This window comes from Streptosporangium sp. 'caverna' (genome assembly GCF_003203775.1).
GTDB lineage: Bacteria > Actinomycetota > Actinomycetes > Streptosporangiales > Streptosporangiaceae > Streptosporangium > Streptosporangium subroseum.
On sequence record NZ_CP029711.1, the window covers coordinates 5,137,662 to 5,251,174 of the forward strand.

Genomic DNA, 113,513 nt, shown 5'->3' on the forward strand with positions numbered 1-113,513 from the left:
CTCCGCCTCTACTTCAGGACTCGATCGGGTTCTGCACCCAGCCGCCCGCTCTTCGAACGCGCTCCGTACCCGCGAGCCGGGATCACGGCCGCAGAGCGGTCTTGATTCCACCTTCGCCCTCATTCGGCGCGGGTGGCAGGCCGGGCCGTTCGGGGTAATGACAGGGCCCCCATCGTGCTTTCCGGCAGGTCAGCACGGTGTGACACTGAAACCCAGTGGGCGGGCGGTGGCGCCGCAGCATGGACATGACGCGCCGCGCCCGGTCGTGACGACCCGCGCGGTCCTCAGGGTCAGGTGGGTGGCGCGGTCACGGCTGGGTCCTGGGCTCTTTCCGGTCTCGCGTGGAGGGGCCCGCGGCCGGGTGGGAGGCGGTCATGTCCAGCAGGAGCAGCGCGTCATGGTCGGGGGTACCGGGCTCGGCGACGTAGACGCCCAACCGCTGGCCTGGGGTGCCTTCCAGCTCCATGGACTGGGGGCTGAGGGTGAGGGCACCGACATGAGGATGGTGGAAGGACTTGCGGGTGTACTTGCGGCCGGTCACCTCGTAGCGTTCCCACAGTGTGGCGAAGTCGGGGCTCTTCAGCAGTAGTTCACCCACCAGGCTGGTCAGATCGGGGGCGTCGGGGGCCGTGCCGGCCTGAGCACGCAGACGGGCGACGCAGCTGCGGACCTGGTTCTCCCAGTCGGGGAACAACTCACGAGCGGCGGGGTGCAGGAACAGGTAGCGGGCGAGGTTGCGCTGTTTGACAGGCCAGTCGTCCAATCCCGCGTAGAGGGCGAGCCCGCCCGGATTGCCGGCCAGGAAGTCCATACTGCGGCTGACGATGTAGGCCGGGTTCGGGCGCATCGTCTCCAGCAGCAGTTTCAGGTGGGGGCGCACGATGCGGCTGGGCGGCGGCGGGGGCTCGGGAGCGTACCGGGCGGCGCGAGTGGCGAGCTCGCGCAGGTGCTGGTGCTCGCGCTCGTCCAGCAGCAGGGCGCGAGCCAGGGCGTCGAGCACCGAGGGGCTGGGGCGTGTCTCCTTGCCGCGCTCCAGGCGCACGTAGTAGTCGATGCTGATCCCGGCCAGCGTGGCCACCTCCTCACGGCGCAGTCCCGGGGTGCGGCGCAGACCGGTTCCGACGGTGAGGCCCACCTGGCCGGGGCTGGTCTGGGTACGGCGGGCGTGCAGGAAACGACCCAGCTCAGGGCCGCTTGCGTCAGAGGCGTGCTGGTGTGCCATATCTCCAGTGTCACACTGCGCTGACCTGCGCGGCGCTCAGGTGAGGGGCCCTGTCATTACCCCGAACAACCCGGCCTGTCACCGCGACCGCCGCGAGAGCAGTCTGGATGGGCGAGGGCGAACGGCAGGCGAGGCCTCAGCCTACTGATGTCACGCGAATAATTACCCACGCGATAACGATAATGAGTGACAGAGCGGGCGTAGCACCCTGCCGCCGCGCCATGCCCGACAGATCATCAGCACAAGGAGATATCGGCATGCGGTACATCAAGCTGCGCGACCTGGAGGTTTCCCGGATCGGGCTGGGCGCAATGGGCATGTCACACGGCTACACCGGCGCCGGCACCGACGAGGCGGAATCCATCCGCACCATCCACCGGGCCCTGGAGCTGGGCGTCACCCTGATCGACACGGCCGAGATCTACGGTCCTTACACCAACGAGGAACTTCTCGGCCGGGCCTTGAAGGGGCGCCGTGACCAGGTGGTGCTGGCGACGAAATTCGGCTTGATCGCGCACGCCGGCGCGGGCCCCTGGAATTTGGACAGCGGTCCGAACAACATCCGCACCGCCGTCGAAGGCTCCCTGAAGCGGCTGGGCACCGACCACATCGACCTGTACTACCAGCACCGGGTCGACCCGGGCACGCCCATCGAGGAGACCGTCGGCGTCCTGGCGGAGCTGGTCGAGCAGGGCAAGGTCCGCGCGATCGGCCTGTCCGAGGCCGGGCCCGAGACCATCCGGCGCGCCCACGCCGTCCACCCGGTCACCGCGGTCCAGTCGGAATACTCCCTGTGGACCCGGGGCCTGGAGGAGCGGGTGCTGCCGCTGCTGCGCGAGCTGCGCATCGGGCTGGTGCCCTTCTCACCGCTGGGCCGTGGTTTCCTCACCGGGAAGATCCGCTCCGCCGAGGGCTTCACCGAAGACGACTTCCGCCGCGGCAACCCACGCTTCACGGGTGAGAACTTCCAGCGCAACCTGCGTATCGCCGACGAGGTCCAAGCCGTCGCCGACCAGGCCGGCGCCACCCCGGCCCAGGTCGCCCTCGCGTGGCTGCTCGCCCAGGGCGACGACATCGCCCCCATCCCCGGCACCAAGCGCGTCAGCCGCGTTGAGGAGAACACCGCCGCCGACGCCGTCCAGCTGACCGATGAGCAGCTCGCCAAGCTCGCCGGCCTGCCTGCGGCATCCGGCGACACCCACGCCGAGGCCGCCCTGCGCATGCTGGAGCGCTGACCCACGTCACAGGCCCGAACCCCGTCCGTGCAGTCCTCACACCACCCCTACGAAAAGGGCACCCGATGCAGAGCGTCATCTTGATCAACGGCCTGGAGACGCCCCTCCACCGCGACCCCGCCATCACCGGCCGGCTCGGCACCAGACGCGTCGACTGACCGCGCCGAGATGGGACACACGCCGTCCGCCGCGCTGGGGCGACGCTCGCTCCTTCGCCGCGCACTCATCACAGGAACGGCCATGATCACTGGCATGCACGTGAGCGGCTGCTCCGCACTCTCGCCGCGTCCGGCCACGCAACACCGGGTCCCACCCTCGCCGGCGGGCCGGGCCGTTCTACTGGCCTATTTCTCCCGGGCGGGCGAGAACTACCACTACGGTGGGCGCACTCGCCTCACGGTCGGCAACACCGAAGTGCTGGCCCGGATGATCAACAGGCACATCGAGTGCGATGTGCACCGCATCCTGCCCGCCGATCCCTACCCCGATGACTACTCCCAGACCGTCGAGCGCAACGTCCGCGAGCAGGACGCCGACGCCCGTCCAGCCATCGACGGCCCTTCGCCGTCGATCGATCGCTATGACACGGTGCTGCTGGGCAGCCCCATCTGGAACGTCCGCGCACCCATGATCATGTCGACGTTCACCGAGGGACTCGACTTCCGCGGCAAGATCGTCATCCCTTTCACCACCCACGCGATGAGCGGGCTGGGAACCACAGCACGCGACTACGCCGCCTCATGCCCTGGCGCGATCTTCGCCGAAGGTCTCGCCATCCGCGGCGAGCAGGTCAACCACGCCGACGCCGAAGTCCAAGCATGGCTAGGGCGCCTCGGCCTTCTCACCCCAACGCCCGGCCCCACCCGCCCACCGGCAGGCAACCCCACGTAACAGCCCAGAACTCCTCTGGCCACGGGGCAAAGACATCCCGACAACTATCCACCGGGTGAAGGTGGTCCGCTCACCCCCGTGTGCGCGGAGCAGGGGCTTATCTGGGGTTCTTGTTCTCTTCCCGCAGGTCAGAGCGAAATGATCTTTTCAGGTGATCCCGGCTACGCCAGCCTGGACTACAAGATCGCCTACGGTGACGACAAACCCAGCGGCCGGCACAAGCCGGGCGGGGACGTCGCGGCGGTGGCCTTATCTCCCGGCGAGAAGATGCAGCTGCCCGTCTGGACCTGATGCGCGGCTCGGTGGGGCGGCCATCGCGACTTGTGGATTGCCTTCCTGCGGACTTCGTATCGAGGCGATGGTGGGGGTCAGAGACCGAACTGGAGTTTGATGCCGCCGATGAAGGTGGCGTCGTCGGTGGCGGCGCGGTTGGCGATCAGGTCGGCTGCGTACGGGCCTGCGGCGTAGCGGAGCCGGTCGGTGCCGTCGGTTGCCGCTCGATAGACGGTCTCGGCGACGACTTCGGGTTCGTCGCCCCCTGCGCCCATCTGTCCCTGTGCGGTGAAGAACGCTCCGACGAGCTTCTGGTACTCGGTGAGGTTCTCGTCGTTGGTGAAGTCGAGCGAGCGGCCGGCGAAGTCGGTGTTGACGAGGCCCGGCTCGACGATCTTGACGTTGACGCCGATCGCCGCGAGTTCGTAGTGGAGGGCCTCGCTCAGTCCTTCGACGGCGAACTTGGTGCCGTGATAAAGGGTGCCGAGCGGGAAGGTGACCTTGCCGCCGATGGAGGAGATGTTGACGATGGTGCCGCTGCCGTTCGCGCGCAGGTGCGGCAGGACTGCCTTGGTCGTCTCCAGCAGGCCCATGACGTTGACGTCGAACTGCCGGCGGATCTTGTCCATCGGCGTCGCCTCCAGCAGGCCGTAGGCGCCGTATCCCGCGTTGTTGAGCAGTACGTCGATCCGGCCGAACCGCTCCAGGCCGGCGTCGACGGCCGCGGTGATCGAGTGGGAGTCCTGCACGTCGAGCCGGGTGACGAGCAGGTTCTCCAGCGCGGTGAGCTCGGTCTCGTGCTCGGGGTTGCGCATCGTGGCGATCACATTCCAGCCCTGCTCGTGGAAGTGCTTCGCGGTCGCCCTGCCGATACCGCTTGAGCTTCCGGTGATGAGGATCGTCCTGGTCACGGTTGTCTCCGTCTCTTCGTCGTGCCCACCGCTGCGGTGGTCGTGTCTCCCACGCTAGGTGCGACGGCCCGCCAGAGAACTAGCGGATGACGCCTGTCTTCTTGCTTTTCGCGCCAAGACGTGGTGGCGTCTTCTGCGGGTCGGATGGCGCCTCCGGCATGCACACCGCCGACGCGGAGAACTACCATGGAGAGATGGCGTCAGAGCGGTTCACCGTCGACCCGGGCGCCCGTGCGCTCCTGCACGACCTCGAGATCTCCGTCGCCCATGTGCTGCGACGGGCTCAGCTGCCGGCCGGTGTCTTCGCGCACGGTCCGGTCACGATGACGGCCGAGGAGTACTACCGGTTCTGGGACGCGATGGACGCCGAGGCCGCAGATCCCGACCTGGCGGTGAGGATCGGACGCGCACTGTCGGTCGAGGCGTTCAACCCGCCGATCTTCGCGGCGCTGTGCAGCGCGAACCTGCGCACCGCGGCTGAGCGCATCGCCGTGTTCAAGCCGCTCATCGGCCCGATGAACCTCGCTGTCACCGCCGACCGCGGCGGGCTGACGATCGGATTCCACTGGCCCGAGGGACAGGCGCCACCACGGCTGCTGGTCGCCGCCGAACTCGCGTTCTGGGTCGCGCTGGCCCGGATCGGCACGCGGCACGAGGTGCACCCGACCCGAGTCGCGATGCGCCGGGCTCCGCAGCCTTCAGCAACGACGACCTCCTACTTCGGCACGCCGATCCGCGAGGCCGAGGCCGACACCGTCACCTTCTCCGCCGAGGACGCCTCGCTCCCGTTCCTCACCGAGGACGAGTCCATGTGGACCTTCTTCGCACCAGAACTGCGCCGCCGCCTGTCCGAACTCGAAGCGTCCGCCACCACGGCGGACCGCGTGCGCGCCGCACTCCACGAGCGCCTGCCGGCCGGCGAGAGCTCGATCAACGCCATCGCCGGCCAGCTCATGCTCAGCCCGCGCACGCTCCAGCGGCAACTGCAATCAGAAGGAACCAGCTACCAGGCCGTCCTCAGCGACACCAGGGAAAAGCTCGCCCGCCGCTACCTGACAGACCGATCCCTCACCACATCCCAGGTCGCATACCTCCTCGCCTACGACGACACCAACTCCTTCTACCGGGCCTTCCGCCGCTGGACCGGACTCACCCCCGAAGCCGCACGGGCCGGCGGCCACCTCACGATGACATGATCATCCATGCCTCTAAGCCTGCCGTATTCCGGCCGCCCCCTCTGTGCGGAGATCGGCCCGTTGCTCCTGGCCGGGCGGGCGGTCGCGGTAAAGGCGGGCGAATCGGCGCCGGATCGGTGATCGGCATGAGAGCGGATAAGGCGGCAACGGCACCAAGCGCACGATAGAGGGCAGAGGGCGTGTTCCGCGGGCGGACTATGGCACGTACCTGCTTGGATCGACGCATGGTCCATCCGCTGGATCTAGAGAAGGAGCTCGCCTGTGGCGGTTGCGATGCGGGAAGTGCAGGAAACGCTCCTAACCTATCTTGCTGCCTATCCTGACGAGCTGCACGGCCTTGAGGTCGCTGTCCGTTCGATCCTCGATCGCACGGACATCACTCCCCGTTCCAACCTTCAAGGTCATGTCACGTGCAGTGTGGCAGCCATCAACCCAAGCGGGCTGATGCTGGAGGTCCATCACCGGTTTCTCGGGCTGTGGTTGCCACCCGGGGGTCATCTGGACCCTCGCGACGATTCCCTGCTTGACGCCGCCCTGAGGGAACTGTACGAGGAAACTGGTATTCACCGCACCGATACCTCTCTGGCCTCGGCCGGCCCGGTCGAGGTGATGTTGGGGGACGTCCCCACTCGGCCCAGCCGAGGCGAGCCTGCGCACTGGCATCTGGACTTCGCCTTCGCCGTCCACGTCGATGCCGCCCCGACCTTGCGGATGGACACCGGTGAGATCCATGACATTCGGTGGACGCCTGGGCATGCGACGACGGTTGGGGAACGGCTGTCCAGCAGACTCGCGGCCCTACTCGGCCACTCGGATCCGGGCTGTGTGACAGTAGCCGGCGGTACTGGGGCCGGTGACGCGTAGGATCGCGTCGGCCACGAACTGCACGAATTCACCGACGGTCCCGGTTGAACCCGGCTCCTTCGCCGGTGAGCAGGTCCTCTTCGCCTAGGTGGAGCTCGCCCCGGCCGCCGACGTCAACCGGTGTTCCCCGAGGCCGGTTTACACCGCGGCGGGCGTGGAGCTCCACCTGGCTACCGACCGGGTCGGTGTGCATGGGCGGCCAGGAAGCGACGCGCTGCTCGGTGGCTGGTGAGCGTGACAACGCGGGCGTGGGTGGCGTGTTCGGCGATGAGGGCGCGGACCCTGGGTCGCATCCGGCGCCGGTAGCCGAGGATGTACCGGATGAAGCCCCAGTGGATACGGTCGAAGACACCGTGCTCACCGTGCTGGCCGCCGCGATAGCGAAGGCGGCGCTGCAGGATGCCCCACAAGCACACGGCCGGGGGGATGTCGAGGAAGATCACGGTGTCGGCGCGGGCGAGGCGGATGGGCAGGGTGGAGGCGAAGTTACCATCGATCACCCACCGGGGCTCGGCGACCAGTTTCTGCTGGATGGCGGCGAACTCCTCCTGGGGGAGGGCGTTCCACGCGGCGTCGTAGTAGACGCCGTCCAGGTGGGTCATCGGGGCGTCGACAAGGGCGGCGAGCCGGCGTCCCAGGGTGGTCTTACCGCTACCGCCGCAGCCGATGATGGCGATCCGGTCCATGTTGCCCCAGGTTACCGAGTCGGGGAAGGAGCGGAGCGAGGCTTGCCTGGTGTCGCTCACGGGGTCGAGGGACGACGGGACGGTTATGAGTTCGGAGTCTGTCCGACCGGACATCGGCCATGCCGATGTTGAAGAGCGCATCTGCCGCCCCGAGACTTCGTGTCTGCGCCCGCGACCAGTTCGTGTCGCTCGATCCGGGCCGGCAGGTCCTCGAGGTCGGCCGGTAGTCGTCAGGCGTCGCTCTGGGGCCGGCCGTCGCTGAGGACGGGTTCGGGCAGGGCGCCGGCGTTGTGTTCGACGAGTCGCCAGCCTCTGCGGCCTTCTTCGAGGACGGACCAGCAGCCGTTGGACAGCCCGACGGACCGGCTGATTACCGCTCACCCGAGGCGAAGCCAACCTGGTCTTCTGGATGATCTCCAAATGATACGAGTAAGGCTCCATTACGGGGGTTTCCGGAGATCGTGAGCCGTCTCAGCGACCTAGAAGGGCTAGGGGCGCATTCCAGCATGCAGGGCAAGAATGGGTCATAGCTGTGTGGCCGTGCGGATCAGCCCGGCGAGGGCGAGGGAGTGGCTGTGCGTGGGCCAGGCGATGTGGGTAACGATGGGGGGCGCGTCGGTCAGGGGGACGGCGGTGTGCTCGGCCCATAGCCAGGCGCGGGCGGAGTCGGGGATGACGGCCACGGTGCGTCCGAGGGCGATCAGCTGGGCCAGCTGCGTCTGGTCGTGGATCTCGGGGCCCGGACCGGGTGGGTACGTGCCGTGGCGGGGCCAGCGGGCGAGCGGAAGATCGGGGACGTCGCTGACGTCGGCCAGGGACAGAGTCCTGCGCGCGGCGAGGGGGTGCCTGGCGGGCAGGATAGCGATCTGCCCTTCGGTCAGCAGTTCCTCGCTGTCGAACCCGGCGAGGGAGTTGTACGGCGCCTGCATGAGCGCCACATCAGCGCGGCCATCACGCAGCATCCCTTCCTGCTCACCAATGCCGCACGGCAGCACCTCGATCTCGGCGGCGTCGGGCTCGGCCGCGTAGGCGTCGAGAAGCTTGTGCAGCAGCTCGTGAGACCCGGCGGCCTTCACCGCCAGCACCAGGCGATTGCGGGGGCCACCCGGACTATCAGCGCCACCGGCGCGACGGGTGCGGCGAGCGGCAGCGGTGGTCGCGTCGAGGGCTGCGCGGCCCTCGTGCAGCAGGACCTCCCCGGCGCCGGTCAGGGAGACACCGCGGCGGTTACGTTCCAGTAGGGAGACGCCGAGGCGCCGCTCAAGCTGCTGGATCGCCCGGGACAGCGGTGGCTGGGCCATGCCGAGGCGCTCGGCGGCGCGGCCGAAGTGCAGTTCCTCGGCGACGGCTACGAAGTACCTCAACTCGCGGGTCTCCAAGGTGTCCACGGCCGCAGAATACCTCAGTGATACCTACCGGGTATGACAGTGCACCGTATCGGTGTTGGATGCACCGCTCGTCCGTGAGCGAACATCAACGGCATGAGCGAAACGAAGATCGCGCTGGTGACCGGCGCGAACAAGGGAATCGGGTACGAGATTGCGACCGGGCTGGGCGCCCTCGGGTACCGCGTGGGCGTGGGAGCCCGCGACGAGGCCCGGCTCGAGACCGCCGTTGAGAAGCTGCGCGCCGCCGGGGTGGACGCATTCGGGGTGCTGCTGGACGTGACCGGCGACCAGAGCGTCACCGATGCCGCGGAACTGATCGAATGGCAGGCCGGGCACCTGGACGTCCTGGTCAACAACGCCGGCATCTCAGGAGAGATGGGTCCGGGGTGGGTGCAGGACCCGACCACGCTCGACCTCGACGTGGTCCGCACGGTCGTGGAGACCAACGTCATTGGTGTCATCCGGGTGACCAACGCGATGCTGCCGCTGCTGCAACGCTCGACGTCGCCACGCATCGTCAACCTCTCCAGTGGCGTCGCCTCCCTGACCCGGCAGGCGGACCCGGACATCGAGATCGGCCCCATTATGGCGGCCTACGCGCCGTCGAAGTCGTTCCTCAACGCCGTCACCGTGCAGTACGCCCGGCAGTTCGCCGGTACGAACATCCTGATCAACGCCGCCTGCCCGGGCCTGGTCGCGACCGACTTCACCGGCTTCCACGGGCCCCGCACTCCTGAGCAGGGCGCAGCCACAGCGATCCGGCTCGCCACGCTGCCCGACGGCGGCCCGACCGGTTCGTTCTTCGAGGACGACGGCGTCATCCCCTGGTGACCCCGACGGTGACGGCTGCTTTGGCGGCTCGCTCGATCTTCGCGCGCTGAGCTTCCCAGAAGGCCGAGTCGTGCCGCGGAGTCGCGTATTGGGCTGTGGTCCCCGTTGAACCGTCGAGCTGTTCGCGCAGGATGTCGGCGTGTCCTGCGTGCCGGCAGGTCTCGGTGAGCATATGGACCAGGATGTTGAACAGCTTCACGTTGGGGCGGGGCCACCAGGGCACGTAGCCAGGGGAGTCGATGGCGAGGGCGGTGATCGTCGCGTCTGAGTGCTCCCAGACGAGACGGTAGCGGTCGGTGATCTCCTCGCGCGTCTCGTGCTCGGTCGCCCACATGTCGGCGCCGGGCTCTCCGGCGTCGTCCCACCGGGGCAGAGGCTCGGGGAACGGCCGATCGAAGACCTCGCCGAAGTACCTGGACTCCCAAATTGCCAGGTGCTTGACCAGGCCGAGAAGGTTGGTACCCGTCGAGGTCAGGGGCCGGCGGACGTCGTACTCGCCGAGCCCGTCGAGCTTCGAGAGCATCGTCTCGCGTATCTCTCGCAGATCGCTGTGCAGGTACTCTTTCGCGAAATCATCGATCATGGTGCACGAGCCTGTCATGCGCCGCCGGTGGGCTCAATGTGCGACCAGCACTCCCCAGGTGGCACACGCTTCCTGATAACGGCCGTCAGCTGAGAGCACCGGTTCCTCCCTCCCCGTGTTCGGCCTGCCGGCGCAGGCGGTCGGCCTGCTCCTTCTTCTCGGAGATGGGCCGCAAGCTCTCCTTCAGGGCGGCGACCTCGCCCAGCCACTGCATCCGATGGGCTCCGTGCACGACCACCAGTGCCCCGACGCCGACCCGCCCGCGCGTCGCGCGCTGAACCAGGGTCGCCACCGCGCCGCGCTCGAAATCCACGCCTTTAAGAACTGCTAACACAATGAGCTGAGGCGTCGCCAACAGATCTAGAGCACGAACAAGATGCCTTGCAGAGCGAGGCGGTCATCCGGCCGCTTACGCCCTGGCCAACGAGCTCGACGCTGATGTTCGGGGAGCAGCGGTTCGACGACCGCCCACAGCTCGTCGCTGACCTCCCACGGCTTCGGCGATGCCACCTGCCCGCCCCTCTCGCCGTCGCTACAGCGAGAGATCAAAGCACAACAGAGATCATTCTGTTGGGAACTCTAAGAGGGATCACTGATGCCCGACATCGCCCGGATCCTGCCTGCGGTGCGCAGGAACCCGACCAGGCCCACGAAGGTACCGCCTATCACGCCGCCGATGAACCATGCCGGGCTGTCGGAGTAGACGTTCGCCGTGCCGCCCGCCAACGAGGCGTGGACGACGACGCAGAACCGGAGCCCCCACGGGCTGACGCGATGATCCGGGATCCGGACGGCCCACGCACGATCAATGTGAAGGGCGTAAGCGAGCCTGAGAGTGAGATAACTCAGGATCTCGCAGATGACCACGGTCGGAACGGCCGCGATCCATCCGCCGAGCCACGCTTTCAGCAGCAGGAAGACAAACACATAACTCGACAACCGCAGGAGGGGCACAGCAATCATCGTCACACACCCACCTTCGGGCGAAAAGACCCACAATTTCATGGTTCGACGCCCAACAGCCGCCGCTTCCTCCGCGACGGACGAAGGACGCGGAACATGACCGGTGACGGGGAGCAGGTCCGCGGAGGGCGCCGCGTAGGGCGGCCCGGGGAGTGTCCGCACGGTTGTGATGGGCCGGCTGGAGTGCCTACCTCCGCGTGAACGGAGCGAAATACGCGCCGCACACGTCCGGGCGTTAATCGATTGATGGCTCACCGCCGGTGGCTGTCCCATCGTTCCCGGACCCCGGCCCTACCAGCCCGGAGACGCACGCATGGGCACTGTTCGAGACGGCCTGAAAAGGCCAATGTCTTGATCAGGGCGGGTGACTTGGCTGATGCTTGTGAACGGGCACTCCGAAGCGGCCAGGGGACGTGAAGGGATATCGGATATTGCGCAGCACGTCAGAACCCGCCGCTGTGCCGGTGGCTCCCGGACGCCTGCCGCTCCTCGGCCATCTGCTTCCGCTGATCCGCGATCCGCTGGCGTTCCTGTCGTCGCTGCCAGTCCGCGGGGACCTGGTCGAGGTGCGCGTCGGCCCGACCAAGGCGGTCGTGGTGTGCGATCCGGAACTGAACCATCGGCTCCTGATGGAGGACCGGACCTTCGACAAGGGCGGGGCGTTCATCGAGAAGGCCCGGGAGTTCGTCGGCGACAGCCTGGGCACCTGTCCGCACAGCCTGCACCGGCGTCAGCGGCGCCTGGCGCAGCCCGCGTTCCACCAGGCACGCATGCCGGGCTACACCGGCATCATGACCGAGCACATCACCGAAGCCACCCGATCATGGCGGCCCGGACGGGTCCTTGACGTCTACGCCGAGATGACGGGGATCACCTTCAAGATCCTCCTTGCGACCATGTTCTCCAGTTCCCTGCCGGCTCAGGCCGGTCATGACCGGCTGCACGAGGACATCGTCGCGATCTTCGATACCGTGTACCGGCGGATGCTGACACCGCGATCGCTCAACCGGCTGCCGACCCCGGGTAACCGCCGCTACCGGCAGGCCGTCGCGCGGCTGCACCGGAACGTCCACGCAGTGCTCGCCGACCGCCGTGCCGACGGCACCGATCATGGCGACCTCCTGTCGGCCCTCCTGGCCGCACGCGACGACGGCTCCGAGACGGCGGGCCGGGGCCTGTCCGACACGGAGATCACCGACAACACGATGATGTTCGTCCTGGCCGGCACCGAGACCACCGCCTCGGCCCTTGCGTGGGCGTTGCACCTGGTCGCCGGGCACCCGGAGGTCGAACGCGCCCTGCACGGCGAGGTCGACGCCGTCCTGGACGGCAGGCCGGCCACTCACACCGACCTGCCGCACCTGAAGCTGACCGGCCGTATCATCACCGAGACCCTGCGGCTGTATCCGCCGGGCTGGATCTTCACCCGGACCACCACCGCCGACGCCCTGCTCGGCGGTCACCGGATCCCCGAGAACACGACCGTCATCTACAGCCCGTACATCCTCCACCGCCGTGCGGACCTCTTCGACGCGCCCGACCGGTTCGACCCCGACCGGTGGATGCCCGGCCGGGTCCAGCCGGGACGCCACACCCTGGTTCCTTTCGGCGGCGGAAGCCGCAAATGCATAGGCGACACCTTCGCCGTCACCGAGGCCACGCTGGCCCTGGCCACCATCGCCTCCCGGTGGACCCTGCGTCACGTCGCCGGACCGCCGGTGACGCCGGCGAAGAGCGCCGTCCTGTATCCGCGGAATCTGCGCATGCGTGCCAAAGTTCGAGCCGAGGGCCCGCGCACCGATTCTACGAAAGGCTGGAATCTCGATGCCGGTCATTGACCCGACGAGGCTGTTCGACCTCCCGGAGTTGCAGCTGATTCCCGGTGACCGGAAGGCGCCTTGGGGGCCGGACCTTGACGGAGTGGTGGCCGCGTTCGCCCGCGAGACGGGACTCCTGACGACCGAAACGGCCAACCACTACTACACCAAACAGAACATCGGAACGATGTGCGCCTACGTGGTTCCGGGTGCCGTCTCGAGAGATCGCCGCGAAACCTACGGCAAACTCCAGACGTGGCTCTTCATCTACGATGACTGGGCCGAGCAACTGGGGAGGTTCCTCCTCCGCGAGGACGTGACCGGCGTGACCGACATCGTCCTCACCTGGTTCGCCGAATCCGAGTGGGAGTGCCGGCGCCTGGACCTCGCCGCGGCCCGCAGCATGCGGGAGATCTGGGCGCAGATCCAGCAGGACACCTCGCTGGACTGGCGGCACCGGCTCCGCGAAGAACTCGGCGTCTATCTCCGGACCGCCGTGGAAGAGGCCGAGCTGGTCCGCAGCGGCCGCGTGAATCCCTTCGGCAAGGCCAGCGAACTGCGACCGCTCGCCACGGCTGCGCAGGCCGTCTTCACCATGTCGGAATTTGCGTACGGTATCGAACTGCCGCGCGAGCTGATCCGGCATCCGTTCCTGAGGCGGATCAGCAGGGCGAGCACGATCGCCATCGCCTATGCCAACGACATCATCGGCCTGAAGGCGGACCTCTTGCGCGGTATCCGGGACAATCTCGTCCTGTCGCTGCAAGAGGAGTACGGCGGCGATCTGCAGACGAACGTCGAGCGTGCGGCGAAGGACTTCCATCGGGTGGCCGGAGAATTCGCCGACCTCCAGTCCCAGTTCCGCTCCGGCGGCGGCCTGTGCGACCACGAGATCGCCGGGAGGCCGGACGTCGAGGTGTACATCCAGATCCTGGAGGACTGGATGTACGAGGGCATCAAATGGCAGCTGCTCGACACCAACCGCTACGAGACGACAGTCCGGCTGACTCAGCGGGAGCACCCGAACCAACTCCTGAGCCTTGCCGAAGCCCTCCAGCCGGAATAGCCGTCCGGACGGCCGGGACGGCGCGCCGCCCATGGCCTGATCGGCGATCCGCGAACCGCAGCGCCGGTGGTGACGGGCGGGACGTCGGACTGGTTCTGTGCTCCTCGGTTCGACGCGCCCAGCCTGGTCGGCGGCCTCCTCGACCGGCACAGGGGTGGTCACTTCCAGATCTCCCCAAGGGCGTCGAGTACGTGAGTAAAAGCTGTATCTGCCCGGTACGCCGATCCTGCTACGACCTGTGGTTCGGGGCGAGCATGATGCCGAAGATCCGTTGCAGCCCCGGCCGACTCGACCGCGCCATGGCGGGCACGCGCCAGGTCCTCCACGTCTGAAGAGCCGCCGCCGACTGCGGCGCACCGGGACCGGGCAGTGCTGTCTGTTTCTAGTAAAAGGGGATCCATCATGAGCACTGATCTCAACCGCTGCGACGCGACCGAGCTCGCCGAGCTGATCCGCACGAGGAGGGTTTCCTCCGTCGAGGTGGTTCAGGCGCACCTGGAGCGCATCGAAGCCGCCGATTCGAGGATCAACGCCATCGTCACGCTTGCCGACGGTGCGCTGGACGCCGCGAGGGCGGCGGACGAGGAACTCGCGGCGGGCGCGGAGGTGGGGCCGCTCCACGGCGTGCCCTTCACGGTCAAGGACTCGTTCGACACCGCCGGGGTGCTCACCCAGCGCGGTTCGCCGATCTTCGCGGGGCGTATCCCGGACACGGACGCCACCAGCGTGGCGCGCCTGAAGGGCGCCGGTGCGATCCTCCTGGCGAAGACCAATCTCCCGGAATTCGCATACTGGATCGAGTCCGACAACCTTCTGACGGGCCGGACGAACAACCCCTGGGACCTCGACCGCAGCTCCGGCGGGTCGAGCGGCGGGGAGTCCGCGGCGATCGCGGCGGGGATGTCGCCGCTCGGTCTCGCAAGCGACCTGTCCATCTCGGTGCGCGGCCCGGCGGCCGACACCGGTATCGCGGGCTTCAAGCCGACGCACGGGCGCATCCCGATGACGGGGGTCTGGCCACGGGAGCCGCGTCGTGACTGGCACGCCGGTCCCATGGCCCGCACCATCCGCGACCTCGCACTGGCGTATTCGATACTGGCCGGTCCTGACGGCGCCGACGGCTTCGCCACCGTCCCGCGCGAGTTCGACGCCGGCCTGGGCGCCTCACCGGACCGACCCGTCCGCGTTGGCCGGCTGGTCGACTCGGGACTCGGTCCGATCGACGCAGAGGTCGCGGCAACTGTGCAGGCGGCCGCCGACGCCCTGCGGGGAGCGGGGGTCCAGGTCGAGGCCGTGAGGATCCCGGCTCTTGAGCGTGACAATCCTCTCGAACTCTTCACCCGGCAGCACGTCATGGAGATGAAACCGGCGTTCCGGGAAATCACCGCCGGTCACGAGGACCAGATGTTCACGTACTCCAGGTCCATGCTCGCCGCACCCGACACGTCCGTGGAGGACTACGTCCTGGCCGAGCAGGGCATCGAGCGGCTTCGAGACGGTTTCGCGGAGTACTTCCAGCGGTACGACGCGCTGCTGCTCCCGGTGACGTCGATCCCGGCGCACGAGCACGGGCTTACACAGTTCACCATCGACGGCCGGACGGTGGACGCTTTCCATGTGATGACGGCGACCGTCCCGTTCAACCTGACCGGGCTCCCGGCCCTGTCCATGCGGTTCGGCACGAGCAGCGACGGCATGCCGATCGCTGTGCAGCTGGCGGCCAGCTGGCACTCAGAGTCGACGATCCTGTACATCGCCTCGCTGCTGGAGTCGCTGAGCCCGGTCCGCAACCAGCACCCCGCCCTCTGACGGCCGGGAGTCACGAAACGGTGAGCGAGCGTTCAGCGTAGAAGCACGCACCTTCTCGGTACGTCTCAGATCACTCTGCTTCTCGGCGCCTCCCCCGCGTCTGGCTGTACCGCAAGCGTCCCCCCTTCCCTTCACCCGCTCGCAGGGAAGGGGGTGATGCGGCGGTTCATCGGACTTCACCACCCTGGCCGAGGCGGCGTGGAGGTGGGCCTGCTACGGCTGTTGCATGGCTGTCAAAGGCGCAGCCCGAGGGGCGCCGCCCCCACGAGGCCGCCGTCGATGACGAGGTCCTGACCGGTGATGTACGACGCGTCGTCCGAGGCCAGGAAGGCGACGGCAGCGGCGACATCGTCCGGGTGGCCGAGCGAGCCGAGCGGCACCTCCGCCATGATGCGGGTCTCCGCGTCGGGGTCGATGGCGGACCGGTACATCTCGGTCTCGATGTAGCCGGGGCTGACGGAGTTGACGCGGATGCCACGCGGCGCGAGGCCGGTGCCGAGCGTGCGGGCGAGATTGTGCACGGCAGCCTTGCTGGCGGCGTAGATCGAGGCCACCGGGAGGCCGCGGTGCAGGGTCCAGGAGGCGTTGATGACGACGGCGCCTCCGTCGCCCATCAGCGGCAGTGTCTTTTGAATCGTGAAGAACACCCCCTTGAAGTTGATTCCGACGGTGTGGTCGAAGTCCTTCGGGGTGAACTCTGGCCTGAAGTCCGCAATTCCGGCATTGGCGAAGACCGCGTCGAGGGCACCGCGCCAGGTCTCGACGCGCCGCACGAGGAGATCGAGGTCGGCGTCAACGCTGACGTCCGCGCGAACGGGCAGGATCCGCTCGGAGCCCAGGCGTTCTGCCGCGGTGTCGAGGCGGGCCTGGTCGCGGCCGGTGATGACGACGTCCGCGCCCTCGTCGAGAAGCCTGCGCGCCGTCGCGAACCCGATGCCGCTGGTGCCGCCGGTGATCAAAACTGTTCTGTTCGTGAATCGCTTCATGCCGACGATCCTCGAGCGGCGCGAGCCTATGCGGCAGTGTCGGCTGAACCTGGGTCTGACACCACCACCAAGCGCTCCAGCAGGGCCTTCGTTCCCGTCCCGGGTGCGGGGGTGTGCAGCGACAGGCGGTGGCCGGGCAGTTCGGGCAGCGGCAGGATGGTGGCCTCGAAGGTCAGCGTCCCCAGGCCGGGAATCTCCAGAGCCTTGGTGCCGTGGGTGGGGCCGCCCACGGGGAGTTCCGCCCAGATCTCGGCGAAGGCGGGGCTCGCGGCGCACATGTCCGCGGCCAGGCGGCCGAATTCGGGATCGTCCGGGTAGCGGGCGGCGTCCGCCCGGAACAGGCCGATCATCGCTCGCGCCGCGTCGTGCCAGTTAACGACTGCCGCACGGTAGCGGGCGTTGGTGAAGAAGCTGACCAGGCAGTTGTGGTCGTACTCGTTGCACTGGAACACGATCTCCGCCGCGCGGTTGACCGCGAGGACGTTCCAGTGCCGGTCGATGACGTACGCGGGCCGAGGCAGCCAGCCCTCCAGCAGCCGCCGCACGGCATCGGGGACCCGGCCTTCGGACGGCGCGGCCTGCGGCGGATTGAGGCCGGCGAGGAGGTACAGGTGCTCGCGCTCGGCGGGCTCCAGGCGCAGCACCCTGGCGATGGCGTCCAGGACGTCGGCGGAGACGTTGATGTCGCGTCCCTGCTCGAGCCAGGTGTACCAGGACACTCCCAGGCCGGCGAGCACCGCCACCTCCTCCCGCCGCAGCCCGGGCGTACGGCGGCCCCCGCCTGCCGGCATGCCCACGTCAGCGGGCGTCACCCGGGCTCGCCGTGACCGGAGGAACGCGCGCATCTCGGAACTGCGCCGCTGCCGCGCATCTGTGGAGAGCCGGGAAATGACCATCAGGTCATGTTATGTCGCGATCAACAGACCTCGTCTGTACGGCGCGCCCACGCGTGCCGCTGCCCGGAAGTCCGTTCGACAACCTCAGACAACGGGGGTACTCGTCTCAGCTCGCGAAGCGTTCGCAGCCCGACAAGGCGGCCGTCGCCCGGCCGGAGGCCGGCCAACCCGACCCCGACCAGGCGACGAGCGCATCGGCCGCAGTGTGCACGGCCTCATCACCGTCGCCCACCCACCAAACGAAGCACCGGTAGTGAGCGCGAATCAAAGGGGCGCTGTGGGGGCGGGCGCGTGCCGAGCCAGCGGGGCTCTGTCGGCAGGTGGCCCTCAGCGGATATACCCGCGCACCCTCATCCCGGCCAATTTACCGCCGAAAGAGATTAACGATCGGTGGATGCGCTCATCGCCCGCGGCATGTGTGGTGCGCCGCGGCCCGGTAGGCGGCCCGGCGACCTCCCGCCTCACGGCGGTCACCCCTGATGATGAGACCGCGATCGCACCTGATGCCGACTTTCTTGCATGCCGGACGTCCCGGCCGTCACCGGTTGCCATACTTCTCGCTGGGCAGGCGCCTTCGGCCCCCTCACCCGTTCAATCGACAGCCTGAATGCAACGGCTCAAATATCGTAACGTTCATGCAACAAACGAGGCAATCCTGTGAAACTTTCATGATTCGCCCTGATAACGTGCCGGGAAATGCCCTGGTAACACGCCCGTCGCCGCCTGCGGTCCGAACATGTGATTGACGCGCCGAGGCCGGTCCGATGTACTCGCGACACCGCAGAGCCCCATCCCTGACAACACAGCACCTGAAGCTCGGTCAAAAATGTTAGCGTTAACATCTTTACCGTTTCCGCTGGTCCTGATCCCTACGAGCCGGTGGAGAGATGGAGTACGCCCGCCGTCAAGCCCTCCGATCATCGAAGGAGAGCCGTGCCCCCATCGAAGAGATCCTTCCCGGCCCGCGTAGGCGGCGTGGAGCGGAAACACCGCGTCCACGAGCGTCGCTTCACCGGGAACACCCGCCCGACCGGCTCATGATCAAGGGCCTCGTGGCGCCCCGCATCGAAGGCACACCGCCCCCTCACGGAGCGGTCTCAATTGTTAGCGCTCACAACAGTGGAGGGCTCGTGAAGATTCCTCGGCAACGGCTCGCGGCCGCGATGGCGGTCGCGCTCAACGACGCGACCTCCGGCACTGCCTGAACCTCCTGCCTCACCCCCCAACGTTCCAGGAGACGACATGTCACCCCTCAGCCGACGCCGGCTGTTACAGGCGGCGGGCGTCACCGTCGCCGCCTCCGCCGCCGGGCAGCTCGCCGGTGCGCCGGCCGCACAGGCCGCCGTCGCACCCGTCCGCGCGGACATCGGCGCCGCCGCCTTCTCCTTCGATCTCGACCAGGTGCGCCTGACGTCCGGCCGCTGGCTGGACAACCAGAACCGCACCCTGTCCTACCTGCGCTTCGTCGACGTCGACCGGCTGCTGTACGTTTTCCGTGCCAACCACCGCCTGTCCACGCAGGGCGCCGCGGCCAACGGAGGCTGGGACGCCCCCAGCTTCCCGTTCCGCAGCCACATGCAGGGGCACTTCCTGACCGCGTGGGCGCAGGCGTACGCGGTGACCGGCGACACCACCTGCCGCGACAGGGCCGTCTACATGGTGGCCGAGCTCGCCAAGTGCCAGGCCAACAACGGCGCCGCGGGATTCGGTACCGGCTACCTGTCCGGCTTCCCCGAGTCGGACTTCGCGGCGCTGGAGGCCCGGACGCTCGGCAACGGCAACGTGCCCTACTACTGCGTCCACAAGACGATGGCCGGCCTGCTCGACGTGTGGCGCCACATCGGCAGCACCCAGGCCCGCGACGTGCTCCTCGCCCTGGCGGGCTGGGTCGACACGCGGACCGGCCGGCTGAGCGGCTCACAGATGCAGGCCATGCTGGGCACCGAGTTCGGCGGCATGAACGCCGTCCTGGCCGACCTGTACCAGCAGACCGGCGACGGGCGCTGGCTGACCGCGGCGCAGCGGTTCGACCACGCCGCGGTGTTCAATCCCCTGGCGTCCAATCAGGACCAGCTCAACGGGCTGCACGCGAACACGCAGGTCCCCAAGTGGATCGGCGCCGCCCGCGAGTACAAGGCCACCGGCACGACCCGCTACCGCGACATCGCCGCCAACGCCTGGTCCATCACGGTGAACGCGCACACGTACGCGATCGGCGGCAACAGCCAGGCCGAGCACTTCCGGGCACCGAACGCGATCGCCGCCTACCTGACCAACGACACCTGCGAGGCGTGCAACACCTACAACATGCTCAAGCTGACGCGGGAGCTGTGGCTGCTGTCGCCGACGCGGGCCGACTACTTCGACTTCTACGAGCAGGCGCTGCTCAACCACCTGATCGGCCAGCAGAACCCCGCCGACTCGCGCGGGCACGTCACCTACTTCACGCCGCTCAACCCCGGCGGCCGGCGCGGTGTCGGTCCCGCCTGGGGCGGCGGCACCTGGAGCACCGACTACGGCTCGTTCTGGTGCTGCCAGGGCACCGGGCTGGAGGTCAACACGAAGCTGATGGACTCCATCTACTTCCACGCCGACACCACGCTGTACGTGAACCTGTTCCAGCCGTCGACGCTGAACTGGGCCCAGCGCGGCATCACGGTCACCCAGACGACGTCCTACCCGGTGAGCGACACGGTCACGTTGCAGGTCACCGGCAACGTGAGCGGCACCTGGTCCATGCGCGTGCGCATCCCGGCGTGGACGAGCGGCGCGACCATCAGCGTCAACGGCGTCCAGCAGAACGTCACCGCCACCCCCGGCTCGTACGCGACGCTGACACGGGCGTGGACGTCGGGTGACACCGTCACCGTACGGCTGCCGATGCGCGTGATCACCAAAGCCGCCAACGACAACCCCAACGTCCAGGCCGTCGTGTACGGGCCGGTCGTGCTGTCGGGGAACTACGGCAACCAGGCGCTGTCGGCGCTCCCGGCGCTGACCGTCTCCTCCGTCACCCGCACGAGCACGTCGGCGCTCGCGTTCACCGCCACCGCCAACGGGGCGATCGTCAATCTCGGCCCGTTCTACGACGCGCACGGCCACAACTACACCGTGTACTGGAACGCCGGCGGCGGAACCTCGACGGGCACGGCGAGCTTCCGGCTCGTCAACGCGGCGTCCGGGCTGGTGCTCGGCGTGCAGAACATGTCCACCGCCGACGGCGGCCTGGCGGTCCTCTGGGGTGACAACGGCACCGCCGACCACGACTGGGCGCTCGTTGTGGACGGCTCCGCGATCCGGCTGCGCAACGTCAACAGCGGCAAGGTGCTCGGGGTGGAGGACATGTCCACCGCCGACAACGCCCGTGTCCTGCAATGGGGGGACACCGGTACCGCCGACCACCGGTGGACCGTCACGGACATGGGCGACGGCTCGCACAAGATCCGTAACGTCAACAGCGGCAAGCCGCTGGCCGCCCTGAACGGGTCGACGAGCCAGGGTGCGCAGGCCGTCCAGGACGCCGACAACGGCACCGCCGACAACCAGTGGCGTTTCCTGCCCAGTGGCGCCCGGCGGATCCAGAACGTGGCCGGCGGCATGGTGCTCGGCGTGCAGAACATGTCGACCGCCGACGGCGGCCTGGTGCTCCAGTGGGGTGACTCCGGTACGAGCGACCACCTGTGGACGGCCGTCACCGACTCCGGAGGCTACTTCCGGTTGCGTAACTCCAACAGCGGCAAGGTGCTCGGCGTCGAGAACGCGAGCACGGCCACCGGCGCACGGGCCGTCCAGTGGGCTGACAACGGCACCGCCGACCACCGCTGGCGGCTCCGGTACGGCGGCAACGGCTCCTTCCGCATCCAGTGCGCGAACGGCGGCCGGGTCCTGGGCGTGAGCGGCGGCTCGACCGCGCAGGGCGCGCAGGTCGTGCTGGCCGACGACGCCGTCTCGAGCGATCGCCTCTGGCGGTTCCTGTAGGTCCGGCCGGGACGGAGGAGACACACCGTCCCGTGCCGTGTCCGTCACTCGCCTGCACTCATCCATGGAGGACCGACAGTGCACTCCCCCCGGAAATGGCGCCGGGCGCTGGCCGTGCTGGCCGCCGCTCTCACCTGCCTCTTGGCCACGTCCCTGCTCGTCACCGGCACCACGAACGCCGCCAACGCGGCGACCGTCGACACCAACGCGTGGTACGTGCTGGTCAACCGCACCAGCGGCAAGGCCCTGGACGTCTACAACCTGGCCACCAACGACGGCGCCCGCATCACCCAGTGGACCCGCAACAACGGCAACCAGCAACAGTGGCAGTTCGTCGACTCCGGCAGCGGCTACTACCGCGTCAAGTCCCGCCTCTCCGGCAAGGTCCTGGACGTCAGCAACTTCTCCACCGCCAACGGCGGCGCGGTCGTGCAGTGGGCCGACCTCAACGGCACCAACCAGCAATGGCGCCTCGCCGACTCCGACAGCGGCTACGTGCGCCTCGTCAACCGCAACAGCAACAAGGCCCTGGAGGTCCAGGGCGCCTCCACCGCCGACGGCGCCAACATCGTCCAGTACGACGACTGGGGCGGCGCCAACCAGCAGTGGCAGTTCGTCCAGGTCGGCAGCGGATCGACCCCCACCCCGACCCCGACCCCGACTCCCGGCGGTACCTACAACAACCCGGTCGTCTGGCAGGACTTCGCCGACGGCGACATCATCCGGGTCGGCGACGCCTACTACTACTCGGCCTCGACGATGCACTACTCCCCCGGCGCGCCGATCCTGCGCTCCTACGACCTGGTGAACTGGGAGTACGCGGGCCATTCTGTGCCCCGGCTCGACTTCGGCTCAAACGCCTACGACCTCAACGGCGGACGGGCCTACGTGAAGGGCATCTGGGCCTCCACGCTCAACTACCGGCCGAGCAACAGCACGTACTACTGGATGGGCTGCGTCGAGTTCAACCGCACCTACGTCTACACCGCCTCCGCCGTCGACGGCACCTGGACCAAGCGCTCCCAGATCAACAACTGCTACTACGACGCCGGCCTGCTCGTCGACGACAACGACACCATGTACGTCGCCTACGGCAACTCCACCATCAGCGTCGCGCAGCTCTCCTCCGACGGGCTCAGCCAGGTGCGCAGCCAGCAGGTGTTCCAGACGCCCTCCAGCGTCGGGACCCTGGAGGGCGCCCGCTTCTACAAGCGCAACGGCTACTACTACATCTGGCTGACCCGCCCCGCCAACGGCCAGTACGTGCTGCGCTCCACCAGCCCGTTCGGCCCGTACGAGATGCGCCAGGTCCTGCTGAACATGCCGAGTCCGATCTCCGGCGGCGGTGTGCCGCACCAGGGCGGCCTGGTCCAGACGCAGAACGGCGACTGGTACTACATGTCATTCGTCGACGCCTACCCCGGCGGCCGGGTGCCCGCACTGGCGCCGATCACCTGGAGCGGCGACTGGCCCACGGTGCAGACCGTCAACGGCGGCTGGGGAGCCTCGTATCCGAAGCCGAACATCCAGACCACGAAGACCGTGCAGTCGATGATCGGATCGGACAGCTTCACCTCGGGCAGCCTCGGCCACCGGTGGGAGTGGAACCACAACCCCGACACCAGCCGCTTCTCCACCGGCAACGGCCTGCGCCTGCAGACCGCGACCGTCACGAGCGACCTCTACAACGCCCGCAACACCCTGACCCACCGCATCCAGGGCCCGTCGTCGACGGCGACGATCGAGCTCGACTACTCGGCGATGGCCAACGGTGACCGGTCCGGGCTGGCGATGCTCCGGGACCAGTCGGCGTGGATCGGCGTCAAACGCGACAACGGCGTCAACCGGGTCGTGATGACCAACGGCCTGACCATGAACAGCAGCTGGGCCACCACGGGCACCGGCACCGAGGCGGCGAGCGCGAACATCTCGGGCGGCCGGATCTGGCTGCGGGCCAACGCCGACATCCGTCCGGGCTCGGGCCGCCAGGCGCGCTTCTCCTACAGCACCGACGGCGTGAACTTCACCGCGCTCGGCCCCGCCTTCACGTTGAACAACGCCTGGCAGTTCTTCATGGGCTACCGCTTCGGAATCTTCAACTACGCCACCCAGGCGCTCGGCGGCGCGACCACCGTTCGCCGGTTCGACCTGACCACCCCCTGAGAAGGAATGCCTCTCGTCCCGGGCCGGCGACGGCCCGGGACGTCCGGCCTGAACGGCTCAAGCGACGGCAACGACCACCGGTGTCGGGCGCAGACGACGCTCGCCGGCTTCCCGAACGGCTGAGGAGGGCTTCACCTCCCGTCGCGTGCCGGTGGCGCGACGGACTCCCTCAGGCGTACGGGCATGGGAACGCGATGAACCTCGGCCGTCCCCTCGGTCTGGCGGTCTTTCCGGCCGATCTCCTCGAAGAGGACGTCGACGGCCTTCCGGCCGAGCTCATAGTGCGGAAGCGCCACGGTGGTGAGCTTGGGGCGTATCCACGACGCGATGGGGTGGTCATCGAACGAGACCACGGAGACGTCGGCCGGGACGCTCAGGCCGACGTCGCTCAACGCCTGGTAGGCGCCGAGCGCGAGCCGGTCGTTCAGGCAGATCAGGGCCTGTGGCCGGGTGCCGTCCAGCAGCGCGCGGGTCGCGGCGAGGCCCTCCTCAGGCTGCCAATCCCGGCAGACCCGTCCACTCGCGATCTTTATTCCGGCCTCGGCGAGCACTTCTCGTATGCCGACGAGTCGTTCCACGGCGGCGACGCTCTGAGCGGGTACGTTCCGTATCCCGGGGCCGGCGCCGATCAGATGGATGCCGTCGCGATGACCGGCGTCCAGCAGCACACGCGCGGCGGCTCGGCCGGCCTCGACCTCGTCGGGGAGGATCGAGGGAAGGGGCGACGGCTGCTTGGGGAGCGCGTTGAGCAGCACCGCGGGGGCGATGGCGATGTCCTTGGGCAGCTTGATGGTCCTGGTGTACATCGAGGCCAGGATGATGCCGTCGACCTGACGGTCATGCATGGCGTGCAGCAGCCCGCTCTCCAGATCGGGATCGCCTTCGGTCTCACCGATGAACAGCATGACGCCGCGTTCTCGCGCCGCCTCAAGGGCGCCCTTGATCATGTCGCCCGCGAGCCGGGAGGTCGCGACGGTGTCGGACACGAAGCCGATCGTCCGCGACGTGCCCGTGCGGAGCCCCACGGAGACGGCATTGGGCCGATACCGAAGCTCCTCCGCCGCCCGCAGGACGCGCTGCTCCACCTCCTGCGAGATGCGCAGCTCACGCCCTCGGCCGCTCAGCACCAGGGACGCCGAGGCCTTGGAGACACCGGCGGCGTTGGCGACATCCGCCAACGTGACCCGACGTGGGCTCACCGAGACCTCCATGTTCATCCCATATTTCCGGGACTTGACATCGCCGGATACGCACGGTGAGACTATCGCATTGCTAATCCGGTTTAGCAACTTGATCCGGGACGTCTGGCACACGCCGGAACGCCCCAATAGCGGAGGAGACGCACGATGTCTCGTCGAGTTCATTCCCGCTGGCATCGCCCGATGCTCGCGGTCGTCCTGGGGGGGACGTTGGCCACCGCCTGCGGCGGACCCGGAAGCGGCAACCCGCAGTCGGAGGCGACGGCCCCATCCCTCACGACGGCGCCGACCTGCGGCACGGCCCCGGTCACGCTCAGCGCGTACTTCGAGACGGGGTTCCCGCTCCCGAAGGCGCTCACCGCGGAATTCACCAAGCAGTTTCCCAACGTGAAGTGGGACATCCGGGAGGACCAGTTCGCGGTCATCACGCAGAACGCCCCGCGCGTCCTGGCTGACGACCCGCCAGACCTGATGCGACTCCCCCAGGTCTCCGAGCTCGTGAAGAACGGCCTGCTCAAGAACCTCGACGAGTACGCCAAGGTCTTCGGCTGGGACAAATGGCCCGCCTCCCAGCTCGAACAGATGCGGCTCGCGCCGGGCGGACGCACCCGCGGCGAGGGGTCGCTCTATGCGATGGGCCTCAACTTCAGCATGACCGGCGTCTTCTACAACAAGAAGCTCGCCGGCAAGATCGGCATGTCCTCCCCTCCGGTGACCCTCGCGGAGTTCGACGAGTTGCTGGCCAAGGCCAAGCAGGCGGGCATCGACCCCATCGCGCAGTTCAACGGCGGGGCGACGGGTGGCCTGGCGTTCCCCCTGCAGGACCTCATGGCCTCCTACGGTCCTTCCGGACCGATCAACCAGTGGATCTTCCAGAAGCCGGGCGCCACGATCGACACTCCGGAGAACCTGCAGGCCACCCAGCATCTGGAGAAGTGGATCAAGGCCGGTTACTTCTGGAAGGACGTCAACGCCGTCGACTACGCGACCATGATGAGCCGCTTCATCGACGGCCAGGGACTGTTCATGTTCAACGGCGACTGGGAGTCGGGAAACCTCGACAAGCAGATGCCCGAAGACGCCGGCTTCTTCCTGATGCCGCCCGTACAGAAGGACGGTGCCCGGGCGGCCATGTCGGCGCCTCTGACGTTCGGCATCGGTTCCAAGGCGAAGAACGCCGGCTGCGCCGCCGCCTTCCTCGACTGGGTGGCCACCGACCCGCAGGCCCGCACGATCTCCGTGGAAGTCGGCGGCTCGCACCCCATGGGACCGGCGGACGCCTCCATGCCGCAGGTGACACCCGGCACGGTGACCGAGAGCACCCTCGCCGCCGGCGCTCAGATCGCGAAGGACAACGGCGCGATGGACTTCATCGCCAACGCGACGGGAGCGATCTACGCCAAGAGCTGGACTCCGCAACTGCAGAAGCTGGTCGCCGGAGAGCAGCGGCCCGACGCGCTGCTGAAGTCGGTCCAGGAAGACTACCTGAGCCAGGTCGCAGGGAGCTGACACCGATGGCGCGGTCAACTCCCGACGTAGCGGTCGATCTCTCCGAGAATCGGCCCGAGCCGGCAGCCGCGGCGAAGCGCCGGAGCCCTCACCGTTTGGGAGGGCTCCGTACGCCGGGCTGGGTCGGCTGGCTGTTCGTCCTTCCCGCACTCGCGTTCTATGCGACCTTCGTCCTGCGGCCGATCGTCGACACGATCTGGTACTCGCTGTACAAGTGGGACGGCATCGGCGCGTCCACATGGGTGGGGCTCGGCAACTACTTCAAGGTCTTCACCGATCCCGATCTGTTCGCCTCCATCGTGAACGCCTTCAAGCTCATCGTGTTCTTCAGTGTCATTCCGGTCGTTCTGGGCTTGACCATCGCCTCGACGATTCGGCGCATCGCCACCAGCCGGCTCGCGCTCGTGGCTCGGACGGTGATCTTCCTTCCTCAGGTCATCCCGCTCGTGGCCGCCGGCATCGCGTGGAGCTGGCTGCTCTCGTCAACCGGGTTGATCAACCAGCTTCTGTCGTACGTCGGCCTGGGCGACGTGACACGCGCGTGGCTGGGCGACTTCGCGACCGCGCTGCCGGCCGTGGGAATGATCGGCGCATGGGTCCTCCTCGGCCTGTGCACCCTGCTCCTGCTCGCCGGCATGAGCAAGATCGACCCCGCGCTCTACGAGGCCGCCCGGCTCGACGGGGCGGGGCCGTTCCGCGAGTTCGCATCGATCACGCTGCCGAACCTGCGGCAGGAGGTCGGCGTCTGCGTCACGGTCACCGTGATCGCGGCGCTCGCCAGCTTCGACATCGTCTACATCGCCACGCAGGGCGGACCGGGGAACTCCACCATGGTGCCCGGCCTCGAGATCTACTACCTGGCCTTCTCCGAGCGGCAGGTCGGCATGGCCTCGGCTCTGGCGGTGGTCCTCATGGTGCTCATCCTCGCCTGCGCCCTGCCCGTCCAATGGCTCACCAGGGACAGGACCTCATGATCTTCGCACGCCGAGAGGCCTGGACGGGACGCCTGCTGCTCGTCCTGCTGATGGCGGTCACGCTGCTGCCGTTCATCAGCCTCTTCGTCACCGCGCTGCACCCGTCCGGCACCTACCCCCAGGGGCTGCAATGGCCCAGCGACCCGCAGTGGGGCAACTTCGCCGACGCCTTCCAGGCGGCCCGCATGGGCGAACTACTGAAATCCAGCACGCTGATCGTGCTGGGCGTGGTCCCCGTCTCGCTCGTCGTCGCCACCATGGCGGGCTTCGCCATCGGACATCTGCGCATCGCCGGACGCCAGGTCGTGTTCCTGGTGTTCGTCCTCGGCCTGACGCTTCCGTTCGAAGGCATCATCACGCCGCTGTACTACCAGGTACGCGACATGGGGCTGCTCAACACGAGGTGGGCGATCATCCTGCCGCTCATCGGGTTGTTCATGCCGTTCTCGGTCTTCTGGATGCGCGCCCATTTCGTGAACATGCCCGAGGAGTTGTCGGAGAGCGCGCGGATGGACGGCGCGAACGTGTGGCAGCTCTTCTGGCGCGTGCACGTTCCGCTGGCCATACCGGCGACCTCGTCACTGGCGATCCTGCTGTTCCTCTGGACCTGGAACCAGTTCCTGCTGGCCATCGTCCTGGTCGACGACCCGTTGAACCGGACGATGTCGGGTGCTCTCGGGGCCTTCCAGGGGCAATGGGGCACCGACATCCCCTTACTCTGCGCGGGATCGCTGCTCATCCTCGCGCCCACGCTGGCGATCTTCCTGATCTTCCAGCGGCGTTTCGTCACCGCCCTGCTCCAGGGCTCGTTGAAGGGTTGATGCGCGTTGCTCTACGGAGCCATCGAAGCGGGCGGCACCAAATGGGTGTGCGCCGTCAGCGACGGAGACGGCCGCCTCCTGGCGAGCGAGGTGGTGCCGACCGCCAAGCCGGAGGAGACCATCCCGGCGGCGGTTCGCTTCTTCCTTCGTCACCAGAGACCGGCGGCCATCGGCGTCGGCAGTTTCGGGCCGATCGATCTGAACCCCGCCTCGCCCACGTACGGATACATCACGACGACGCCGAAACCCGGATGGGCCTACACCGACGTGGTGTCGCCGCTGCGCGACGCCCTCCAGGTGCCGATCGGATTCGACACGGACGTGAACGCGGCCGCGCTGGGCGAATGGCGGCACGGCGCAGGGCGGGGCCTGGACACGATCGCCTACGTGACCGTGGGAACCGGAATCGGCATGGGAGCCATCGTGGGGGGCCGGATCCTTCACGGGCTGGTGCACCCCGAATTCGGTCACACGTACATCCCTCACGACGCCGATATCGATCCCTTCGCCGGAAGCTGTCCCTATCACGGGGACTGCCTCGAGGGTCTCGCCTCCGGTGAGGCGATGCGGCAACGGTGGGGACGTCCCGCCGAGGAGGTCGACGATGCCTGGGCCTGGGAGCTCGAGGCGGAGTATCTGGCCCTGGCCGTTACGAACCTGACGTACGCGCTGTCGCCCCAGCGCGTCATCATCGGCGGGGGCGTCGCCAAGCGGGAATCTCTCATCCAGAACGTCCGCGTCCGCGCGCTCGAGCTCCTCGCCGGCTACCCCGAAGTACCGCCGCTGACCGACTTGGACGCGATGGCGCAGTACCTCGTCGGGCCGTCGCTCGATGACCTTTCGGGCGTCCTGGGCGCCGTGGAACTGGCACGCGACGCAGTGGAAGGAACGCTATGACGACCTCACCGACGGTTCCCCACGGGCTTCGGCCCGTGGCATGGACACGAGCCCACCTCGACCGGCTCGCCCACAGCGCCACCACCACCGCGCCCGTGATCCGGGGTCCGCTGCCGCGCGTGCTGCCTGCCGACGACATCTGGGATATGTGGCCCGTACAGGATGAGGACGGCTCGGCGTGCCTCATCCATGGCCGCGAGCTCTGGATGGGACTGTCGGCACCCGCGGTCGGCCATCCGGAGGAGCGCCACGATGTGGCCCGCATCCGGCTTCTCGCGACGGGCGACGACGGCTGGACGGATCTGGGGCACGTCTTCGCCGACGGAGCGTCCTTGGGCAGCCGCGAATGGTCCGGCTCGGCGGTGCGCCGGTCCGACGGCACGATCTCCGTTTTCTACACGGCCTCGGGCCTGCGAGGAGAGGCGCGTCCGACATTCGTCCAACGGATCATCGAGGTCCGGCCGAAGCTGATCACGAACGACGGCGGGGCGGTGATCGAGGGGTCCGCCGAACACCGGGAGATCGTGCGATCCGACGGACGCACGTACCTGATCGCCGATGAGATCGAAGGCGGTCCGGGTCGCATCCGGGCCTTCCGTGATCCGGGGTGGTTCCGTGACCCGGCCGACGGGCGGGAATACCTGCTGATCGCGGCTTCGACGGCCTGGGACGACCGCTATACGGGGGCGGTGGCCCTCGCCGGCGCCGACGCCGGTGGCTGGTCCCTCCGCGCTCCGCTCCTGGTCGCCGACGGCGTCAACCATGAGATCGAACGCCCCCACGTCATCGTTCACGACTCGTCGTACTACCTGTTCTTCTGCACCCAGCGCCACTCGTTCGAGCCATCGGACTCGGCGCCCACGGGCCTCTACGGGTTCGTCGCTCCCAGCCTCACCGGGCCGTACGAGCCGCTCAACGGCTCGGGCCTCGTGATCCGGAATCCCCCGGAGCAGCCTGATCAGGCATACGCGTGGCTGGTGTTGAACGACCTGCGGGTGGCGAGCTTCCTGAACTACCGGGGCCGGCCCGGGACGGGGGCATGGCCGGCAGAGGCGTCCGCGGCCCGAGCCGCCTTCGGCGGCACCCTGGCGCCGATGCTGACGCTCACCCTCGATTCCGCGACGTCCTCCCTCACCTGATCGACGAACTCCTCATGCGGCGTTTCTCGATTCACACAGGGAGCGGGGGGCCATCCCGGTCGTCTCGACCGGTTCGGGAACCGCTCGGCGCGGCAGCGGCGCGCGGCCGTCCAGGAGCGAGCCCGGCGCGGAAGCCGATCGACCGCTCACCGGATCCGCAGGTCGCGCCGGTGACCGCCGGGGCCGCGGGAGGTCGCCGTCGAACAACGGAGACTCGAACGACTTCCTCCCGCGAGTTGAGCTCTCCAGGGCGCCCGTCGCAATCTGTGCCTATACGTTTCCGGAATGGAGTTGTTCACCCCGACCCTCGACTGGGGATCTGAGGTCTGGGCATCGCTGGTGTGGATCGCCATAGCCTGGGCGATCGCCGCGGTATGCACCTTGGCGGTCCTCGTGCTGCTCGGCCTCTTCACGACGTGGGGCAGGCAGTTCTGGCGCATCACCGGCGCGTACTTCACCGGTCCGGGGAGCGTCAAGGTCTGGCTCTCGCTCAGCGCCATGCTGCTGTCGGTGGTCACCGGCGTCCGGTTGGACGTGCTGTTCAGCTACCAGGGCAACGACATGCTGTCCAGCCTCCAGGTCGCGGTTCAGGGCATCGCCGTCAACAACACCGCGGTGAAGGGCTCCGGCGAGCACGGCTTCTGGATGTCCCTGTGGACCTTCTGCGTCCTGGCCTCGATACACATCGCCCGGCTGCTGCTGGATCTGTTCCTGCTCCAGCGGTTCGTGCTGGCCTGGCGCGTCTGGCTCACCGACAGGCTGACCGGAGACTGGCTCGACGGCAAGGCCTACTACCGGTCGCGATTCATCGACGGCACCATCGACAACCCGGACCAGCGTATTCAGTCCGACGTCGACGTGGTCACCGCCGGATACGGACCTCTGCCCAACCTTCCGAGCAACGGGGGGACGTCCAGCACGCTGTTGTTCGGCGCGATCTCCGCGGTCACCTCGATCGTGTCGTTCACGGCGATCCTGTGGAACCTCTCGGGCCGGCTTTCCATCTTCGGGGTCGACATCCCCAGGGCGATGTTCTGGATCGGGCTGGTCTACGTCCTCATCGCCTCCGTCATCGCATTCTGGATCGGCAAGCCGATCATCTGGCTGGCCTTCCGAAACGAGAAGTTCAACGCGGCGTTCCGTTACGCCCTGGTGCGCCTGCGCGACGCGTCGGAGGCGGTCGCGTTCTACCGCGGCGAGCTCGCGGAGCGCTCGGGGCTGCGGCGCCTGTTCACCCCCGTCGTCGCCAACTACAAGCGGTATCTGAACAGGACCATCGGCTTCAACGCCTGGAACTACTCGATCAGTCAGAGCATCGTGCCCCTGCCCTATCTCCTGCAGGCGCCGCGGCTGTTCGCCGCCGAGATCCGCCTCGGCGATCTCACCCAGTCGGCATCGGCGTTCAACGAGATCCAGAGCGGCCTCTCGTTCTTCCGGAACGCCTACGACGCCTTCGCCGGGTACCGGGCGGCGATCATCCGGCTTCACGGTCTGGTCATCGCCAACGAAGAGGCCCGGGCGCTGCCGGAGGTGACGACGCTGCCCTGCGTCGACGGGACGGTTCAGCTCACGGCCGTCGAGGTCCGCACCCCCGATGGACAGCAGTTGATCAAGCCGCTCGACATGCGGCTCGAAGTGGGTGACACGTTGGTCGTCACCGGGCCGTCCGGCAGCGGCAAGACCACGTTATTGCGCAGCCTCGCCGAGTTGTGGCCGTTCACCACCGGCACGCTGACCCGGCCGTGCGGGCCCAACGAGACGATGTTCCTGTCGCAGCTGCCCTACGTACCGCTGGGCGACCTACGCGCTGTCGTCACATATCCCAGCAAAGAAGGCACCGTCGATGACGAGACCCTGCGCGGCACACTGCGTAAGGTAGCGCTGTCGCACCTCGTGGACCGGCTCGACGAGGTGCAGGACTGGGCCAAGGTGCTCTCCCCGGGCGAACAGCAGCGGATCGCGTTCGCCCGGATTCTGTTGACGAAGCCGAAGGTGATGTTCCTCGACGAGTCGACCTCGGCGTTGGACGAGAACCTGGAGTTCGTCCTCTATCAGTTGGTGCGGTCAGAGCTGCCCGACACCATCGTCGTCAGCGTCAGCCACCGCTCGACGGTCGAGCAGCACCACACCCACGAACTCGAACTGCTCGGCGAAGGGGAATGGCGCTTCGGTCCGCTGGGAGACGACAGGCCGGAACCCGCTCCGGCGTAACCGGGACGGAGTCGCACTCGATCACCGGCGGCCGCTCATCGGGTGCCGCGGCGTGCGGCCGGCACGTGCCGCCGTCACAGTGAACGTGCGTGGCCCACCTCTTCGCAGGCCGGCCCCTCCATACGCCGCAGCAGGCGGCAACTCTCAGGATGACGCCCCGTAGCGGGTGGCGATCGCGGCGGCGCGGTCGCGCAGGGAGGTGCGCAGCCACTGCGGGGCCAGGGCTTCCGCGTCCGTGGCGAGCTGCCACAGCGCCCATTCGGCGTGCCTCTGATCCTGGAAGGTCACCTCCAGCCGCAGCCGGCCGTCTGGGTCGGTTTCCTCGGCGAGGACGGCCAGCGCGGTGCCCGCCAGCTCCTCCCGCCGCGCCGGGTTCATCCGTACCAGCACGGTGACCTGGTCGCCGCCGGCCCGGAACCGGGTGCTGCGTTCCTGCCAGGCCCGATCCAGATCGACCCGGTCCGGTCGCTGTGCGGGTTCGGCGAGTTCCTCGGCGGCCAGGACCCGGGACAGCCGGTAGGTGCGGTCCGCGCCGGACCTGGTGGCCAGCAGGTAGCCCCGGTCGCGTACGGTGACCAGGCCGATCGGGTCCACCGTGCGCCACGTCGGGGTCTGGTCCACGGCCGCGTAGTGGATGCGCAGCCTGCGTCCGGTGAACACCGCGCGCAGGACCTCGGCCACTACGGTGTCGGGCACCTCCTCATCGACCAGCCGACGTGAGAGGAGGTCGGTCTGCGGGTCGATGAGCAACCGCTCGGCCGCGCCGGCCGCGGTGTCCCGATAGCTTTCGGGGAGCGCGTCGACCACCTTGAGCATCGCCGAAGCGAGCGCCGAGCCGAGGCCGAACGCCTGCGCGCCGCGCCGCGATCCGGCGACCAGCAGGGCGAGGGCCTCGTCGGGGTTCAGCCCGGTGAGCTCGGTCCGGAAACCGGGCAGCAACGCGAACCCGCCGTGCCGGCCGCGTTCGGCGTAGACCGGGACGCCGGCCGCGGACAGCGCCTCGATGTCGCGCAATACGGTGCGGGTGGATACCTCCAGCTCGCGGGCCAGCGCGGCCGCGGACAGCCGACCGTACTGCCGTAGCAGCAGCACCAGCGAGACCAACCGGTCGGCGCGCATGCGAAAACTTTATAGCCAATACACGACACAGGATGTCGTGTATTGGCTGGGAGGCTCATCAGCACGACGTCGAGGATCCCGGCTGTCGAGCCGGTGGACGTACGTACTTTCGACGAATCGAATGGAGCTGATGTGGCGATGGAACGAACGGCGGTCAACCCGGTGACGTGGTCGGTGGAGATGGGATTCAACCAGGGTGAGATCGTCTCCGGGCACACCCGGACTTTGTACTGCTCCGGGCAGACCGCGATGAGCGGTGACGGCAAACCCCAGCATGCCGGTGACATGGCGGCGCAGTTGGCGCTGAGCCTCGACAACCTGGAGGCCGTGCTCGGCGAGGCCGGCATGTCCCTCGCGAACCTCGTCCGGCTCAACGTCTACACCACCGACGTCGACCGGCTCTTTCAGGACTACGGCGTGCTGGCGTCGCGGCTGGGCGCCGCCGGGGTGGCGCCGCCCACCACGATGCTCGGGGTGACACGGCTGGCGATCCCCGACCTGATGGTCGAGCTTGAGGGAACCGCCGTCGCGTGATGTGACCTCGCCGCCTCCGGCAGGTGATCGTGGTGGCCACGATGTCACTGGCCGGCGCGCGAACCTGCCGGCGGGAATCGCTCGACCCCACCGGCGCGGCTGACCACGGGCAGCGGGTCTGCCCGATCGCCGGTGTCGCCGGTCAGGGCTTGATGTTCTCCAGGTCCTCCAGAAGGTTCGGGTGCTTCGGCTCCCAGCCGAGCGCCTGCCGGGTGTGGGTGCTGGACGAGGGCTGGTCGGCCGCGAAGATCGGGCCGAGAGGGCCGTAGGTCTCCGCCGGCACCGCCTCGACCGGCAGGCCCAGCCGTCGGCCGATGACCGCGGCGATGTCACGCACCCTGTCTCCCTCGTCGGCCACGGCGTGCCAGGAGCTACCGGCCGGCGCCGACTCCAGGGCGAGCCGGAAGAGGACGGCCGCGTCGAGCGCGTGCACGGCCGGCCAACGCTGTGCGCCGTCGCCCGGGTAGCCGGATACTCCGGTCTGGCGTGCGATGCCGGTCAGCAAACCGGCGAACCCGCCCGTGCCCTGGTTGTGAACCGTGCGCGGCAGGCGTACGGCCGTGCTCCGGACTCCGCGCGAGGCCAGGCCCAGGACCGCCGTGACCGCGCGGCCACGACCGCCGACCGGCCCGTCGGTCGGCAGTGGGTCGGCCTCGGTGGAGACGCGGCCCGGCACCCAGGGCGTACCCGAGGCGGTGACGAAGGGGCGGTCGCTGCCGACGAGTGCCTCGCCGAGGGTGGCGAGGGCGGCGCTTTCCTCGGCGACCGCCTTCGCGACGGCGTCGGCGCTGCTGAAGTCGTTGGCGAACGCCAGGTGGATGACCCCGTCGGCCTGGGCAACGCCGGCGCGAAGGACGTCCAGGTCGGTGAGAGCCCCCCGGAGCGGCTCGGCGCCGGCCGCCTCGGCGACCAGCGCGGACGCGTCGGAGCGGGCGAGGGCGAGGACGGTGTGGTTGTTGCCGAGCAGTTCGGCGACGACGGCGGAACCGATCAGACCGGTGCCACCGGTGACAAAAACGCGCATGAAACTCTCCCGATGTGATGGGACTACTGTCCCATCACATTAGCAGAGCGATGGGACAATGGTCCCATCGCGTATGATGGACCCATGGGTCGATGGAAACCAGGGGCGCGCGAACGTCTCGTCGTGGCTGCTGTCGACCTGTTCACCGAGCAGGGGTACGACGCCACGACGGTCGCGCAGATCGCCGAGCGCGCCGGGGTCACCAAAAGCACCTTCTTCCGGCACTTCCCCGATAAGCGCGAACTGCTGGTGGCCGGGCAGGAGACACTGAGCCGGCTGCTGGCCGAGGGGATCGCCGAGGCGCCCGGTAACGCCAGCCCGCTCGAAGCGGTCGCGGCCGGTCTCGAGCGCGCCTCGAGCGCGATGGGCTCCATGAGCCGGGAGCTCGCCCCTCGTCTGAAGGCGGCCGTCGCCGCCAGCGCCGAGCTTCAGGAGCGTGACGCCCTCAAGAGCGTCAGCCTCGCGGCCGCGATGACAACCGCTCTGATCGCCCGCGGCGTACCCGATCCGACCGCGGCCCTCGCGGGCGAGCTGGGCGTCCTCGCCTTCAAACGGGGGTACGTCGTATGGTCCGAGAGTGACCGTGGCGCCGAGGACGAGCTCGCCGGTTACGCCCTGGCGGCCCTGGACGAGCTGCGCGCGGCGAGCGCATCGCTGGGCTGACCGGACAGAACCTCACCCGCTCAGCGGCCTATCGCTCGTCAGGCTCGCCTCTGGACGCTCACGGACTCGAACCGCCGGCGCGGTCAAGCCTGATCCGGTCGGTGGCGAGACCAGGGTCAAGGACGTCCCTAGGACAGGAGCTGTCCGCTTTGATCTCTACGGTCGGCCTCATGAGTGAAGACATCACCCCGTTCCGCATTGACATCCCGCAGGAGCAGCTCGACGACCTGCGCGATCGGCTCGGCCGTACCCGGTGGCCCGTCGCGCTGCCGGGCGACGGCTGGGACACCGGCGTACCGACAGCCTGGCTGCGCGAGCTGGTCGACTACTGGCGCACCGGCTACGACTGGCGGACCGCCGAGGCATACCTGAACGCGTTCCCGCAGTTCACCACCGTCATCGACGATCAGCGAATCCACTTCCTGCACGTCCGCTCGCCGGAGCCGACCGCGTTCCCGCTGATACTGACCCACGGCTGGCCCGGCTCGGTGGCAGAGTTCCTCGACCTCATCGGGCCGCTGACCGACCCGGGGGCGCACGGCGGCGACCCGGCCGACGCGTTCCATGTCGTCATCCCGTCGCTACCCGGGTTCGGCTTCTCCGGGCCGACCTCCGACAGCGGCTGGGACACCGATCGCATCGCCCGTACCTGGGCCGAGCTGATGAGCCGGCTGGGCTACGAGCGGTACGGGGCACAGGGTGGCGACATCGGCGCCTCGGTCAGCCCGCAACTGGGCCGGGTGACTCCGGAGCGGGTCGCGGGCGTGCACGTCAACGGCGGTGCCACGCTACCGCCGCTGCCACTGCCCGATGAGGAGCTCGCCGCTCTGTCGGAGCTCGAACACGACCGGCTCCGCCGAATCGAGGCGTTCCAGCAGGAGGAGTTCGGATACATCGCGATCCAGGCGACCCGTCCACAGACTCTGGCCTACGGCCTGACCGACTCTCCGGTCGGACAGCTCGCCTGGATCATGGACAAGTTCCGGGAATGGACGCACCCGCGGTCCGCGCTGCCCGACAAGATCATCGACCGGGACCGGCTGCTGACGAACGTGATGATCTACTGGCTCACCGGCACGGCCGGCTCGGCGGCGTACGTCGGCTACGCGCAAGCCTCCGGCTGGGGCGTGACGTACCCGAACTCCGGCGTGCCCACCGCGTCGATCGTCTTCGCGCACGACGTCGCCATCCGTCGTTACGACGAGGCGGCCAACACCATCACCCGGTGGGTCGACGTCGACCGGGGCGGCCACTTCGCCGCGCTGGAGGAACCCGTCCTCCTGACGGCCGACATCCGGGAGTTCTTCCGCGACCTGCGCTGACCGCGGCCCCGCGAAGGGGGATGCCCCATACGGCCCGGACCGTCCGGGCCGTATGGACGATGCCTGGACGTTTCTGATGGCGACCCATTCGGGATGCGGTGCGTCGATTGCGGCTGCCGTTGCCTGCTATGCATTCGAAGCTTCCAGGGCTCCGAGCATGCCTCTTCTGGCAGACGCGGTCGTCCGTGCCTGCTCGTCGAGCCCGTCTCGGTTTCCGGTGGCCTGTGCGCGGATCGTACGGATGCCGAGGGCGCTCGCTTCGGCTTGATAGCGCGCGGTGGCGCGAGCCGCGGCCCGGCCCGCGCGCCGACGCACGTCCCGCCTCCAGCGGCGACGTTCTCCCAGACTCGCGAGGGGCGCGACCTCTTCGGGGGCGATGTGCCCGTCGCGCGCGAGAGCCGGGAGGGCCGCGGTGATCGCCTGGCCCTCTCGGCGGCGTAGCACGAGAGCCAGGATCGTCATGGCGAGGAAGACCGGCACCATGACGGCTCCGTAGATCTTGTAGATCAGGAGCGGGTCGTCTGCTGCGAGCCCCGCCCAGTCCCATACCCCGTGCAGGGTGATCACGACGAGCAGGCCGGCGATCGGAAGGGCGATTCGCGCCCCGCCGCGGTGCTTGTTCACGGACGCGGCGATCCCCAGACCGAACACGGAGACGAAGAACGGATGCATGAACGGCACCAGCACCACTCGCAGGAAGAAGGTGACCCCGAGCACGGCGATGGCGTTCACATCGGATGTGTCCGATGCGGCGAAGGTGGTGACGGCGCGGCCGAAGTAGAGGATGTTCTCCGTGAACGAGAAGCCGGCACCGATGAGTCCCGCGTAGACGATGCCGTCGAGCAGACCGGTGATCTGCCTCCGGCGATGGATCAGCAGCCACCCCAGGAACAGGCCCTTGAAGACCTCTTCGGTGACCGGGGTGATGATGAGCGGGCGAACCCACGCACCGACGTCGGTGCCCATCGTGGTGTCGACGACGGCCTGCAGCCCTGCCTGCGACCAGATCGCGCAGAAGGCGGCGATCGACGCTCCCCACGCGAACGCCGAGACGAGATGGCGTGGACGCTCGTGCTCCCAGCGGTCGAGCCACAGGAAGACGCCCACGATCGGCAGGATGACCAGGGCGGACAGGGGCAGGCCGACGACCACCCCGTCCAGCCCGACCTGGGTCGCCACCCAGAACACGGATGCCAGCCAGGCAGCACCCGCCGACAGGGGCCAGAGCCTCCACATCCGGCTTCGTCTGGACCTGATCGATATGTGCATTTCTATTCCTTCTCGGCATCTCGACGCCGCCCGATGCGGTCGCTCCCCCAGTGGACACCGTGCCGTTACGGCATACTCAAATCAGGTGATCGCGAAGCGTGGAGAGGAGAGGACGGACATGGGCTGGAGCACGAGGGAGGTCGCGCAACTCGCCGGAACGACCCTGCGTACCGTCCGGCACTATCACGAGATCGGCCTCCTCGACGAGCCGGAACGACTGCCGAACGGTTACAAGGCCTACCGGACAGAGCACCTCGTGCGCCTGTTGCAGATCCGCCGTCTCACCAGGCTCGGCTTCTCCCTCTCCATGATCACGTCGATGGAGGACGAGTCGGAGGATCTTGAGGAGACCCTGCTCGCGGTGGACGCGGAACTGGCCGTCACGATCACACGGCTGAAGGAGGCGAGAAGGGAGATCGCCAAGCTGCGCCGTCAACCGGCGCCGACCGACCTCCCCTCCGACATCTCGACCGCGGCGACCGAGGCGCGACTGTCATCCAACGACCGGTCGTTGTTCGCCGTGCTCGCCCACGTCATCGGCGATGACAGCTCACAGCACTGGCAAGCCCTCCTGCAGGACTACCGGCAAGATGACGCGACCCGCGAGTTCGACGCGCTCCCACCGGACGCCGACGAGGAGACACGCGAACTGCTCGCGCAACGCATCGCCCCGCAGACGAGCGCACTGACCGAAAAGCACCCGCTGCCATCGGGGGCCGCCCAGGTGGCAGGCCGGCAGTCGACGACCGACACGCTGATCACTACGATGCTCGACCTCTACAACCCGGCACAACTCGACGTGATCGTACGCATCTGGAAAATCGTCGGTCTGATCTGAGGCCGGCCTCGCCCCACACCTGGTGATACGTGGACGTGCCCGGGCATTGGTGATCTGCCGGAGGACCGGGAAGCCGGTGCGTGTCGACGCGGACGTCCCGCCGCGGCACCGGGCCTGCCGGGCGGCCGTCACTGATGCGGGATGTCGATGCCGGCCGCGCGCAGGTTCGCCTCGACCAGTGCGTTCAACCGGGCGATGGACGGCTCCTGGTCTTCCCGGTGGTGGTTGACCAGTCCGTACCGGGCGGCGGCGTCAGACCGGTTCCGAAATCCGGCCGGCATCGCCGGCACCACACGGTTGGCCAGCAGCTTGCCGGCCAGCGCGGATGCCAGTTCTTCGATTCGAGGGTCGTCGGGATCCCAGGATCTCGCATCCCAGCCGCGCTTGGTCAGCTCGACGAACTCGGGGTCGTCGAGCGAACGTTCGAGCTGGGTCAGAAAGTTGTCGTAGATCTCCGGAATCAGCGCCCGGGCCAGCACCATAGCCTCCCGTTGACCGGCCACGTAGTCGGGGCTGAAGCCGAGATCGGTGAGTCGGTCCAAGACCGCGCAGGCCCGGTCGGGCAGCAGGGCCCGGTCGCCATGATCGAGCCGATGCAGCGTGTCGCGGCGCGCGATCAGGTCCTCGATCCGTTCGGTGAGCCGACGATGGACGTCGTCCAGGGCGGCGGAGAACCGCTCGGGATCGGCGTCGAGCAGGTCACCGATCTCGGCCAGCGGCACGCCGGCCCCGGCCAGGGTCCGGGCCTGGACCAGCCGGAGCAGGTCGGCCGACCGGTAACGGCGGTAGCCGGAACCATCCCGTTCCGGCTCGGCGACCAGGCCGAGCCGGTGATAGTGCCGCACGGTTTTGATCGTGACGCCGACGAACGCCGCCGCCTGACCGATCGTGAGTCCGTCTGCCATCGGCTCAGCGCACCTTCAGATCGTGGGCGGCCGCGGTCTCGCGAACCGCGCCGGCGACGGCCCGGAAGTCCTTGCGCAGGATCGAGCCATGGTCGCCGGCGACCTTCGCGCTCACCGTGAGGTGCGGGTTGCGGGCGATCACAGGGGCGAGGATAGCGCGCATCTGTTCCAGCTCATCACCCTTGTCGCCAAGGCCGGCACCCGAGCGACCACCTACCGCACCGGGACGGTCAACGTGTCGAGGGGCGTGGGCCTCGATGCCGATCTCGGCGTTCCGGCCGGCGCGGACCGCGGTCAATTCCCGATCCAGACCGGGGACGCCTGCGATCGGCGCCGCTCAGCGATGGTCGCGACAGGGGTTGACCTTGACCTTAGGTCAGGGTGAACGCTCATCATATGGCCGCCTCGAAGGGGCCGGTGGCCACCGGAGCCGCCGTTGTGCTTTTGAGCTGTGCAAAACGCCTACTGTCGCGAGATAAGGAATGACCATGCGCGAGTCCCTCCACACCATCGAGGACACCACTGCCGGGCAGGAGCGCCCGGAGCTGCAGAAAGCCATGCAGGAGATCGTCGATGCCGGTTTCGCCGGGATTCAGCTGCGCGTGCACGATGAGCGGGGCGAGTGGGCCGGCAGCGCCGGAGTGCGCAAGCTGGGCGAGACCGCCAAGCCGCCGACGGACGGCCACTTCCGGATCGGCAGCAACACCAAGACCTTCGTCGCGACCCTGGTGCTGCAACTGGTGGCCGAGGGCAAGGTCGGGCTGGACGCTCCGGCGGACGACTACCTGCCCGAGTTCGGCCTGGACCGCCAGATCACGGTGCGGATGCTGCTGCAGCACACCAGCGGGGTGTTCAACTTCACCGGCGAGCTCTACCCCGACGGGACGATCGTGCCGGGGATCCCCTGGCAGGGCCAGGAGTACGTGGACGGCCTGTCCCACACCTACGAGCCGGAGGAGCTCCTGCGGCTGGCCTTGTCCAAGCCGGTGAGGTTCGCGCCGGGAACCGACTGGAGCTATTCCAACACCAACTACGTACTGGCCAAGCTGCTGATCGAGAAGGTCACCGGCCGCTCGCTCGCCGAGGAGATGCAGCGGCGGATCCTGGGGCCGCTCGGGCTGTCGGGCACCGTGGTGCCGGGCGCCTCGTCGGAGATCCCCGAGCCGCACGCCCACGGCTACTACCGGTACGAGGATGCCGGCCAGTGGAAGGTGGTCGACGTCACCCGCATGAACCCCTCCTGGGTCTCCGCCGCCGGTGACATGATCTCGACCACCGAGGACCTCCACACGTTCATCGCCGCGCTGACGGGCGGCAAGCTCATCCCGGCCCCGCTGCTGGCCGAGATGTGCAAGCCGTACCCCAAGATCGGCTACGGCCTGGGGGTGTTCGTACAGGAGACGGACTGCGGCGGCACCGTGATCACCCACAACGGCGGCTTCTTTGGCTGGGGGGCGCTGATGTACAGCACGCCCGACGGCGGTAAGACCCTGACCGCCTCGCTGACCAGCGGGGACGCCGCGCTCGACTTCGCCGCCACGGCCGAGGCGTTCCAGAAGGCCCAGCAGAGGTTCGTCAAGGAGGTGTTCTGCGGCGGGCAGGCCGGATCGGCCGACCAGGCGGCCGAACCTACGGGCTGATCGCCTCGGGCCCGTACGCCCCGAAGGCGGGCTCCGTACGGTCTCGCATCAGGCAGAGCGCGAACCGAGCCGAGCTCGGCTCGGCCGACCCACCTGCGCGGACGCCGGGCCGAGCAGGCACAACCGGTCGACGACTTGAGGGCTGGTCGCCTGCTGTCGCCCGGGCCGACAGCAGGGAGAAGCAGGTCCGGACACTTGGCGCGGCTCAGGCCGGCCGGAGGCAGAAGGGGTGTCCGGCCGGACTGGCGTAGACCCGGCCGCCTTTCTGCGATGCGGGGTCGACGTCGTCGGTGGGATGCAGCCGACGCGCACCTGCCTCGAGCGCCAACCGGTCCGCGGCCGCGAGGGTGTCCGTCGTCAGATCGACGTGCATCTGCTGCGAGTCACCCTCCGGCCACTCCGGGGGGACATGCCCCGGAGCCAGCTGGATCACGAACACCGGGAACCCGTCGATCCGGAGGAAATGGTGAGTCGCGGTCTTCGCGATCGAGCCGCCCAGCAGCCGGTGCCAGAACGCGCTCTCGGGCTCCAGCTCGGCAACGTCGATGATCAATGCGCTGAGGTTGATGTTCATGCTTGTTCTCCGTCCTCTCCCTGCCCGGTCTTGGCTTACACCACTGGGATGATGCCGCCGTCGACCCGGAACTCGGCTCCCGTGAGCCACTTCGCGCGGCTGGATGCGAGGAACGCGATCATCTCTGCCACGTCCTCCGGGTCGCCGGGCCGGCCCATCGGCACGTTCAGGTGATCCACGATCTGCTGCCGTACCTCCTGCACGCCAACGCCCTGCCGATCGGCGATCCGCTGGAGGTGCTCGACGGCGCCCTCGGTGGCCACAAAGCCCGGCAGGACACACACCACGCGCACCCCGTGCTCACCCACCTCGGTCGCCAGCTCGCGACTGTAGGCATTGAGCGCCGCCTTCGCCGCCGCGTAGGAGGCCTCGGTGCGCTGCGGCAGACGACTCGCAATCGACGAGACATGCACGACCACGCCGGAACCCCGCTCGACCATCCCCGGAACCAGGGCGCGGTCGAGCCGGACGGCACTGAGCAGGTTCATCTCCAGATCCGCACGCCACGACTCGTCGGACCGCTTCAGCGTCGGCACCGGGGCACTCGCGGCGCCCGCATTGTTGACCAGGACGTCCACCCCGCCCACGCTGTCGATGACCCGTCGGCCGAGCTCCTCTGCTCCCTGCTCCGTCGCAAGGTCCGCAGGGATGAAGGTGGCCGGCAGATCCTCCGGAGGCGCGCTGCGCGAGGCGGTCAGCACCGTCGCGCCCGCAGCGGCGAACCGGCGGGCAGTCGCCTCACCCAGGCCGCGGCTGCCACCGGTGACCAGCACACGAAGGCCGCTCAGCCCCTCTTCCGGGAACGTCATGGGAGTATCCCTCCAGTAAAGTGAACCCGACTCCGGAAACTGTACACCTAAGCGGAACCCGACTCACCTTATGGGGGCAATGTTGTCGTCGTCACGTCCGCTGCGCGCTGATGCGCGGCGCAACCGCGAGGCGCTTCTGGCCGCGGCGCGGAAGGCGTTCCTCACCGGTGAGGCCGACGCTCACGTGGAAGAGATCGCCCGGCGAGCGGGGGTGGCGGTCGGAACGCTCTACCGCCACTTCGAGACACGCGAAGCCCTCGTCGAGGAGGTCTACCGCCAGGAGGTCGACGAGCTGTGCACCGCACCCGCGGAGCTCCTTGACCGGCATGCCCCGGACGAGGCGTTGCGACGCTTCCTGCTGCTGCTCGTAGAGCACGCAGCCGTGGGCAAGGGAATGGCCATCGCGCTGGAGAGCATCATGGCGACGGATTCACCGATCTTCGACGACGCCCGCGCGCAGATGGCACAGGCTCTCGATCAGCTGCTCGAAGCGGGCACGGCAGCCGGCACCATCCGGGGCGGCGTCAGCGGACGCACACTGCTGCGCGCACTGGGAGGCATCTGCGGAATGCACGCCACGGAGGGCTGGCAGGACGAAGCCGTGCGCATCACGGCGATCCTCTTCGACGGCCTGCGTTTCGGCGCACAGAACGCAGGCTGAGCCGCTCGGCGGCCTTGCCGTAGAGCTCGGTCACCCCACGCCCGGCGGCATCGTGCGTGGGGTGCGCGGCGGGCCGGCTCCTGGTGCGGCCACCGCTGACAGCGGAGACACGCTGAGGCGCTCCCGGCACTACTCCGAAACCAACCACATCATGGGCCCGCGGTCACTCCCCGGCCGCTTGGAGGAAGATCTGCGCCAGTTCGCGCGGCTGGGAGAACATCGGCCAGTGGCCGGTGGCCATCTCGACCAGCCGCCAGTGCTTGCCGGGCAGCAGATCGGCCACGTCGTCGCCGGGCCCGGCTCCGGCGAGCACGCATTGGATGTACGTCGCCGGGAGTTCGCCAAGTGGCCGTGACAGCACAGCGGGCTCGATAAGCGTGGCGCCCGGGTGCGGCGTCGAGCCACCCACGATCCGTGCGATCTGCTCATCGGTGAGGCCATGGCCGTCGTAGTGGGCCGCGGTCACGAGCGGCCAAAATCCTCCGTTCTCGGCGATCGATGCCTTCACCGTCGCTCCCCCGTCCGGCCAGGCGGAGACGAACGCCTCGCCATCGGCCGGAAGGCTCGAATCGACGAAGACCACGTGGGCCAGCCGGTCACCGATCCGCTCCGCGGCCTGACCGACCGGGATGCCCGAGTAGCTGTGACCCACCAGGACGACGTCGCGCAGATCCCGGCCTTCGACCTCGTCAACGATGTCCTGGACGTGGGTCTGCTGCCCAGCCGGCACACCCGCTCTGTCGGCAAGACCGGACAGCGTCAACGGGTGAGCACCCTGGCCGGCCGCCCGCAGATACGGCACCACCTCGTCCCACGCCCACGCCCCGAGCCGCGCGCCTGCAACCAGTACAAAATTCGCCATGGCTGCACCGTAACGGAGCAGCCTGACAACCGCCCGCCCTGAAGACACTTTCGATACGCGCCTGGTGCCGCTGACGTCGCACGGGCTCTCCAAAGCCTCCTGCTGACGGCGGCCGCGAAAATGGATGGATCTTGTGGGTGGTGGTCGCCTAGTTTGGACTCTCACCCCAACGTGAGGACTTCGCGCGCATGACGCCGCCTGCTCTTTAGACCTGACACTTCCTGCGCATCGGTCGCCGACGACGCCGTCGGCTCTGTTTTCCATGCTCTTCGTCAGGTCTTCAGAGAGATCATGTCTTCACATCCTCATATCGTGCTGCCCTGGGCGGTGCGGCGCACCCGCCTGCCCCTGCTCGTCCTCCGGTGCGTGGCCTGCCCTTCCGGCCGCGCCACCATCGGCCACGGCAGGTTCCGCGTCAACGCCAACGGCAAACTCCTCGACGTCTGGCTCCTGGTCAACTGCGTTTCCTGTGGCCGGACCAACAAGCTCACCGTCCACGATCGCGTCCCGGTCCGTTCACTGCCCGCCGACCTTCTGGCCGGTTACTCGGGCAACTCGCCTTCCCTCGTCGTGGACACCCTTCTCGACCCGTTGATCGCCCGGCACAACCGGTTCGCGCTCGATTGGGACGGGCGCTGGGAACTCCACACGCCTCCCCTGCCCGAGGAACCATGGCCCCTTCAGATCACAGTCACCTTCGACGATCCCGTGCCGATCCGTCCCGAACGGCTCATCGCTCATGGATTGGGCATCAGCCGTAATGAGGTCGCTCACAGAGTCAAGATCGATATTCCGCTGAACCGCACGACGAAACTGGATTTCTCATTCGTCCTGGTGTGGTCGGTTCAATAGGTCCAAGCGTCGGTGCGACGCTTTCGGCCAAGGCAGAACACGGCTGTGCCGTGTTCTGCCTTGGTCACACCTGCAACGTGAGAGGGGCGAAGGCATGCCCGGCCCACAGCTCACGGGAGGTCTCCTCCGGATACGCCGTTACGCTCGGCTCGGTGTCGATGACCCAGGTATGCCTGTTCTGCGGCTCGTACGCCGGCCAGCCAGGATCCCCGGTCGTGGCGAAGGCGATCCATGCCGCGCGGACCCGGGCCGACAGCTCGGCCGCGGCCGGTGGCGGCTCCTGTCCGAGCAGCACTCCCGCCGCTCCAACGGTCAGGTTCCCGAACGTCAGTGGCAGGCCGAGCCCGTGGCAGGCGCCGAGGACATCGCCGCCCATGCCGGGGGCAGGCCAGGTCAGCTCGTACAGGTGGGCCCGGCCGCGCTTCCGGTGGGTCTCGGCCAGCCGGACGGAAGGCATCCGGAACATCCAGTCGGAGTGCACCAGCTCGTACAGCCGCTCTCCGTCGACCCCGGGATGGGCGGCCCGGTAGGCCTCCGGGTCCGGGGCGAGCTCCCGTAGCGCGGTGGCCGCCCGCTCGGCGGTGATCTGGCCGATGTCGCCGCTGATGGCCATGAACAGCCGATACTCGTCGCGGGTGTGCCCCACGATCAGCTCCACCTCGCGCGCGGCCCTGTCCGCCGGTGACCGCCACGGCACCGCGGGCAGCACCTCGCCGTCCACGACCGGCGCGAACGGCGTCTGGACGTACGCGGCCCGGCCCCACCGCGGGCAGTCGCCCATCTTGCCCGCCACCGCGTCCCCGGCGTCGATCAGCAGCTCCGGCGACAGGCGGGCGAGCTCGCCCGCGAGCGGGGCCAGGCCCAGCTCACCGGCCAGGGCGGCGGCGATGTCGGCGGCCAGCTCGGCGGAGAAGAACATGCCTGGCACGCTCTGCGCGATCGCCCTGCGGAACAGACCGGCGGCTCTGGGCATCACCGTCAGCGCCGCGATGCTCCCGGCTCCGGCGGACTCCCCGAAAACGGTGACCCGATCCGGATCTCCGCCGAAAGCCGCGATGTTGTCGTGCACCCAGCGGAGGGCGGCCACCTGGTCCAGTAGCCCGCGGTTGGCCGGTGCCCCCTGGAAGTGCCCGAAGCCCTCGGCGGAGACCCGGTAGTTGAAGGTGACCACGATGACGCCGTCCCGGGCGAGCACACGGCCGTCGAAGACCGGGTCGCCGGACCACCCGTACATGTAACCCCCGCCATGGATCCACACCATCACCGGCAGCCGGGCGGCGCCCAGGTCGGGGGACCAGACGTTGACGGTCAACCAGTCGCCGTCCGCGCCGTCGGCGCCGGACGCGCCCAGCATCTTGGACTGCGGCGGCGGCGGACCGAACGCGCCGGCCTCGCGCACCCCGTCCCACGGCTCGGACGGCGCCGGTGCGGCCAGTCGCAGGGCGCCCACCGGCGGGCGCGCGAACGGCACGCCGCGGAAGACGGCCACGCCATCCTCCATCCGCCCGCGCAGCCTTCCCGTGGTCACCCGGACCTCCGGGCCTGCGGATCCGATGGCGCTCATGGCACGCTCCTCTTCCGGGGGTGCCGGCTCCCATAGCCAGGCGCGGCCATCTTCGCCCAAACCGCGGGCTCACCGCACCTCGATATCGAGCCGACCGCAGTAGCGCGCGCAGCGCCCCAGGAAAGATCCGTCATCGCGCGTCGCGCATCCCGAGAACGTATGTCGCGGTAAGCGCAACGGCCCGGTCTCCGTCATGTGACAGATCCGTGAGGGCACGTGACGCCGTGATTCCCGGGATATCCGCGAGCGCCTGTGTCAGCCGTTGACGTACCGGCGATTCAGCGGTGCCGTGGGCGAGGCGATCAACGAGCCCGGTGGCGATCTGATCCGCCAACGCGGGACGACTCGCCAGCGCGCTCAGTGCGTCGGCCGCATCGACGTCATTCGTCCCCTCGACGACCATCTCGATGAGCGTCGGGACCGCGTCGGCCGCTCCACGTGCCCCGAGCGCCAGAGCCGCATATCTGCGGACCACGATGTCGGGGTTCGCGAGGGCGTCCTGCAGCAGTGCGGTCGCCTCACCGTTCGGAATCTCAGCGATGGACTGGACGGCACGTTTCCGCACCTCGGCCACCGGTGAGCCGAGGCCCTCCGCCAGCAACGCCAATCCGTCGTCGCCCAATCGCGCCAAAGCCCATCGAAGGGCTCCGGCGACGTTAGGGTCCGTCTCGCTCAGCGCTGCCTCGACCAGGGCTTCCACCGGCACCGCAACCTCTTCAACCGAGGACAAGGCCGCGCGCTGGCGCTTGCCGGCGCTCTTTGACCCCAACGCCTGGAGGAGTGCGACGACCTGGAGGACCTCCTCCCAGCCGGCGGGTTCCGCGGCACCGATCCGGCGGAGTCGCGTGAGCAGCTCCGTCTCATCCGCAATGCGTTCTCGCGTCTGGCGGATGAGGTCGTCGACGAGCTCCGAGGGCGTGAAGCCGGGATCATCGAGCGCGCGCCCGACGTCACGCAGCGACAACCCCAAGGACCGCAGGCTCTCGATATGGAAGATCCGCCGGATGTCCTCGCTGGAGTACTCCCGATAGCCGGCGCCGGTACGACCCGTCGGCCGCACCAGGCCGAGCGAGTCGTAATGCCTGAGCATGCGGGCGCTGACCCCGGACCGTCGTGCCACGTCACCGATCAACACTGCCTATCACTCCTCCTGGCCGGTGCCGCCGAGGGCCACGACGCGCTTCGCCTCCTCGATCGCGAACTCGAATCCGGCATCCGGATCGCGCAGCAGCCGTTCCGTGGCGATCGCGTGCGCGCGCACGCGAGGGTCGAGATCCGTCATCGCAGCGCGCAGAGCCGGCAAGATCACCTCACCGAGCGCGACCAGCGCCCGGCTGAGGCTCAGCTGCGTCTCACGTTCGCCGCGCCCGAGCTGTGTCGACAGCACCGCGGCCAACCCGGGCTCCTCACCTTCGGGCACGAGCACGACCGCTGCCCGCCAAGCGCTCCGCGCCACCTCGTCGTCGGCGTCGGACAGAAGCGCCCGTGTGATCGCCGGCCACGCCTGCCGATCCCCGATCTTGGACAGCGTGTGCAGCGCCTGGCTTCGTGCCTGCGCACGCTCCGAGCGGAGTTCCGTGAGAAGCGCGGGGACCGTCATTGACGCCGGGTGGCGGGTGAGTGCCCACGTCAGCATATCGCGCACATAGAATTCGGGCTCGATCGCGCATCGTTCGATGAGCTTGCCGATGAACCGCGGGTCGGGGGTCGTGCCGACCGCCATCGCCGCCCGCAGCCGCACCGACGAGCGGCTGTCCTCCAGCCCCTGGAGAGCTCGAGTCGTGTCCGCGTCCTGTTGTTGCATGGTCATCGGGACCACCTCCTCGGCAACAGTGAAGACCTTGTCACCGTGTCAAGGTCAAGCGGAGTCACGACTCAAGATCACCGGGTGCCCCCTGTCCACCGAGGCCGGTGCCTGTCACGTCGGATGAGACGTGCGTGACGTTTCAGGCGCCGGCGCCCCCGTCCACCGGCACGATCGCGCCGGTCACCATCGAGGCCCGGTCGCTGAGCAGCCACGCGGCCACCTCGGCGACCTCGCGAGGCTCGGCCATCCGGCCGAGCGGGATGCTCGTCTTGATGCGTTCGACGACGCCCGGGGACGCCGCCTCCCACGCGTCGATCATCTCCGTCGCGGTGCCGCCGGGGGTGATGCCGTTCACGCGGATCCCCTGCCGTCCCCAGGTCACGGCGGCGGTCTCGGTGATGCTGTTGAGCGCGCGCTTCATCGCGCTGTACGCGGGGAGCTCCGGGTTCGCACGGCGGCTGCCGATGCTCGAGGTGTTGACGATCGCCCCGCCATCGCCCCGGCGCATGAGCGCGGCCTCGACCGTCATCGCGGTCCAGTGCGCCCGGAAGTTCACCGCGAACTGCTCCTCGACGTCCTCGTCGCTCGTCGTGTCGAGCGGGCCGGGCCGCTGGATCGCCGCGCCGTTGTTGAAAGCGCCGTCGAGCCGTCCGTGCAACTCCCCGACGTGGTCGACCGCCGCGCGGATGCTCGCACGGTCGGCGAGGTCCACTGTCACGGCATCCGCGACGCCGCCGTCGGCGCGGATCTCGGTGACGATCCGCTGGAGGGCGTCGGTGCCGCGGGCGGCGAGCACGACGGCGGCGCCCTCGGAGGCGAAGAGCCGGGCCGCGGCCGCCCCGATGCCGCGGCTGGCACCGGTGATGAACACAACCTTGCCGGTGAGCAGGCCGATGGGTGCGATGTCAATGTTGTTCGTCATGACGACAGTGTCAGGCCGGCCTCCGGGTCGGATTCAGGCACAGGCAGTACCAGGATCCGCCGCCGCGCAGCGTGCACACTTGGGATATGGACAAACAGGAGCTTGGGGCATTTCTCCGTAGCCGTCGCGAGCGGCTCCGACCGGAGGACGTCGGCCTCCCCTCGGGCTCGCGACGCCGGACACCGGGCCTTCGCCGCGAGGAGGTGGCGGTCCTCGCGCACATCTCCACGGAGTACTACGTCCGGCTCGAACAGGGCAGGGCGCCGCGACCGTCGGGCGAGGTCCTCGCCGGGATCGGAGGCGCGCTACGGCTCACGGACGCCGAGTCCGACCACCTCCACGTCCTCGCGGGCACCGCGCCGAGCCGTACCGGACTGCATCGGCGCGACGTCCGCCCGAGCATCCTCACACTCCTCGAGCGACTGCCCCAGACGGCCGCTTTTGTGATTTCCGCCACGTTCGAGGTGCTCGCGTGGAACGACCTCGCGGCCGCGCTCATGGAGAACTTCGCCGAGCTCGCCCCGGAGGACCGCAATCTCGCGCGCCGGGCATTCCTCGGGCCGGCGCGCGCCGATGAGACGCTGTACGGGGTCTCCGACGCCGCGGAGTTCCGGCACCACGTCGTCATGGGCCTCCGATCCACCCTCGCCCGGTACCCGTCCGACCCCGCGGTGACCGAACTCGTCGACGAGCTCCGCGACGCCAGCCCCGAGTTCGCCCGGCTCTGGGAGCGGCACGACGTGCAGGCCGCGCCGATGCTCACGAAGACCTTCCGTCACCCGGTCGTCGGGGAGATCACCGTCGACTGCGACTCGCTCACGCTCACGGACCGCGACCAGCACCTCGTGCTCTACAGCGCGCCGCCGGAATCCCATGGCGCCGAGGCTCTGGCTCTTCTGAATGTCCTTGGAGCCGAGGCCGGTGATTACCTGCGGTAGCGCCACGGCGGACACCGTCGCCGGCAGAGGGTGACCTGCCGATCCGGTCGGCCGTGGTCTCCTCGTCCGGCGCCGCCAGAGACACCCTCGACGAGGCCGTTCGACGGCTCCGCGCCTCAGGGGCCGCATCCGGGATCTGGATACGGCCGAAGGCCTCTTGGGAGGAGGATGGCCCCATGCAGATCCAGATCGAGGCCTTCGACCTGCCGGGTCACAGCTGTGCCGCCGCCCCTGGTTTCCCCGGCTACACCGGCATCCACGTCGCGGTCCAACACCGGGACCGCAGCAGGGAACTGCTCGACCCGCAGCCCGGCGACGCCGTGTCGGCGACCTGGACACTGCAGTGCACCGCGACCGCCACCCCGTCGGGCATCGACCTCAAGGGCCCCTATGTCCAGGGCCGCCCCGAAGGCCGATTCATCTACCTCTCATGGAGCAGCGTGGACGAGGCCGGCGCCCTCACCCTGTTCCGGCGAGCCAAGCTGATGCTCGACGCCGTCGACCAGGCCACCGCCGAAGCCGCCACACGCTCCGGACTGCTCCTCGCCCGCCTTCGCCTCACCGACGCCAAGGGACAACCGTTGTGCGCCGCGGTCAGACCACCGCTCATTGAATGGATCGCCGGGCAGGCACAGTGATCTCCCACCGACCGGCACCCCGGCACGTCGCGGCGGCCGGGAAACCCCCCGTGACAACGGACAGCCAAGCAGGCCGGTTCGGACCGGGGCACGCCCGCTGTGCAATCATCGCGCCCGCCCAGAGATCATCGGCGAGGACATGCTCCTCCCCCTCCGAGCCCGCAGGGTAACTGCGGATTCCGCCCGATGACGGCGGCTGGTGGAGATGCGCGCGGGCGACGGCAAGGACCTGGCCGGCCCCGGCCTGAATCAACCCACGCCGAAGATCCGCAACCAGCCGGCTCCGTTTTTGGCGGCTAGGTCTTTGGTCCACTGTAAATGATCTTGAACTCAACCAGGCGCCTTTACAATGTAGATTTATTGAAGCGCGGACGCGTGCCGAGTCACTGGCTGTATCAGTGAGACGGTCATCTTCGACATAATGTAGAAGTTTGATGCGGTCAGTCCGACGGCTGTGGGGTCGCTTCATGTTCGAGATCGTGTCCGCGCCTGTCCCGCCACCGGTGGCCGGCGGTGGTTTCGTCGCCGGGATCGTCCGGCCGGTGCGCAGCGAGACGCACGCCAAGGCGGCTGAGCACGCCGAACGGAAGTCCGCAGGCGACGGCTCGCTGCCCGAGTGAATCGACCGTTCTTGCGCCTGACGCGGTGCAGGCGCCACAACGTACCGAAAGAGAGTCCATTTCATGTTCCTGCGCAGGCCAGTGATCTTGCTTGTCGTCCTCACCGCGGTGCTGTGGCCGGCGACGGCGGCTCAAGCGCATGATGTGCTGAAATCGAGCAACCCCGCCAAGGACGCCAAGGTCGCCGACATCAGCGAAGTGACCTTGGAGTTCGACCGTGCGGTGAAGTTCCCGAAGGTCGCCGTGCTGAACGCCTCAGGCGAACGGTTCCAGGCCGGTGAGGCCAGCCTGCGGGGTAAGAAAGTCGTCCAGGCGCTGTCCGGAATGCTCCCTCCGGGTAAGTACACGATCGGTTTTCGAGTGGTCTCCTCCGACGGCCATCCCCGCACCGGCGAGATCCCTTTCACCGTGATCGCCTCCTCCACCCCCTCCCCCACGCCCACCTCGAGTGCGACGGCCTCGGAGGCGCCCAGCACGCCCGCGCCGAGTTCCGCCGCGCCGAGCGCCGAGCCCGTGGAGCCGACCCTGATCCCTCAGGCGAACGAGACCAGCGGGTCGGCAGGCGGGGGCTCGGTGTTCCTGTGGGTCGTCGTCGGCCTGGCGGCCGTCATGGCGGCGTTCAGTATCGTCATCAGCCGGCGTCGCCGTTCGGGCAGATGACCGGATCTCAGATCAGCGTGATCCAGTAGGACCAGAAGCGCTGCACGATGAGCCCGATGACGGTGAGCATCCACACCATGAGCACGCTCGTGTGATACCGGGTCGCCGCGGTGGCGACCCGGTGCGCGCCGCTCGGCAACCGGATGCGGCCGGTGTGCAGGTTCGCGAGCGTGACGTACCAGAAGACGGGGATCGTCGCGATCCACACCAGCATGCAGTACGGGCACAGGGCGCCGATCACGTACAGGCTCTGGAAGATCAGCCAGTGGACGAAAACGACGCCGGCCAGGGTGCCCAGCTGCAGGCCGTACCAGAACCACCTCCGCAGGCGGGCTCCCGCCAGCAGGGCCATGCCCACCGTTGTCACGACGGAGAACGCCGCGATGCCCAGCAGCGGGTTGGGAAAGCCGAAGACGGAGGCCTGCGCGGTCTTCATGACCGACCCGCAGCTGAGGATCGGATTGATGCTGCAGGTGGGCACGTAGGTGGGATCGGCGGCCAGACGCAGACGTTCGACCGTCAGCAGGAACGCCGCCAGGAGGCCGAGGCCGCCGCCGATCGTCAGGACGAACGGCAGCGACCTGGTGACGATCGACGAGGATGAGACCTCGGCGGCGGTCGCGGGCCGAGCGGTCTTCACGGTGGTCATGAGGCGAGCGCTGCGTCGATCTTGGCCTTCAGGTTCTCGTAGCTGGGCTCCTCGGTCAGCTGGGCGCCGTTGAAGAAGATCGTGGGTGTGCCCCGGACGCCGAGCAGCCGGCCGTCGTCCTGGTCCTTCCTCACCCGCTGCGCGGTCGCCGGGGCGGTGAGATCGGCGTGGAAGGCGGTCATGTCCAGACCCACCTGCTTGGCCAGGTCGGTGAAGAACGCTTCCTTGGACTCGGAGGCCTCGCCCCACTGCCTCTGGGTCTCGAACAGCTTGGCGTACATGGCCTCGAACCTGTCCTGCTTGCCGGCGGCCTCGGCGACCCGTGCGGCGAGCTCGCCGTTGTGGTGACCCGGCATTGGGAAGTAGCGGACCACGAAGGTGATCCGCCCGTCGTACTCGGCGCGGATGCGCTCCATGTGCGGGAAGACCGCGCCGCAGGCTTCACACTCGAAGTCGAGGAACTCCACCAGCGTGACCCTGCCGTCGGCCGCCGTGGACAGCGTGTGGCTGTCCTCGCGTACCAGCGCCTCAGCGGGAACGCTCTGCCCGGCGGCCGCGTCGGCTACCGAGTCGGTGGATCGCGCTCCGAAATCGCCGAAGACGGCGATCACCGCGACGATCGCCGCCATGACTGCGGCGATACCGAGGGTTATCTTCAGGTTCGTCGTCATATTCCGCTCTCAAGGGATGTTCCGCAGGGCACGGAGCCCTCCTAACTTCTACCAGATGTAGAAGATGGGAGGGGCGTCAACGACGAGGTGAAACCGCTGGGCGACCCCGCGGAAGCCGCAGCACCGACCTTCGCGCCCGGCCTTACGGGGGTTGCCGAGGCCCTACCGCACGGCCGGCGTGAAGCCCAGCCCGTTTCGGGCGGAGGAGGCACCCGCGATGCCCCCGCTCATCATCGCGATGCCGACGGGCGCGGGGAAAGCCATGGTCATCAACGGTGCCGCGCTTTACCCATAAATGAAGCGGCCCCGCTGGAGCATGGCACCCATCCTCATCGCGAATGGAGAGCGAGAAATTCCCAGATGAGGCCAATAACGGCAAATATGATAATTGAACACGAGGTGCTCTATGAACACCGGCGGGCGAGGGCCTCACATATGTCGGCGACGAACATGGAGCGACGCCCCGATTATCCGCAGAAGCGGATCACAAGGCCAATTTCATGGCGCTTATATCTGAATCTCGGAGAGATCGGCGAATTCAGACGACAGCGATCCCCGCCATTCCTTCATCGTCAAGCAGGCGAGGCGCGCATGTCGGCACCTGCACCAAGACAGCGGCAAACCCCCAGGTAGGAAAGACGACGGACGAGAGAGGCCGGGGATCCTGGCCCCCTCTCCTTTACCGGGCGCGGTCATCGTGCACAAGAATTTCGACGTCGTCCAGGCCAAAATTCAGAGAAAATACCAAAATTCATACTTTAGCGACTACTCAAATCCGTGTTGCGATGGAACTTCTCTGTAGCGAGATCTGGCAATAAGCAAAAGCACTCTCTACGCTTCGTCATATGAGCAGAGTTTCAGATATTGCTGCTGAGTCCGGGGCTTGTACGGCGCGCATGGTGGATCCGGATCGGGTTGCCGCGGTAGCCGAGGCCCTGCCGGAGGGCGGGGCGATCGATGAGCTGGCTCGGGTCTTCGGCCTGCTGTCCGATCCGGGACGCCTGCGCGTGATCATCGCATTGCTGGAGGGCGGAGAGATGTGCGTGTGCGACATCGCCGCGGCATGCGGGCACAGCGAGTCCGCGGTCTCGCACACGTTGCGTCTGCTCCGCGCCCACCACGTCGTGCGGGTGCGCAGGTCCGGGCGCATGGCCTACCACCGGCTGGACGACGCCCACATCCGGATGCTGCTGGACCTCGGCCTGTCCCACATCCACCACGTGCCGGTCGCCCATTCCGCTGACGAGATCCGCTAGTGCGAGCCATCGAAGGAGGTTCCATGGTCGTACCGCATCACGGAAGCGACCGGCATGATCACCATGACGGACATGGACCCGAGGCCGATCCCACAGAGGCACAGCACCACGAGTCCGCGTCACATCACGGGCATGGGCATGGGCACGCCGTCTCGGCCGACGCCGATCGCCGCTACCTGACCGCCGCCCTGGCCCTGCTGATCGTCTTCATGGCGGGCGAGGTCGCCGTCGGACTCGCCGCGCAATCCCTGGCCCTGATCTCCGATGCCGGGCACCTGCTCACCGACTCCGCCTCGATCGTGTTCGCCCTGGTGGCGATGCGCCTGGCCACCCGCCCGCCACACGGCGGCTTCACCTACGGACTCAAACGCGCCGAGATCCTCTCGGCCCAGCTCAACGGCGCCACCCTCCTGCTGCTGGCCGGATTCTTCCTCTATGAGGCGATCCGGCGCCTCCTGACCCCGGCCGAGGTCGACGGCACCCTGGTACTGATCACCGCCCTGATCGGCATCGTCGTCAACCTCGCCGCCACCTGGCTGCTCAGCAGAGCCGACCGCTCGAGCCTCAACGTCGAAGGCGCCTTCCAGCACATCGTCAACGACCTGTACGCGTTCATCGCCACCGCCCTTTCCGGGCTGGTCGTCGCCCTGACCGGCTTCGTCCAGGCCGACGCCATCGCCACCCTGATCGTGGCCGCGCTCATGCTCAAGGCCGGCTACGGCCTCATCCGCGAGACCGGCCGGATCTTCCTGCAGGCCGCGCCGTCCGGGCTGGTCCCGGCGGAGATCGGCGCCCGGCTGGCGAGCCAGCCCGAGGTCGCCGAGGTCCACGACCTGCACGTGTGGGAGCTCACCTCCGGCTACTCCTCGCTGTCGGCGCATGTGTTCGTCCGCCCCGAAGGCGACTGCAACGCGGTCCGGCGCCGCCTTCAGGGCCTGCTCGCCCGCTGCTACGGAATCACCCACACCACCCTCCAGGTCGATCCCGCACCAGAGGACGCGGCGGGCGGAAGCGAGTGTGTCGATGCCGGTCACTGCACCGATCCGCACGGCCCCCACTACCTGTCCCCGCGCGGCGAAGCCGGTTGATTCCCCCCGCAGCGTGAGCAGTGCGAAAGGAGTCCGGGCGGCAGTGGAGGTCACGAGTCTGGAGGTCACCGCACGATGACCGGAGGAACCCTCGTCAACCAGCTGAAAGCATCTCGAAAGGTCCGGTGAGACAGTCGTGAGTGAAGAACACTGGGGACACGGAGAGCATGAGCATGCTCACGAGAACCTGGTCGATCCCGTATCCGTACTGCAGCTCAGCGCAAATCTGAGCAGCGGTGGCAGGCTGCTGACCCCCCATGATGTGCGTAACAAGGTGCTTCCCACGGTCCGTCTCCGCGAGGGTTACGACCTGGCCGAGGTGGACACCTTCCTCAGCGAGATCGAGTCCACCCTGAGTAGGTTGCTCCGGGAGAACGCGCAGCTGAGCACCCGGCTGACGGCTGCAGACCGTGTCTCCCGGCAGGGCTCGCCCTCGGCGGGTGACAGCGCGGCGCGAATCGTCATGCGCGCCCAGGAGGCGGCCGACGAGGCGATCGCCGCGGCCCGGCAGGAAGCCGACACGATCCTGGCAGAGGCCCACGAGCTCGCAGGAGCCATCGAGCGCGAAGCCCTCGACAAGGCAGCGGCTCTGGAACGCGATTCCCAGGAAAAGCACCGGCAGGCCACGGAAACCCTGGACGGCGCCCATGTGGAGCGGCAGCGCAGGGCCGAAGCCCTGCACGGCCTGCTCCATCACCACGGAAGCCGAATGGTGGAGACCCTGGAAGATCACGTCGGTCAGCTGCGCAACCTGTTTCTGGAACTGCAGGAGCAGGACGACGCGATGACGTGCCTGCTGCAGCCGGTAAATCTCGGCGAACCAGGGCGTGATCATCATCGATGCCGTCCGCACGCCGATGGTCAAAGTCATGATGGCGGTAGCCGCGACGCCGAGGAGGCAGCAAGGCCGCGCATGGCGTAACCGCCGCTCCGTTCAGTCGTTCGGAGCCTTCCGGGCGACGACGAGAAGGATCTGGCCGCGCCCACCTGTCGCCTGCCACACGATGGGCGGCCATTGAGGCCAGGCTCGCCAAGGAAGTCTTCGGTGGTGAAGTGCTCAGCTCCGCAGCGGGGAGGAGGTGTCGTCGGCTCAGCTGGTGGAGCCGGATCATACGGACGGCTCCCCGATGCCGCCGGAACAGGGCGCGCCGGGCTCGGGAGTCGCCGGGCCCTGGATGTAGGCGCGCAGGAATGCCGGCAGCCGCGGATCATCGACCCTGTCCAGCTTCAGCTGCTTGGTCCAGGCACTGACCACCACCGGGGCAGACAGATCAGGGAAAGGGGAGACGATGATGTAGTCGCGCCCCCTGGCCAGAGCAAGCAGCTTCTCGACCTGATCCATGGGCATGTCAGGCCGGTAGGTGATCCACACCGCCCCGTGTTCCTGGGCGTGCACGACGTTCTCGTTGCGCAGCGGCTGGCTGTAGAGGCCGCAGTTCTGCCAGGCGGGGTCGTGATTGCCGCCGACCGGCGGGCTCTGCGGGTACGTCACCGGATCCGTGGTGTGCTCGCGCTGGGTGACAGCGATGGTCTGCACCGCGTCCAGCGACGAGCGCCCCCGTTCCTTGAGGATCAACACGGTTGCCGTCGCGACCAGTCCGCCGAGCACCACCACCACGGCGGCGATGACGGCGACCCTGCGCATGCGCTCGGCCCTGCGCTGCCGGGCCTGCATCACGGAAAGTCGTTGCTTGATCGTCGCACGCGTGTCGTCGCTCATCGGGCTCCTTATTTCTACATTACGTAGAAGTTCTACTTCATGTCGAATATGGAAGCCATAAGGAACGCGTACTCGTCGCCTCAGTGGTGCCGGGCGCCTTCGTGGTCGGCGTGTCCGGCGGGCTCCAGTTGCAGCGTGGAGTGCTCGACGTCGAAGTGACCGGTCAGGCACTCGTGCAGCCGGTCCAGTACCTGACCGAAGGCGCCGCCCGCCAGGGCCTGGTCTTCCATCACGACGTGGGCCGACATGACCGGGACGCCCGAGGTGATGGTCCAGGCGTGCAGGTCGTGAACGTCGATGACACCCGGCGCCTCCAGCAGATGCCGGCGGACCTCTTGCAGGTCGACGCCCTTGGGAACGGCCTCCAGCAAGATGTTCACGGCCTCGCGCAGCAGGCTCCAGGTGCGGGGCACGATCAGCAGGGCGATGACGACGGAGACGATCGGGTCCACCGTCGTCCATTCGGTGAGCGCGATGACGATCGCGGCCACGATCACCGCGACCGAGCCCAGCAGATCGCCGAGAACCTCCAGGTAGGCACCCCGCAGGTTGAGGCTCTCCGCCTGTCCGCGGCGCAGCAGCCACAGCCCGATCGCGTTGGCGACCAGACCGGCGAGGGCCGCGACGAGCATCACCGTCCCGCCGACCGGCTCGGGGTCGGTGAATCGCCGGGCGGCCTCGTACAGGATGTAGGCGCTCAAGGCGAGCAGTGCGACCGCGTTGATCGCGGCGGCAAGGATCTCCGCCCGCTGGTAACCGAAAGTGCGCTGAGCGCTGGCCGGTTTGCCGGCCATCCAGACCGCGAACAGCGCCAGCGCGATTCCCGCGGCGTCGGTGGCCATGTGCCCGGCGTCGGCGAGCAGGGCCAGGCTGCCCGACATCGCCGCCCCGATGACCTCGACGACGAGCACCCCCGTGGTCAGCAGCAACACGATGACCAGGCGCCCGCGGTGTGCCGCGGCCGCCGTCGACTGCGTATGGCCGTGCCCGTGTCCATGCCCCATGGCGCACCACTCCCCCATCAGTACAGTTTCCAGTGTTTATACAGCAGCAACTGTATATACAGCAATTGGTGTATCGTGACTGTCGTGCTCACCGCTGCGACACGCCTCGACGCGATGGCCCGGCTCGGAAGAGCGCTGGCCGACCCGAACCGCTGCCGGATGCTGATCGCCTTGCTCGAAGGACCTACCTACCCCGCGAAGCTGGCCGACGAGCTTGGACTGACCCGCCAGAACGTGTCCAACCATCTGTCGTGCCTGCGAGGCTGCGGCCTGGTGGTCGCGGTGCCCGAGGGACGCCAGACCCGCTACGAACTGTCCGACCGGCGTCTCGCCCACGCCATCGAGGACCTGCTCCACGTCGTGCTCGCCGTCGACCCCGACCACCGCGACGCACACGAGGCGACCCTCGCCGAAACCGCCTCGCTGTCAGATTCGCCAGATGGTGATGCACAGCACGGGCGCGATCAGTACGGCCGACGGCCCGCTCAGGAGTAGTCCGGCGGTGCAGTAAGCGGCGGCCGGGACCCAGCCCGGCTGTGGCTGCCGTTTTTTCAAAAGCCGCTCCACGCGGTCCACGACCGCCGCATCGGCCAGAGCCAGGCTCCCCGCAGCGGTGGGACCGGTCATCGGGGCGGCCATCCGCACCAGCGCCCGGGCCAACGGCAGTTCTCCGTGGGCGCGGCGGGCCCGGTCGTCGGCCAGCATCTCCAGCAGTACGGGGACGACCCGGCGGGCCGTGGTCGCGGTGGGAAGCCAGGGGAAGGCGTGCGCGAGCGCCAGGAAGGGAAGCAGGAGCAGGTCGTGGCGCCCGGTGGCGTGTGCCCGCTCGTGGCTGAGCACCGCCTCGATCTCCTCGGCGCCGAGAAGCTCGAGCGTCCCGGTGCTGAGCACGATGCGGGCGCGTCGGCCGGGGATGCAGTAGGCCACCGGGCGGGCGCCGGGCAGCACGTAGGCGTCGCGGATCACGCAGGGGTCGGCCGTGACGTCCACCAGCAGCCGCTGCCTGCTCTGCGCTCGAACCGTGCGCACCGCGATCCGCACGGTGTGCAGCGACAACCAGCCGATCAGACCGGCACTCCACACCAGCGCGGCGACGTGCATCGGTCCCAGACCGGCCAGCCCCTGACCGTCGAAGAGCTGGCGAATCAGAGTATGCGCGCCGTGCGGAAAGACCGCCGCGAGCGGCGCCACCGCGGCCACCAGTCCGATGCCGATCGCGCCCGTCCCGCCGGCCAGCCCGATCGCCTGCCACATGACCAGAGCGGCACGAGGACACTGGTGCGTCCAGTCGGCGCCGGCGAGCCGTTCCGCGGCCCGGCCTCCGAACAGCAGGGGCACCAGCGCCGCGGCTGCCGCGATCAGCCAGACGATCACGGCGCCTCAGTCCGGGTCACGGCTGTTGAGCGCGTCCCGCAGCGCGGCGGCCACCTGCGGCGACACGCTGCCGACGAAGCGGCTGACCGCGGCCTGCACATCACCGGCGCCGTCGAGCACCTCACGCATGGCCTCGGCGACGAAGACGTCCTTGCCGGCACTCGCGTGATACAGGTGGGCTCGGCCGGTGCGCTCGCGCGTGACCATGCCCTTACGCGACAGCCGCACCAGCACGGTCAGCACGGTCGTGACCGCGGGCGTCGAGGGCAGAGCATCGGCCAGGTCCTGGGCGAGCATCCCCTCGGGATGATTCCACAACGCTTCCATGATCGAACGTTCCAGGTTACCGAGCCGCACCCGTCAGCCCCTCCGCCTCTTTCGTGGCTGTGCCTCCCGAAGGCTACCGGCTCTTCGCCGGGCGGTCGCTGCACGTGGGCACCGGTGACAACGCCTCACCGCAGTATGCCGCGGGTGTCGGCTCAGGCGGCAGGGGCGGCAAGGGCGGTGAAGCCAATCTGACTCATGGCTGGTGATCTACGACGGTCGGTAGCATTAATCGTTCGCCGGTAGATGGGAGTTTCACACGATGCGTGGTCTGGGAGATCTGGAGTCCACCGTCATGGAACGCCTGTGGTCCTATCACCGGTCCGCATCGGTCAGGGACGTTCTCGAAGACCTCCGTCGCGAGCGGGAGATCGCCTACACGACCGTGATGACGGTGATGGACAAGCTGCACAAGAAGGGCCTGCTCCGCAGGAAGGCCGTCGGCCGGGCCTACGTGTACGAAACGGTGGCCAGCAGGGAGGCCTACACCGCCGACCTGATGCGGAGCAGTCTCGCCTCCGGCGGCAACCAGGCGGCCACGCTGGTCCACTTCTTGGAGCGGCTGACCCCTGAGGAATCCGTCGCGCTGGAGGCCGCGCTCAAGGTGTATCCGCCCGGGGGCCGCGCGTGATGGTCGCCGCCGTCCTGGCCTCGTATGCGATGGTCGCGGTGGTCGTGCTGCCCCGGCTGCTGAGCCGGGAGGAGTGGGCCGAGCGCGCACCCCGTCTGGCGATCGCCGTCTGGCTGGCCGCCTGCGCCTCCGTGGTCGCCTCTGCGATCTTCTCCGCACTCGCCGTCGCGATCCCGGCCAGCGTGATCGGACATGGCCTGGCCGGGTTCTTCGAGGCCTGCGCGGACGTGCTCTCCGACGGCGCGGCCCTCAACTCCCCGGTTGCCCGCGCCGCTCTGGCCGGGCCGGTCTGATCGCGGCCAGGCTACTACTGCTGATAGTTGTTTTCTCCCACCGAGGGCATCCTTCGTCCAGGCGGTCAGAAGCTCGGCGACCCCCGTGAACCGAGCTCGAAAAACCTCTCCGAACAGCCACTTCATCGCGAAGGCCGCCGTTGGCGCCCTCCCTTCCTTGATTGACCACCGCCACGTGATCACCCGATATGATCACCTCAATACGGATCAACGTGTGAATAGCCCCCGGCCGCTTCTGTAGCATTTCGTCCGAGATTCGGGCAACGGAAAGGCATTACACAGTGGCCGTGACAGGCATGCCGGTGAGAGTTGGACGGATACCTGTAGCGGCAGGACTCGTGATCGCCGCTCTGCTCCTGCCTCTCGACAGGGCAGTCGCCGAACCGCGGCCCACCATCGCTCAGGCCAAGGCGAAGCTGGACAAACTCAACAACCAGGCAGGCAAGGTCGTCGACCGCTACAACCTGGCCAACGAGCGGTGGAAGAAGGCCAAGAAGCACTACGACGGGCTGAACGAGGCCTACAACCAGCAGCGCAAAACGGTGGACGCGCTGCGCCGCGACCTCGTCACACTGGCCGTCAGCACCTACCAGTACGGTGGCTCGCCCTTCGGAGAGGGGTTCGTGGCCAACGGTGATCCCCAGTCCCTCCTGAGGGGCATGGCCGCGAGCAACCAGATATCGTCCGGGCACGCGGAGGCGCTACGCAGCTTCGACGCCGCCACCCGGACGCTCAAGCTGCAGCACGGCAAGGCCAAGGACGCGCTGGCCGGCGCCGACCAGGCCCGCGACGCCCTGGTTCCGGAAAAGGAGAAGGCCAAGCGCCTGGTCGCCGAGCAGACGAAACTGCTGCGCAGGCTGGGGACCTTCCGAGCCGGCAACCCCAACAGCCCCGGCGTCGTCTACACCGGCGCGGCCTCCGGCAATGCAAGGCTCGCGCTGCAGTTCGCCTACGCGCAGATCGGCAAGCCGTACCAGTGGGGCGGTGAGGGGCCGGGATCATACGACTGCTCAGGCCTGACCCAAAGCTCCTGGGCCAGAGCCGGAGTCGGCATCCCCCGCACCACCTACGAACAGTGGAGCTGGGGGGCCGGCCGGCGAGTGCCACTGGACCTGAACCGGTTGCAGCCCGGTGACCTGCTTTTCAGCAAGGGTCTGGGCCACATGGGCATGTACGTGGGCAACGGCAAGATGGTCCACGCCCCACGGACCGGCGACATCATCAAAGTGGTCGACCTCGACGACTACTGGTGGGGACGCCTGCTCGGCGCCATCCGCCCCTGACACCGATCAGGTAGCGGCGGTCGGCCTCGGCGCTCACCCCGTGCCCGTGTCCGTGCTCAGCCGTCGTTTCGCCTTCCTTGGCGGTGGGGGTCGGTGACGTGCCCGATGTGGGTGATCGCCAGGTCGAACAGCATCCGCATGTGGGAGTCGGCCAGCCGGTAGTGCGCCAGCCGTCCGGTCCGGCGGACCTGGACCACGTGGTGCATGCGCAGCAGCCGCAGCGCGTGCGAGGTGGCCGAGGTGCTCTGGCCGGTGACCGCCGCCAGGTCACTCACGCACATCTCCCCCGCCTGCAGCAGGGCGGCCGTCAGCCGCAGCCTCCCGGGATCCGCCAGCAGTGCGAAGACCCGTGCGAGCTCCCGCACCGTCTGTTCCGGCGGTAGCGCCGAGCGGATGCTCTGCACCCGCTCGGCGCCTGGGACCGCGGGGAAGCAGGCATCGGGATGCGCGGCCACCTCCGCGCTTGCATGACGGCTCAGGGGTGCGGGTGCGCACTCCGCGGTTCGGGGGGCCACGGTGCCTACCTCTTCTCATCGGGGTACGGGCTGCTCACTCTAAAGAACATCTGTTCAATTGCTCAGGTGTTTAATCATTCAGCAATGAGGAGATTACTCTTCGTGAGCATCGCAGGTCGGGCGCCCAATAGCTTGACCGAACCGCCGGCCCACGCCGGTGAACAGATGCCGATCGAAGGGAGACACCGCGATGATCGCGAAGCGAACCACCGCCGCCCTGACGGTGTGCACCACCGCGAGCAGCCCCATCCCGGCCGGCCGGTCCTACGGCTCGGTCGGCACGCGGCGGGCTGCCGCCGGCGGCAGACGCGGCTGGGCCTCAGCCCACCACCCGCGCAAGGTCACCAAGTAGTGGCCTCGGGTGACCGCCCATGACTCCTGTTCTCCGCCCCCGGCGACGCTCGTCAGCCGGGGATGAGAAACCCCCAAGACACGGAACGCCCCGGATCCTGCGAGGAGAGGCACTGATGATCGCATTGCTGACGGTCCTCACGGTCGCCGAGATCATCCGGATTCCCGCCGCCGCGGCGGCGACGGTGAGGTGTTCGGATCCGAGCGCCTTCTCCCATCGGGAATATCGGAGCGCTGGGTCGGAGAACGCTCTCCCCGCGTTCGGCCGTGCGCTGGAGGCCGGCTCGGCCCGTATCGAGCTCCCGGCGGAGCCACGCGCCCGAGACGCGCCCGGCCACCGGCCGACAGCCGGTCCCGACGCCACAACCGGCCGGCGCGCAGCCCCGCACGACCGCAGGCCGCTCCGCCGCCGATGACCACCGAACGATCCACCGGCCGTTTCGGAACTTTCCCTGATCAACCCCCATAAGAGGTGGTGAGACATGCTGCTGGCCAATCGGACACAGATGCTGGGGCCGGCATTGGAGGGGGCGTCTCCCGGCACCGAAGCATGGGCCGCGGTGCTCCTGGTATCGCTGGCCACGCTCGCCGGGGCGTGGCTGGCCCGGCGCAACTCCGCCAAGGTGACGCTCTGGCTGGCGATCGCCTCAGCGATGATGCTGATCACCGCTCTGGCCGACCTGCTCCCCGACGCCTGGCGCGACGCGGCCGAAACCGGAGTGCCCCTGTGGGCCGTCGGGCTGGCCATCGCGTTCGGCTTCCTCGTGATCACCTATTTCACCCGCAAAGGCTGCGGGCACGGGCATGGGCACGGGGGGTCCGGACGGACCGGTGGCAGACACGCGCCCGGCCTGCACCGCCGCGTCAAGGAAGCCGTCGACGCCGCGCTGTTCGGCGGTATGGGCACCGCCGCCGCCCTCACCCTGCACCGGGCGATCGAAGGCGCGACGCTGGCACTGACCGCCTCCATCGTCGTCGTCATCGCCCTCATGGTCCACTCCGCCAGCGAGGGGCTGGCCCTGGCCGCGCTCCTGGACATGGCCAAACAGCGCCTGACCCCGTGGCTGCTGGTCTCCTGCGCCAGTCCGGCCGCCGGCGTTCTGATCGCCACCGTTGCCCCGTTGCCCGCTCAGATCGTGCCGATCCTGCTCGGCATGGTCACCGGCGTGCTGCTGCGCACCGCGGTCGTCGGCCTCAGGCTCGCCGCCGCCGGCCAAGCCGGCGGTCGACTGTCCAGACGCCACCTGACCATCGCCGCATGCGTCGCCGCCATCGCGGGCATCCTCCTGGTCACCACGCACGGCGCGCTGGGCGAAGACCACCCGCGAACCGAGCGGACACCTCACGCCGCCGACCGTACGGCACCCGCCGCGCCCACCCCCATGCCCCTTCGCCGGCCCCCGGCCCCGCAGACCCCGCTGACCTCGCTGACCCAGCCCCAGCTGCGCGCGGCGGTGGCCTCCGGCCGGATGAGTCTGACCGAGGTACTGGCCCGCACCGACGACACCACGAAAAACGCCCACGTCGGATGGCTCCTGCGCGCCCTGCCCGGCGACAGGGCCGCCGAGATCGCCGCTCTGCTGACGGGCGGCGGGATCGACGCCAACCGCCGCCTCGGTGACCTGACCGAACGGCAACGCCGCCACCTGCTCGATGCCGCCGCCAAGTGACCTCCCGGAAACCACAGAAACCACAGAAACCGCCTGGCGCTGCCGACGGACGTACGGTTCCGGCGGCGAACGGGGCGGTGGATCAGGCGATCCGCGCGAGCGTCTCGCTCGCCACGCCGTGCGCGAACGGCAGCCCGCGGGCGTAGCGGGTCAGTTCGTCCAGCGCCAGGTCCGCCATGCGGGCCAGCTCGCCGCCGAGCGAGCCGGCGATGTGCGGGGTGAGCAGGACCTGCGGCAGGTCGTACAGCGGCGAGTCGGCCGGCAGGACCTCCGGCTCGGTGTGGTCGATCACCGCGAACAGTCGGGCGCTGACCAGCTCGGCCGTCAGCGCCTCCTGGTCGACCAGCGCGCCCCTGGCCGTGTTGATCAGCGTCGCGCCGTCGCGCATGCGCGCCAGGCGCGCCGCGTCGATCAGGTGCCGGGTCTCAGGAAGCAGGGGCGCGTGCAGGCTGACCACGTCGCAGCGCGCCAGCAGCTCGTCCAGCTCCACGTGCTGCACGCCCAGGTCCTCGGTCAGATACGGGTCGGCGATGAGCACGTCCACGTCGAACGGGCGCAGCAGTTCGAGCACCCGCCGTCCGATCCTGGAAGCGCCCACGATGCCGATCGTCCGCCGGTAGTTGCCGAATCCCGGGAAGCGGCCGTCCCAGTCGAGCGCCACGTGATGCTCCCGGTAGAGCCTGGCGATCTCCAGCACCCGCTTGTTGGCGAACAGGATCGCGGCGAGGGTGAACTCGGCGACCGGCTCGGCGTTGGCCGCCGCGGCCGACGACACCAGCAGTCCACGCTGCCAGCACGCATCGGTGACGTGGTACTTGACCGACCCGGCCGCGTGCACGACGGCCCGCAGCCGGGGTGCCGCGGCCAGCACCTCGGCGGTGATCGGCGGACATCCCCAGCTCGTGTAGAGCACTTCCGCCTCGGCCAGCACCGCCGCCGCCCGCGGGTCGGCGAAGTCGTGGGCCACCAGGTCCGGATCCACGTCGGCCACCGTGACCAACCGCTCGCGCACCGGGCCGGTGACCAGCCGCTCGGCCACCCGCAGGCCCATGGCGAGCAGGGTTTTCGGCCTTCTTTCGATCATGTCGCTTTCCCCCGAGTACGTGCTCACTTGACGCTACCCGCCGTCATCCCGGCCCGCCAGAACCGCTGTAGGAACACGAAGACCAGCAGCAGCGGCACCACCGAGAGCAGCGACCCGGTGATCACCAGCGTGCTGTACTCCGGGAACGCGGTCACCTGAGTGTTCCACGAGTACAGGCCCAGGCTGAGCGGGAACAGGTGCTGGTCAGAGAGCATCACCAGGGGCAGGAAGAAGTTGTTCCAGATTCCGGTGAACTGGAACAGGAAGATCGTCACGTAGGCGGCCCGGAGCATGGGCAGCGCGACCGAGACGAACGTACGGATCTCACTCGCGCCGTCGGATCGGGCGGCCTCCAGCACCTCGCCGGGCACGTATCCCGTCGACAGCACCCTGGCCAGGTAGACCCCGAACGGGTGGACCAGCGCCGGGATGAACACCGACCAGAACGAGTTGACCAGCCCGACCTTGGAAACCAGCAGGTACAGCGGGATAGCGGTGGCGGTGGTGGGCACCAGCACGCCGAGCAGGACCAGGCCGAACAGGCGTTCCTTGCCCCGCCATTCGTACTTGTCGAAGGCGTAGCCGCAGGCCACGCTGATCAGCGCGCCCAGTGCCGCGCCGCCGCCGGCGTACAGCAGGCTGTTGACGTACCAGCGGAAGAAGATGCCGTCTCCCTCCGCGGCCACGGCCGAGAGGTTGGCGCCGAGGTTGAGGTCGGACAGGGCGAAGCCCGGCGTCGAGTACAGGTCGGACAGCGACTTGGTCGAGGCGAACAGCAGCCAGGTCAGCGGCAGCAGCGTGTAGACAGCGGCGATCAGCAGGAAGACGTTGACCGCTCCCTTGGACACGAGGCGGGACGTCACTTCTTGTTCCCCCACTTAGTGACGAAGTAGGACAGGACCGCGGCGAGTACGGCGAGCAGGATCGACGCGGCGGCGGCCTGACCGATGTCGTTCTTGCCGAACGCCTCGGCGTAGGAGTACATGTTCGGCGTCCAGGTGCTGACGATGCCGTTGCTGACGCCGTCCATGACCATCGGCTCGTTGAACAGTTGCAGCGAGCCGATGACGGTGAACAGCAGCGCGGTGATCACCGCACCCCTGATCAGGGGCAACTTCACGCGAAGGGCCACCCGGATCGGCCCGGCGCCGTCCATCGTGGCCGCCTCCAGCACCTCACGCGGGATGGCCTGCAACGCGGCGAAGAAGATGATCATGTTGTAGCCGATCCACTCCCACACGGCGACGTTGACCACGGAGCCGAGCACGTGGTCGCCGAGGAAGTCCCACTCGATCCCGCCGTCGCGCAGCGCCGAGACGATCGGGCTGATGCCGGGCAGGTACAGGTACAGCCAGATCAGTCCGGCGATCACGCCGGGCACCACGTGCGGCATGAACAGCGCGAGCTGGAAGAACCTGCGCAGGATCGCGATGCCGGAGTCGAGCAGGAGGGCCAACGTCAGCGCGCCGCCGAGCATCAGCGGGATGTACAGGGCGGCGTAGAGTGCCACGATCGCGAAGCCGTCGCGGAACGCCTGGTCGGACAGGGTGGTCAGGTAGTTGTCCAGACCGCTGAAGACGCTCTCCGTGCCGCCGAATCCCAGTCCGGACGACTGATCGCTGAACAGGCTCAGCCAGAGCGCGTATCCGAGCGGGGCGATGACGACGGCGGCGAACAGCACGAAGAACGGTGCGGTGAACAGAAGGACCGCCCAGCGCCCGCCCTTGGAGCGCTGAGTGGAGGAGGACATAGGTTTCCTTCCGGGCGATGCCCGCCGCCAGGCGCGGGGCGTCTGCGGCGGGCAGGGAGTACGGCGGGCGCTAGGAGGCGACGGACAGCCCACGTCCCTTGATCTCGTTCACCGTGTCGGCCTGCACCTGGGTCAGGACGTCGGGAACGGTGGTCGCGCCGGTGGAGACCTGGCCGAGCTTGTCCTTGAACGACGTCAGCACCTGCACCATGCTGGGTCCCCACGTCCAGCCCGGCTGGATGGTGTCGTAGGACTCGCGGAAGACCCGGTAGATGTCCTGGCCGTCGTAGAAGCCGGTGTCGAAGCTCTGGGAGGCGACGGGCACGAGGTCGGCGATGGCCGGGAACGCGCTGGAGGTGCCCGAGCCCAGCCGGGCCTTCCACGCCTCGGGCGAGCCGGTGAGCCACTTGGCGGCCTCGACGGCGGCCTTGAGGTGCTTGCTGCCCTTGCTGACGGCGAAGGTGGTGCCGCCGAACATCCCGCTGGCGGGGGTTCCCCAGTTCGGCGCGGGCGCGACGGCCCACTTGCCGCTCAGCGGAGCGTTGTTGCTCTTGATCATGCCTGCCGCCCAGTTGGCGCCGAGGTAGCCCCACACCTGGTCCTTGGCGAGCGACGCGATCCACTCCTGGCCGAGGGTGGGTTGCACCTTGACCAGGTCCTCCTTGATCAGGTCGTCCCAGTAGGCGGCGACCTTCTTGGTGGGCTCGTCGTCGATCGACACCTTCCACGCGCCGCCGTCGGAGTTGAACCACTTTCCGCCGGCCTGCCAGGCGAACGTGGCCAGCAGGTTCGGGTCGTCGGGGAAGAAACTGCCGATGCGGGACTCGGAGTCGGCCTTCTTCACCTTCTCCGCGGCGGCCCGGAAGTCGTCCCAGGTCTTCGGCACGTCGATCTTGTTCTTCTCGAACAGGTCCTTGCGGTAGAAGAAGACCTGCGGCGCGGCGTCCAGGGGCAGCGACCAGGTCTTGCCGCCCAGCTCGACCAGTTGGAAGACGCCGGCCGGGTACTTGGACTTGACGTCGGCGGTCTCCGCGGTGATGTCCTGCAGCGCGCCCTGCGTGACGAAGTCGGGGACCTGCGGGTACTCCACCGACATGAGGTCGGGTGCGTTGCCGGCCTTGATGGCGTTGGAGAACTTGGCGTAACCGCCCGCGTTACCCGAGGGGATCTCCTCGAACTTGATCTGGACGTCGGTGTGCGACGTGTTGAACGCGTCGACGACCTCCTTGGTGCCCTTGGCCCAGCCCCAGAACACGATCTGCTCGGGGCCCGCGGCGGTCTTGCCTCCCTCGCCGGTGCCGGAATCACCGGTGCCGCAGCCCGCCAGCAGAGTGGCCACCGCCACCAGACCGGCCACACCGGCAATGTGCTTACGTTTCATCACAGAACCTCCGAGTCGATCGTTAGAGCATCATTCGCTCGTAATTCGACCGCTGTCGAGAGGTTTGCTCAATTTGACCATAACGAAATCGCTTCGAAAGAGTGTTCACCGCGGCGGGGCCGACGACTCCCGGGCCCGCAGGGTGGGCAGGAGGGCCAGGTGGCGGGTCGAGGCGGCCGGGCCCTGGGTGACCCGCCTGATCAGCATGTCCACGGCGCAGCGGCCGACGTCCATCTTGGGCGGCGCGACCGCGGTGAGCGACGGCGAGCAGAAGGTCGCCACCTCGTCGTCGTAGGCCACCATCGACACCTCGCCCGGGATGTCCACGCCCGCCGCTCCCAGGTGCCTGACCAGCGAGAGCGCGTCCTCGTCGTTGTGCACGACCAGGCCGGTCACGCCGTCTTCACGCACCAGCCGCACCACCTCGGCGATGAGCCGCTCCACGGGCCGCTCACGATCGATGACGATCTCTCTCGGCGCCTCCATTCCCAGCACGGCGGCCCCGGACAGGACGCCGGCCTTGATCCTCGGCGTGGTGGGGCTCGGATAGGCCACCAGCGCGATCCTGCGGTGGCCGAGCTCGGCGAGGTGGCGCACGCCCAGGTAGGCGCCGTGGGCATGGTCGGAGGCCACCGCGTCGAGCGTCGAAGCGGGTCCGGCCAGCTCGGTGCGCCGCTCCACCAGCACGGTCGGCACGTGCAGCCCGGCCAGCCAGTCGACGTGCGACTCGTCGGGCTGCCTGCTCGGGGTCAGCAGCAGGCCGTCGATGCCGCCCTCGACGAGCTGGCGCACCTGCGCGCGGTCCTCGGCCTCCTCGTAACGGGAGATGCCCAGGACGAGCCGCGCCCCGGTGCGGCCCGCCTGCTCCTGTGCCCCCTTGATCACTCCGGGGTAGTAGTAGTGGGCGGAGGGGACCAGCATGCCGATGGTCAGTCCCGCCGCGGCGGCGGACAGGGCCGCCGGGGCCTGCTCGGCGGCTGGAGGGAGCGTGACGCCGCCGTGCACTCTGAGCAGGAGGCCCTGGTCGGCCAGATGCCCGACGTCCCTGCGCAGGGTGACCGCCGAGACACCCAGCTCCTGCACCAGTTCGGTCAGACGGACCGATCCCCTGTCGCGAAGCTGACGGAGGATGAGTCTGTGACGCTGCTCGACGGACAACGGTGGCTCCTTCAGCCGGAGGAATGCGGAGATTCTAACGGACATAGCGTTCGTTATGAACGCTTTCCTTTCGTTCGATCAGATAACTTGTGCGTGACGAGACGGGCCACTACAGTCGGCCGCCGGAAAGCGATTTCCGTCTACTCTGGAGTCTCGCGATGCTCTCTCTGCCGCCAGAAGACCGATCGCTCAGCCCCTACACCGGGTGGACCCGAGCCCACTGGGAAGCTCTGGCCGACGGCCTGCTGACCGCGGTGGAGCCGTACCGGTCGGCGGACGGTGCGACGATCCGGCTGCCGGGGCGGGCCAGCTGGTCGGACTGCGACGGTCTGGAGGGCTTCGCCAGGACGTTCCTGATCGCGGCCTTCCGCGTGGCCGGCGGCGGGCCCGCCGAGTTGCTCGAACCGTACCGGCGGGGATTCGTCAGCGGGCCCGGCGTCTGGCCCACCGTGGCCGACCGTTTCCAGCCCATGGTCGAGGCGGCGTCCTTGGCACTGGGGCTCTGGCTCACCCGCGAGCAGCTGTGGGACACGCTCGGCGACGCCGAGCGCGAACGGCTGGGCGCCTACCTGGCCACCGTGTTCCACCACGAACCCGCTCCGAACAACTGGTGGCTGTTCCCCGTCACCGTCGGCGGATTCCTGGCCGACGTCGAGGTCGAGGAGGAGGCCGCCCGAGCGGCCATCGAGCGCGGGCTCGCCAGGATCGAGGACTGGTACGTCGGGGACGGCTGGTACACCGACGGGGACAACCGGGGCTTCGACCACTACAACGGCTGGGCGCTGCACTTCTATCCGGTCCTGTACGGGCTGCTGTCCGGGGTGCCGATGCCCGAGCACGAGAGCCGGTTGCGACTGTTCCTCGAAAGCTACGCGCTGACGTTCGGGGCGAACGGCGAGCCCCTGTACCAGGGGCGGTCGATGACCTACCGCTTCGCCACGCTCGCCTCCCTCATGCTGGGCGCGGTGACCGGCCGGACCCCCCTGTCCCCCGGTGCCACCCGACGGCTGGCCTCCGGATCGGTCCGTTACTTCCTGGAGCACGACGCGCTGTCGGCGGAGAACCTGCTGACGTTGGGGTGGTTCGGGCAGCACGAGGCCACGCTCCAGTCGTACTCGGGCTCCGCCTCGCCGTACTGGGCGGCCAAGGCGTTCGTCGGGCTGCTGGCTCCCGCGGACCATCCGCTCTGGACGGCGATCGAGGAGCCCGGCCCGGTCGGGCCGGCGGCGCTGGAAGGGCCGGGGCTGGTCGTGCAGAACCACGACGGGGTGGCCAGGGTGCTCAACCACGGCATCCGGCACGACCGCGACGACCCGCTCTACGACCGGTACGCCTACTCCACCCACACCGGGCCCACCACGGCCGCCGACGTACCGGACAACCACTTCGGGCTCGTCGGCGCCGACGGGGCCGCCGCGCCGCGCGGGGTGCTCACGCCGGATGGCGCGGGACGGCGGGGCGAGATCGCCTGGGCCGCGTCGATCACCGACGGCGCCCGGAGCGTGAGCGTGCTGCGTGGCACGGTGGAGTTGCGTGTCCACCGGGTCGCGGCCGGCTCCCGCGTGCGTCAGACAGGCTGGGCGCTCCCCCGCGCCACGGCCGAGATCGAAGATCTGTCGGTCGCGCTCACCGCGCCTGACGGACTCCGCTCCCGCCTGACCGGCCTGCACGGCTACGACACCGCCGCGGCGCTGGAGGCCGTCGAGGGGACGGCATTCGGCAGCCCGGCCCTCGTCCCCGCGCTGGACGGCGTGACCGAGGACGGCTGGACGGTTTCGCTGGCCGTGCTGGCCGTGCTGGGCGACGGGGATGAGCCCGTGGAGGTCCACGTCGAGGTGGACCTCGACCGCGTCGCCATCGTCTGGCCGGACGGCGAGCGCTTCACCGTCACCTCGCGCGGCCCGCAGGAGTAGGGCGAGAACGACGCGGCCCATCGACTCCTCCGGGCCGGGGCGGCGGCGTCACACCAGGATGAGGTGCGGAGCTCCTCAACGCGCGCGGCCAACGCGGCGTGCCCGGGATGTGCGGCTCAGATGACGAGGGTTCCGATGTCGGCGGCGACCCGGGCGAGGGCCCGGATGAGGTCGTTCTCGGCCTCGGCACGCCACACCAGGGCATACGGCAGGGCGTCGATGTCCCAGACGGACAGGTAGGCGATGTCGGGCCGGCTCCAATAGCGCCTCATGTGGGCGGGGAAGAGGCTGACGAGCTCCCCCGTGCTGGCCAGGGTGAGAACTTCCTCCGTGTTGCGTACCAACGGGCCGCGTTCGATCCGCCGCCCCGCGCGGGTGTGGGACGGGACGTAGCCGTCGGCCCAGTTGTCCGTCCACGCCGGGGGGTTCGCGTGCTGGAAGTCGGCGACCATCTCCAGCGAGACCGAGGTGAACCGGGTGAGTTCGTGGTCGGCGGCCACGGCCACCACCCGCGGCTCGGCGAACAGGACCGGGCCCACCGTCAGATCGGGTTCTTCGACCGGCAGCCAGCAGATCAGGACGTCGATGTCGCCCCGGCGCAACCCGGCGAACGGGTCGACGAAGGAGGCCTGCTGGATCTGCAGCTTCCACTGCGGGTGGCGGGTGCGGAAGGTGTCCCAGTAGGGGCGCATGTCGTGGATGTTGATCGGGAGCGTGCCGACGCGCAGCACGGCGGTGACGCCCTGGGCGGCGAGCTTGGCGCGGCGCATGCCGTCCTGGAGCCCGCTGTAGACGGGCCAGAGGTCGTCGCGGAGCTGGCGGCCGAGCGGGGTCAGCCGGACCGTGCGGTTGGTGCGCTCGAACAGCGGGGCGCCGATCTGGCGTTCCTGTTTCTTGACGGCCTGGGTGATGCGGGCGGGGGTGACGCGCAGCCGTTCGGCGGTCCGCCCGAAATGCAGCTCTTCGGCAAGGGCCAGGAAGATCTCGATGTCGCGAAGTTCCACGACTCTCTCTCGCGTTAGCTCGGAGGTAAGACGGCTTTGCGTATTTTGTCGTTGTTTCGGTTGTTGTTCGCGTTGATCATAGTCATCGGAAGAGCCGGACCACTTCCGGAGTGGCGCGATGACGCCTTTAATGGGCAAGACGGCACTGGTACCCCCTTCACCCGGATCATCCGCGACAGCGATGGACGCGTCTCCACGGAAAACGCCCCGTCCTGGGACTGGATGACCGGGAGAGAAGCTCGGGAACCCGGAGCTTATTTCTTACAAGATTTTCCCGCCCACCCGGACGCGTCACCGCTACGCTGACCAGGTCGGCGGCAGATCACCGCGAAAGGCGCATAGCGATGGCGGAGCGGCAGGAAGCCACGCGGGACTCGCTCGGCATGCTGGACACGCTGACCGAGCACGTCGAGCAGAGCGTGACCATGGTGCGCGAGAAGCGGGCCAATCTGGAGAAAGCCCGTGCAACGCCCGGTGTTCTCGATGACGCCACGGTGGCCCGGGTGAAGCGGGTGTTCGGCCAGACGGCCGAGGACGCCGAGATGTTCGCCGAGCAGGGGCGGCAGTGGGCCGCCGAGGGCATCACCCCTACCCAGCGCGGTCAGGTCGAGTGCTACGCCGCCCTGGTCGCCGAGTTACAACGTGAGACCACCGCGATCCTCGCTCTGGCTGACGAACTCGCCAAGGGAGCGACCGAGACGGTCCTGACCAAAAGCGACATAGAACTCGGTATCGAGTCCTTCCTCCGCGGCGACGATCTGTAGCCGGGACTTCGCCGGCGCGGCCGGACGCTCCCCCGTTCAGCGGATCCCCGCTCAGCAGCGCACCGGCGTAATTCGGTTGGCTGTCGTCGCCCGTCTGTGGATACTGCCGGAATGTTCTCTGATGCCGAGGCCGCTGCCCTCTACGACGTGATGAACCCGTGGGACCCCGCCCGTTCCCCCGAGGTCGTCTTCTGCACCGAGCTCGTGATGGCGGCCGGCGCCGTACTGGATCTCGGCTGCGGCACCGGGAGCATGCTGCACCATGCCCGCGACCTTGGTCACACCGGACGTCTCGTCGGGCTCGACCCCGACCAGGGCATGCTGGATCGGGCCGAACACCGCACCGACGTCGAATGGGTTTCCGGCGTCGCCGCCGACGCCACCTGGGACGGAGAGTTCGACCTGGCCACGATGACCAGCAACGCCTTCCAGCACCTGGTCGCCGACGACGAACTGCGGGCCTCCCTGACCGCGATCCGCACCTCGCTCCGCGACGGTGGCCGATTCGTCTTCGGCACCCGCCACCCGCAGGCTCGCGCCTGGGAAGGCTGGAACCGGTCGAACGCCTTCGACCTCGAGGACGCCACCGGACGCAAGCTACGCATGTGGCATGACGTCGAGTCCGTCGTCGGCGATGTCGTCACGTTCACCGAGACCACCGCCGAGCGCGACGACACGGTCCTCCGCGTCGATCGGGCAAGCCTGCGCTTCCTCGACGTCCCGGCACTGGCCAGGTTCCTGACCGAGGCCGGGTTCACCGTCGAGGATCAGTACGGCGACTGGCACCGGGGTCCCGTCACCGAGACCAGCCGCGAGATCATCACGATCGCCCGGCGCATCTGAACCCGGTACCCGGCACCAGCCGGCCGGGGGTGGTGGTGCCGGGCGATTCCCGACATGATCGTTAAGGCTCTCCCGGGACGGCGCATCCGCCGAGCTATTCAGCGGCTGGGGACGTGTTCAAGAGAAGACCCCCGGGTCGCAGGCGAGCCGGTCGGTGTCACCGGCCCGGGTGGCCGGTCGCCGGGTCCGCGAGCCGTGAGTCGACGTCGGGAAACGAGCCGTCACCGAACAGGACGCGCGCCGCCAGAGCACGACCGGCACGACCACGTAGCGCGGCCACCGCCGCCTCCGCCGCGGCGGGAGATCGGATGCCGGCGAACACGCGGCGCAGCAACAGGCGGCCTCGGAACCGGGCCCGCAACGCGTTCCCGTCGTACCGGCTCAGTATGCGCCGGTCGCCGGTACGCAGGTACTCCGCGGCGACCGCCGCGGCCAGGCCGGACATGCGCAGGCAGGGATCCAGTCCACCGGCCGTCAGCGGCGACACCGCGCCCGCCGCGTCCCCGACGAGCAGCCCGGCGGGGCACGCCAGCCGTCGCAGCACACCGCCGACCGGGATCGGACCCCCTCGACGCTCGATGGGCCCGGCCGGCGCCGTACGACCGGGCGCGTCCGCGGCGAAGGCGTCCAGCAGGTGGCGGATGCCGGTGCGCATCGCGCCCGGATATCCCGCGACGCCGACGTGCGCATGCCGGCCGTCGTCGATGACCCACCCCAGGTACCCCGGAGCGACCCGGGGATCCAGCACGCAGTGGAACGCCGGGGTGGCCGTGCCCGGCGCGACCGGGTGGACGATCTCGGCACCGAGCAGGAAGCGCCGGTTGACGTCAAGGCCGAGATCACGGGCCACCTGTGAGCGGGCGCCGTCCGCGCCGACGATGAACCGGGCCGTCACCGGTTCCGCATCCGCGAACCGAACAGAACCCCTCGACGCCCCGACGTACCGTACGCCCAGGAGGACACGCGCCCCGGCCGAGGTCGCCGCACGACGCGCGTGCTCATAGACGGCCGCCATGTCGGCCACGCGATACTCGTCCCGGTCGCTGGTGAGCCGGATCGGCGCCCGCCGCGACGGCGGATACAGCAGCACGTCCCTGACGCCGGGCCCGAGCAGGTGATCCGGCAGGTCGAAGTCGTCGAGGGTGCGCCGCACGAAGATCCCCGTCGTGCGGATGCCCGTCGACAGCGACCTGCGGCGGTCGACCACCAGCACGTTCAGTTCCCGTAGCGCGAGCAGGCGGGCCGTGTGCAGTCCCGCCAGGCCCGCGCCCACGACCAGTACATCCACGGTCTGCATACCTTGCGACGGTAGGGGCGGCGCCCCGCGCATGCGACCGTCTGCACGCTACCCACCCCGTATCTCTACACCGTCGCCACACTCGGGCGGCCGGGCCGGGGTTTTCGTCAGGAACCGGAGAGCCTTCAGCTTGCCCCGCCTCACGTCGGGGGCGGGCATGGACGGTGTGATCGGTGTGCGTGCGTGTCAACGCAGATTGACACGCACGCGCCCGTCAACCCAGCGTTTTCAGCCTGACAGCCTCCTTGAGGAAGACGATGCCGTCGATCGTGGCGAGTTGGGCCGGGTCCAGCGGGAAATAGGCGAAATCGTGGGAGACGCGCGGGGCGGGCTCCGTGACGGCCTCGGCCAGGCGGCGGGCGTCGATGAGAGAGTGGTCCCACGGGAGCGTGGACAGGAGGCCCTCGACGGTGTCCGGGGACGGGATGTCGTCGCCGACCGTGCCGAAGGCGGAGGCCAGGAAGGCATACCGGTCGCCCAGGTGCGCTCCGACGATCGCCCCCGCGCTCCACCACTCCAGCAGGTGGTCGCCGAGTGACATGAGGCTCTTGTTCCGCTGCAGGTGGAGGTTGTGGGTGAAGACCAGGGCGGGGCCTTGCTCGGCGACGGCGCGCAGGTTGGCGGCCATCATCGCGTCTCGCAGGGCCGACAGCCGCGCTATCCGCGCCGGGGACGTGTCGGCCATCCAGGAGTGGTAACGGAGCAGGCCGACGGCGGTGCGCCCGTACAGCTCCGCCCGCTCCCTGTCTTTCGCGCTCAGCCGCGGCGCCTGAGTGTCGAGCAGCGCCACCAGGTCGTCGGTAAGCAGCCGCAAACGCTGGGCGTCGGCGGACTGGCCGATCGACTGGGACGGGTCCATGACCGTGGCCTCGTTCGTCCACCGGTCGTCCGGGCCGAGCAGCGCGTCGAGGGTCTCCACGGTGCAGGGAAGCGGGCCGTCGAGGAGGGCGTGGAGGGCGGTGAGCGCCTGGCGCGGGCTCTCGGCCCAATACTCCAGCGGGCCGTCGAAGCCGAAGAACCGGAGCTTTTCGTCATGCTCCTCGTTGTACGCGCGCATCCAGCGCACGAGCTCGCGGATGGCCGGGGGCTCGCCGAAGTCGTGGCTGAAGCCGCGCTCCATGACGTCGTCGAGCGTGCCCGCACCCGTCGTGATGTAGTCGTCCACCACGAGGCCCCTGAGGCAGTCGCTCTCGATGGCGAAGGACCGGTAGCCCTCGTGCTCGACCAGATGCCGGAAGATCTCGTTACGCAACTCGCCCAGCTCCTCCACGAAGTGCCTGGCCTCGCCCAGACCGAGCAGCAGGGGCTTGGCGGGAAGCGACCGGAGGAACGCCGAGACGCCCGCGCCGTCAAGCGGCCGGGCCGTGTTCTTGATATCCATGCCTTCAACGGTATCTTTGAACCCTCGGTGTAAACTTTTCCGCGAAATTCCCACTCCTGTCGCGACGAACCTTCAATCGGTGGTGCATCCATGAGGCCGGTGGACCTGGCGCGCGAGCACGGCCTGTCCACCCAGGCGATCAGAAACTACGAGGACGACGGCATCCTGCCCGCCGCCGAACGCACCGTCCACGGCTATCGCACCTATGCGCCGCTGCACGCGCAGGCCCTGCGCGCGTTCCTCGCCCTCGTGCCCGGGCACGGTCACCAGACGGCCACGTCGATCATGCAGGCGGTCAACCGGGGTGCCGTCGAGGACGCGCTCCGGCTCATCGACGAGAGCCACGGCCAGCTCCTCGACGACCGCCGCGTCCTCCAGGCCGTCGAGGCCGCGCTCCGCGATCTGGCGCCCGTGCCGCAGGAGCGCGGCGGCACGTTCATCGGCCCCCTGGCAAGGAGGCTAGGCATCCGCCCCGCCACCCTGCGCAAATGGGAGAACGCCGGGCTGGTCCGGCCACGCCGCGATCCGCAGACGGGCTACCGGATCTACAGCGCGGCCGACGTACGGGACGTCCGGCTGGCCCACCAGCTCAGGCGGGGCGGCTACCCGCTGGAGCGGATCGCCCCGCTGATCGCGCAGGTCCGCTCCGCCGGAGGCGTCGCCCCGCTGGAGTCGACCCTGCGCGACTGGCAGGCCCGCCTGTCCGCCCGGGGCCGCGCCATGCTCAAGGGCGCCGCCGACCTGGACGCGTACCTCGGCGCCCGCGACCCCTGAGGCCGAGTCGGGTGACGGTCACGCCCACCAGGTCGCGCGGGTGACGGTGTCGAATCCACCCCCGACAACCGACGGTGGTCGCGAGGAGTCAGATCAGCGGAAGGCGGCGTAATCCCGTCATGGTCGGTGCGGACATGAACTCCACGGGGTCCTCCGGGTCGGTGCGCAGGGGGTCGAACCGGTCGAGCAGGATGTTCAGCGCGACGCGTCCCTCCAGCCGGGCCAGGGGTGCGCCGAGGCAGAAGTGGATGCCGTGGCCGAAGGCGAGATGCGGGTTGGGGGCGCGACCGGGATCGAAGGCGACGGGGTCGGGGAACTGCCGGGGATCTCTGTTGGCCGCTCCGAGCCAGACCATGACCATCTGATCGGCCGGTATCGTCACGCCGCCGAGTTCGGCTTCCCGGGTGGTGGCGCGGCCGAGGAGGGCGAACGGGGTGAACAGCCGGAGGGACTCCTCGATGACGGCCGGGATCGAGGAGCGGTCGGCCCGTGCCCTGTCCTGCTGCTCGGGGTAGGCGTCCAGGCAGAGCGCGGTGTTGCCGAGCAGCATCGTCGTGGTGATGTGCCCGGCGAGCAGGAGGACGATCGCAAAGTTGACCACCTGGTCGTCGGGCAGGCGTTCGCCGTCCACCTCGGCCTCGACCAGCCTGGTGAGCAGGTCGGCGCGCGGCTGCCGCCTGCGTTCCGCGGCGTGGGCGGCGAGATAGTCGGTCATCTCCCGCCACGGTCCCAGCGTGGCCTGGAGGTCCGCCTTCCGGGCTTCGGCGGGCTCGGCGAGTGAGACCTCGGCGTCCCGCTGGAACAACGCGTCTGCCCACTGTTTGAACAGGGCGCGATCGCTGCCGGGCACCCCCAGCAGTTCGGCGATGACGATGACGGGAAGCGGGTAGGCCAGATCGGTCACGAGTTCCAACCGGCCGCGCTCCCGCGCCGCATCGAGCAGCTCGTGGGTGAGGGCGGCGATCCTCGGCTCGAGATCCGCGACCACCTTGCGAGTGAAGGCGCTGCTGACCAGCTTGCGCAGCTTGCCGTGCTCCGGCGGATCGATCTGGGTGATGAAGCCGTCCAGCGAGAAGTCCTCGCGGGACGGCTTCATGCTCTCGGGGACCACGCGCATGGTGTCGGAGGAGAACGTCGCTGGGTCGCCGAGGACCTCCTGCAGTTCGGGATAGCCGTAGACGTTCCACATTCCGGCCCGAGCGTCGTACTCGACCGGCGGGCCCGATTGCGGACCGCGCAGCCAGAAGAGCTGTTCAGGGATGTTGTACCGCTTGACGATGTCGGTCATGGGCCCTTCCCTTGGTCGTGGATCCACTGCGGCAGAGCATGCGTTCGGAACGTGAACCGGTACTCCGCAGTCCCTCGCGCTATCTTCACCCGACGCGGCGGGTCCCTGGCAAGGGCATCATCGTGATCGGCGTCGTGGTCCCGGGCCTACCGGTGGGGCCGGCGGTGTGCGCGATGCGGGACCGTCCGGTGGCGAACGGCGAGCCGCCCACGCCCCGGGATCCTCGGAGGGGCCGTACGTGTAGACCACGGGGACCCCATCTTGCCCGTCCCGAAAGCGTTTTCGCGCCGCGTGGCACGGGAATGCCGAACCTGCCGACCCTGTCGCCGGTGGGTGGGCCGGCGGTGCGGCCTGCCCGGGCGGCAGGCCCTGAGCCAGTGCGTTCGGCGGGAAACCGGGCCGGGTGGCGGCGTCCGGAACCGGTTGACCGGTCGCCTTCCGGACATCGACGCGGCCGTTGAGCGCCCCGGGGACGGTGACGACGGAGGCGCCCGCCCAGGCGGCCGCGTCGGTTATGGCCGCCCGTCTGGTCGTCACCAGCGAAAACATTTTCTCCTGACGCTTGCTGGTCAGACGCCACTAAACCCACCCAATCCGTTGACAGCTCCGTAGGTTTCTTCTACGTTACGAAAACCTTTTAGTTAATTTCGGTCGTTGGGTTGGAGGTATCGGAGCAGGCCATGAAGCCACGTGTGCGGGTCAGTGCTGCATTGGTCACGTCGGTGCCGTCAACGGCGGCGTGCGGAGGTTCGGTTTGCGAGCGACGACAGCAGCGGCCCGCCGCCGGAGCCGTCACGGTCACCCTGTGGACTCGCGCGGCCACCCGGGCACGGAGTGAGCGATCGGTCGAGGCTCACACCAGGAGCGACAAGCACCACCGGAGCGCACCGGTGGGCGGCGTCGTCGAACTCGACGACGCCGAGACGGCGCCGGCCCCGGGGAAACCGTGCGGCCGGCCATACGAGGCGGAGAAGAACTTCCGGGTCGCGGAAGCGACCACCCTGCGGCTGGTGCCGTACCACCGCCGGGACAACCGCGATCGCGCCACCACGCGGGCCTGGCTGCCCGTCATGACCGATCCCGCGTTCTCCGGGGGAACGCGGTGCGGTTAGTGCGCGGTAGTGCACGACTGTCCCTGATCCCGTTCACGTCGCCGGACGACGCGTCCACGCCGTCCGGCGACGCATGGCCCTGTGGAGCGTGCCACCTCCAGTGTCACGAGCGTCCACGATGCCACCGGCCGAGATTCACCCCTCACGACGGCGTCCGTGCCCCAACCAGGCCGCGACGCCGGCAAGAAACCGACCAATCCCGGTAGCAGGAGGAAGTCTAATGAATGTCAGACGCATAGGCCGAGCGCCCACCTGGGTCGCTCTGGCCGCGCTCACCGTGGCGGGCCTGGTCAGCCTGCCGCCCACCGCGCACGCCGCCGGCCCGGTTCTCCCCGGCAACGAAGGCGACGTGGGTGTCTACACCAACGGTCAGAGCCACGTCATGGACATCGGGGACCCGGTCTACGGCAACGTCGGCGACGTCGCCAACCAGCTCAAGCCCGGCGTGCCGTTCACCGCGTCGAGCATGCAACAGTCGATCTTCGAAAAAGACCTGGCCGCCGGCGGCACGGACTACTACCTCGACCGCGTGCTCGGTGTCCGCGGAGCGATCGGGTCAGCCGTGCTGATGACCCGGGGCCGCTCGCTGTACATGCGCGGCGCGAGCAACAACAACTTCACCGTCATGGGCTTCGCCGGCAGCACCTTCGTCGGAGGTCCCAACAACCTCGGCAACCTGTACACGGTCACCGTGCCCGGGCAGACCGTGACCGAGGTGAACACGAACCGGTTCAACGCGCCCAGCCATGCCAAGAGCCAGTACACGATCGGCACCACCGGCGTCACCGCCGATCTGACGAAGTTCATCACCTACGACAACGCCGCGGTCACCGCCATCGACTTCACCAACCCCGGCGGGTCGGCGGCGACCTTCACGGTCCGGGCGGCCTCGCCGCTGGCCACCCAGGCGGGAGCCACCGCGGCCGAGCTGACCGGCACCCGGGTCATCACCAGCGGTTCCAACAACGGGCTCGTCGACACCCAGTGGGACACGGTCAAGATCGGCCTCACCGGAGCCGGCTTCACCCGCAGCGGCGCCAACCTGGACCGCGAGATCACCGTTCCCGCCGGTGGCACGGTCTCGCTCTCCGTGGTCGGCGCGGTCTCCTCGGCCTCGCTGCCGCAGACGGTGGAGGCCTACCACGACTACGCCGAGCTGACCCCCGCCGAGGCGGTGCGGACCGGCATCACGGCGTTCAACCGCCGCTGGGCGCAGGACGTGCCCTACATCAACGTCCCCGACCCCGCGCTGGAGAAGGCCATCGTCTACCGCTGGTGGGGGGAGCGTTACAACTCCCTCGACGCCAACGCGACCGGCTACGTCTACCAGTACCCCACGACGATCGAGGGGGTGAACCTCTACCAGAACGCCGTGGCGCTGACCCAGCCGATGCACCTGCAGGACACCAAGTGGCTGCGCACGCCGTACCTGCCGTACGGCCAGATCCTCAACATCGGCGAGCTGTCCGGCTCCTCGGCCTTCCTGGACAGCCCGGGTCACACGAGCTGGAACAACCACTACTCGCAGTACATCGGCACGGCCGGCCTTGAGGCCTACAACGTGCACGGTGGCGGCAAGGAGATCGCCGAGAAGTTCGCCCACTTCTTCGAGGGCGACGGCAAGGGCCAGCTCGAGCACTACGACGGCAACAACGACAAGCTCATCGCGTACGACACCAACTACATGCCCGGCAACGACGCGGACGCCATCTCCTTCGGGTTCCCGAAGACCGGCGCCGGCGCCCCCGGCGCGCGGACGATCGAGCGTCCGGAGTCGGCGTACGTGTGGGGAGCCTTCGACGCCGCCCGGCAGCTCTACCAGATCGCCGGCGAGGACCCGGCCAAGGTCGACCAGATGGCGGCCAGCGCCGACGGCATCCGTGACGCGATCCTGAACAAGCTGTGGAGCCCGGACATGCGGATGTTCCTGGCCGCCACGTCGCACGGCGCCACCAGCGGGGCCAGCTCAGGCGGCCACGCCAACCCGCTGCCCGCAGAAGCCCGCGGGTCGATCCCGGCCAAGGAGTCGAACCTCTACGACGTCTACTCCGAGAACCTCATCCCGTACGACCAGGCGCAGAAGTACGTCGACGGCTACCGATTCCTGACCTACGGCGACAACTTCCCGATCTTCCCCTTCTACACCGCCAACCAGTACGACCGGACGGCCTACGGGATCGGCGGCTCCAACAACTTCTCCAACATCAACTTCACCGTGCAGTATCGCGCCGTGCGGGCGGCGCTGCGGCACTACGACCCGGAGGGGAAGTACATCACCCCGGCCTACGCCAAGCGGCTGCTTGACTGGATGGCCTGGAGCATCTACCCGAACGGCGACATGCGGGCCCCGAACCAGTCGGAGTACTACTCCAACTGGAACCCGGCCACCAAGACCTACAACCGCAACAACCCGAACCACGTGATGCTCGGGAACATGAACTACATCTATGTCGAGGACATGGCCGGCATCCAGCCGCGGTCCGACGACAAGATCGAGCTCTGGCCGATCAAGTTCGGCTACGAGCACTTCATGGTCAACAACCTGCGCTACCACGGCGAGGACCTCACCATCGTCTGGGACCCGGACGGCACCGAGTACGGCCTGGGCGCGGGCTACAGCCTGTTCCTGAACGGCGAGCGCAAGGTCAGCACCGACCAGCTCGGAAAGATCACCTACGACCCGAAGACCAACCAGGTCCAGGCCGAGGACGGCCTCACCGTCACCTTCCAGGCCACCGACGGGGACGACTTCCCGGCCGCGGTGAACACCCCCATCGACGACGACCGCGTCGTCTCGTACCTCAAGACGGCCGGCATCGACCTGACCGAGGACTCGGTGAACCTGGCGAAGGGCGCCACCCTCGCCTCGTCGTACACCCAGCAGGGCACCCGGCCGACGCCGTGGCGGCAGTTCCACACGCCCGGCTACAGCACCACCTCGATGAACTACACGCCCGGTGCCGTCAAGGAGACCGAGCAGCCCGTGTCGCTGGCGGCCGTGACCGACGGTGTCACCGCCAACGAGCCCTACTGGGGCAACCACGGCACGACCGACAAGAACGGCTATGTCGAGCTGAACCTGGGCTCGGCCAAGTCCTTCGACAACATCAAGGTGCTCTTCGTCAGCGACCGCCAGGCCGGTGGTTACCACGAACCCGCCCGCTGGTGGGTCCAGGTGCCCGACGGCGACGGCGGCTGGAAGGAGGTGCCGGGCCAGTTCAAGAACCCGGCCGTCCCGACGGCGAAGTTCAACGAGGCGCTGTTCGACAGCGTGTCCGCGGGCAAGGTGCGCATCGTCTTCACCAACAGCCCGACCTACTACACCGCGATCTCCGAGATCCAGGTGTTCGACTCGGGCCGCGACGTGCCGGACGTCACCAACCAGGCGCCGGCCGTCACCGCCACGCGCGACGGCTCGGCGGACGGCAACCTGTCCACCCGGCTGGTCGGCACGGCCTCCGACGACGGCGTGCCGTACGACGACGAGCTCACCTTCGGCTGGGAGACCGTCTCGGCGCCGCAGGGCGCGGGCGTCATCTTCACCGACTCCAAGGCTCTGTCCACCCGGGTGACCGGCACCGTCGCCGGTGACTACGTCTTCCGGTTCTCCGCCGACGACGGCGAGAAGCGGTCGGCGGCGACCGTGCCGGTGACCCTCGCCAAGAAGGACGTCGTCGCGGAGTTCGGCTCCACGGCGTCGATCACCACCAGTGGCACCGCGTCCTGGGAGAACCACTCGCGGGTCAACGAGGCCACCACGCCGAGCAACTCCAACCCCGGCGCCGGAACCGGCTGGGGCAACTGGGGTCAGCCGCGCAACGGCACCAGCCCCGCCAACGAGGCGTGGATCCAGTACCAGTGGACCTCACCGGTGCGGCTCTCCTCGACCGACATCTACTGGTACGACGACAACGGCGGCACCCGCCGCCCGACGGCCACGACCTACGCCGTCGAGACCTCGACGGACGGCACCACCTGGACGCCGGTGAAGCTCGCCGGGGGTTCCTCGTACGAGAACGGGCTGGCCGTCAACGCCTACAACCGCTTCAACTTCGAACCGGTGACCACGAGCCGGATCCGTATCCGGATCTGGGGCCTCATGTCCGGCGGCGCCGGCACCGGTGTGCTGCGCTGGCGCGCCAACGGCGAGACCGTCGACTCGGTGCGCTCGCCGGTGCTCATCCGGACCGGCGTGGGCCTGGTGCCCACCCCGCCGGCGACACTGGACGCGGTCTACACCAGCGGCGCCCGCGGCGCCGTGGCGTTCACCTGGCAGCCGATCACCCCGGACATGGTCGCGGAGGCCAACGTCGACCCGTTCGTGATCTACGGCACCAACGACGCCTACGGCCTGATCGCCGAGGCCCGCGTCTACGTGCGTCCCGAGATGTCGGACGACGGCATCTCGATCCAGGGCGCCGAGTCCTTCGAGCAGCACGTCGAGGTCGGCGAGCTGCCCTACCTGCCCACGAAGGTGGAGGTCTCCTACAACGACGGATCCAGGGACAACCAGGCCATCGGCGTGAACTGGCGGTTCGACCCCGACATCGTCGACACCGACGGCACCTACACCGTCATCGGCGACCTGGTCCTGCCGCCGTACGTCAGCGAGGCCGGCACCATCCGGACCACGCTGACGCTCACGGTGGGTGAAGGCGGCCCGGTCTGGAAGACGGACGCGCAGGCGCTCAGCCGGTGTACCGGCACAAACGCCTACGTCACCCTCAACGTCCGCAACGACGACGACGTGCCGCTCACGATCGAGCTGATCACGCCGTACGGGTCGCGGACCGTGGCCAATGTGGCGCCCGGGAAGTCCGCCTACCAGGCGTTCAACTCCCGCGCCAGGTCGATCCCGGCCGGAACGGCGACCGTGAAGGTCACCGGAACCGTCGACGGCGTGCCGGTCACCGTACCGGCTCAGGTGCCGTACGGCGCGCTCAACTGCGGCTAGCACTCCCCGGTGGCGGCGTCTTCGGCGGCGCCGCCACCACCCCCCGCTGAGACTCCCTCAGACAGTGAGGAAGCAGGACCTTGAAGATCGTCGTGAGGCGCAGCGCCGCCTCATCACCCCCCCGCTCCCGGCCGAAACACCGGTTCCGCAGGGCCGCCGCGGCGGCGGCCGCCCTGCTCGCGGCCGTGGGCCTGATCGGGGTTCCCGTTCCGGCCCACGCCGCCGACCCCGTCACCTTCACCAACACCCGTAACCCGATCCTCGGCGACGGCGGCTACTACTCGGCGGACCCCGCGCCGGTCGTCGTCCCGGCCGGGGCCCCGGGCAACACCAGCGGCAAGGACGAGCTCTACATCTACACCGGCCACGACCAGGCCGGTCCGTCCACCAACGACTTCGTCATGAACGAGTGGGGCGCGTTCAAGACCACCGACGTCGAGGCCGGCGAGTGGACCCACCACCCGTCGCTGATGCGCCCGGAGACGGTCTTCTCCTGGGCGACGCCGGGGCGCGCGTACGCGGGCCAGATGGTCCGGGGCGTGGACGGCCGCTACTACTGGTACGTCCCGATCAACGAGCGCGACAGCCCCGCGCCCGACAAGTTCGCCATCGGTGTGGCCGTCTCGACGTCGCCGACCGGCCCGTGGACCGACCACATCGGCGGACCGCTGATCTCCCAGCGGGTGCCCTCGGCCAACACGATCCACAACATCGACCCGACGATCCTGATCGACGGCGAGACCCCCAACCAGCGGGTCCACATCTGGTGGGGCTCCTTCGGCAACCTGCGGACGCTCGAACTCCAACAGGACATGAAGACGCCTGTCGGCACCCAGCGCACCGTCACCGGCCTGACCGGCTTCTTCGAGGCGCCCTGGGCCTTCGAGCGCAACGGCACCTACTACATGGCGTACGCCGGCAACAACGCCGGTCCGACCTCGCAGTGCACCCCGGCGAACTACCACGCCTGCATCGCGTACGCGACGGCCTCCTCGCCCGCGGGGCCGTGGACCTACCGGGGCACCGTGCTCCGGCCGGTCTCCTCGACCACCAGCCACCCGGGCATCCTGGAGTTCAACGGCAAGTGGTACATCGCCTACCACACGGCCGACGCGGTCGGCGGCGGGCACTTCCGCCGTTCGGTCGCGATCGACCGGGTGGAGTGGGACGACACGCAGACCCCGCCGCGGATGAAGCCCGTCACGCCCACACCGGTCAAGGGACGTGACCTCACGCCCCGCCCGAACATCGCGCAGGAGGCGAAGGCCACCGTCTCCAACGAGCCCGTGCCCACCCAGTACTGGGTGAAGGCGCTCAACGACGAACTCGTCCGGTCCAACCCGCTGCCGCCGGACATGTGGGGCACCTGGACCGGCAACAACCCGCCGCAGCAGTGGGTGCAGTACACGTGGGACCAGCCGATGCGGATCTCCGGTTCGCAGATCGACTTCTGGAACGACAACCCGCAGGGCAGCGGCGTGGGCGTCGCGGCCCCGGCCCGCTGGAAGATCCAGTACTGGAACCTCACCACCGGCCGGTGGGCCGACGTGCCCGGCCCGAGCGGCTACCCGACCGCCACGCAGGGCCTCCAGAACACCGACTTCGACCCGGTCACCACCACGCAGGTACGGGCGACCTTCGACGCCTCCACCAACGGCGGCACCTACTCGGCGGTCGCGGTCGAGGAGTGGAAGATCCTGGCCACGCAGCCGGAGACCGTCGATCCGCCGGCCATCACCGTCGAGGTGGGCGAAACGGAGCTGCCCGGCACCGTCGGCGTCGCCTTCGGCGGCGAGACGCTGCGGATCCCGGTCTTCTGGGACCCGCTGACCCCCGAGCAGGTCGCCCAGCCCGGCACGGTCACCATCCGGGGAACCGTGCTCGGCTACACCGCCGGCCGCATCTCCGCGCAGGTCACGGTCCTGTCGCCGGACGACACCGAAGGTGACGAGACCGCGCCGACGCTGACCCTCACCCCCAGCGGCAGCGCGGGCAACGCCGGCTGGTACCGCTCGGCGGTACGGGTGCGCGTCAACGGCGTCGACGACCGCGGCGGCCGGATGACCATCGAGACGAAGGTGGACGACGGACAGCCGGTCGTCACCACCGACACCCGGCAGGCCGACGCCGACGTCTCCGGGGACGGCGAGCACGCCGTCACCGCGAAGGCGACCGACCGGGCGGGCAACGGCTCGGCGCCCGGGAACCTCGCGGTACGCATCGACGCCACGGCGCCGGTCAGCGCCGGCACCCTGAACACCGCCAGCCGGTCGGTCAAGGTCGTCGCGACCGACGCCACCTCCGGCGTCGCCGGCATCGAGTACGCCGTCGGCACCGGCCCGTGGACCCCCACCGCCGACGGCGTCATCACGGCGCCCGACGCCAACCGGCACACCGTGTCCTACCGGGCGATCGACAGGGCGGGAAACCTGGAGACCGCCAAGACGGTCGTCATCCCGGCGGACCTGTCCGCGCCGCTCAACGGCAACATCGCCCCCATCGCGACCCCGACCGCCTCCTCCACGGCGGGCTGGAACAGCGTCACCGCCCTCAACGACAACGCCGACCCGGCCAACCCGAGCCAGGCGCAGATCTGGGGCACCTGGTCCGGCACCCGCCCACAGACCCAGTGGGTCCAGTACGACTGGTCACGTCCCGTACGGATCATCGGCACCGAGCTGAAGTTCTGGCGGGATTCGAACCAGGGCACCGGCGACGGCGTCGCCCAGCCCGACGGCTGGGTGCTCCAGTACTGGGACGAGGCCGCCTCGGCCTGGCGTGACGTGCCCGGCGCGTCCGCGTACGGCACGAGCACGACCGCGTTCAACAACGTCACCTTCAACCCGATCACCACGTCCCGGGTGCGGGCCACGGTCCGGGCCAACGGCAACGGCACCACCTACTCCGCGGTGGCGATCACGGAATGGCGGGTCTTCGCCCAGGAACCGCCTCCCGAGGAGCCCGCCGAGATCCCCGTCACGATCACGGTCACACCGCGGTGCCTGGCGGGCAAGGCATACCTGGCCGTACAGGCGCGCAACGACCATGACGCGGCGGCGAGCATCACCCTGGAGAGCGCGTACGGCAGGCGGTCGGTCCCGGATGTCGCGCCGGGCACGAGCGCCTACCAGTCGTTCGCCACCCGTACGGCCTCGATCGCGGCGGGGACGGTCACCGTCCGCGCCGCCGACGAGGAGACGGCCTCGGTCCACACCGCGGAGTACCCCGCCCTCACCTGCACCTGACATCCCAATCTGGATCACCAAAAACCACGCACCATGGAGAATTACATGACAATTCATCGCAAATGGCTGCTGGCGGCGGCTGTCGCCCTGACCGCGTCCGTGGCATTCCAGGCACCCGCCGTGGCCGACCCCGGCGACGGCACCGACGTGGAGGTGACGGTCGAGATCAAGAAGATCGAGGAGCCGGGCGTGCTCGCCATGTCGGTCGCCGCCGACTCCGTCGCACTGAGCGAGGACGGCTCGACCCTGGAGAACCGCCAGTTCCTCGGCACCCTGCCGACGGTGACGGTCACCGACACCCGCACGATGGAGGAGGTGCCCAGCGGCGCCGCATGGGCCGTCCTCGGCAACGCGAGCAACTTCGCCGGCGACTCCGGCCAGGCGCCCATCAGCGCCGGCCACCTCGGCTGGAAGCCGCACCTGATCGACGGCGGCGAGACCGGCCTGGTCTCCGAGGGCGAGGAGGTCGTGACCGTCCTCGACGAGCCGACCCAGCCCGGCAACAACGTCGGTCTGGTCGACAAGGAGCTCCTGGCCTCGACCTTCGAGTCCGGCGCGGTCGCCGGCGGCGCGTACACCGTCAACGCCGACCTGTTCCTGCGCACCCCCGCGGACGTCGCCGCGGGTTCGTACGCTTCGACGCTGACCCTGTCCCTGTTCGAATAGCCGACGGGTGGGGGCCGCGGCGGCGCGGCCCCCACCACCCCCCTTTCGCCGGAGGACCTCGCCGTGATCCGAACCTTGTCACAGACGCTGCCGCGGCTCCTCGCCGTACTCACCGCGGCGCTCCTCACCGTGCCCCTCGTGCCCACCGGCGCGCTGGCCGAACCGACGCTCACCTGGTCGGTCCAGCCGGCCGACCAGCAGGGCCCGGACGGCCGCCGGTGGATCGAGCTCACCATCGACCCCGGTCAGAGCGTGACCGAGCATCTGGCCGTGCGGAACTTCAGCGACGCCTCCGCCGTCTTCGCCCTGAAGGCCGCCGACGGCTACCTCACCGACAAGGGCCGCTTCAACATGCTCCAATCCGACCACGCCTCAGTGGACGGCGGCACGTGGGTCAAGGTCCAGAACGAGGTCACCGTCGGGGCCAACGAGACGAAGGTGGTGCCGTTCACGATCACCGTGCCGCGTGACGCCTCGCCGGGGGACCATCCGGCCGGCATCGCCGCGACGGTCACCAGCGCGAGCAGCACGGTCTCCGTGGAGAGCCGGGTGGGGTTCCGGGTCATGATGCGCGCCACCGGCACGATCACGGCGGCGATGGCGGTCAGCGATCTCACGGCCACGTACGAGCAGTCATGGAATCCCTTCTCGTCCGGTGTCATCCGGGTCAGGTACACGGCGACGAACAAGGGGAACGTCGCGGCGAGCGGAACCGGCGAGGCGACGGCCGGCGACCTGTCCGGTCTGGCCGAACGGGACGCCAAGACCGGGGTCGAGGAGATCTTCCCCGGCGACAGCCGTACGGTGGAGACCCGCATCGCGGGAGTCTGGGCCCTGGGCCCGCTCTCCACGACCGTCACCCTGTCCCCGTCCGTCCAGGGCGGCGCCCCCGCCGGCGCCGTGGTCGAGAACGCCGCCACCGACGTGACGGTCTGGACCGTGCCCTGGCCCCAGCTGGCCCTGGTCGCGCTTCTCGTGATCCTCTTCTTCTCCTACCGGGCCATCACCCGGCGCCGCCGCCGGCGTCTGGCGGACCTGCTCGCCCGCGCCCGCGACGAAGGCCGCGCGGAGGCTCAGGAGCCCTCGCGGAACGCCCAGGTTTAGGTCGTTTCCATACCCAGATGCGACCCGATGGCGCTCTCCCGCCAAGCCTGATCGAACATTGCCGGACCTCTCCGTTTTCGCAGGTCAGGCAGGGACTCCGCCCCTTCGGCCGAAGTACTTCGCCGCGATCTGGGTGTGCAGCGAGAACGCCAGTTCGCGCGGCCCGTCGATCAGCAGCCACTCCGTCGTCTCGGCCGTGGGCGCGACCGGCGGAAGGGCGGCCGAGCTGGTCCGCGGCCCCAGGGCGAAGATCAGCACGGTGCCGTCGGGGGCGCTGAGCACGTCGAAGAGCCGCACCTCGTCCGCGTCGACGACAACACCCGTCTCCTCGCGGAGCTCCCGGGCGGCCGCCTGCTGCCAGGACTCCCCCACGTCGATGAAGCCGCCGGGCAGGGCGAGCCCGCCGCGGTGCGGTTCGACGTCACGGCGGATCACCAGCAGGCCGTCGTCCACCGGCAGCACCATCACCGCGACCGGCAGCGGATTGAGGTAACCGGTGTTGCCGCAGCCGGAGCAGGTGCGCGGCCAGGGCCGGCCGGGGATGAAGGCCTGACCGCAGAAGGAGCAGTGCGAGTTTTCGATCGTCACGATCATGAGCCTAACCGGGGGTGCGACCGGATCTTCGACCCCTTCCCCAGCGCCGAACCGGCGGGTGAGGGCACCGGTCCTGGCCTGGACGTCTTCTGGCGTATCGTCGTCAACAAGCGTCACGGAAGCCTCCAGGTGCAGTCCGTGCCCGGCAACACCCGCTTCCTGGTACGCGCCTCACCCTGATCGTTACGAACACTCCCGAGGAGTCGTCATGACCACGCCGAACGGAATCGACCCCTCCGTCCCGCCGAGCGGCACCGGCTGCGCCGAGTGCACCGCGTCGGGTGGATGGTGGCTCCACCTGCGGCGCTGCGCCCAGTGCGGTCACATCGGCTGCTGCGACGACTCCCCGTCCAAGCACGCCTCCGCCCACGCGCAGGGCACCGGGCACCCGGTCATCCGCAGCTTCGAACCGGGCGAGAACTGGTTCTGGGACTACGACGCCTCCGAGATGTACGAGTCGGGTCCCGACCTCGCTCCCCCGGTGAGCCATCCGCTCGACCAGCCCACGCCCGGCCCGGCGGGGCGCGTTCCGGCGAACTGGGCCGAGACGCTGCGCTGAAAGGGCGGCGGTCTTCACGGCGGTTGTCATGCCGCACCTCGTGGTCGACGCCACTCCGGGGTGGAGGGTCGGTCGTAGTCCACATGACGGACCCTCACGCGGCCGTCGTTCAGGTGGCGGAGCGCTCAGCGACCGGCCGGCGACGCAGGCTCACGTTCGAGACGGCCGGCGGTGTGCAGGCCACGTCGTTGGGGCCGGCGTCGGTACCGTGATTGACGAGATCACCACGGAAAACGAACCTTCTCGCCGGTCAGCGCGTGGGAGGCGGTTGCCCGCGTCAGGTATCACCGGCGGCGTAGGTTCTTCTGTGTAGATATCTCCATTGTTACTCCGAAATGCAGTAGGAAGCTATATGGCCGGTCCGGTCGGTCCGGTGGTTTGCTGCTGAGCATGGAGTCGACAACGGTTGAGAAACGAGTGACCGTGCCCGCTCGCGAGGGGCGCGCGGTCACGGTGGCCGCCGGGCAGCGGGTGCGTGTGGTCGACCTCGAAGGCGGGCAGGTGGGCGACCTGTTCGCCTTCGGCGCCGGCGACGTGACCGAGCATCTCAGTGCCTCGCATACGCGCAGTCATACGAGTCGCCTGTTCCCGGCGGTGGGCGAGCAGTTCGTCACCAATGGCCGTCGCCCGATCCTGACGCTGGTCTCCGACACTTCTCCGGGCTGGCACGACATGCTGATCGCCGCCTGCGATCCGGCGCGTTACGCCGCGCTCGGCGTGCGGGAGGCTCACGCCTCGTGTGCGGAGAACCTGCGCCGGTCCCTGGCCACGCTGGGCCTGGCCGTCGCCGTCACCCCGCAGCCGGTCAACGTGTTCATGCGGATCCCGGTGCGGGAGTCGGGAGAGCTGGGCCGGCTGCCCGCAGCCGGCCGACCGGGCGACGCGATCACCTTCGAGGCCGCCATGGACTGCGTGGTGGTGGTCTCCGCATGCCCCCAGGACCTGGTCGAGATCAACGGGAACAGCCCGACGTCGCTGGCGGTCGACCTGCTGCCCGGCCGTCATGACATTCAAGGAGTAAGGACAGCATGAGCATTTCCACCTTCGGTGTACGGCACCCGTCGCTGGAGCCGGGACGGATCGGGGATCTGGAACTGGTCAACCGGCTCGCGGTCTCGCCGATGACCCGGGTCTCGGCCGCCCCGGACGGCACCCCGACCCAGGAGATGGCCGGCTACTACGCCGAGCTTGCACGCGGCGGGTTCGGGCTGGTGATCACCGAGGGCACCTACACCGACACCCTGTACAGCCAGGGATACCTCAACCAGCCGGGGATCGTGTCGCAGGCGCATGTGGCGGCCTGGCGGGAGACCACCGACCGGGTGCACGCCGCGGGGACGCCCATCGTGTTGCAGCTCATGCACGCGGGCGCGCTGTCTCAGGGCAGCCACTACCGGAAGGACACCGCGGGCCCGTCCGCCGTGCCACCGCTCGGGGAGAAGATGCCCGAGTACGGCGGCCACGGACGATGGGCGACTCCTCGGGAGATGAACCCGGCCGATATCGAGGAGGCGGTGCGCGGCTTCGTGACCTCGGCGGTGAACGCGCGCGAGGCCGGGTTCGACGGGATCGAGGTGCACGGGGCCAACGGCTACCTGCTGGACCAGTTCCTCACCGACTACACCAACCGGCGCGACGACTCCTACGGCGGTCCGATCGCCAACCGGGTCCGCCTGGCCGCGGAGGTCGTGGCGGCCATCCGCGCGAAGGTCGGGTCGTCCTTCTGCGTCGGGATCCGGCTGTCCCAGACCAAGGTCAACGACTTCGGCCACCGCTGGCCGGGGGGCGCTCACGATGCGGAGGTCATCTTCACGGCTCTGGCCGACGCGGGCGCGACCTATCTGCACATCGCCAGCGAGGGCCGGGACTGGATCGAGACCGCGAGGTTGGCGGGCGGCTCCACGATCACCGGCCTGGCTCGCCGGGTGAGCGGTCTTCCGGTGATCGCCAACGGCGGTATGCACGAGCCGGCGCAGGCGGCCCAGGTGCTGGCCGACGGGCACGCGGATGTCCTGTCGGTCGGCCGGTGGGCGCTGGCCAACCCCGACCTTCCCCGTCGTCTGGCTGAGGGGGCGGCGCTGGAGGACTTCGACCACATGATGGTGCAGCCCATGGCGACGCTGGACAATACGCGCCGGTGGCGGGCGGCAGGCATCCGGGCCGGGGTCTGAGCCGGCGAGCATGACGGTGGACATGAGTGGGACCTGGCATGGCGGGGTCGATCGTCGAGCGGGGGCACGAGGTGGCGCACCATTCCCGCGGTCATCGGCCGCCCACGTCGATGACCCCGCTCCAGGAGCGGGCGGACTTCGTGCGGGCGATCGAGGTCCGCGCTCACGTGCGGGGACGTGCGGTTCGCTCACTGCCGCGACGTGGCCGAGGCAGCGGCGGCCGACCCGGAGATCGCCCTGCGCCCGCATCGGGCGGTGCCCCGGGGGTCAGCTCATGGCGTCGGCCTCAAGAGCGAGGAACAGGTCCACCCGGTCCTCGGTACGGCTCACGTCGCGGCCGGTCAGTTCGGTGATCTTGGACAGCCGGTTCCGCAGCGTGTTGACGTGAACGTGCAGGGAGGCGGCGGTGGCGGCCCAGTGCCCGTCGTGATCCAGGAAGGCACGCAACGTCACCTCCAACTCCCCGCCGCGCCTGACGTCGTGCTCGCGCATCGGCACGAGCACGACGTCGGCGAAGCCCCGTAGCGCCCCCGCGTCCTGCAGCCCGAGAAGCAGCCGGTGCGTGCCCAGCTCGGCGAAGGTCCGCGCCACGGGCCCGCCGCGGCTGCGGCGTAGCACCCGGCACGTCTCCCGGGATCGCGTCAGGGGTTCTCGCAGACCGGCGGAGTCGTCGGCGACGCCGCCGAGACCCACCACGGGGCGACGGCCGGTGAATCGCCGCGCCACGGCCCCGGCCAGCCGCTCCGCCAGCGACACCAGCCCGTCTTCCGGATATCGCCAGGACAGCACCGCCACCACGTCCTGGGTGCCGCCCGCCACGACGACCGGAACCCCCTCGGTCACGAAGAACTCCCCGACCACCTCGGCAAGACCGGGCAGCGTGGCCGCCTCACCCTCGGCGAAGGCGATCGCGCACACGGCCAGCGGGCCCCCGGCGTCCACGCCGAACGCCTGCAGCCTGCCCGGAACCTCGGCCGCCCGCCGCCCGCCGGAGAGCACCATTTCCAGCAGCTCGCTGGCGAAACGCAGCTCGATCGCCTGCACCGCCTGTTGCTTGGCCACCTCCAGACTGAGGAAACGAGCCGCCTGCTCCAGTGCGTCCTGCTCGATCCGGTCGAGAGCGCTGACCGGGCGGAGGCAGATCAGCGCGGCGTCGACGTCGCCGACCGCTCCCACCAGGAACAGGGTCGCGCGATCGGCGGGACCCAGCTCCAGCTCCAGCGCCGGTGGCCGGCGGGCCAGCCCTCTGGCCACCACTTGGAGCTGCTCGTCATCGAGCCGGGCTCCGGCCTCGGCGAGCAGCCGGCCCATCCGGTCGACCACCGCGAGCGGCAGATCATGATCGCGCCGGAGGATCTGGAGCACGCCGGAGGCGCCGGCACCGCGCGAGATCGCCCTGGCCAGCGCGTCGCCCCTGCGCACCATGCCGACCAGCACGCTCTGGCGCTCCTCGGCGTACATGGCGGCGACCGTCTCGGAGACGGCGGTGAACGGCACCCTCGGGGAGATCTCCAGCAGCGGCAGGTCCGCCTCCCGGCAGGCGTCGACCAGCTCCCCCGGCGTCGCCGGGGTGGTCGCGAGCAGGCCGAACATGACCCCCGCGGCTCCCGCCCGCTTCATGCTCGCCACGAACTCCGCCGGCGTCACCTGACCGATCCACAGGCCGTTGGTCAGTACGAGCTCACGCTCGCGCACGTAATTCGAGGGGTCGGGCAACTCGGTGGTGTGCACCCATGTCACTTCCGCCTCCATCGCGCCGGGCGGGCCGGGAACGAGGACCCGCAGCTCCAAGGAGAGGGTCCGCGCGAGGGCACCGAGGGTGAACATCCTGTAAATCTATCCAGCATTCCGGCGTATATCTATAGATTCATCCACTCCGTGTCGTTCACGGAGCGAGCGTGATCTCGGCCAGCTCACGCCAATCCCGCTGCCGACCGGCACGGGTCGCCTCGGTGAACACGGTCTCACCGAGGTGACTCCGCGTGTCCGCGGCGATCCTGGAAACGTCCGGTTGCGAACGATCCGGCGTGCCGCGCACGCCGTCGCTTGCCGCGAGCAGTCGCGCGGCCTGCTCGTACTGTCCCTGGCGCAGCGCGAGATCCGCGATCCCGATCAACACTTCGGCGATCAGCGGTGGGTGATACATGTGCTTCACAGCCATGTGGAACGCCTCGGCCCGATGCGCGCGGGCCTTCTCGAGATCCTCGGCGAGGTAGCCGTACAGGTCCATGACCCTGATGTGGAGGAAGTCGCTCGGTGCCGGCACCGTGGCCAGGTGCCGGTGTGCCCTGTCCGGCTCGCCGCGCCAGCGTGCCAGTTGCGCCTTCGAAAACTCCAGTTCGGCAAGCTCGTCCGGCCAGGTGATCCCACCCGCGCATCGCTGCGCTTCGGCCATGGCGGACGTGCTGGATCGCTCATCGCCGATCAGCCAGTACAGCTGAGCCTGCCGCGCCCGCAGACTGACCACGTCCTCGGTCGCGCCTATCTCGGTCAGCGCCGCGACCGCCTCTTCGTAGTGCTCACACGCGCGTGCGAACTCGCCGCGCATGGCGAGCCGCTCGGCCAGGAAGGCCAGCGCCGACGAGATCCCCCATCGGTCACCCACCGTACGGAACCCGGCAAGGGCGATGTCGACGTCGACGTCCACGTCGGTCACGTCGCCGCCGAGCGTGAGCCGCAGTCGGCCGCGAGCGAGCCTGGCCTGCGCGCGCACCCATGGATCGTCGGCGGCGATGAGCGGCTCGAACGCGGGCAGGAACTCCATCGGCTCCTGCAGCATCCGCTCCAGCGGTCCGATGAACCCGAGCAGCGGGTTGCGATACTCGCCGCGCTGGGTGAGCCGGTGCGCCTCCTCGATCCACTCCCGCGCCTGATACTGGTCGCGGCTGGCCCCGGAGGTCACGAACACCGTCACGATGGTGTTCGCCACCGCCCGCACCTCATCGGACACCTCACCGTGCAGCGAGGTCGCCGCGATGCTCAGCTCGGTGCCCTCGGCCCTGTGCCCGCTGAGGAACCAGTACCAGCCCACGGCCGCGACCAGCCGCATCGCCTCCTGGGCCCGTCCCTCGGCGATCGCCCCGCGCAGGGCCGCACCGATGTTGTCGTGCTCGGCCTCGAGCGTGGACAGCCACTCCAGCTGCTCGGCCCGGCGCAGGTGCGGCTCGGCCGTCTCGGCCAGCTCGGTGAAGTAGGCAAGGTGCGCCCGGCGCGCCGGCTCGGTTTCCCCGGCTTCGGCGAGGCGGTGCGCCGCGTATTCCCTGATGGTGTCGAGCATCCGGTAGCGCGGCGTGTCCTCGCCGTCGGCGAGCAGCAGCGACTTCTCGATCAACGCGGTCAGCAGTTCGAATACCCGCTCCCCGCCGAATGCCTCGTCCCCGCACACCCGTTCGGCCGCTTCCAGGCTCACCCCGCCGGAGAACACCGAGAGCCGCCGCAGCACGCCGCGTTCGGCCTCGGTCAGCAGATCCCAGCTCCAGTCCACGACCGCGCGCAGCGTCTTGTGCCGGGGAAGCGCCGTACGGCTGCCGCCGGTCAACAGACGGAATCGGTCATCGAGCCGACGTGCCAGCTGATCGACGGACATGGTGCGCAGCCCTGCCGCGGCCAGTTCGATCGCCAGCGGCATCCCGTCGAGCGCCCGGCAGATTCGCGCCATGGTCGACAAGGTGTGCGCGCCCGTGCCGATGTCCTTGCGCACCAGACCCGCGCGGTCCCGCAGCAGCCGCACCGCGGGCGAGGTCCCGATCTCGGAGGGGTCCGCTCCCTTCGCGGGCAGCGCGAGTGGCTCGACCTGCCACAGCACCTCCCCCGTGATACCGAGCGGTTCCCTGCTCGTGGCCAGGATTCGCAGCCTCCGGCACTCCCCCAGAAGCCGATCCGCGAAAACCGCGGCCGCCTCGATCACGTGCTCGCAGTTGTCCAGGATCAGCAGGATCGCGTGCTCCCGGACCGCGGCGATGAGCCGATCCATCGGTTCCCCGCCCCGCGCACCACCGAGCAACGTCTGGTCACGCAGGCCGATCGCGGTAAGGGCGGCCTGCGCCAGCTCACCGCCTGGCCGCACCGAGGCCAGTTCGACCACCCACACCCCATCCGGCAGTTCGGCGAGCATCGTCCGCGCGGTCTCCGTGGCCAGCCTTGTCTTGCCGGAGCCACCCGCCCCCGTCAAGGTGACCAGCCGGTGGTCGACGGCCAGACCGGCGACCGCGGAGATGTCATCGTCCTTGCCGACGAAACTCGTCAGCTCGGCGCGCAGGTTCGTCCTGCGGTTCTCCGTCCGCTCGCCCAGCTCGCCACGGAGCAGCGCGGTGTGCAGCGCGGAGAGCTCGGCCGATGGATCGGCGCCCAGCTCCTCGGCGAGCCGCTCGCGCGTCCGCTCGTACACGGTCAACGCCTCGGTCCCACGCCCCGCCTCGGCGAGCGCTCGCATCAAGGCCGCCACGAACCCCTCCCGCAGCGGATACGTGGCAACCAGCTCGGTCAGCTCGGAGACCAGCTCCGAGCCACGGCCGAGGCGAACATCCGCGTCCACCCGATCCCCGAGCGCGGAAACGTAGAGTTCGTCCAGCCGCGCGCCTGCGGCGTCGAACGTATCGCTGTCTCGCAGTGCGATGTCCGCCATGGCCGCACCGCGCCACAGTGCCAAGGCCGAGCGCAGTAGATCCGCCCGCACCGCAGGCTCGGCGGCACGGGCCTGACCGACCAGGTGCTCGAACCGGCACACGTCCACGGCATCAGGAGCCACGGCCAGCCGGTACCCGCCGGAATCCGCCTCGATCACACCGGCCGGCAACACCCTGCGCAGCCTGGACACCAACGCCTGCAAGGCATTCACTTCGTCCGCGGGCGGCCGTTGCCCCCAGATCCAGTCCACCAGCCTCCCGCGCGAGACGATCCGGCCAGGCTCGAGGGCGAGTGCGGCCAGCAGCGCGCGCAACCGGATCCCGGGAACCTCCACCACGGCCCCGTCACGGTTCCGGACCTCGAACGGCCCGAGCAATTCGACCTGCACATCACTATTTCTGCCGAACTGTGGCGACAACCGACCAACCTCCACCGCGCGCAACCCGCAAATACCGCCGACCTTCATCGGACCGTTATCATCGCAGGTCGGGCGAGTATGGTGGATTTCAGGCGGATGCCATGGCGATCTCCGTCCAGGGCGTCGCGGCGCTCACAGCGGTGACGGGCGGCCGTAGGCGGTCTCGCCCGTCACCGGCCCCGGCGGTCACGCGTCCCAGGTGACCGGGAGACTCTTGACCCCGTAGATGTCCGCGGTCTCCGGGCGCAGAGCGACCTCTTCAGCCGGTACGGCCAGGCGCAGCGTGGGGAAGCGGTTGAGCAACGCGGGCAGCGCGACGCGCATCTCGACGCGGGCCAGCTGCTGGCCCAGGCACTGGTGGATGCCATGGCTGAAGGCCAGATGCCCGCCCTCCTGCCGGCGCACATCAAGGGTGTGGGGGTCGGTGAAGCGCTCGGGGTCGCGGTTGGCGGTGGCGTACGACAAGATGACCGTCGTGCCGGCCTTGATGGTCTGGCCACCCAGCTCCACGTCCTGCAGCGCGACCCTCGTCAGCTGCTTGACGACGGTCAGATACCGCAGCAGCTCCTCCACGGCCCCGTCGGTGAGCGCGGGCTCGGCGCGCAGCGCGGCCAGCTGCTGGGGGTTCTGCAGCAGGGCGAAGGCGCCCAGGGCCAGCATGTTCGCGGTGGTGTCGAACCCGGCCGACAGCAAGATCAGGGCCATCCCCTTCAGTTCCTCGTCGGTCAGATCACTGTCGAGCAGGTCGCTGAGCACATCGTCGGTGGGGTTGACGCGCTTGGCGGCCACCAGTTCCGCGAGGTAGTTCTGGGTCGCGGTGTAGGCCGCGAACAGGTCCTCGTCGCTGACCTCACCGCCGAGGAACTTATCGATGTTGTCCTGGAAGGAGCCCCGGTCCTCATACGGCACGCCCAGCAGCTCACAGATGATGACCGAGGGGATGGGCTTGGCGAAGGCGGTCACCAGGTCCGCCGACGGCCCGGCCTTTTCCATGGCGTCCAGGTGTTCGGCGGTGACCTGCTCGACGCGTTCGGTGAGCAGTCGCATGCGCCGGACGGTGAACTTGCCGACCAGCGGTTTGCGGTAGCGGCTGTGCTGGGGCTCGTCCATCAGCAGGAACTCGCCGGGCGGCGCCGGGGGGACCTCGATGTCGCCGTAGTCGACCAGCGGGTGGTGGCCCATGAGCTCCTTGCGGGAGCTGAAGCGCGGGTCGGCCAGGATCGACCGGATCAGGTCGTAGCCGGTGACCAGCCAGCCCTGGTGTCCGTCGGGGAAGGGGAAGTGGCTGATCGGGCCGTGCTCGCGGGCCTCGATCAGCTCCTTGGGCGGGTCGAAGGGGCAGCCGGGCTGACGCGCGGTCGGCATCGTGGTGACGGTGTGGAGGGACTCACTCACGGTCATTCCTCATCTCGCGATAGTGCGTGTTTTCCGTGGCTCGAAGGCTAGGGTGCATTCAGAATTCTGTTGATCGCAGGAAGTGCATTCGGGCGGGTAACCAGCGCTGATCGCTGCGCCGCGGGAAGAAGCGCGACCGCCCGATCGATCCGCCTGTCCGTCACGCTGATCTGGATCAGAACGGACCCGGCCGGCACAGGCTAGGAGATCTTGCGGCGGTAGGCGGTCATGGCGAAGACATAGGCGACGACCAAGATGCCGACACACCAAGCCAGGGCGATCCAGATATCGGTGCCGACCGGCTGCTGGGTATACAGGTGGCGCAGGGCATTGACGATGGAGGTCACCGGCTGGTTCTCGGCGAAGGCACGCACCGGGCCGGGCATGGTGTCGGTGGGCACGAATGCCGAACTGATGAACGGCAGGAAGATCAGCGGGTAGGAGAACGCGCTCGCGCCGTCCACCGTCTTCGCCGACAGACCGGCGATGACGGCGAGCCACGTCAACGCCAGGGTGAACAGGATCAGGATGCCCGCCACCGCGAGCCACGCCAGCACGCCGGCCCCCGAGCGAAAACCCATCAGCAGAGCGACGAGCACGACGATGACGAGCGAGATCAGATTGGCGACCAGCGAGGTCAGCACGTGCGCCCACAGCACCGACGACCGGGCGATCGGCATCGACTGGAAACGCTCGAAGATGCCGCTCTTCATATCCAGAAACAGCCGGAACGCGGTGTAGGCGATGCCCGAGGCAACCGTGATGAGCAAGATGCCGGGCAGCAGGTAGTTCACATACGACACCGACCCGGTGTCGATCGCACCGCCGAACACGTAGACGAACAACAACATCATGGCGATCGGCGTGATCGCGGTCGTGATGATGGTGTCCACGCTGCGGGTGATGTGGCGCAGAGAGCGTCCCAGCAACACGGTCGTGTCACCGAAGAAATGCTTGGTCATCGTTATTCCTCATCCATCCGTGCCGAGGTTGCGGTCATTGCCCGGCGTTCGCCGTCCTTACCGTCGGCACCGACGAGCGAGAGGAAGACCTCTTCGAGGGTCGGCTGCTTTTCGACGTATTCGACCTGGGCCGGCGGGAGCATCTGCTTGAGCTCGGCCAGGGTGCCGTTCACGATGATCCGGCCCTCGTGCAAAATCGCGATCCGGTCGGCGAGGTGTTCGGCCTCGTCCAGATACTGCGTGGTGAGCAGCACCGTCGTGCCCCGCCCGGCGAGTTCCTTGACCGTCTGCCACACCTCGATCCGCGCCTGGGGGTCCAGCCCGGTGGTCGGCTCATCGAGGAAGATGACCGGCGGATCGCCGATCAGGCTCATCGCGATGTCCAGGCGTCGGCGCATGCCCCCCGAATACGTCGACGCCTTGCGCGCGCCCGCCTCGGTCAGCGAGAACCGCGCCAGCAGGTCATCGGCGATCGTGCCGGGATTCTTGAGGTGGCGCAGCTTGGCGACCAGCACCAGGTTCTCCCGCCCGGTGAGGATCTCATCGACGGCGGCGAACTGTCCGGTGAGGCTGATGGACTCCCGCACCTTCGCGGCCTGGGTGGCGACGTCGAAGCCGTTGACGGCGGCGGTGCCGGTGTCGGCCTTGAGCAGCGTGGACAAGATCTTCACCACCGTGGTCTTGCCCGCCCCGTTGGAGCCGAGCAGCGCGAAGATGCTGCCGTGCGCCACGTCGAAGTCCACGCCGCGCAGCACCCGCAGTTCCTTGTAGGACTTCTCCAAGCCCTGCACGTGGATCGCAGGACCCTGGACCTGATTGGCTGTCATTCGGGTATCCGTTCTCTGTCGGGTCACGGCGTGTCGCCCGTGACGCGGTCGATGGCGTTGCTCAGCCGTTCCCGCTCCCGGCGGATCCACGACCCTCCCGGGTAGTTCGCCAGGAACGCCTCGGCGAACTCCGCGGGGTCTTGCCCGACGATTTCGCGGATCGGGGTTTCGTCGGCCGCGCTCTGCTCGAACAGATCGGCGAGATCTTCCAGCATCTCCAGCAGGCTGTCTGCCTGAGCTGTCGGCCCGAAGTGCATCAGGTATCGCTCCAGCGCTTCGACCGCCGTGTGATAGTTGTCGGGAAGCTCTTTGACGCGTGCCTTGTACTGCCGCCAGCGTTTCTTGTCCTCAAGTGGCCCGGTGACCATCTCCAGGTACTGCCGGTAGCGGCTTTTCGGTTCGGTCGGCTCTGTGGTCATGTCTGCTTACCTCCTTGGTGGAGCTGTTGGAGCCGTTCGGTGAGGAAGCTCCAGGTCCTCCAGAACTCTTCGAGGTACTCCCGTCCGTGTGCGTTCAGGGAGTACACCTTGCGCGGTGGCCCCTTTTCGGAGGGGACCTTCTCCACGTCGACGAGGCCGCGTCGCTCGACCCTGACGAGCAGTGCGTAGATGGTGCCTTCGGCGATGTCGGAGAAGCCCTGCTCTCGCAGCCATGCGGTGATCTCGTAGCCGTGCGCGGGCCGGCCGGACAGGATGGCCAGGACGATGCCTTCCAGCACGCCTTTGAGCATTTCGGTTACCTGCTTGGCCATGGAATGCCCCTCCTTCCAGCTACTCGGTGCTGCTATGTACTAGTAGAAAGTAACACTGACTACCGGTACATAGCAACACCGAATAGCTGGGATACAAGCGGGACCGCAGGCGTGCGGGTACGGGCGATCGGATCACTGCTTATGAGCGAGCCCGTCACCCTTTAGGAGAAGGCGGGCCGCGTCAGCCCGCCGGAGATTTCGACCCCCGGCTTCGCCGTCGCGGACGCGGCGGGAGCGCCGGCGACCACGGGCGCGGCCGCGAGTGCCGCGATCGCTGAACAGTTCATGGCATCCACCATCGCCGACCGCTCTGATACCGGGCCGTTGCCGTACTGACACGGCCGCTGACACGACACCGCATCAGACCTGATCCGGGATCGCTCCACCGCTCGGTGAGGGGCCGCACTTCGCGCATACGGCCGAGCGCCTCCATCTGTCCCCGGCCGGGTGAGCCGGCTCATGCCCCGGCGCCACCCCCATGTGTCTTGGCCTGACGTCAGGTGGGCAGGGGCCGGTCGTTCACGACGTGTTTCATGACGAGGGTGGAGTTCAGGCGTTGCACGCCGGGGAGCGCGGACAGGACGTCGTCCTCCAGCTCCTGGTAGGCGGTCAGGTCGGCGGTGACGATGCGCAGCAGGTAGTCGGGGTCGCCGAACAACCGTTGCGCCTGCACCACCTCGGGCACCCGCGCGACCGCCGCCTCGAAACCCAGCAGGGTGTCGCGGTCCTCCTGGCGCATGGTGACGAAGACGAGCGCCTGGAACGTCAGGCCGAGGGCGCTCGCGTCGACGATCGCCCGATAGCCGCGGATCGTCCCGCTGCGCTCCAGCTCCCGCAGCCGGCGGTGGCAGGGCGAGACACTCAGCCCCACCCGTGCGGCGAGCTCCGTGATCGTCAGACGGCCGTCTTCCTGGAGCACAGCAAGAATTTTCCGGTCGATCGCATCCACGTAGAAAATTCTTCCATACATGCGACCCGATCGGGGAAAAGTTGGAAACACCTTTGGGCACATCAAACGTATTCTTCCCATATCCGCTGATCGACCGGGAGGAATCCATTCATGGCCGCCGGCTCCGTGCTCGCTTTCTGGGCGGTCGCGTTCCTGCTCATCGTCGTCCCGGGCGCGGACTGGGCCTTCACCATCGGTGCCGGGCTACGGGGCCGGTCGGTGTACCCGGCGGTGAGCGGGCTGGTCGTCGGCTACGCCGCGATCACCCTCATCGTCGCGGCCGGAGTCGGGGCCCTGGTCGCCGGATCCCCGGCCGTCCTGACCGGCCTCACCCTCGTCGGCGGTCTCTACCTGATGTGGCACGGCGCGATGACCTTCGCCCACCCCGCCACACCCGACACCCCGGCCACCGCCCCGGCCGGCACCGACTGGAACACCTTCCTGCGCGGCATCGGCGTCAGCGGTCTCAACCCCAAAGGTCTGCTGATCTTCCTCGCCCTGCTCCCGCAGTTCACCGACCCGCACGGCGCCTGGCCCGTCGCCGGGCAGATCGGCGTCCTCGGCCTGGCCTTCATGGCCACCTGCGCCCTGTTCTACCTCTGCCTCGGCGCCCTCACCCGCACCGTCCTGCACGGCCGGCCCGCCGCGGCGCGCCTCATCAGCCGCCTGTCCGGAGCCGCCATGATCGGCATCGGCGTCTGGCTGCTCACCGAGCGCATTCTCAGCTGAGCGACGCTTGGGGCAGGCACCAACGATTCGCCGGAAGCTTTCCGCGCGGTCATGCGCCCACCGCGCCATCCGGCCTCACGCGGACAGTGCCCGCGTCGGTGTGCACGCACTTCCATCAGGCCGGCCCCGCGTCGCCGAGCCGTAGGCGTACGCGGACGAGCCGGACGTGACCGACGCCGGAGGCGCTCGAGTGTTCAGGCCCGGCCGGCTGCGTCCCGAGAGCACGTTCCAGTCGGCGCCACGGCTATTCGGGGGTGCCGGTTCGCCGGTTGTGGTGGTCCAACAGCCTGGACAGCAGCCCGGTCAACCCCTGTCGCTCCTCGGGTGACAGCGGAGCCAGCAGTTCGTCCTGACATTCGGCCAGCCGCTTCTCCAGTCGCCGCAGCTGCCGCTTGCCCGCGGCGGTCAGCGAGATGACGTTGCGCCGCCGATCGGAGGGGTCCGGGGCACGCTCGACCAGTTTGCCATCGGCGAGCTCGTTGATCGTCGCGACCATGTCGCTGAGGTGGATGCCGCTACGGCGGCCCAGCGCGGCCTGGCTGGCCGGGCCGGACTCCTCCAGCGTCGCGAGCAGGCGGTAGTGGTAGCCGCGGGCGCCAACGGACGAGAACCCGTCGCCCACCAGGCGGTGCGCGTGGTTGGCGGTCTGGGTGAGCAGCCAGCTGGGCAGGCTCTCCCACCGGGCAGGCGTCTTCTCGGATGGGTTCTCCATGTGACAAGTCTAACGAATCGTTGGAAGCACTAATGATTCATTGTATCGTTTGAGCACCAAACGTTAGCTATACAAACATTAGGACACCGAATGAATTCCTCTGGAGTCAGGACCATGATCGAGCCGTTCCGCGTCAACATCCCCCAGGCCGACCTCGACGACCTGACCGACCGGCTCTCCCGCACCCGCTGGCCCAACGAGGTCGCCGGCGCCGGGTGGGACTACGGCTTCCCGCTGGCGCGGCTCAAGGAACTGGCCGAATACTGGCGCACCGGCTACGACTGGCGTGAGCACGAGGCCAAGCTCAACGAGCTTCCGCACTTCACCACCGAGATCGACGGCCAGAACATCCACTTCGTCCATGTCCGGTCCGCGAAGCCGGACGCGCTCGCGCTGATCCTCACCCACGGCTGGCCCGGCTCGTTCCTGGAGTTCCTCGACGTCATCGAGCCGCTGTCGCGCGACTTCCACCTGGTGATTCCGTCCATCCCCGGCTTCGGGTTCTCCGGGCCGACCCACGAGCGCGGCTGGGACACCGTCCGGGTCGCGCGGGCCTGGGCCGAGCTGATGCGCCGCCTGGGGTACGAGCGCTACGGCGCGCAGGGCGGCGACTTCGGCGCGGGCATCTCCATCGGGCTCGGCGCGGTCGCGTCCGAGCACGTCGTCGGGGTGCACGTCAACTACCTGCCGACCCGGCCGGACCCCGACGTCGAGGTGTCCGAAGCGGACGAGGCCCGGCTGGACAAGGTCAGGCAGTTGATGGCGAACCGCCCGCCCTACCAGGCTCTGCAGGCGCTCACCCCGCAGACGATCGGCTACGCGCTGACCGACTCGCCGGTCGGCCAGCTGGTCTGGATCGCCGAGCGATTCGCGCAGTGGACCGACCCCGCCACGCCGGTGAGCGACGATCGGATGCTCACCGACATCTCGCTGTACTGGCTGACCGCGACTGCGGCCTCCTCGGGCCGGTTCCACCACGACTCCCCGCGAGGGAGCCTGCAGCCGTGCCGGGTGCCGCTCGGCGTGGCCGTGTTCGCGCACGACATCACGCTGTCGGTGCGACCGCTGGCCGAGCGGCTGTACGACATCAGGCACTGGTCGGAGTTCGAGCACGGCGGCCACTTCGCCGCGATGGAGGTGCCGGAACTGCTCGCCGAGGACGTCCGGGACTTCTTCCTCAACCACGTCAAGTAGGGCTACCGGGTCGCCACCCGTCAGGAGACGCTGCCGGCCGTGGAGCTCCCGGGCACCCCGGAGCTCCACGGCCGGCAGGCCGTTCGCCTTCGCCGAGTCCAGCCGCACCGTCATGCCCTGGCACCGGCAGAGGCCTCGGACACCTTCGGCGGACAGGCGACTCGTTCAGCCATTCCGGCCTCACGTGAGGAGGCGCCGGAGGCCGCGCACGCCGCTCTGGACGCCATCGGCCTCCCCGCGATCGAGGGCGTCGAAATCGGCTGAGCCCCGGCGTCCCCTCGTCGACGCGTTGCCGGAGGCGCGACTTGCGCGCCTCCGACAACAGGGTCTATCTTCCCAGGAAGGAAGTTTCCTAGGAAGAATCACTGGTCAGCTGATGAATGACACAGACCCCGAGGTTCCGACTGGTTCCACCGAGCAGGAGTCGACGTACGCTCCTCGCATCGGCGGGCCCGACCCCATGGCCGTGGCCGCACTGTGGCAGCAGGAACTCCCCGGTCTCGACGTCACCAACATCGTGCTGGCGTCGGCGATCCACCGGATCGCGCAACTCCTCGAACAGGACTTCACCGAACTGGTCAAGGAGTACGACCTTCTCCCTTCGGAGATGCGGATCCTTCTGGCTCTGCGCCGCTCGCCACCGAGTTACGCGCTCAGCCCGACCCAGCTGTTCCGCCGTCTCATGGTCACCTCCGGTGCCGTGAGCAAGCAGGTGCACCGGCTGTGCGAACGCGGCCTGGTGAGCAGGCATCTCGATCCACAGGCGCCACGCGGTCAGTTGGTGCGTCTGGAGCCGACCGGCAGGCACATCGCCGACCAGGCGGTACGGCGCATGAGCACCATGCACGCCGGACTGGAGACCCTCGACCGGAGTGAGGCGCAGCGGGCCATCGTGATGACGCAGCAGGTGCTCTCCGCACTGGATCCCTCCGTCGGCTCGTCCGGGCCGGACGCCGACGAATGACCGACACGTAAGGACCGAGCCGACCGCCCGCGCCGGTCGAGGCGCGTGCCCATGCTCGTGACCGATATCGAAGGACTCAAGGAACCTCACATGAACGACTCACCGAAGATCGTCCTCATCACCGGAGCCAGCAGCGGCATCGGTGCCGCCACCGCGCAACGGCTCGCCGCGGCAGGCCACCACGTGGTGCTCGGCGCCCGCCGCCTCGACCGCCTCGCCGCCCTGACCGCCACGATCCGTGCGGACGGCGGCTCCGCCGAGCACATGGCACTCGACGTGACGAGCCAGGAAAGCGTCCACGCCTTCGCCCAGGAGGCCCACCGCCGGCACGGACGCATCGACGTCCTGGTCAACAACGCCGGCGTGATGCCGCTGTCGAGGCTTGACGCGCTACGCGTCGACGAGTGGGACCAGATGATCGACGTCAACCTGCGCGGCACCCTGCACGGCATCGCGGCCGTTCTCCCGCTGATGAAGGCGCAGCGCTCGGGACACGTGATCAACATTTGCTCGACCCTCGGCCACGACGTCGTCCCCAGCTCCGCCGTCTACAGCGCCACCAAATTCGCGGTCAAGGCCCTGTCCGAGGGGCTCCGCAAGGAGCAACAGGACATCAGGGTCACCGTGGTCAGCCCTTCCTTCACCGAATCCGAGCTGAACACCCTGGGAGGAGATCCCGACACCATGGCGTGGGTGCGCACCATGGCGGACAAGCTCAACATGCCCACATCCTCCGTGGCGGACGCCGTCGCCTACGTCATCGATCAACCCGTCGCCATCGACGTCAACGAGATCATCATCCGCCCCCTCGTCGAAGCCGCCGCGTAACCCACTCTGAGCGTGCTGCGCCGCGTCGACGACCGGCGAGCTCCGAGAAGATCTCCACCGGTTCAGGCCGGTCGAACGGGTCGGCATGGCCGCCGGGTCGGCGACCACTGCCGCGGTCCGTTGTCATCGACGTTCGCTCCATCCGCCTGTTGGACGGGTGGTGTGAGTCGGCGGTCAACGGTGCGGTCTGCGCCACATCGGCCACAGGAGCGGGCTGTCCGCCACGCGAACCGGCTCGCCGAGATCCTTGAATCCGTGCCGCTGGTAGAGGACGCGGCTCCTGGGCGAACTCGCCTCCAGATACGCGGCGAGCCCGTCGGCGTCCGCTCGCTCCAGCCGGTGCCGCAACATCGCCGAGCCGAGCCCGGCGCCCTGCCGCCCGCCGATCACCCCCATGCACGGGAGGTAGAGGTGCGGTTCGCGAGCGGGATGCCGTGGGGCCAGTGCCTGGCCCAGGGCCAGCAATCGCGCGCCGTTCTCGCCGAAGACCGTCCCCTGGCCCGCCCCGGATGCGTCCGGGCGCCCCTCATAGGGCGTCTGGCCTGCGGCCAGCGTCAGCCATATCGCGGTGCCCTCGCGCCGACCGGCAAGGTACACCTCGGCGGCGGGATGGGTGAGCAGGGAGCGGTAGTAGTGCGCCTGGAGACGGCCTCGCCGGCCTGCCTCGGGGAAGAGCCAGCAGACGACGGGATCGTTCATGAACGCCTTGGTCAGGACGTCCAACACCGCCTGCCGGTCTGCGGCATCCGCCCGCCGCACGGATGCGTACGGTGTATCAGCTGTCATGGGTACAGCGTATTGAGATGGTCGCGGAAGTGGGAGTGTTTTGATGATTCAGCGAGTCAAAGCGGACTGGACCTGAGAGATTGGACTAGTACACTCTTGGCGGGCAGCAACCTCACCAAGAGATCGGGGGCTCCATGCCGTCGTCAACGCAGCGGCCGGAACCGCCATACCGGCAGATCGTCACGGAGATCCGCGCCCGGATCCTGGCCGGCGACCTGCGGCCCGGGGATCGGGTGCCTTCCATCCGGGAGATCGCCCGGCGATGGGACGTCGCGGTCGCGACCGCGACCAGAGCGATGGCCGCTCTCCGCGACGACGGGCTGGTCGAGACGAAGGTCGGCGCCGGCACGGTGGTCAGCACCCTCACGGGCCGGAAGAAGCCGGTCGGCGTGACCACTCCCCCGGGACCGCGGCGCGCCAGTGCCCCCAGGCAGGCGCTGAGCCGGAGGCAAACCCTCCGCACCGCCATCGCGATCGCCGACGCCGAGGGACTCGACGCCGTATCCATGCGGCGGATCGCGGCCGAGTTCGGTGTCGGTCCGATGTCGTTGTACCGGCACGTTTCGAGCAAGGACGAATTGGTGACGCAGATGACCGACGAGGTCTTCGGCGAACCGGAGCTACCCGTCCCGGGCCCGGACGGTTGGCGAGCCAGGCTCGAACTGATCTCCCGCCTGCAGTGGGAGCTGTGCCGGCGACACCCCTGGCTGCCCAGGGCCGTCTCGTTCACTCGCCCGTTGCTGGTGCCCAACATGATGGCGCATACCGAGTGGACCCTGCGTGCACTCGACGGGCTTGGACTGCCCATGACAACACGGATTCGAGAGGCGCTCACGCTGCACGCACTGGTCCTCACCGTTGCGCTGTCCATGGCGGACGAGGTCGAAGCCGAGCAGGAGACCGGTGTGACGCTCGACCGGTGGTGGCTGACACAGCGGAAGCGGGCCGACGAGCTTCTCCGCTCCGGCCGGTTTCCGCTGCTGGCCACGGTCACCGGGGAAGAGGTGTCGGACGTGGACGGATTGTTCGAGTACAGCCTTGCCCGCCATCTCGACGGTTTCGCCGTCCTGGTGGAGGATCACCACCTCGCCGAGGCCGAAGACCACCGCTGACACCGCGTCAACGCGTGGAGCCCCCGCTCGTCTCCTCGGAGAAGAGTCTTCGGAGAGACGAGCGGGGGCTTCTTCGCGGTGGGTTACGTCGTTCTCCACCGTTCCGGGGATATCGCCCGGGGACGCTTCGACGCTCACCGACGCGTCGGACACGAACGTCAGCCCGGTGTGCGCGTCAACGGAATGCGGCCAGCGCGACCGGCTGCCACTTCCGCCACGTGGCAAGCCGTTCCTCGTATTCGGCCGCGACCGGCTCGAACGACTTGCCGAAGAAGACCCGGGCCGGCGGGTCGTCGGTGTCGGCCAGCTCCAGGATCGGCCCGCGCGTCGCCTTGGGGTCGCCGAGGTCCCAAACGTTTTCGGTGACCGCGCGGACCTCGGCGTAGTCCGGGTGTTCGGCACTGGTGCGGACGCTGCCGCCGCCGAAGTCGGTCGAGTACGGGCCGGGCTCCAGGCAGACGACGTCGATGCCGAAGTGCGTGACCTCCTTGCGGAGCGACTCCGACAGCCCTTCCACCGCCCACTTCGACGCGTGGTAGCCACCGATGCCGGGGAACGCCCGGACCCCGCCCTCGCTGGTGACCTGAATGATCCGGCCGTGACCCTGCGCGCGCAGCACCGGCAGGACCGCCTGCGTCACCCATAGCGTGCCGAAGAAGTTGGTCTCCATCTCGGCGCGGATCTCGGCCTCGGTCAGCTCCTCGACCATGCCGAAATGGCCGTAGCCCGCGTTGTTGACCACCACGTCCAGCCCGCCGAAGTGCTCAGCCGCCTGCCGTACGGCGGCGAACACGGCCGCGCGGTCGGTGATGTCGAGCCGCAGGGGAAGTACGGCGTCGCCGTACTTCTCGGTGAGGGGCCGCAGAGGGCCGAGGTCGCGTGAGGTGGCGGCGACCCGGTCGCCCCGCTCGAGGGCGGCCTCCGCCCACTCGCGACCGAACCCCTTCGACGTGCCGGTGATGAACCATGCCTTGGACAACGTCCTCACCTCTCTTCAGTGGATACGTTTCATCATAAGAGTAGCATGGACTGCATTAATTGAATGGATGGTATCGTTGCCGCATGGAAGGTCGGCGAGATCGAAAGAAGCGGCAGACCCGCGAACGGATCCAGACCTCGGCGCTGGAGCTGTTCACGTCGCACGGCTACCGCAACACGACCATCGCGGCGATCGCCGAACACGCGGACGTCGCGACACGGACCGTCACGCTGCACTTCCCCAGCAAGGAAGACCTGCTGTTCGCCGACGACCCGTTCGCCCCGGAGTCCCTGGCCGCCCGCCTCGACACCCGGCCCGGCCCCGTCCTCGACGCCGTCGGCGAGTGGATGCGCGACACGATGCACGCCCTCGACGAACGCGACGCCGACCAGGGCCGCAAGCCGGGCGAGACCTGGTCCCTGCGCGTCAAACGCGCCACCCTGATAGCCGAGGACGAGGACCTGCGCGGCCGCGGCCGCGCGGGCTACTACGAGCTGGAACGCCTGATCGCCGCCGCCATCGGCAGGGACATGGGCCTGGCGCCCGACGCGCTGGCCCCGCGCCTGACCGCGTACACCGTGGTGGGCGGCCTGCGCGAGCTGTACATGACCCACGAGGCCCACCACCGCGACACCGCCACCGATGAGCTGCTCCCCCTGGTCGACCGCGTACTCGACTTCGCTCGCGCGGGTCTCTTGCGGAGCACCGCCCCATGATCACGTTCGGACGGTGAGCGGGACCCGATCCCGGTCATGGGAAGGGTGCGCCCTTCCCGAAGCAGACCGATTGCGGGCGAATCACATCACGAGATACCGTCCCGGTCATGAGTGAGCTGATCTTGATCAGGCATGGCGAGACCGAATGGAGCCGGTCGGGCCAGTACGCCGGCCGCACCGATCTCCCGATGACCGACACCGGCGTGGCCGCGGCCAAGGCGCTCGCCCCGGCGTTGGCCCGCCGTCATCTGGTCGCCGTGTTGAGCAGCCCGCTGAGCCGCGCCATGCGGACGGCCGAACTGGCGGGCCTGACCGGCGTTCAGCCAGATCCCGATCTGATGGAGTGGGACTACGGCGGCTACGAGGGCATGACCGAGACGCAGATCCGGGAGGCGAGGCCGGGCTGGCATCTGTGGCGGGATGGCGTCGTCCCCGGCGCCGCCGGCTATCCCGGCGAGCAGCTCCACCAGGTGGCCGCACGCACGGACGCCGTGCTCGACCGGATCCGGCCGCTGCTGAACGACGGCGACGTCGCCCTTGTCGCGCACGGCCACCTGCAGCGCGTGCTCACCGCGCGCTGGCTCGGCCTCGACCCCTCAGCCGGCCGGCTGTTCTGCCACCCGCGTCCCGGCACCCTCAGTCTCCTGGGCACCGAGCACGAGCAGCCGGTGATCTCCGCCTGGAACATCCCCTAGCCGCGGCCCAGCAGAAGTGTGGCGAGCACCCCTCACCCGCGACCGTGATGTGGATGTGGATGTGGATGTGGCGCGAGCCTGACGAACAGGCTGCGACGGCAGAGAGCGCATGACCACGTCACCGGGACGCCGGCCGCTGCTTCGCGGCCGGCGTCCGAGCCGGGACTCCGGCGCCGTGTACTTCAGGTTTGGTTTCCAGGCCGGAGCCTCAGCCGCCGGTCAGGGTGCGGTCGAGGAGAGGGAGCAGGCGGTCCCAGTGGCGCTGCAGTC

The 113,513-nt window shown here is 68.8% G+C and carries 112 protein-coding genes (1 of these 112 only partly in view); 59 read left to right on the plus strand and 53 right to left on the minus strand.

Annotated features, from left to right (window positions below):
• Positions 1-307: 307 nt before the first annotated feature.
• Positions 308-1,222, minus strand: a complete 915-nt coding sequence (locus DKM19_RS22720) for a helix-turn-helix domain-containing protein (RefSeq protein ID WP_110698152.1) — start codon at positions 1,220-1,222, stop codon at positions 308-310.
• Positions 1,223-1,479: 257 nt separating this feature from the next.
• On the opposite strand from DKM19_RS22720, the gene DKM19_RS22725 reads away from it, so the two are divergent.
• From DKM19_RS22725 to DKM19_RS49665, 3 genes are all read left to right on the plus strand, one after another.
• Positions 1,480-2,457, plus strand: a complete 978-nt coding sequence (locus tag DKM19_RS22725) for an aldo/keto reductase (RefSeq protein ID WP_110698154.1) — start codon at positions 1,480-1,482, stop codon at positions 2,455-2,457.
• A 240-nt stretch (positions 2,458-2,697) separates the two neighbouring features.
• Positions 2,698-3,348 carry a flavodoxin gene (locus DKM19_RS22730; RefSeq protein WP_110698156.1) on the plus strand — a complete coding sequence of 217 codons (651 nt, stop codon included), beginning with the start codon at positions 2,698-2,700 and terminating at the stop codon, positions 3,346-3,348.
• Positions 3,349-3,486: 138 nt separating this feature from the next.
• Complete coding sequence (locus DKM19_RS49665) at positions 3,487-3,639, plus strand: hypothetical protein (RefSeq protein ID WP_162641685.1); 153 nt, start codon at positions 3,487-3,489, stop codon at positions 3,637-3,639.
• Positions 3,640-3,716: 77 nt separating this feature from the next.
• Here the strand turns inward: DKM19_RS49665 and DKM19_RS22735 are convergent, their stop codons facing one another.
• Complete coding sequence (locus DKM19_RS22735) at positions 3,717-4,532, minus strand: SDR family oxidoreductase (protein WP_110698158.1); 816 nt, start codon at positions 4,530-4,532, stop codon at positions 3,717-3,719.
• 158 nt (positions 4,533-4,690) lie between these two features.
• Between DKM19_RS22735 and DKM19_RS22740 the strand changes: the two genes are divergently transcribed.
• Entirely contained in the window at positions 4,691-5,728 is a 1,038-nt protein-coding gene (locus tag DKM19_RS22740) for an AraC family transcriptional regulator (protein WP_204358957.1), read from the plus strand.
• A 261-nt stretch (positions 5,729-5,989) separates the two neighbouring features.
• Complete coding sequence (locus DKM19_RS22745; RefSeq protein WP_110698160.1) at positions 5,990-6,592, plus strand: NUDIX hydrolase; 603 nt, start codon at positions 5,990-5,992, stop codon at positions 6,590-6,592.
• Positions 6,593-6,762: 170 nt separating this feature from the next.
• Here the strand turns inward: DKM19_RS22745 and DKM19_RS22750 are convergent, their stop codons facing one another.
• Both DKM19_RS22750 and DKM19_RS22760 read right to left on the minus strand, forming a co-directional pair.
• Positions 6,763-7,278, minus strand: coding sequence for a topology modulation protein (locus DKM19_RS22750; protein ID WP_110705897.1), 516 nt, complete (start codon positions 7,276-7,278; stop codon positions 6,763-6,765).
• A gap of 524 nt (positions 7,279-7,802) precedes the next feature.
• Positions 7,803-8,666, minus strand: coding sequence for a LysR family transcriptional regulator (locus DKM19_RS22760; protein WP_110698162.1), 864 nt, complete (start codon positions 8,664-8,666; stop codon positions 7,803-7,805).
• A gap of 93 nt (positions 8,667-8,759) precedes the next feature.
• Between DKM19_RS22760 and DKM19_RS22765 the strand changes: the two genes are divergently transcribed.
• Positions 8,760-9,497 carry an SDR family oxidoreductase gene (locus tag DKM19_RS22765; RefSeq protein ID WP_110698164.1) on the plus strand — a complete coding sequence of 246 codons (738 nt, stop codon included), beginning with the start codon at positions 8,760-8,762 and terminating at the stop codon, positions 9,495-9,497.
• Here DKM19_RS22765 and DKM19_RS22770 read toward each other — a convergent pair.
• The 4 genes from DKM19_RS22770 to DKM19_RS22785 all read right to left on the minus strand — a co-directional run bounded on the left by DKM19_RS22770 (position 9,484) and on the right by DKM19_RS22785 (position 11,085).
• On the minus strand, positions 9,484-10,080 hold the full coding sequence (locus DKM19_RS22770) for a DinB family protein (protein WP_110698166.1): 597 nt from the start codon (positions 10,078-10,080) through the stop codon (positions 9,484-9,486). The two genes, DKM19_RS22765 and DKM19_RS22770, sit on opposite strands and share 14 nt — an antisense overlap.
• 85 nt (positions 10,081-10,165) lie before the next feature.
• Positions 10,166-10,393 (minus strand): hypothetical protein, encoded by a 228-nt coding sequence (locus tag DKM19_RS22775; RefSeq protein WP_110698168.1) that lies wholly within the window; start codon positions 10,391-10,393, stop codon positions 10,166-10,168.
• Positions 10,394-10,440: 47 nt separating this feature from the next.
• Positions 10,441-10,590, minus strand: coding sequence for a transposase (locus tag DKM19_RS22780; protein ID WP_204358958.1), 150 nt, complete (start codon positions 10,588-10,590; stop codon positions 10,441-10,443).
• 69 nt (positions 10,591-10,659) lie between these two features.
• Positions 10,660-11,085, minus strand: coding sequence for a hypothetical protein (locus tag DKM19_RS22785; protein ID WP_162641686.1), 426 nt, complete (start codon positions 11,083-11,085; stop codon positions 10,660-10,662).
• 389 nt (positions 11,086-11,474) lie between these two features.
• Between DKM19_RS22785 and DKM19_RS22790 the strand changes: the two genes are divergently transcribed.
• The 4 genes from DKM19_RS22790 to DKM19_RS22805 all read left to right on the plus strand — a co-directional run bounded on the left by DKM19_RS22790 (position 11,475) and on the right by DKM19_RS22805 (position 15,735).
• The gene (locus DKM19_RS22790; protein WP_204358959.1) at positions 11,475-12,881 is read left to right on the plus strand and encodes a cytochrome P450; all 1,407 of its coding nucleotides are present in this window, start codon (positions 11,475-11,477) and stop codon (positions 12,879-12,881) included.
• Complete coding sequence (locus tag DKM19_RS22795; RefSeq protein ID WP_110698172.1) at positions 12,868-13,926, plus strand: terpene synthase family protein; 1,059 nt, start codon at positions 12,868-12,870, stop codon at positions 13,924-13,926. Before DKM19_RS22790 ends, DKM19_RS22795 begins: the two co-directional genes overlap by 14 nt.
• 39 nt (positions 13,927-13,965) lie before the next feature.
• Positions 13,966-14,121 (plus strand): hypothetical protein, encoded by a 156-nt coding sequence (locus DKM19_RS53040; protein WP_369990610.1) that lies wholly within the window; start codon positions 13,966-13,968, stop codon positions 14,119-14,121.
• 207 nt (positions 14,122-14,328) lie between these two features.
• Positions 14,329-15,735, plus strand: coding sequence for an amidase (locus DKM19_RS22805; RefSeq protein ID WP_110698174.1), 1,407 nt, complete (start codon positions 14,329-14,331; stop codon positions 15,733-15,735).
• A 233-nt stretch (positions 15,736-15,968) separates the two neighbouring features.
• Here DKM19_RS22805 and DKM19_RS22810 read toward each other — a convergent pair whose 3' ends face one another.
• Positions 15,969-16,721, minus strand: coding sequence for an SDR family NAD(P)-dependent oxidoreductase (locus DKM19_RS22810; protein ID WP_110698176.1), 753 nt, complete (start codon positions 16,719-16,721; stop codon positions 15,969-15,971).
• A 26-nt stretch (positions 16,722-16,747) separates the two neighbouring features.
• A complete protein-coding gene (locus tag DKM19_RS22815) occupies positions 16,748-17,533 on the minus strand; it encodes a helix-turn-helix transcriptional regulator (RefSeq protein ID WP_369989649.1) in 786 nt (261 codons plus the stop codon).
• A 1,326-nt stretch (positions 17,534-18,859) separates the two neighbouring features.
• Between DKM19_RS22815 and DKM19_RS22820 the strand changes: the two genes are divergently transcribed.
• The gene (locus DKM19_RS22820) at positions 18,860-21,595 is read left to right on the plus strand and encodes a beta-L-arabinofuranosidase domain-containing protein (protein WP_110698180.1); all 2,736 of its coding nucleotides are present in this window, start codon (positions 18,860-18,862) and stop codon (positions 21,593-21,595) included.
• A 78-nt stretch (positions 21,596-21,673) separates the two neighbouring features.
• A complete protein-coding gene (locus DKM19_RS22825) occupies positions 21,674-23,758 on the plus strand; it encodes a family 43 glycosylhydrolase (protein ID WP_110698182.1) in 2,085 nt (694 codons plus the stop codon).
• Positions 23,759-23,889: 131 nt separating this feature from the next.
• On the opposite strand, the gene DKM19_RS22830 is transcribed toward DKM19_RS22825, so the two are convergent.
• Positions 23,890-24,957 (minus strand): LacI family DNA-binding transcriptional regulator, encoded by a 1,068-nt coding sequence (locus tag DKM19_RS22830; protein ID WP_204358960.1) that lies wholly within the window; start codon positions 24,955-24,957, stop codon positions 23,890-23,892.
• 147 nt (positions 24,958-25,104) lie between these two features.
• Here DKM19_RS22830 and DKM19_RS22835 point away from each other — a divergent pair, with 147 nt between their 5' ends.
• From DKM19_RS22835 to DKM19_RS22860, 6 genes are all read left to right on the plus strand, one after another.
• Positions 25,105-26,466 carry an ABC transporter substrate-binding protein gene (locus DKM19_RS22835; RefSeq protein ID WP_110698184.1) on the plus strand — a complete coding sequence of 454 codons (1,362 nt, stop codon included), beginning with the start codon at positions 25,105-25,107 and terminating at the stop codon, positions 26,464-26,466.
• Between the two features lie 5 nt (positions 26,467-26,471).
• Positions 26,472-27,440: a carbohydrate ABC transporter permease gene (locus DKM19_RS22840; RefSeq protein WP_110698186.1), complete on the plus strand. Its 969-nt coding sequence runs from the start codon at positions 26,472-26,474 to the stop codon at positions 27,438-27,440.
• Complete coding sequence (locus DKM19_RS22845; protein WP_110698188.1) at positions 27,437-28,261, plus strand: carbohydrate ABC transporter permease; 825 nt, start codon at positions 27,437-27,439, stop codon at positions 28,259-28,261. Before DKM19_RS22840 ends, DKM19_RS22845 begins: the two co-directional genes overlap by 4 nt.
• A gap of 6 nt (positions 28,262-28,267) precedes the next feature.
• Entirely contained in the window at positions 28,268-29,158 is an 891-nt protein-coding gene (locus DKM19_RS22850) for an ROK family protein (protein ID WP_110698190.1), read from the plus strand.
• Positions 29,155-30,297, plus strand: coding sequence for a glycoside hydrolase family 68 protein (locus tag DKM19_RS22855; protein WP_110698192.1), 1,143 nt, complete (start codon positions 29,155-29,157; stop codon positions 30,295-30,297). Before DKM19_RS22850 ends, DKM19_RS22855 begins: the two co-directional genes overlap by 4 nt.
• 285 nt (positions 30,298-30,582) lie before the next feature.
• Positions 30,583-32,508, plus strand: coding sequence for an ABC transporter ATP-binding protein/permease (locus tag DKM19_RS22860; protein ID WP_110698194.1), 1,926 nt, complete (start codon positions 30,583-30,585; stop codon positions 32,506-32,508).
• Between the two features lie 144 nt (positions 32,509-32,652).
• Here DKM19_RS22860 and DKM19_RS22865 read toward each other — a convergent pair whose 3' ends face one another.
• Positions 32,653-33,627 carry a YafY family protein gene (locus DKM19_RS22865; RefSeq protein ID WP_110698197.1) on the minus strand — a complete coding sequence of 325 codons (975 nt, stop codon included), beginning with the start codon at positions 33,625-33,627 and terminating at the stop codon, positions 32,653-32,655.
• Between the two features lie 138 nt (positions 33,628-33,765).
• On the opposite strand from DKM19_RS22865, the gene DKM19_RS22870 reads away from it, so the two are divergent.
• Complete coding sequence (locus tag DKM19_RS22870) at positions 33,766-34,161, plus strand: RidA family protein (RefSeq protein ID WP_110705900.1); 396 nt, start codon at positions 33,766-33,768, stop codon at positions 34,159-34,161.
• Positions 34,162-34,303: 142 nt separating this feature from the next.
• Here the strand turns inward: DKM19_RS22870 and DKM19_RS22875 are convergent, their stop codons facing one another.
• Complete coding sequence (locus tag DKM19_RS22875) at positions 34,304-35,185, minus strand: SDR family oxidoreductase (protein ID WP_110698199.1); 882 nt, start codon at positions 35,183-35,185, stop codon at positions 34,304-34,306.
• 123 nt (positions 35,186-35,308) lie between these two features.
• On the opposite strand from DKM19_RS22875, the gene DKM19_RS22880 reads away from it, so the two are divergent.
• Positions 35,309-35,848, plus strand: coding sequence for a TetR/AcrR family transcriptional regulator (locus DKM19_RS22880; RefSeq protein WP_239514389.1), 540 nt, complete (start codon positions 35,309-35,311; stop codon positions 35,846-35,848).
• Between the two features lie 170 nt (positions 35,849-36,018).
• On the plus strand, positions 36,019-37,170 hold the full coding sequence (locus DKM19_RS22885) for an epoxide hydrolase family protein (RefSeq protein WP_110698203.1): 1,152 nt from the start codon (positions 36,019-36,021) through the stop codon (positions 37,168-37,170).
• Between the two features lie 126 nt (positions 37,171-37,296).
• Here DKM19_RS22885 and DKM19_RS22890 read toward each other — a convergent pair whose 3' ends face one another.
• Positions 37,297-38,439, minus strand: a complete 1,143-nt coding sequence (locus DKM19_RS22890; protein ID WP_110698205.1) for a PrsW family intramembrane metalloprotease — start codon at positions 38,437-38,439, stop codon at positions 37,297-37,299.
• Positions 38,440-38,557: 118 nt separating this feature from the next.
• On the opposite strand from DKM19_RS22890, the gene DKM19_RS22895 reads away from it, so the two are divergent.
• Positions 38,558-39,277 carry a MerR family transcriptional regulator gene (locus DKM19_RS22895; protein WP_110698207.1) on the plus strand — a complete coding sequence of 240 codons (720 nt, stop codon included), beginning with the start codon at positions 38,558-38,560 and terminating at the stop codon, positions 39,275-39,277.
• A 128-nt stretch (positions 39,278-39,405) separates the two neighbouring features.
• On the opposite strand, the gene DKM19_RS22900 is transcribed toward DKM19_RS22895, so the two are convergent.
• Both DKM19_RS22900 and DKM19_RS49670 read right to left on the minus strand, forming a co-directional pair.
• A complete protein-coding gene (locus tag DKM19_RS22900) occupies positions 39,406-40,182 on the minus strand; it encodes a MerR family transcriptional regulator (protein ID WP_110698209.1) in 777 nt (258 codons plus the stop codon).
• Between the two features lie 4 nt (positions 40,183-40,186).
• Positions 40,187-40,480 (minus strand): hypothetical protein, encoded by a 294-nt coding sequence (locus tag DKM19_RS49670; RefSeq protein WP_162641687.1) that lies wholly within the window; start codon positions 40,478-40,480, stop codon positions 40,187-40,189.
• A gap of 190 nt (positions 40,481-40,670) precedes the next feature.
• On the opposite strand from DKM19_RS49670, the gene DKM19_RS22910 reads away from it, so the two are divergent.
• Positions 40,671-41,822, plus strand: coding sequence for a serine hydrolase (locus DKM19_RS22910; RefSeq protein ID WP_110705901.1), 1,152 nt, complete (start codon positions 40,671-40,673; stop codon positions 41,820-41,822).
• Between the two features lie 205 nt (positions 41,823-42,027).
• On the opposite strand, the gene DKM19_RS22915 is transcribed toward DKM19_RS22910, so the two are convergent.
• Entirely contained in the window at positions 42,028-42,396 is a 369-nt protein-coding gene (locus DKM19_RS22915) for a VOC family protein (protein ID WP_110698213.1), read from the minus strand.
• 35 nt (positions 42,397-42,431) lie between these two features.
• Positions 42,432-43,205 (minus strand): oxidoreductase, encoded by a 774-nt coding sequence (locus DKM19_RS22920; protein ID WP_110698215.1) that lies wholly within the window; start codon positions 43,203-43,205, stop codon positions 42,432-42,434.
• A gap of 82 nt (positions 43,206-43,287) precedes the next feature.
• Between DKM19_RS22920 and DKM19_RS22925 the strand changes: the two genes are divergently transcribed.
• Positions 43,288-43,866, plus strand: coding sequence for a TetR/AcrR family transcriptional regulator (locus tag DKM19_RS22925; protein ID WP_110705902.1), 579 nt, complete (start codon positions 43,288-43,290; stop codon positions 43,864-43,866).
• Positions 43,867-44,029: 163 nt separating this feature from the next.
• On the opposite strand, the gene DKM19_RS22930 is transcribed toward DKM19_RS22925, so the two are convergent.
• Complete coding sequence (locus tag DKM19_RS22930; RefSeq protein WP_110698217.1) at positions 44,030-44,728, minus strand: alpha/beta fold hydrolase; 699 nt, start codon at positions 44,726-44,728, stop codon at positions 44,030-44,032.
• A 291-nt stretch (positions 44,729-45,019) separates the two neighbouring features.
• Between DKM19_RS22930 and DKM19_RS22935 the strand changes: the two genes are divergently transcribed.
• Positions 45,020-45,580 carry a DUF1062 domain-containing protein gene (locus DKM19_RS22935; protein ID WP_110698219.1) on the plus strand — a complete coding sequence of 187 codons (561 nt, stop codon included), beginning with the start codon at positions 45,020-45,022 and terminating at the stop codon, positions 45,578-45,580.
• Positions 45,581-45,644: 64 nt separating this feature from the next.
• On the opposite strand, the gene DKM19_RS22940 is transcribed toward DKM19_RS22935, so the two are convergent.
• The 4 genes from DKM19_RS22940 to DKM19_RS22955 form a co-directional block, all read right to left on the minus strand.
• Positions 45,645-47,144 carry a carboxylesterase/lipase family protein gene (locus tag DKM19_RS22940; protein ID WP_110698220.1) on the minus strand — a complete coding sequence of 500 codons (1,500 nt, stop codon included), beginning with the start codon at positions 47,142-47,144 and terminating at the stop codon, positions 45,645-45,647.
• 130 nt (positions 47,145-47,274) lie between these two features.
• On the minus strand, positions 47,275-48,279 hold the full coding sequence (locus tag DKM19_RS22945; RefSeq protein WP_110698222.1) for a HEAT repeat domain-containing protein: 1,005 nt from the start codon (positions 48,277-48,279) through the stop codon (positions 47,275-47,277).
• Positions 48,280-48,285: 6 nt separating this feature from the next.
• Complete coding sequence (locus tag DKM19_RS22950) at positions 48,286-48,948, minus strand: HEAT repeat domain-containing protein (RefSeq protein WP_239514390.1); 663 nt, start codon at positions 48,946-48,948, stop codon at positions 48,286-48,288.
• Positions 48,949-49,090: 142 nt separating this feature from the next.
• Positions 49,091-49,873, minus strand: coding sequence for an SDR family NAD(P)-dependent oxidoreductase (locus DKM19_RS22955; protein WP_110698225.1), 783 nt, complete (start codon positions 49,871-49,873; stop codon positions 49,091-49,093).
• Positions 49,874-49,959: 86 nt separating this feature from the next.
• Between DKM19_RS22955 and DKM19_RS22960 the strand changes: the two genes are divergently transcribed.
• The 4 genes from DKM19_RS22960 (at position 49,960) to DKM19_RS22970 (ending at position 52,729) form a co-directional block, all read left to right on the plus strand.
• Positions 49,960-50,811: a helix-turn-helix transcriptional regulator gene (locus DKM19_RS22960; protein ID WP_110698226.1), complete on the plus strand. Its 852-nt coding sequence runs from the start codon at positions 49,960-49,962 to the stop codon at positions 50,809-50,811.
• Positions 50,812-50,987: 176 nt separating this feature from the next.
• Positions 50,988-51,449 carry a DUF5990 family protein gene (locus tag DKM19_RS22965; RefSeq protein WP_110698227.1) on the plus strand — a complete coding sequence of 154 codons (462 nt, stop codon included), beginning with the start codon at positions 50,988-50,990 and terminating at the stop codon, positions 51,447-51,449.
• A gap of 467 nt (positions 51,450-51,916) precedes the next feature.
• Positions 51,917-52,069, plus strand: coding sequence for a hypothetical protein (locus DKM19_RS49675; RefSeq protein WP_162641688.1), 153 nt, complete (start codon positions 51,917-51,919; stop codon positions 52,067-52,069).
• A gap of 63 nt (positions 52,070-52,132) precedes the next feature.
• Entirely contained in the window at positions 52,133-52,729 is a 597-nt protein-coding gene (locus DKM19_RS22970) for a copper resistance CopC family protein (protein WP_110698229.1), read from the plus strand.
• Positions 52,730-52,736: 7 nt separating this feature from the next.
• On the opposite strand, the gene DKM19_RS22975 is transcribed toward DKM19_RS22970, so the two are convergent.
• Entirely contained in the window at positions 52,737-53,378 is a 642-nt protein-coding gene (locus DKM19_RS22975; RefSeq protein WP_110698231.1) for a vitamin K epoxide reductase family protein, read from the minus strand.
• The gene (locus DKM19_RS22980) at positions 53,375-54,049 is read right to left on the minus strand and encodes a thioredoxin domain-containing protein (RefSeq protein ID WP_110698233.1); all 675 of its coding nucleotides are present in this window, start codon (positions 54,047-54,049) and stop codon (positions 53,375-53,377) included. Before DKM19_RS22980 ends, DKM19_RS22975 begins: the two co-directional genes overlap by 4 nt.
• An 896-nt stretch (positions 54,050-54,945) precedes the next feature.
• Between DKM19_RS22980 and DKM19_RS22985 the strand changes: the two genes are divergently transcribed.
• The 3 genes from DKM19_RS22985 (at position 54,946) to DKM19_RS22995 (ending at position 57,315) form a co-directional block, all read left to right on the plus strand.
• Entirely contained in the window at positions 54,946-55,305 is a 360-nt protein-coding gene (locus tag DKM19_RS22985) for a helix-turn-helix transcriptional regulator (protein WP_110698235.1), read from the plus strand.
• Positions 55,306-55,328: 23 nt separating this feature from the next.
• The gene (locus DKM19_RS22990) at positions 55,329-56,393 is read left to right on the plus strand and encodes a cation diffusion facilitator family transporter (protein WP_110705903.1); all 1,065 of its coding nucleotides are present in this window, start codon (positions 55,329-55,331) and stop codon (positions 56,391-56,393) included.
• Between the two features lie 136 nt (positions 56,394-56,529).
• Entirely contained in the window at positions 56,530-57,315 is a 786-nt protein-coding gene (locus tag DKM19_RS22995) for a DivIVA domain-containing protein (RefSeq protein WP_110698237.1), read from the plus strand.
• Positions 57,316-57,501: 186 nt separating this feature from the next.
• On the opposite strand, the gene DKM19_RS23000 is transcribed toward DKM19_RS22995, so the two are convergent.
• The gene (locus DKM19_RS23000) at positions 57,502-58,113 is read right to left on the minus strand and encodes a DUF3105 domain-containing protein (RefSeq protein WP_110698239.1); all 612 of its coding nucleotides are present in this window, start codon (positions 58,111-58,113) and stop codon (positions 57,502-57,504) included.
• Between the two features lie 80 nt (positions 58,114-58,193).
• Positions 58,194-59,117 (minus strand): cation diffusion facilitator family transporter, encoded by a 924-nt coding sequence (locus DKM19_RS23005; RefSeq protein WP_110698241.1) that lies wholly within the window; start codon positions 59,115-59,117, stop codon positions 58,194-58,196.
• A gap of 84 nt (positions 59,118-59,201) precedes the next feature.
• Between DKM19_RS23005 and DKM19_RS23010 the strand changes: the two genes are divergently transcribed.
• Positions 59,202-59,612 carry a helix-turn-helix transcriptional regulator gene (locus DKM19_RS23010; protein WP_305000328.1) on the plus strand — a complete coding sequence of 137 codons (411 nt, stop codon included), beginning with the start codon at positions 59,202-59,204 and terminating at the stop codon, positions 59,610-59,612.
• Here the strand turns inward: DKM19_RS23010 and DKM19_RS23015 are convergent.
• Both DKM19_RS23015 and DKM19_RS23020 read right to left on the minus strand, forming a co-directional pair.
• On the minus strand, positions 59,544-60,491 hold the full coding sequence (locus tag DKM19_RS23015; RefSeq protein ID WP_110698245.1) for a M56 family metallopeptidase: 948 nt from the start codon (positions 60,489-60,491) through the stop codon (positions 59,544-59,546). The two genes, DKM19_RS23010 and DKM19_RS23015, sit on opposite strands and share 69 nt — an antisense overlap.
• Positions 60,492-60,497: 6 nt before the next feature.
• Positions 60,498-60,848, minus strand: coding sequence for a BlaI/MecI/CopY family transcriptional regulator (locus tag DKM19_RS23020; protein ID WP_110698247.1), 351 nt, complete (start codon positions 60,846-60,848; stop codon positions 60,498-60,500).
• Between the two features lie 229 nt (positions 60,849-61,077).
• Here DKM19_RS23020 and DKM19_RS23025 point away from each other — a divergent pair, with 229 nt between their 5' ends.
• The 3 genes from DKM19_RS23025 to DKM19_RS23035 all read left to right on the plus strand — a co-directional run bounded on the left by DKM19_RS23025 (position 61,078) and on the right by DKM19_RS23035 (position 63,022).
• Positions 61,078-61,446 carry a BlaI/MecI/CopY family transcriptional regulator gene (locus DKM19_RS23025; RefSeq protein ID WP_110698249.1) on the plus strand — a complete coding sequence of 123 codons (369 nt, stop codon included), beginning with the start codon at positions 61,078-61,080 and terminating at the stop codon, positions 61,444-61,446.
• A complete protein-coding gene (locus tag DKM19_RS23030; protein WP_110698250.1) occupies positions 61,443-61,739 on the plus strand; it encodes a hypothetical protein in 297 nt (98 codons plus the stop codon). The genes DKM19_RS23025 and DKM19_RS23030 overlap by 4 nt, the downstream gene beginning before the upstream one ends.
• Positions 61,740-62,077: 338 nt before the next feature.
• Positions 62,078-63,022, plus strand: a complete 945-nt coding sequence (locus tag DKM19_RS23035; RefSeq protein WP_239514392.1) for a C40 family peptidase — start codon at positions 62,078-62,080, stop codon at positions 63,020-63,022.
• Positions 63,023-63,078: 56 nt separating this feature from the next.
• Here DKM19_RS23035 and DKM19_RS23040 read toward each other — a convergent pair whose 3' ends face one another.
• The gene (locus DKM19_RS23040) at positions 63,079-63,537 is read right to left on the minus strand and encodes a helix-turn-helix transcriptional regulator (RefSeq protein ID WP_239514393.1); all 459 of its coding nucleotides are present in this window, start codon (positions 63,535-63,537) and stop codon (positions 63,079-63,081) included.
• Between the two features lie 190 nt (positions 63,538-63,727).
• Here DKM19_RS23040 and DKM19_RS49680 point away from each other — a divergent pair, with 190 nt between their 5' ends.
• The 3 genes from DKM19_RS49680 (at position 63,728) to DKM19_RS23050 (ending at position 65,558) form a co-directional block, all read left to right on the plus strand.
• Positions 63,728-63,889 (plus strand): hypothetical protein, encoded by a 162-nt coding sequence (locus DKM19_RS49680; RefSeq protein WP_162641689.1) that lies wholly within the window; start codon positions 63,728-63,730, stop codon positions 63,887-63,889.
• Between the two features lie 115 nt (positions 63,890-64,004).
• The gene (locus tag DKM19_RS23045; protein WP_110698254.1) at positions 64,005-64,304 is read left to right on the plus strand and encodes a hypothetical protein; all 300 of its coding nucleotides are present in this window, start codon (positions 64,005-64,007) and stop codon (positions 64,302-64,304) included.
• 66 nt (positions 64,305-64,370) lie between these two features.
• Complete coding sequence (locus DKM19_RS23050; RefSeq protein WP_110698256.1) at positions 64,371-65,558, plus strand: hypothetical protein; 1,188 nt, start codon at positions 64,371-64,373, stop codon at positions 65,556-65,558.
• 82 nt (positions 65,559-65,640) lie between these two features.
• On the opposite strand, the gene DKM19_RS23055 is transcribed toward DKM19_RS23050, so the two are convergent.
• The 5 genes from DKM19_RS23055 to DKM19_RS23075 form a co-directional block, all read right to left on the minus strand.
• Entirely contained in the window at positions 65,641-66,642 is a 1,002-nt protein-coding gene (locus DKM19_RS23055) for a hydroxyacid dehydrogenase (protein ID WP_110698258.1), read from the minus strand.
• 23 nt (positions 66,643-66,665) lie between these two features.
• Positions 66,666-67,505: a carbohydrate ABC transporter permease gene (locus tag DKM19_RS23060; protein ID WP_239514394.1), complete on the minus strand. Its 840-nt coding sequence runs from the start codon at positions 67,503-67,505 to the stop codon at positions 66,666-66,668.
• Positions 67,502-68,392: a carbohydrate ABC transporter permease gene (locus tag DKM19_RS23065; RefSeq protein WP_110698260.1), complete on the minus strand. Its 891-nt coding sequence runs from the start codon at positions 68,390-68,392 to the stop codon at positions 67,502-67,504. The genes DKM19_RS23060 and DKM19_RS23065 overlap by 4 nt, the downstream gene beginning before the upstream one ends.
• 70 nt (positions 68,393-68,462) lie before the next feature.
• Entirely contained in the window at positions 68,463-69,773 is a 1,311-nt protein-coding gene (locus DKM19_RS23070; RefSeq protein ID WP_110698262.1) for an ABC transporter substrate-binding protein, read from the minus strand.
• Positions 69,774-69,878: 105 nt separating this feature from the next.
• Positions 69,879-70,931 carry a substrate-binding domain-containing protein gene (locus DKM19_RS23075; protein ID WP_162641690.1) on the minus strand — a complete coding sequence of 351 codons (1,053 nt, stop codon included), beginning with the start codon at positions 70,929-70,931 and terminating at the stop codon, positions 69,879-69,881.
• A gap of 158 nt (positions 70,932-71,089) precedes the next feature.
• On the opposite strand from DKM19_RS23075, the gene DKM19_RS23080 reads away from it, so the two are divergent.
• Entirely contained in the window at positions 71,090-72,844 is a 1,755-nt protein-coding gene (locus DKM19_RS23080; protein WP_110698266.1) for a DUF2264 domain-containing protein, read from the plus strand.
• 116 nt (positions 72,845-72,960) lie between these two features.
• Here DKM19_RS23080 and DKM19_RS23085 read toward each other — a convergent pair whose 3' ends face one another.
• Positions 72,961-73,848, minus strand: a complete 888-nt coding sequence (locus DKM19_RS23085; protein WP_110698268.1) for a LysR family transcriptional regulator — start codon at positions 73,846-73,848, stop codon at positions 72,961-72,963.
• A 344-nt stretch (positions 73,849-74,192) separates the two neighbouring features.
• Here DKM19_RS23085 and DKM19_RS23090 point away from each other — a divergent pair, with 344 nt between their 5' ends.
• Complete coding sequence (locus DKM19_RS23090) at positions 74,193-74,612, plus strand: hypothetical protein (protein WP_110698270.1); 420 nt, start codon at positions 74,193-74,195, stop codon at positions 74,610-74,612.
• A gap of 111 nt (positions 74,613-74,723) precedes the next feature.
• Complete coding sequence (locus DKM19_RS23095; RefSeq protein ID WP_110698272.1) at positions 74,724-75,455, plus strand: trans-aconitate 2-methyltransferase; 732 nt, start codon at positions 74,724-74,726, stop codon at positions 75,453-75,455.
• Between the two features lie 157 nt (positions 75,456-75,612).
• Here DKM19_RS23095 and DKM19_RS23100 read toward each other — a convergent pair whose 3' ends face one another.
• Together DKM19_RS23100 and DKM19_RS23105 are read right to left on the minus strand one after the other, a co-directional pair.
• Positions 75,613-76,752, minus strand: coding sequence for an NAD(P)/FAD-dependent oxidoreductase (locus DKM19_RS23100; RefSeq protein WP_110698274.1), 1,140 nt, complete (start codon positions 76,750-76,752; stop codon positions 75,613-75,615).
• A 214-nt stretch (positions 76,753-76,966) separates the two neighbouring features.
• On the minus strand, positions 76,967-78,133 hold the full coding sequence (locus DKM19_RS23105) for an erythromycin esterase family protein (RefSeq protein WP_110698276.1): 1,167 nt from the start codon (positions 78,131-78,133) through the stop codon (positions 76,967-76,969).
• A 90-nt stretch (positions 78,134-78,223) separates the two neighbouring features.
• On the opposite strand from DKM19_RS23105, the gene DKM19_RS23110 reads away from it, so the two are divergent.
• A complete protein-coding gene (locus DKM19_RS23110; RefSeq protein WP_110698278.1) occupies positions 78,224-78,907 on the plus strand; it encodes a TioE family transcriptional regulator in 684 nt (227 codons plus the stop codon).
• A gap of 88 nt (positions 78,908-78,995) precedes the next feature.
• Here DKM19_RS23110 and DKM19_RS23115 read toward each other — a convergent pair whose 3' ends face one another.
• Positions 78,996-80,195 carry a cytochrome P450 gene (locus DKM19_RS23115; RefSeq protein ID WP_110698280.1) on the minus strand — a complete coding sequence of 400 codons (1,200 nt, stop codon included), beginning with the start codon at positions 80,193-80,195 and terminating at the stop codon, positions 78,996-78,998.
• 680 nt (positions 80,196-80,875) lie between these two features.
• On the opposite strand from DKM19_RS23115, the gene DKM19_RS49685 reads away from it, so the two are divergent.
• The 5 genes from DKM19_RS49685 (at position 80,876) to DKM19_RS23140 (ending at position 91,276) form a co-directional block, all read left to right on the plus strand.
• A complete protein-coding gene (locus DKM19_RS49685; RefSeq protein ID WP_162641691.1) occupies positions 80,876-81,307 on the plus strand; it encodes a hypothetical protein in 432 nt (143 codons plus the stop codon).
• A 220-nt stretch (positions 81,308-81,527) separates the two neighbouring features.
• Entirely contained in the window at positions 81,528-86,261 is a 4,734-nt protein-coding gene (locus DKM19_RS23125; RefSeq protein WP_204358962.1) for a discoidin domain-containing protein, read from the plus strand.
• A gap of 80 nt (positions 86,262-86,341) precedes the next feature.
• On the plus strand, positions 86,342-89,506 hold the full coding sequence (locus tag DKM19_RS23130) for a family 43 glycosylhydrolase (RefSeq protein WP_204358963.1): 3,165 nt from the start codon (positions 86,342-86,344) through the stop codon (positions 89,504-89,506).
• Between the two features lie 45 nt (positions 89,507-89,551).
• Positions 89,552-90,172 (plus strand): hypothetical protein, encoded by a 621-nt coding sequence (locus tag DKM19_RS23135; RefSeq protein WP_110698284.1) that lies wholly within the window; start codon positions 89,552-89,554, stop codon positions 90,170-90,172.
• 63 nt (positions 90,173-90,235) lie between these two features.
• A complete protein-coding gene (locus DKM19_RS23140; protein ID WP_110698286.1) occupies positions 90,236-91,276 on the plus strand; it encodes a WxL protein peptidoglycan domain-containing protein in 1,041 nt (346 codons plus the stop codon).
• Positions 91,277-91,360: 84 nt separating this feature from the next.
• Here the strand turns inward: DKM19_RS23140 and DKM19_RS23145 are convergent, their stop codons facing one another.
• Positions 91,361-91,864 (minus strand): NUDIX domain-containing protein, encoded by a 504-nt coding sequence (locus DKM19_RS23145; RefSeq protein ID WP_110698288.1) that lies wholly within the window; start codon positions 91,862-91,864, stop codon positions 91,361-91,363.
• Here DKM19_RS23145 and DKM19_RS23150 point away from each other — a divergent pair.
• The 4 genes from DKM19_RS23150 (at position 91,844) to DKM19_RS23165 (ending at position 94,600) form a co-directional block, all read left to right on the plus strand.
• On the plus strand, positions 91,844-92,050 hold the full coding sequence (locus tag DKM19_RS23150) for a hypothetical protein (protein ID WP_110698290.1): 207 nt from the start codon (positions 91,844-91,846) through the stop codon (positions 92,048-92,050). The genes DKM19_RS23145 and DKM19_RS23150 overlap by 21 nt on opposite strands.
• Positions 92,051-92,078: 28 nt before the next feature.
• Entirely contained in the window at positions 92,079-92,429 is a 351-nt protein-coding gene (locus DKM19_RS23155; protein WP_110698292.1) for a UBP-type zinc finger domain-containing protein, read from the plus strand.
• A 423-nt stretch (positions 92,430-92,852) separates the two neighbouring features.
• Positions 92,853-93,461 carry a DUF1989 domain-containing protein gene (locus DKM19_RS23160; protein WP_204358964.1) on the plus strand — a complete coding sequence of 203 codons (609 nt, stop codon included), beginning with the start codon at positions 92,853-92,855 and terminating at the stop codon, positions 93,459-93,461.
• Positions 93,458-94,600, plus strand: a complete 1,143-nt coding sequence (locus DKM19_RS23165) for a tRNA-dihydrouridine synthase (RefSeq protein ID WP_110698294.1) — start codon at positions 93,458-93,460, stop codon at positions 94,598-94,600. Before DKM19_RS23160 ends, DKM19_RS23165 begins: the two co-directional genes overlap by 4 nt.
• 267 nt (positions 94,601-94,867) lie before the next feature.
• Here the strand turns inward: DKM19_RS23165 and DKM19_RS23170 are convergent, their stop codons facing one another.
• The 9 genes from DKM19_RS23170 to DKM19_RS23205 form a co-directional block, all read right to left on the minus strand.
• Positions 94,868-96,427 (minus strand): helix-turn-helix domain-containing protein, encoded by a 1,560-nt coding sequence (locus DKM19_RS23170; RefSeq protein WP_110698296.1) that lies wholly within the window; start codon positions 96,425-96,427, stop codon positions 94,868-94,870.
• Between the two features lie 58 nt (positions 96,428-96,485).
• On the minus strand, positions 96,486-99,614 hold the full coding sequence (locus DKM19_RS23175; RefSeq protein ID WP_162641692.1) for a BTAD domain-containing putative transcriptional regulator: 3,129 nt from the start codon (positions 99,612-99,614) through the stop codon (positions 96,486-96,488).
• 216 nt (positions 99,615-99,830) lie between these two features.
• On the minus strand, positions 99,831-101,039 hold the full coding sequence (locus DKM19_RS23180) for a cytochrome P450 (protein WP_110705909.1): 1,209 nt from the start codon (positions 101,037-101,039) through the stop codon (positions 99,831-99,833).
• A 200-nt stretch (positions 101,040-101,239) separates the two neighbouring features.
• Positions 101,240-102,001, minus strand: a complete 762-nt coding sequence (locus DKM19_RS23185) for an ABC transporter permease (RefSeq protein WP_110698300.1) — start codon at positions 101,999-102,001, stop codon at positions 101,240-101,242.
• Between the two features lie 2 nt (positions 102,002-102,003).
• Complete coding sequence (locus tag DKM19_RS23190) at positions 102,004-102,828, minus strand: ABC transporter ATP-binding protein (protein ID WP_110698302.1); 825 nt, start codon at positions 102,826-102,828, stop codon at positions 102,004-102,006.
• 23 nt (positions 102,829-102,851) lie between these two features.
• Positions 102,852-103,247, minus strand: coding sequence for a DUF1048 domain-containing protein (locus DKM19_RS23195; protein WP_110698304.1), 396 nt, complete (start codon positions 103,245-103,247; stop codon positions 102,852-102,854).
• A complete protein-coding gene (locus tag DKM19_RS23200; protein ID WP_110698306.1) occupies positions 103,244-103,579 on the minus strand; it encodes a PadR family transcriptional regulator in 336 nt (111 codons plus the stop codon). Before DKM19_RS23200 ends, DKM19_RS23195 begins: the two co-directional genes overlap by 4 nt.
• Before the next feature lie 161 nt (positions 103,580-103,740).
• On the minus strand, positions 103,741-103,866 hold the full coding sequence (locus DKM19_RS52560; RefSeq protein WP_255415542.1) for a hypothetical protein: 126 nt from the start codon (positions 103,864-103,866) through the stop codon (positions 103,741-103,743).
• Positions 103,867-104,075: 209 nt separating this feature from the next.
• Positions 104,076-104,528, minus strand: coding sequence for an Lrp/AsnC family transcriptional regulator (locus DKM19_RS23205; RefSeq protein WP_089206765.1), 453 nt, complete (start codon positions 104,526-104,528; stop codon positions 104,076-104,078).
• A gap of 111 nt (positions 104,529-104,639) precedes the next feature.
• Here DKM19_RS23205 and DKM19_RS23210 point away from each other — a divergent pair, with 111 nt between their 5' ends.
• Positions 104,640-105,257 (plus strand): LysE family translocator, encoded by a 618-nt coding sequence (locus DKM19_RS23210; RefSeq protein ID WP_110698308.1) that lies wholly within the window; start codon positions 104,640-104,642, stop codon positions 105,255-105,257.
• A 244-nt stretch (positions 105,258-105,501) separates the two neighbouring features.
• Here the strand turns inward: DKM19_RS23210 and DKM19_RS23215 are convergent, their stop codons facing one another.
• Positions 105,502-105,969, minus strand: coding sequence for a MarR family winged helix-turn-helix transcriptional regulator (locus DKM19_RS23215; RefSeq protein WP_110698310.1), 468 nt, complete (start codon positions 105,967-105,969; stop codon positions 105,502-105,504).
• A 114-nt stretch (positions 105,970-106,083) separates the two neighbouring features.
• Between DKM19_RS23215 and DKM19_RS23220 the strand changes: the two genes are divergently transcribed.
• From DKM19_RS23220 to DKM19_RS23230, 3 genes are all read left to right on the plus strand, one after another.
• Entirely contained in the window at positions 106,084-107,163 is a 1,080-nt protein-coding gene (locus DKM19_RS23220) for an epoxide hydrolase family protein (protein ID WP_110698312.1), read from the plus strand.
• A gap of 376 nt (positions 107,164-107,539) precedes the next feature.
• Positions 107,540-108,127 (plus strand): MarR family winged helix-turn-helix transcriptional regulator, encoded by a 588-nt coding sequence (locus DKM19_RS23225; protein WP_162641693.1) that lies wholly within the window; start codon positions 107,540-107,542, stop codon positions 108,125-108,127.
• A 90-nt stretch (positions 108,128-108,217) separates the two neighbouring features.
• Complete coding sequence (locus DKM19_RS23230) at positions 108,218-108,955, plus strand: SDR family oxidoreductase (protein WP_110705910.1); 738 nt, start codon at positions 108,218-108,220, stop codon at positions 108,953-108,955.
• A 174-nt stretch (positions 108,956-109,129) separates the two neighbouring features.
• On the opposite strand, the gene DKM19_RS23235 is transcribed toward DKM19_RS23230, so the two are convergent.
• Positions 109,130-109,741, minus strand: a complete 612-nt coding sequence (locus DKM19_RS23235) for an N-acetyltransferase (protein WP_110698316.1) — start codon at positions 109,739-109,741, stop codon at positions 109,130-109,132.
• A gap of 134 nt (positions 109,742-109,875) precedes the next feature.
• Here DKM19_RS23235 and DKM19_RS23240 point away from each other — a divergent pair, with 134 nt between their 5' ends.
• Positions 109,876-110,853, plus strand: coding sequence for a GntR family transcriptional regulator (locus tag DKM19_RS23240; RefSeq protein WP_110698318.1), 978 nt, complete (start codon positions 109,876-109,878; stop codon positions 110,851-110,853).
• A 175-nt stretch (positions 110,854-111,028) separates the two neighbouring features.
• Here the strand turns inward: DKM19_RS23240 and DKM19_RS23245 are convergent, their stop codons facing one another.
• Complete coding sequence (locus tag DKM19_RS23245) at positions 111,029-111,832, minus strand: SDR family NAD(P)-dependent oxidoreductase (protein WP_110698320.1); 804 nt, start codon at positions 111,830-111,832, stop codon at positions 111,029-111,031.
• A gap of 83 nt (positions 111,833-111,915) precedes the next feature.
• Between DKM19_RS23245 and DKM19_RS23250 the strand changes: the two genes are divergently transcribed.
• Entirely contained in the window at positions 111,916-112,548 is a 633-nt protein-coding gene (locus tag DKM19_RS23250; protein WP_110698322.1) for a TetR/AcrR family transcriptional regulator, read from the plus strand.
• A 107-nt stretch (positions 112,549-112,655) separates the two neighbouring features.
• Positions 112,656-113,243: a histidine phosphatase family protein gene (locus tag DKM19_RS23255; protein ID WP_110698324.1), complete on the plus strand. Its 588-nt coding sequence runs from the start codon at positions 112,656-112,658 to the stop codon at positions 113,241-113,243.
• 208 nt (positions 113,244-113,451) lie between these two features.
• Here DKM19_RS23255 and DKM19_RS23260 read toward each other — a convergent pair whose 3' ends face one another.
• Positions 113,452-113,513, minus strand: partial view of a dienelactone hydrolase family protein gene (locus DKM19_RS23260; protein WP_110698325.1) — the final stretch only. Its footprint extends 673 nt past the window's final position; the window shows 62 of its 735 coding nt (coding positions 674-735); its start codon lies beyond the right edge, outside the window — the gene reads right to left on this strand; its stop codon occupies positions 113,452-113,454.

Bases quoted from the DNA above. Each gene is read 5' to 3' on its own strand.
- DKM19_RS22975 (WP_110698231.1), bottom strand. From the start codon at position 53,378: ATGACCACCGTGAAGACCGCTCGGCCCGCGACCGCCGCCGAGGTCTCA.
- DKM19_RS22820 (WP_110698180.1), top strand. From the start codon at position 18,860: ATGTCACCCCTCAGCCGACGCCGGCTGTTACAGGCGGCGGGCGTCACC.
- DKM19_RS22725 (WP_110698154.1), top strand. From the start codon at position 1,480: ATGCGGTACATCAAGCTGCGCGACCTGGAGGTTTCCCGGATCGGGCTG.
- DKM19_RS22890 (WP_110698205.1), bottom strand. From the start codon at position 38,439: ATGCACATATCGATCAGGTCCAGACGAAGCCGGATGTGGAGGCTCTGG.
- DKM19_RS22870 (WP_110705900.1), top strand. From the start codon at position 33,766: ATGGAACGAACGGCGGTCAACCCGGTGACGTGGTCGGTGGAGATGGGA.
- DKM19_RS22795 (WP_110698172.1), top strand. From the start codon at position 12,868: ATGCCGGTCATTGACCCGACGAGGCTGTTCGACCTCCCGGAGTTGCAG.
- DKM19_RS22860 (WP_110698194.1), top strand. From the start codon at position 30,583: ATGGAGTTGTTCACCCCGACCCTCGACTGGGGATCTGAGGTCTGGGCA.
- DKM19_RS23185 (WP_110698300.1), bottom strand. From the start codon at position 102,001: ATGACCAAGCATTTCTTCGGTGACACGACCGTGTTGCTGGGACGCTCT.
- DKM19_RS22960 (WP_110698226.1), top strand. From the start codon at position 49,960: ATGGACAAACAGGAGCTTGGGGCATTTCTCCGTAGCCGTCGCGAGCGG.
- DKM19_RS22805 (WP_110698174.1), top strand. From the start codon at position 14,329: ATGAGCACTGATCTCAACCGCTGCGACGCGACCGAGCTCGCCGAGCTG.
- DKM19_RS23155 (WP_110698292.1), top strand. From the start codon at position 92,079: ATGACCACGCCGAACGGAATCGACCCCTCCGTCCCGCCGAGCGGCACC.
- DKM19_RS23170 (WP_110698296.1), bottom strand. From the start codon at position 96,427: ATGTTCACCCTCGGTGCCCTCGCGCGGACCCTCTCCTTGGAGCTGCGG.
- DKM19_RS22865 (WP_110698197.1), bottom strand. From the start codon at position 33,627: ATGCGCGCCGACCGGTTGGTCTCGCTGGTGCTGCTGCTACGGCAGTAC.
- DKM19_RS23225 (WP_162641693.1), top strand. From the start codon at position 107,540: ATGAATGACACAGACCCCGAGGTTCCGACTGGTTCCACCGAGCAGGAG.
- DKM19_RS22935 (WP_110698219.1), top strand. From the start codon at position 45,020: ATGTCTTCACATCCTCATATCGTGCTGCCCTGGGCGGTGCGGCGCACC.
- DKM19_RS22900 (WP_110698209.1), bottom strand. From the start codon at position 40,182: ATGGCAGACGGACTCACGATCGGTCAGGCGGCGGCGTTCGTCGGCGTC.
- DKM19_RS23095 (WP_110698272.1), top strand. From the start codon at position 74,724: ATGTTCTCTGATGCCGAGGCCGCTGCCCTCTACGACGTGATGAACCCG.
- DKM19_RS22965 (WP_110698227.1), top strand. From the start codon at position 50,988: ATGCAGATCCAGATCGAGGCCTTCGACCTGCCGGGTCACAGCTGTGCC.
- DKM19_RS52560 (WP_255415542.1), bottom strand. From the start codon at position 103,866: ATGAACTGTTCAGCGATCGCGGCACTCGCGGCCGCGCCCGTGGTCGCC.
- DKM19_RS22835 (WP_110698184.1), top strand. From the start codon at position 25,105: ATGTCTCGTCGAGTTCATTCCCGCTGGCATCGCCCGATGCTCGCGGTC.
- DKM19_RS23220 (WP_110698312.1), top strand. From the start codon at position 106,084: ATGATCGAGCCGTTCCGCGTCAACATCCCCCAGGCCGACCTCGACGAC.
- DKM19_RS49680 (WP_162641689.1), top strand. From the start codon at position 63,728: ATGATCGCGAAGCGAACCACCGCCGCCCTGACGGTGTGCACCACCGCG.
- DKM19_RS22910 (WP_110705901.1), top strand. From the start codon at position 40,671: ATGCGCGAGTCCCTCCACACCATCGAGGACACCACTGCCGGGCAGGAG.
- DKM19_RS22855 (WP_110698192.1), top strand. From the start codon at position 29,155: ATGACGACCTCACCGACGGTTCCCCACGGGCTTCGGCCCGTGGCATGG.
- DKM19_RS22915 (WP_110698213.1), bottom strand. From the start codon at position 42,396: ATGAACATCAACCTCAGCGCATTGATCATCGACGTTGCCGAGCTGGAG.
- DKM19_RS22950 (WP_239514390.1), bottom strand. From the start codon at position 48,948: ATGCAACAACAGGACGCGGACACGACTCGAGCTCTCCAGGGGCTGGAG.
- DKM19_RS22765 (WP_110698164.1), top strand. From the start codon at position 8,760: ATGAGCGAAACGAAGATCGCGCTGGTGACCGGCGCGAACAAGGGAATC.
- DKM19_RS23105 (WP_110698276.1), bottom strand. From the start codon at position 78,133: ATGGATATCAAGAACACGGCCCGGCCGCTTGACGGCGCGGGCGTCTCG.
- DKM19_RS23100 (WP_110698274.1), bottom strand. From the start codon at position 76,752: ATGCAGACCGTGGATGTACTGGTCGTGGGCGCGGGCCTGGCGGGACTG.
- DKM19_RS22720 (WP_110698152.1), bottom strand. From the start codon at position 1,222: ATGGCACACCAGCACGCCTCTGACGCAAGCGGCCCTGAGCTGGGTCGT.
- DKM19_RS23255 (WP_110698324.1), top strand. From the start codon at position 112,656: ATGAGTGAGCTGATCTTGATCAGGCATGGCGAGACCGAATGGAGCCGG.
- DKM19_RS22770 (WP_110698166.1), bottom strand. From the start codon at position 10,080: ATGATCGATGATTTCGCGAAAGAGTACCTGCACAGCGATCTGCGAGAG.
- DKM19_RS22940 (WP_110698220.1), bottom strand. From the start codon at position 47,144: ATGAGCGCCATCGGATCCGCAGGCCCGGAGGTCCGGGTGACCACGGGA.
- DKM19_RS23050 (WP_110698256.1), top strand. From the start codon at position 64,371: ATGCTGCTGGCCAATCGGACACAGATGCTGGGGCCGGCATTGGAGGGG.
- DKM19_RS23055 (WP_110698258.1), bottom strand. From the start codon at position 66,642: ATGATCGAAAGAAGGCCGAAAACCCTGCTCGCCATGGGCCTGCGGGTG.
- DKM19_RS22955 (WP_110698225.1), bottom strand. From the start codon at position 49,873: ATGACGAACAACATTGACATCGCACCCATCGGCCTGCTCACCGGCAAG.
- DKM19_RS22740 (WP_204358957.1), top strand. From the start codon at position 4,691: ATGCACACCGCCGACGCGGAGAACTACCATGGAGAGATGGCGTCAGAG.
- DKM19_RS23165 (WP_110698294.1), top strand. From the start codon at position 93,458: ATGAGCATTTCCACCTTCGGTGTACGGCACCCGTCGCTGGAGCCGGGA.
- DKM19_RS23195 (WP_110698304.1), bottom strand. From the start codon at position 103,247: ATGACCACAGAGCCGACCGAACCGAAAAGCCGCTACCGGCAGTACCTG.
- DKM19_RS22920 (WP_110698215.1), bottom strand. From the start codon at position 43,205: ATGACGTTCCCGGAAGAGGGGCTGAGCGGCCTTCGTGTGCTGGTCACC.
- DKM19_RS23125 (WP_204358962.1), top strand. From the start codon at position 81,528: ATGAATGTCAGACGCATAGGCCGAGCGCCCACCTGGGTCGCTCTGGCC.
- DKM19_RS23210 (WP_110698308.1), top strand. From the start codon at position 104,640: ATGGCCGCCGGCTCCGTGCTCGCTTTCTGGGCGGTCGCGTTCCTGCTC.
- DKM19_RS23110 (WP_110698278.1), top strand. From the start codon at position 78,224: ATGAGGCCGGTGGACCTGGCGCGCGAGCACGGCCTGTCCACCCAGGCG.
- DKM19_RS23090 (WP_110698270.1), top strand. From the start codon at position 74,193: ATGGCGGAGCGGCAGGAAGCCACGCGGGACTCGCTCGGCATGCTGGAC.
- DKM19_RS23190 (WP_110698302.1), bottom strand. From the start codon at position 102,828: ATGACAGCCAATCAGGTCCAGGGTCCTGCGATCCACGTGCAGGGCTTG.
- DKM19_RS49685 (WP_162641691.1), top strand. From the start codon at position 80,876: ATGAAGCCACGTGTGCGGGTCAGTGCTGCATTGGTCACGTCGGTGCCG.
- DKM19_RS23025 (WP_110698249.1), top strand. From the start codon at position 61,078: ATGCGTGGTCTGGGAGATCTGGAGTCCACCGTCATGGAACGCCTGTGG.
- DKM19_RS22970 (WP_110698229.1), top strand. From the start codon at position 52,133: ATGTTCCTGCGCAGGCCAGTGATCTTGCTTGTCGTCCTCACCGCGGTG.
- DKM19_RS22895 (WP_110698207.1), top strand. From the start codon at position 38,558: ATGGGCTGGAGCACGAGGGAGGTCGCGCAACTCGCCGGAACGACCCTG.
- DKM19_RS23200 (WP_110698306.1), bottom strand. From the start codon at position 103,579: ATGGCCAAGCAGGTAACCGAAATGCTCAAAGGCGTGCTGGAAGGCATC.
- DKM19_RS22990 (WP_110705903.1), top strand. From the start codon at position 55,329: ATGGTCGTACCGCATCACGGAAGCGACCGGCATGATCACCATGACGGA.
- DKM19_RS22810 (WP_110698176.1), bottom strand. From the start codon at position 16,721: ATGAAGCGATTCACGAACAGAACAGTTTTGATCACCGGCGGCACCAGC.
- DKM19_RS22875 (WP_110698199.1), bottom strand. From the start codon at position 35,185: ATGCGCGTTTTTGTCACCGGTGGCACCGGTCTGATCGGTTCCGCCGTC.
- DKM19_RS23065 (WP_110698260.1), bottom strand. From the start codon at position 68,392: ATGTCCTCCTCCACTCAGCGCTCCAAGGGCGGGCGCTGGGCGGTCCTT.
- DKM19_RS22840 (WP_110698186.1), top strand. From the start codon at position 26,472: ATGGCGCGGTCAACTCCCGACGTAGCGGTCGATCTCTCCGAGAATCGG.
- DKM19_RS23080 (WP_110698266.1), top strand. From the start codon at position 71,090: ATGCTCTCTCTGCCGCCAGAAGACCGATCGCTCAGCCCCTACACCGGG.
- DKM19_RS23240 (WP_110698318.1), top strand. From the start codon at position 109,876: ATGCCGTCGTCAACGCAGCGGCCGGAACCGCCATACCGGCAGATCGTC.
- DKM19_RS49665 (WP_162641685.1), top strand. From the start codon at position 3,487: ATGATCTTTTCAGGTGATCCCGGCTACGCCAGCCTGGACTACAAGATC.
- DKM19_RS22730 (WP_110698156.1), top strand. From the start codon at position 2,698: ATGATCACTGGCATGCACGTGAGCGGCTGCTCCGCACTCTCGCCGCGT.
- DKM19_RS22750 (WP_110705897.1), bottom strand. From the start codon at position 7,278: ATGGACCGGATCGCCATCATCGGCTGCGGCGGTAGCGGTAAGACCACC.
- DKM19_RS23215 (WP_110698310.1), bottom strand. From the start codon at position 105,969: ATGGAGAACCCATCCGAGAAGACGCCTGCCCGGTGGGAGAGCCTGCCC.
- DKM19_RS23235 (WP_110698316.1), bottom strand. From the start codon at position 109,741: ATGACAGCTGATACACCGTACGCATCCGTGCGGCGGGCGGATGCCGCA.
- DKM19_RS23005 (WP_110698241.1), bottom strand. From the start codon at position 59,117: ATGGGGCATGGACACGGGCACGGCCATACGCAGTCGACGGCGGCCGCG.
- DKM19_RS22930 (WP_110698217.1), bottom strand. From the start codon at position 44,728: ATGGCGAATTTTGTACTGGTTGCAGGCGCGCGGCTCGGGGCGTGGGCG.
- DKM19_RS22885 (WP_110698203.1), top strand. From the start codon at position 36,019: ATGAGTGAAGACATCACCCCGTTCCGCATTGACATCCCGCAGGAGCAG.
- DKM19_RS49675 (WP_162641688.1), top strand. From the start codon at position 51,917: ATGTTCGAGATCGTGTCCGCGCCTGTCCCGCCACCGGTGGCCGGCGGT.
- DKM19_RS23230 (WP_110705910.1), top strand. From the start codon at position 108,218: ATGAACGACTCACCGAAGATCGTCCTCATCACCGGAGCCAGCAGCGGC.
- DKM19_RS23115 (WP_110698280.1), bottom strand. From the start codon at position 80,195: ATGACCGACATCGTCAAGCGGTACAACATCCCTGAACAGCTCTTCTGG.
- DKM19_RS23135 (WP_110698284.1), top strand. From the start codon at position 89,552: ATGACAATTCATCGCAAATGGCTGCTGGCGGCGGCTGTCGCCCTGACC.
- DKM19_RS23045 (WP_110698254.1), top strand. From the start codon at position 64,005: ATGATCGCATTGCTGACGGTCCTCACGGTCGCCGAGATCATCCGGATT.
- DKM19_RS22845 (WP_110698188.1), top strand. From the start codon at position 27,437: ATGATCTTCGCACGCCGAGAGGCCTGGACGGGACGCCTGCTGCTCGTC.
- DKM19_RS22985 (WP_110698235.1), top strand. From the start codon at position 54,946: ATGGTGGATCCGGATCGGGTTGCCGCGGTAGCCGAGGCCCTGCCGGAG.
- DKM19_RS22980 (WP_110698233.1), bottom strand. From the start codon at position 54,049: ATGACGACGAACCTGAAGATAACCCTCGGTATCGCCGCAGTCATGGCG.
- DKM19_RS23250 (WP_110698322.1), top strand. From the start codon at position 111,916: ATGGAAGGTCGGCGAGATCGAAAGAAGCGGCAGACCCGCGAACGGATC.
- DKM19_RS22785 (WP_162641686.1), bottom strand. From the start codon at position 11,085: ATGAAATTGTGGGTCTTTTCGCCCGAAGGTGGGTGTGTGACGATGATT.
- DKM19_RS23000 (WP_110698239.1), bottom strand. From the start codon at position 58,113: ATGAGCGACGACACGCGTGCGACGATCAAGCAACGACTTTCCGTGATG.
- DKM19_RS23070 (WP_110698262.1), bottom strand. From the start codon at position 69,773: ATGAAACGTAAGCACATTGCCGGTGTGGCCGGTCTGGTGGCGGTGGCC.